The organism is Exiguobacterium sp. K1, from assembly GCF_033721435.1.
In the GTDB taxonomy this organism is placed as follows: Bacteria; Bacillota; Bacilli; order Exiguobacteriales; family Exiguobacteriaceae; genus Exiguobacterium_A; species Exiguobacterium_A artemiae.
Genome location: NZ_JAOTIT010000003.1, coordinates 114,651 through 229,993, shown reverse-complemented (window position 1 = coordinate 229,993; position 115,343 = coordinate 114,651). Strand labels below are relative to the sequence as shown.

At 46.5% G+C, this 115,343-nt stretch carries 109 protein-coding genes and 2 tRNA genes (2 of these 111 cut by a window edge); 16 read left to right on the top strand and 95 right to left on the bottom strand.

Features of this window, described 5'->3' with window-relative positions:
- The 3 genes in view from N7U64_RS08780 to N7U64_RS08770 are tightly spaced (at most 59 nt apart) and all read right to left on the bottom strand, a layout consistent with a single transcriptional unit that may run on beyond the window.
- A protein-coding gene (locus N7U64_RS08780) for a type II secretion system F family protein (RefSeq protein ID WP_251135832.1) crosses the window boundary here: on the bottom strand, positions 1 to 592 show its 5' portion. Its footprint begins 317 nt before the window's first position; 592 of the gene's 909 nt are visible here — the first part of the coding sequence; it begins with the start codon at positions 590 to 592; the stop codon falls past the left edge of the window.
- A 47-nt stretch (positions 593 to 639) separates the two neighbouring features.
- On the bottom strand, positions 640 to 1,482 hold the full coding sequence (locus tag N7U64_RS08775; RefSeq protein ID WP_318929419.1) for an ATPase, T2SS/T4P/T4SS family: 843 nt from the start codon (positions 1,480 to 1,482) through the stop codon (positions 640 to 642).
- A 59-nt stretch (positions 1,483 to 1,541) separates the two neighbouring features.
- Positions 1,542 to 1,928, bottom strand: coding sequence for a Spx/MgsR family RNA polymerase-binding regulatory protein (locus tag N7U64_RS08770; protein ID WP_012369783.1), 387 nt, complete (start codon positions 1,926 to 1,928; stop codon positions 1,542 to 1,544).
- A 225-nt stretch (positions 1,929 to 2,153) separates the two neighbouring features.
- Here N7U64_RS08770 and N7U64_RS08765 point away from each other — a divergent pair, with 225 nt between their 5' ends.
- A complete protein-coding gene (locus tag N7U64_RS08765) occupies positions 2,154 to 2,417 on the top strand; it encodes a DUF2626 family protein (RefSeq protein WP_012369782.1) in 264 nt (87 codons plus the stop codon).
- Between the two features lie 48 nt (positions 2,418 to 2,465).
- Here the strand turns inward: N7U64_RS08765 and N7U64_RS08760 are convergent, their stop codons facing one another.
- A complete protein-coding gene (locus N7U64_RS08760) occupies positions 2,466 to 3,083 on the bottom strand; it encodes an MBL fold metallo-hydrolase (RefSeq protein WP_318929416.1) in 618 nt (205 codons plus the stop codon).
- 165 nt (positions 3,084 to 3,248) lie between these two features.
- Here N7U64_RS08760 and N7U64_RS08755 point away from each other — a divergent pair, with 165 nt between their 5' ends.
- Positions 3,249 to 3,428, top strand: a complete 180-nt coding sequence (locus N7U64_RS08755; protein WP_012369780.1) for a DUF2759 domain-containing protein — start codon at positions 3,249 to 3,251, stop codon at positions 3,426 to 3,428.
- Positions 3,429 to 3,555: 127 nt separating this feature from the next.
- On the opposite strand, the gene N7U64_RS08750 is transcribed toward N7U64_RS08755, so the two are convergent.
- From N7U64_RS08750 to N7U64_RS08645, 22 genes are all read right to left on the bottom strand, one after another.
- Positions 3,556 to 5,481 (bottom strand): LTA synthase family protein, encoded by a 1,926-nt coding sequence (locus N7U64_RS08750; protein ID WP_318929414.1) that lies wholly within the window; start codon positions 5,479 to 5,481, stop codon positions 3,556 to 3,558.
- A gap of 220 nt (positions 5,482 to 5,701) precedes the next feature.
- Positions 5,702 to 6,658, bottom strand: coding sequence for an ROK family glucokinase (locus N7U64_RS08745; RefSeq protein WP_413230433.1), 957 nt, complete (start codon positions 6,656 to 6,658; stop codon positions 5,702 to 5,704).
- 77 nt (positions 6,659 to 6,735) lie between these two features.
- The gene (locus N7U64_RS08740; RefSeq protein WP_012369777.1) at positions 6,736 to 6,933 is read right to left on the bottom strand and encodes a YqgQ family protein; all 198 of its coding nucleotides are present in this window, start codon (positions 6,931 to 6,933) and stop codon (positions 6,736 to 6,738) included.
- Positions 6,917 to 7,954, bottom strand: coding sequence for a M42 family metallopeptidase (locus tag N7U64_RS08735; protein WP_318929411.1), 1,038 nt, complete (start codon positions 7,952 to 7,954; stop codon positions 6,917 to 6,919). Before N7U64_RS08735 ends, N7U64_RS08740 begins: the two co-directional genes overlap by 17 nt.
- A 180-nt stretch (positions 7,955 to 8,134) precedes the next feature.
- Entirely contained in the window at positions 8,135 to 8,644 is a 510-nt protein-coding gene (locus N7U64_RS08730) for a GNAT family N-acetyltransferase (protein ID WP_012369775.1), read from the bottom strand.
- Positions 8,645 to 9,269: 625 nt separating this feature from the next.
- Positions 9,270 to 10,223 (bottom strand): L-lactate dehydrogenase, encoded by a 954-nt coding sequence (locus tag N7U64_RS08725; protein ID WP_318929409.1) that lies wholly within the window; start codon positions 10,221 to 10,223, stop codon positions 9,270 to 9,272.
- Between the two features lie 168 nt (positions 10,224 to 10,391).
- On the bottom strand, positions 10,392 to 11,171 hold the full coding sequence (locus N7U64_RS08720; RefSeq protein WP_318929408.1) for a DUF92 domain-containing protein: 780 nt from the start codon (positions 11,169 to 11,171) through the stop codon (positions 10,392 to 10,394).
- Entirely contained in the window at positions 11,162 to 11,710 is a 549-nt protein-coding gene (locus N7U64_RS08715) for a 5-formyltetrahydrofolate cyclo-ligase (protein ID WP_318929406.1), read from the bottom strand. Before N7U64_RS08715 ends, N7U64_RS08720 begins: the two co-directional genes overlap by 10 nt.
- Positions 11,711 to 11,771: 61 nt before the next feature.
- Entirely contained in the window at positions 11,772 to 11,921 is a 150-nt protein-coding gene (gene rpmG, locus N7U64_RS08710; protein WP_012369771.1) for a 50S ribosomal protein L33, read from the bottom strand.
- Between the two features lie 104 nt (positions 11,922 to 12,025).
- Positions 12,026 to 14,209: a glycoside hydrolase family 57 protein gene (locus N7U64_RS08705; RefSeq protein ID WP_318929403.1), complete on the bottom strand. Its 2,184-nt coding sequence runs from the start codon at positions 14,207 to 14,209 to the stop codon at positions 12,026 to 12,028.
- Positions 14,210 to 14,248: 39 nt separating this feature from the next.
- Positions 14,249 to 14,986 carry a DUF4912 domain-containing protein gene (locus N7U64_RS08700; protein ID WP_214765921.1) on the bottom strand — a complete coding sequence of 246 codons (738 nt, stop codon included), beginning with the start codon at positions 14,984 to 14,986 and terminating at the stop codon, positions 14,249 to 14,251.
- Positions 14,987 to 15,093: 107 nt separating this feature from the next.
- Entirely contained in the window at positions 15,094 to 15,756 is a 663-nt protein-coding gene (phoU, locus tag N7U64_RS08695) for a phosphate signaling complex protein PhoU (RefSeq protein WP_012369768.1), read from the bottom strand.
- A gap of 17 nt (positions 15,757 to 15,773) precedes the next feature.
- On the bottom strand, positions 15,774 to 16,550 hold the full coding sequence (pstB, locus tag N7U64_RS08690; protein ID WP_051524104.1) for a phosphate ABC transporter ATP-binding protein PstB: 777 nt from the start codon (positions 16,548 to 16,550) through the stop codon (positions 15,774 to 15,776).
- A 100-nt stretch (positions 16,551 to 16,650) separates the two neighbouring features.
- Complete coding sequence (gene pstA, locus N7U64_RS08685; RefSeq protein WP_012369766.1) at positions 16,651 to 17,559, bottom strand: phosphate ABC transporter permease PstA; 909 nt, start codon at positions 17,557 to 17,559, stop codon at positions 16,651 to 16,653.
- 1 nt (position 17,560) lies between these two features.
- A complete protein-coding gene (pstC, locus tag N7U64_RS08680; protein ID WP_012369765.1) occupies positions 17,561 to 18,502 on the bottom strand; it encodes a phosphate ABC transporter permease subunit PstC in 942 nt (313 codons plus the stop codon).
- A 95-nt stretch (positions 18,503 to 18,597) separates the two neighbouring features.
- Entirely contained in the window at positions 18,598 to 19,542 is a 945-nt protein-coding gene (locus N7U64_RS08675; protein WP_214765923.1) for a PstS family phosphate ABC transporter substrate-binding protein, read from the bottom strand.
- A gap of 225 nt (positions 19,543 to 19,767) precedes the next feature.
- Positions 19,768 to 21,840, bottom strand: coding sequence for a penicillin-binding protein 2 (locus N7U64_RS08670; RefSeq protein WP_318929400.1), 2,073 nt, complete (start codon positions 21,838 to 21,840; stop codon positions 19,768 to 19,770).
- A 138-nt stretch (positions 21,841 to 21,978) separates the two neighbouring features.
- Positions 21,979 to 22,587: a superoxide dismutase gene (locus N7U64_RS08665; RefSeq protein ID WP_318929398.1), complete on the bottom strand. Its 609-nt coding sequence runs from the start codon at positions 22,585 to 22,587 to the stop codon at positions 21,979 to 21,981.
- A gap of 93 nt (positions 22,588 to 22,680) precedes the next feature.
- Entirely contained in the window at positions 22,681 to 24,141 is a 1,461-nt protein-coding gene (locus N7U64_RS08660; RefSeq protein ID WP_318929396.1) for an alpha-amylase, read from the bottom strand.
- A 130-nt stretch (positions 24,142 to 24,271) separates the two neighbouring features.
- Positions 24,272 to 24,345, bottom strand: a tRNA-Ile gene (locus tag N7U64_RS08655).
- 11 nt (positions 24,346 to 24,356) lie between these two features.
- A tRNA-Met gene (locus tag N7U64_RS08650) sits at positions 24,357 to 24,430 on the bottom strand.
- A 119-nt stretch (positions 24,431 to 24,549) separates the two neighbouring features.
- A complete protein-coding gene (locus tag N7U64_RS08645; protein WP_318929395.1) occupies positions 24,550 to 26,190 on the bottom strand; it encodes a Na/Pi cotransporter family protein in 1,641 nt (546 codons plus the stop codon).
- A 340-nt stretch (positions 26,191 to 26,530) separates the two neighbouring features.
- On the opposite strand from N7U64_RS08645, the gene N7U64_RS08640 reads away from it, so the two are divergent.
- From N7U64_RS08640 to N7U64_RS08630, 3 genes are all read left to right on the top strand, one after another.
- The gene (locus tag N7U64_RS08640; RefSeq protein ID WP_290830127.1) at positions 26,531 to 26,884 is read left to right on the top strand and encodes a hypothetical protein; all 354 of its coding nucleotides are present in this window, start codon (positions 26,531 to 26,533) and stop codon (positions 26,882 to 26,884) included.
- Between the two features lie 190 nt (positions 26,885 to 27,074).
- On the top strand, positions 27,075 to 28,184 hold the full coding sequence (ispG, locus tag N7U64_RS08635) for a flavodoxin-dependent (E)-4-hydroxy-3-methylbut-2-enyl-diphosphate synthase (protein WP_012369758.1): 1,110 nt from the start codon (positions 27,075 to 27,077) through the stop codon (positions 28,182 to 28,184).
- Positions 28,185 to 28,284: 100 nt separating this feature from the next.
- On the top strand, positions 28,285 to 28,854 hold the full coding sequence (locus tag N7U64_RS08630; protein WP_081432737.1) for a 5' nucleotidase, NT5C type: 570 nt from the start codon (positions 28,285 to 28,287) through the stop codon (positions 28,852 to 28,854).
- A gap of 22 nt (positions 28,855 to 28,876) precedes the next feature.
- On the opposite strand, the gene N7U64_RS08625 is transcribed toward N7U64_RS08630, so the two are convergent.
- From N7U64_RS08625 to N7U64_RS08605, 5 genes are all read right to left on the bottom strand, one after another.
- Positions 28,877 to 30,721: an EAL domain-containing protein gene (locus N7U64_RS08625; protein ID WP_318929391.1), complete on the bottom strand. Its 1,845-nt coding sequence runs from the start codon at positions 30,719 to 30,721 to the stop codon at positions 28,877 to 28,879.
- Between the two features lie 139 nt (positions 30,722 to 30,860).
- Complete coding sequence (locus N7U64_RS08620; RefSeq protein WP_290830121.1) at positions 30,861 to 32,306, bottom strand: NAD(P)H-hydrate dehydratase; 1,446 nt, start codon at positions 32,304 to 32,306, stop codon at positions 30,861 to 30,863.
- A 145-nt stretch (positions 32,307 to 32,451) separates the two neighbouring features.
- Positions 32,452 to 32,874: a Fur family transcriptional regulator gene (locus N7U64_RS08615; protein WP_012369754.1), complete on the bottom strand. Its 423-nt coding sequence runs from the start codon at positions 32,872 to 32,874 to the stop codon at positions 32,452 to 32,454.
- On the bottom strand, positions 32,846 to 33,715 hold the full coding sequence (locus tag N7U64_RS08610; RefSeq protein WP_318929388.1) for a metal ABC transporter permease: 870 nt from the start codon (positions 33,713 to 33,715) through the stop codon (positions 32,846 to 32,848). Before N7U64_RS08610 ends, N7U64_RS08615 begins: the two co-directional genes overlap by 29 nt.
- Positions 33,712 to 34,491: a metal ABC transporter ATP-binding protein gene (locus N7U64_RS08605; protein ID WP_290830118.1), complete on the bottom strand. Its 780-nt coding sequence runs from the start codon at positions 34,489 to 34,491 to the stop codon at positions 33,712 to 33,714. Before N7U64_RS08605 ends, N7U64_RS08610 begins: the two co-directional genes overlap by 4 nt.
- Before the next feature lie 223 nt (positions 34,492 to 34,714).
- On the opposite strand from N7U64_RS08605, the gene N7U64_RS08600 reads away from it, so the two are divergent.
- From N7U64_RS08600 to N7U64_RS08590, 3 genes are all read left to right on the top strand, one after another.
- On the top strand, positions 34,715 to 36,259 hold the full coding sequence (locus N7U64_RS08600; protein WP_318929385.1) for a Ppx/GppA family phosphatase: 1,545 nt from the start codon (positions 34,715 to 34,717) through the stop codon (positions 36,257 to 36,259).
- On the top strand, positions 36,256 to 38,415 hold the full coding sequence (locus tag N7U64_RS08595) for an RNA degradosome polyphosphate kinase (protein WP_214765932.1): 2,160 nt from the start codon (positions 36,256 to 36,258) through the stop codon (positions 38,413 to 38,415). Before N7U64_RS08600 ends, N7U64_RS08595 begins: the two co-directional genes overlap by 4 nt.
- Positions 38,416 to 38,490: 75 nt before the next feature.
- Positions 38,491 to 38,664 (top strand): XapX domain-containing protein, encoded by a 174-nt coding sequence (locus tag N7U64_RS08590; protein ID WP_012369749.1) that lies wholly within the window; start codon positions 38,491 to 38,493, stop codon positions 38,662 to 38,664.
- A 69-nt stretch (positions 38,665 to 38,733) separates the two neighbouring features.
- On the opposite strand, the gene N7U64_RS08585 is transcribed toward N7U64_RS08590, so the two are convergent.
- From N7U64_RS08585 to N7U64_RS08550, 8 genes are all read right to left on the bottom strand, one after another.
- On the bottom strand, positions 38,734 to 38,916 hold the full coding sequence (locus N7U64_RS08585; RefSeq protein WP_012369748.1) for a FeoB-associated Cys-rich membrane protein: 183 nt from the start codon (positions 38,914 to 38,916) through the stop codon (positions 38,734 to 38,736).
- Between the two features lie 15 nt (positions 38,917 to 38,931).
- On the bottom strand, positions 38,932 to 40,914 hold the full coding sequence (feoB, locus tag N7U64_RS08580; RefSeq protein ID WP_318929383.1) for a ferrous iron transport protein B: 1,983 nt from the start codon (positions 40,912 to 40,914) through the stop codon (positions 38,932 to 38,934).
- Positions 40,911 to 41,147: a FeoA family protein gene (locus N7U64_RS08575; RefSeq protein WP_026828966.1), complete on the bottom strand. Its 237-nt coding sequence runs from the start codon at positions 41,145 to 41,147 to the stop codon at positions 40,911 to 40,913. Before N7U64_RS08575 ends, feoB begins: the two co-directional genes overlap by 4 nt.
- 112 nt (positions 41,148 to 41,259) lie before the next feature.
- Positions 41,260 to 41,886, bottom strand: coding sequence for a hypothetical protein (locus N7U64_RS08570; protein ID WP_318929381.1), 627 nt, complete (start codon positions 41,884 to 41,886; stop codon positions 41,260 to 41,262).
- Positions 41,887 to 41,906: 20 nt separating this feature from the next.
- The gene (locus tag N7U64_RS08565) at positions 41,907 to 42,806 is read right to left on the bottom strand and encodes a deoxyribonuclease IV (RefSeq protein WP_318929379.1); all 900 of its coding nucleotides are present in this window, start codon (positions 42,804 to 42,806) and stop codon (positions 41,907 to 41,909) included.
- Between the two features lie 146 nt (positions 42,807 to 42,952).
- The gene (locus N7U64_RS08560) at positions 42,953 to 44,305 is read right to left on the bottom strand and encodes a DEAD/DEAH box helicase (protein ID WP_012369743.1); all 1,353 of its coding nucleotides are present in this window, start codon (positions 44,303 to 44,305) and stop codon (positions 42,953 to 42,955) included.
- A gap of 69 nt (positions 44,306 to 44,374) precedes the next feature.
- Complete coding sequence (locus N7U64_RS08555) at positions 44,375 to 45,328, bottom strand: sugar ABC transporter substrate-binding protein (protein ID WP_012369742.1); 954 nt, start codon at positions 45,326 to 45,328, stop codon at positions 44,375 to 44,377.
- A complete protein-coding gene (locus tag N7U64_RS08550; RefSeq protein WP_131503964.1) occupies positions 45,325 to 47,088 on the bottom strand; it encodes an ATP-binding protein in 1,764 nt (587 codons plus the stop codon). The genes N7U64_RS08555 and N7U64_RS08550 overlap by 4 nt, the downstream gene beginning before the upstream one ends.
- A 144-nt stretch (positions 47,089 to 47,232) precedes the next feature.
- Between N7U64_RS08550 and N7U64_RS08545 the strand changes: the two genes are divergently transcribed.
- Positions 47,233 to 48,180, top strand: a complete 948-nt coding sequence (locus tag N7U64_RS08545; protein WP_131503963.1) for a 4-hydroxy-3-methylbut-2-enyl diphosphate reductase — start codon at positions 47,233 to 47,235, stop codon at positions 48,178 to 48,180.
- A gap of 41 nt (positions 48,181 to 48,221) precedes the next feature.
- Here the strand turns inward: N7U64_RS08545 and N7U64_RS08540 are convergent, their stop codons facing one another.
- The 21 genes from N7U64_RS08540 to rpsU form a co-directional block, all read right to left on the bottom strand.
- Positions 48,222 to 49,337: a Nif3-like dinuclear metal center hexameric protein gene (locus tag N7U64_RS08540; RefSeq protein WP_214765940.1), complete on the bottom strand. Its 1,116-nt coding sequence runs from the start codon at positions 49,335 to 49,337 to the stop codon at positions 48,222 to 48,224.
- On the bottom strand, positions 49,337 to 50,053 hold the full coding sequence (locus N7U64_RS08535) for a tRNA (adenine(22)-N(1))-methyltransferase (protein WP_012369738.1): 717 nt from the start codon (positions 50,051 to 50,053) through the stop codon (positions 49,337 to 49,339). The genes N7U64_RS08540 and N7U64_RS08535 overlap by 1 nt, the downstream gene beginning before the upstream one ends.
- 130 nt (positions 50,054 to 50,183) lie before the next feature.
- A complete protein-coding gene (gene cccA / locus N7U64_RS08530) occupies positions 50,184 to 50,525 on the bottom strand; it encodes a cytochrome c550 (RefSeq protein ID WP_012369737.1) in 342 nt (113 codons plus the stop codon).
- Positions 50,526 to 50,678: 153 nt separating this feature from the next.
- Positions 50,679 to 51,764 (bottom strand): RNA polymerase sigma factor RpoD, encoded by a 1,086-nt coding sequence (gene rpoD / locus N7U64_RS08525; RefSeq protein WP_012369736.1) that lies wholly within the window; start codon positions 51,762 to 51,764, stop codon positions 50,679 to 50,681.
- A gap of 34 nt (positions 51,765 to 51,798) precedes the next feature.
- Entirely contained in the window at positions 51,799 to 53,592 is a 1,794-nt protein-coding gene (gene dnaG, locus N7U64_RS08520; protein WP_318929374.1) for a DNA primase, read from the bottom strand.
- 137 nt (positions 53,593 to 53,729) lie between these two features.
- On the bottom strand, positions 53,730 to 54,539 hold the full coding sequence (locus N7U64_RS08515) for a pyruvate, water dikinase regulatory protein (protein WP_012369734.1): 810 nt from the start codon (positions 54,537 to 54,539) through the stop codon (positions 53,730 to 53,732).
- Between the two features lie 14 nt (positions 54,540 to 54,553).
- Positions 54,554 to 55,183 carry a helix-turn-helix transcriptional regulator gene (locus N7U64_RS08510; RefSeq protein ID WP_026828978.1) on the bottom strand — a complete coding sequence of 210 codons (630 nt, stop codon included), beginning with the start codon at positions 55,181 to 55,183 and terminating at the stop codon, positions 54,554 to 54,556.
- Positions 55,184 to 55,202: 19 nt separating this feature from the next.
- Entirely contained in the window at positions 55,203 to 57,263 is a 2,061-nt protein-coding gene (gene glyS / locus N7U64_RS08505; protein ID WP_318929372.1) for a glycine--tRNA ligase subunit beta, read from the bottom strand.
- Positions 57,256 to 58,146, bottom strand: a complete 891-nt coding sequence (gene glyQ / locus N7U64_RS08500; RefSeq protein WP_012369731.1) for a glycine--tRNA ligase subunit alpha — start codon at positions 58,144 to 58,146, stop codon at positions 57,256 to 57,258. Before glyQ ends, glyS begins: the two co-directional genes overlap by 8 nt.
- 286 nt (positions 58,147 to 58,432) lie before the next feature.
- The gene (gene recO, locus N7U64_RS08495; protein WP_290830100.1) at positions 58,433 to 59,182 is read right to left on the bottom strand and encodes a DNA repair protein RecO; all 750 of its coding nucleotides are present in this window, start codon (positions 59,180 to 59,182) and stop codon (positions 58,433 to 58,435) included.
- Positions 59,183 to 59,185: 3 nt separating this feature from the next.
- Positions 59,186 to 60,094 carry a GTPase Era gene (era, locus tag N7U64_RS08490; RefSeq protein ID WP_012369729.1) on the bottom strand — a complete coding sequence of 303 codons (909 nt, stop codon included), beginning with the start codon at positions 60,092 to 60,094 and terminating at the stop codon, positions 59,186 to 59,188.
- A complete protein-coding gene (locus N7U64_RS08485; RefSeq protein ID WP_012369728.1) occupies positions 60,087 to 60,485 on the bottom strand; it encodes a cytidine deaminase in 399 nt (132 codons plus the stop codon). The genes era and N7U64_RS08485 overlap by 8 nt, the downstream gene beginning before the upstream one ends.
- Before the next feature lie 50 nt (positions 60,486 to 60,535).
- Entirely contained in the window at positions 60,536 to 60,886 is a 351-nt protein-coding gene (locus N7U64_RS08480; RefSeq protein WP_012369727.1) for a diacylglycerol kinase family protein, read from the bottom strand.
- Entirely contained in the window at positions 60,883 to 61,359 is a 477-nt protein-coding gene (gene ybeY / locus N7U64_RS08475; protein ID WP_290830099.1) for an rRNA maturation RNase YbeY, read from the bottom strand. The genes N7U64_RS08480 and ybeY overlap by 4 nt, the downstream gene beginning before the upstream one ends.
- On the bottom strand, positions 61,356 to 63,413 hold the full coding sequence (locus tag N7U64_RS08470) for an HDIG domain-containing metalloprotein (protein WP_318929365.1): 2,058 nt from the start codon (positions 63,411 to 63,413) through the stop codon (positions 61,356 to 61,358). Before N7U64_RS08470 ends, ybeY begins: the two co-directional genes overlap by 4 nt.
- Positions 63,414 to 63,454: 41 nt before the next feature.
- Positions 63,455 to 64,417: a PhoH family protein gene (locus N7U64_RS08465; protein WP_012369724.1), complete on the bottom strand. Its 963-nt coding sequence runs from the start codon at positions 64,415 to 64,417 to the stop codon at positions 63,455 to 63,457.
- 227 nt (positions 64,418 to 64,644) lie between these two features.
- The gene (locus N7U64_RS08460; RefSeq protein WP_318929362.1) at positions 64,645 to 65,112 is read right to left on the bottom strand and encodes a hypothetical protein; all 468 of its coding nucleotides are present in this window, start codon (positions 65,110 to 65,112) and stop codon (positions 64,645 to 64,647) included.
- Between the two features lie 13 nt (positions 65,113 to 65,125).
- The gene (floA, locus tag N7U64_RS08455; RefSeq protein WP_012369722.1) at positions 65,126 to 66,109 is read right to left on the bottom strand and encodes a flotillin-like protein FloA; all 984 of its coding nucleotides are present in this window, start codon (positions 66,107 to 66,109) and stop codon (positions 65,126 to 65,128) included.
- The gene (locus tag N7U64_RS08450; protein ID WP_012369721.1) at positions 66,106 to 66,615 is read right to left on the bottom strand and encodes an NfeD family protein; all 510 of its coding nucleotides are present in this window, start codon (positions 66,613 to 66,615) and stop codon (positions 66,106 to 66,108) included. The genes floA and N7U64_RS08450 overlap by 4 nt, the downstream gene beginning before the upstream one ends.
- Positions 66,616 to 66,805: 190 nt before the next feature.
- Positions 66,806 to 67,252, bottom strand: a complete 447-nt coding sequence (locus N7U64_RS08445) for a GatB/YqeY domain-containing protein (protein WP_012369720.1) — start codon at positions 67,250 to 67,252, stop codon at positions 66,806 to 66,808.
- A gap of 21 nt (positions 67,253 to 67,273) precedes the next feature.
- Positions 67,274 to 67,447 (bottom strand): 30S ribosomal protein S21, encoded by a 174-nt coding sequence (gene rpsU / locus N7U64_RS08440; protein ID WP_012369719.1) that lies wholly within the window; start codon positions 67,445 to 67,447, stop codon positions 67,274 to 67,276.
- Positions 67,448 to 67,755: 308 nt separating this feature from the next.
- Here rpsU and N7U64_RS08435 point away from each other — a divergent pair, with 308 nt between their 5' ends.
- Entirely contained in the window at positions 67,756 to 69,009 is a 1,254-nt protein-coding gene (locus N7U64_RS08435) for a dicarboxylate/amino acid:cation symporter (protein WP_214765959.1), read from the top strand.
- Between the two features lie 68 nt (positions 69,010 to 69,077).
- Here N7U64_RS08435 and pulA read toward each other — a convergent pair whose 3' ends face one another.
- From pulA to N7U64_RS08370, 13 genes are all read right to left on the bottom strand, one after another.
- Positions 69,078 to 71,990 carry a type I pullulanase gene (pulA, locus tag N7U64_RS08430; protein WP_318929344.1) on the bottom strand — a complete coding sequence of 971 codons (2,913 nt, stop codon included), beginning with the start codon at positions 71,988 to 71,990 and terminating at the stop codon, positions 69,078 to 69,080.
- Positions 71,991 to 72,169: 179 nt separating this feature from the next.
- Complete coding sequence (locus tag N7U64_RS08425; RefSeq protein ID WP_318929342.1) at positions 72,170 to 73,093, bottom strand: LCP family protein; 924 nt, start codon at positions 73,091 to 73,093, stop codon at positions 72,170 to 72,172.
- Positions 73,094 to 73,105: 12 nt separating this feature from the next.
- A complete protein-coding gene (locus N7U64_RS08420; protein ID WP_318929340.1) occupies positions 73,106 to 74,287 on the bottom strand; it encodes a DHHW family protein in 1,182 nt (393 codons plus the stop codon).
- Between the two features lie 15 nt (positions 74,288 to 74,302).
- A complete protein-coding gene (locus N7U64_RS08415; protein WP_318929338.1) occupies positions 74,303 to 75,691 on the bottom strand; it encodes an MBOAT family protein in 1,389 nt (462 codons plus the stop codon).
- Positions 75,681 to 76,175 (bottom strand): hypothetical protein, encoded by a 495-nt coding sequence (locus tag N7U64_RS08410; protein WP_318929337.1) that lies wholly within the window; start codon positions 76,173 to 76,175, stop codon positions 75,681 to 75,683. Before N7U64_RS08410 ends, N7U64_RS08415 begins: the two co-directional genes overlap by 11 nt.
- Positions 76,172 to 77,281 (bottom strand): non-hydrolyzing UDP-N-acetylglucosamine 2-epimerase, encoded by a 1,110-nt coding sequence (gene wecB, locus N7U64_RS08405; protein WP_413230432.1) that lies wholly within the window; start codon positions 77,279 to 77,281, stop codon positions 76,172 to 76,174. Before wecB ends, N7U64_RS08410 begins: the two co-directional genes overlap by 4 nt.
- Positions 77,282 to 77,295: 14 nt before the next feature.
- Complete coding sequence (locus N7U64_RS08400; RefSeq protein WP_318929335.1) at positions 77,296 to 78,126, bottom strand: ABC transporter ATP-binding protein; 831 nt, start codon at positions 78,124 to 78,126, stop codon at positions 77,296 to 77,298.
- An 11-nt stretch (positions 78,127 to 78,137) separates the two neighbouring features.
- Complete coding sequence (locus tag N7U64_RS08395) at positions 78,138 to 78,938, bottom strand: ABC transporter permease (RefSeq protein ID WP_318929334.1); 801 nt, start codon at positions 78,936 to 78,938, stop codon at positions 78,138 to 78,140.
- The gene (locus tag N7U64_RS08390; RefSeq protein WP_318929332.1) at positions 78,935 to 80,227 is read right to left on the bottom strand and encodes a nucleotide sugar dehydrogenase; all 1,293 of its coding nucleotides are present in this window, start codon (positions 80,225 to 80,227) and stop codon (positions 78,935 to 78,937) included. Before N7U64_RS08390 ends, N7U64_RS08395 begins: the two co-directional genes overlap by 4 nt.
- 302 nt (positions 80,228 to 80,529) lie before the next feature.
- Entirely contained in the window at positions 80,530 to 81,768 is a 1,239-nt protein-coding gene (locus N7U64_RS08385) for a glycosyltransferase (protein WP_318929331.1), read from the bottom strand.
- Entirely contained in the window at positions 81,765 to 83,087 is a 1,323-nt protein-coding gene (locus N7U64_RS08380) for a glycosyltransferase family 4 protein (RefSeq protein WP_318929329.1), read from the bottom strand. The genes N7U64_RS08385 and N7U64_RS08380 overlap by 4 nt, the downstream gene beginning before the upstream one ends.
- Positions 82,979 to 83,983: a class I SAM-dependent methyltransferase gene (locus N7U64_RS08375; RefSeq protein WP_318929328.1), complete on the bottom strand. Its 1,005-nt coding sequence runs from the start codon at positions 83,981 to 83,983 to the stop codon at positions 82,979 to 82,981. The genes N7U64_RS08380 and N7U64_RS08375 overlap by 109 nt, the downstream gene beginning before the upstream one ends.
- Positions 83,983 to 86,625: a glycosyltransferase gene (locus tag N7U64_RS08370; protein WP_318929327.1), complete on the bottom strand. Its 2,643-nt coding sequence runs from the start codon at positions 86,623 to 86,625 to the stop codon at positions 83,983 to 83,985. Before N7U64_RS08370 ends, N7U64_RS08375 begins: the two co-directional genes overlap by 1 nt.
- 276 nt (positions 86,626 to 86,901) lie before the next feature.
- On the opposite strand from N7U64_RS08370, the gene N7U64_RS08365 reads away from it, so the two are divergent.
- Entirely contained in the window at positions 86,902 to 87,063 is a 162-nt protein-coding gene (locus N7U64_RS08365) for a hypothetical protein (protein WP_165871660.1), read from the top strand.
- 67 nt (positions 87,064 to 87,130) lie between these two features.
- On the opposite strand, the gene N7U64_RS08360 is transcribed toward N7U64_RS08365, so the two are convergent.
- Positions 87,131 to 88,123: an NADP-dependent oxidoreductase gene (locus tag N7U64_RS08360; RefSeq protein WP_026829003.1), complete on the bottom strand. Its 993-nt coding sequence runs from the start codon at positions 88,121 to 88,123 to the stop codon at positions 87,131 to 87,133.
- A 190-nt stretch (positions 88,124 to 88,313) separates the two neighbouring features.
- Here N7U64_RS08360 and N7U64_RS08355 point away from each other — a divergent pair, with 190 nt between their 5' ends.
- Complete coding sequence (locus N7U64_RS08355; protein WP_318929326.1) at positions 88,314 to 89,375, top strand: PTS sugar transporter subunit IIC; 1,062 nt, start codon at positions 88,314 to 88,316, stop codon at positions 89,373 to 89,375.
- Positions 89,376 to 89,424: 49 nt separating this feature from the next.
- Here N7U64_RS08355 and N7U64_RS08350 read toward each other — a convergent pair whose 3' ends face one another.
- From N7U64_RS08350 to N7U64_RS08340, 3 genes are all read right to left on the bottom strand, one after another.
- Entirely contained in the window at positions 89,425 to 90,051 is a 627-nt protein-coding gene (locus N7U64_RS08350) for an HAD family hydrolase (RefSeq protein ID WP_318929324.1), read from the bottom strand.
- A 12-nt stretch (positions 90,052 to 90,063) separates the two neighbouring features.
- Positions 90,064 to 90,648 (bottom strand): DedA family protein, encoded by a 585-nt coding sequence (locus N7U64_RS08345; protein ID WP_318929322.1) that lies wholly within the window; start codon positions 90,646 to 90,648, stop codon positions 90,064 to 90,066.
- 144 nt (positions 90,649 to 90,792) lie between these two features.
- Complete coding sequence (locus N7U64_RS08340) at positions 90,793 to 91,227, bottom strand: YkvA family protein (RefSeq protein WP_026829007.1); 435 nt, start codon at positions 91,225 to 91,227, stop codon at positions 90,793 to 90,795.
- Positions 91,228 to 91,395: 168 nt separating this feature from the next.
- Here N7U64_RS08340 and N7U64_RS08335 point away from each other — a divergent pair, with 168 nt between their 5' ends.
- Positions 91,396 to 92,145 (top strand): glucose 1-dehydrogenase, encoded by a 750-nt coding sequence (locus tag N7U64_RS08335; RefSeq protein WP_318929319.1) that lies wholly within the window; start codon positions 91,396 to 91,398, stop codon positions 92,143 to 92,145.
- A 320-nt stretch (positions 92,146 to 92,465) separates the two neighbouring features.
- A complete protein-coding gene (locus N7U64_RS08330) occupies positions 92,466 to 93,722 on the top strand; it encodes a murein hydrolase activator EnvC family protein (RefSeq protein ID WP_318929318.1) in 1,257 nt (418 codons plus the stop codon).
- Positions 93,723 to 93,791: 69 nt separating this feature from the next.
- Here N7U64_RS08330 and N7U64_RS08325 read toward each other — a convergent pair whose 3' ends face one another.
- From N7U64_RS08325 to lepA, 15 genes are all read right to left on the bottom strand, one after another.
- On the bottom strand, positions 93,792 to 95,441 hold the full coding sequence (locus N7U64_RS08325) for a methyl-accepting chemotaxis protein (protein WP_318929316.1): 1,650 nt from the start codon (positions 95,439 to 95,441) through the stop codon (positions 93,792 to 93,794).
- On the bottom strand, positions 95,438 to 96,415 hold the full coding sequence (locus N7U64_RS08320; protein WP_318929314.1) for a BMP family ABC transporter substrate-binding protein: 978 nt from the start codon (positions 96,413 to 96,415) through the stop codon (positions 95,438 to 95,440). Before N7U64_RS08320 ends, N7U64_RS08325 begins: the two co-directional genes overlap by 4 nt.
- A gap of 155 nt (positions 96,416 to 96,570) precedes the next feature.
- Positions 96,571 to 97,236, bottom strand: coding sequence for a deoxyribose-phosphate aldolase (gene deoC / locus N7U64_RS08315; protein WP_012369694.1), 666 nt, complete (start codon positions 97,234 to 97,236; stop codon positions 96,571 to 96,573).
- Positions 97,237 to 97,312: 76 nt separating this feature from the next.
- Complete coding sequence (rarD, locus tag N7U64_RS08310) at positions 97,313 to 98,197, bottom strand: EamA family transporter RarD (RefSeq protein WP_318929312.1); 885 nt, start codon at positions 98,195 to 98,197, stop codon at positions 97,313 to 97,315.
- Positions 98,198 to 98,219: 22 nt separating this feature from the next.
- Positions 98,220 to 99,095, bottom strand: a complete 876-nt coding sequence (gene rarD, locus N7U64_RS08305) for an EamA family transporter RarD (protein ID WP_214765993.1) — start codon at positions 99,093 to 99,095, stop codon at positions 98,220 to 98,222.
- A 60-nt stretch (positions 99,096 to 99,155) separates the two neighbouring features.
- Positions 99,156 to 99,851 carry a 23S rRNA pseudouridine(2604) synthase RluF gene (rluF, locus tag N7U64_RS08300; protein WP_318929310.1) on the bottom strand — a complete coding sequence of 232 codons (696 nt, stop codon included), beginning with the start codon at positions 99,849 to 99,851 and terminating at the stop codon, positions 99,156 to 99,158.
- Between the two features lie 124 nt (positions 99,852 to 99,975).
- Entirely contained in the window at positions 99,976 to 101,310 is a 1,335-nt protein-coding gene (gene mtaB / locus N7U64_RS08295; protein WP_318929308.1) for a tRNA (N(6)-L-threonylcarbamoyladenosine(37)-C(2))-methylthiotransferase MtaB, read from the bottom strand.
- Between the two features lie 5 nt (positions 101,311 to 101,315).
- On the bottom strand, positions 101,316 to 102,062 hold the full coding sequence (locus N7U64_RS08290) for a 16S rRNA (uracil(1498)-N(3))-methyltransferase (RefSeq protein ID WP_318929307.1): 747 nt from the start codon (positions 102,060 to 102,062) through the stop codon (positions 101,316 to 101,318).
- Positions 102,063 to 102,065: 3 nt separating this feature from the next.
- On the bottom strand, positions 102,066 to 103,013 hold the full coding sequence (prmA, locus tag N7U64_RS08285) for a 50S ribosomal protein L11 methyltransferase (protein WP_026829018.1): 948 nt from the start codon (positions 103,011 to 103,013) through the stop codon (positions 102,066 to 102,068).
- 23 nt (positions 103,014 to 103,036) lie between these two features.
- Positions 103,037 to 104,143, bottom strand: coding sequence for a molecular chaperone DnaJ (gene dnaJ / locus N7U64_RS08280; RefSeq protein WP_318929304.1), 1,107 nt, complete (start codon positions 104,141 to 104,143; stop codon positions 103,037 to 103,039).
- 133 nt (positions 104,144 to 104,276) lie between these two features.
- The gene (dnaK, locus tag N7U64_RS08275) at positions 104,277 to 106,103 is read right to left on the bottom strand and encodes a molecular chaperone DnaK (RefSeq protein ID WP_012369686.1); all 1,827 of its coding nucleotides are present in this window, start codon (positions 106,101 to 106,103) and stop codon (positions 104,277 to 104,279) included.
- Positions 106,104 to 106,158: 55 nt separating this feature from the next.
- Positions 106,159 to 106,725 carry a nucleotide exchange factor GrpE gene (gene grpE, locus N7U64_RS08270; RefSeq protein WP_214765995.1) on the bottom strand — a complete coding sequence of 189 codons (567 nt, stop codon included), beginning with the start codon at positions 106,723 to 106,725 and terminating at the stop codon, positions 106,159 to 106,161.
- Positions 106,726 to 106,749: 24 nt separating this feature from the next.
- On the bottom strand, positions 106,750 to 107,787 hold the full coding sequence (hrcA, locus tag N7U64_RS08265; protein ID WP_214765997.1) for a heat-inducible transcriptional repressor HrcA: 1,038 nt from the start codon (positions 107,785 to 107,787) through the stop codon (positions 106,750 to 106,752).
- A gap of 308 nt (positions 107,788 to 108,095) precedes the next feature.
- Entirely contained in the window at positions 108,096 to 109,241 is a 1,146-nt protein-coding gene (gene hemW / locus N7U64_RS08260; RefSeq protein ID WP_318929301.1) for a radical SAM family heme chaperone HemW, read from the bottom strand.
- A 67-nt stretch (positions 109,242 to 109,308) separates the two neighbouring features.
- Entirely contained in the window at positions 109,309 to 111,132 is a 1,824-nt protein-coding gene (gene lepA, locus N7U64_RS08255) for a translation elongation factor 4 (RefSeq protein ID WP_318929299.1), read from the bottom strand.
- A gap of 233 nt (positions 111,133 to 111,365) precedes the next feature.
- Between lepA and rpsT the strand changes: the two genes are divergently transcribed.
- Positions 111,366 to 111,626, top strand: coding sequence for a 30S ribosomal protein S20 (gene rpsT / locus N7U64_RS08250; protein WP_012369681.1), 261 nt, complete (start codon positions 111,366 to 111,368; stop codon positions 111,624 to 111,626).
- A gap of 112 nt (positions 111,627 to 111,738) precedes the next feature.
- On the opposite strand, the gene N7U64_RS08245 is transcribed toward rpsT, so the two are convergent.
- Both N7U64_RS08245 and holA read right to left on the bottom strand, forming a co-directional pair.
- Positions 111,739 to 112,170, bottom strand: coding sequence for a GNAT family N-acetyltransferase (locus N7U64_RS08245; protein WP_012369680.1), 432 nt, complete (start codon positions 112,168 to 112,170; stop codon positions 111,739 to 111,741).
- Between the two features lie 12 nt (positions 112,171 to 112,182).
- Positions 112,183 to 113,184 carry a DNA polymerase III subunit delta gene (gene holA, locus N7U64_RS08240; RefSeq protein ID WP_012369679.1) on the bottom strand — a complete coding sequence of 334 codons (1,002 nt, stop codon included), beginning with the start codon at positions 113,182 to 113,184 and terminating at the stop codon, positions 112,183 to 112,185.
- Positions 113,185 to 113,286: 102 nt separating this feature from the next.
- Between holA and N7U64_RS08235 the strand changes: the two genes are divergently transcribed.
- Positions 113,287 to 113,448, top strand: a complete 162-nt coding sequence (locus N7U64_RS08235) for a YqzM family protein (protein ID WP_012369678.1) — start codon at positions 113,287 to 113,289, stop codon at positions 113,446 to 113,448.
- A 35-nt stretch (positions 113,449 to 113,483) separates the two neighbouring features.
- Here N7U64_RS08235 and N7U64_RS08230 read toward each other — a convergent pair whose 3' ends face one another.
- Positions 113,484 to 115,343, bottom strand: partial view of a DNA internalization-related competence protein ComEC/Rec2 gene (locus N7U64_RS08230; protein WP_413230431.1) — the 3' portion only. The gene runs 276 nt beyond the window's last position; 1,860 of the gene's 2,136 nt are visible here — the last part of the coding sequence; its start codon lies beyond the right edge, outside the window; it ends in the stop codon at positions 113,484 to 113,486.

Below are 115,343 nucleotides of genomic sequence, written 5' to 3'. Positions count from 1 at the left end.
CGGTTTGCCCTTGTTCCAAGGCATGAAAAGCTTCTTCCAATGAAAATCCGGCATCGATGAAGGAGCCGACCTCGATTGTAAACAGATAGCTGTAATACAAACGAAGCATTTTTTGAATCATCTTCATCCGCAACAGTCGTTTTATCGGGATACGGCGGATCAGAAGAATCAGTCCGACCATCGTTGTCAGCGGAGCAAATGCCATGACGTATTTGGCGGAAGGATGAATGAGGGGACGGACGAACGGAGGTAAGGTAGCCGGATTCGACATCTCGAGCAGGGAAGGAAATACGTAGAGGGCATAAAACATGAATAGCAACAGCAGACTGACAGCCAAGACAATCGGATAACGGGCCATCTTCCAAAACTTCTTTTTCATCTGACTTTCAAGCTCAAGTAATCGGATGACTTGTCGTAAAATCATCAGCGGACGTTCCGTTTGATCTCCTACTCTAAGTAATTGTTGTAACGCGGTCGGCAGGTTTAACGGTTCGAGGGCAAACGAAAGCCGGTTGCCCTGTTGTAATCGTTCTTGAATCTCACGAATGACCGGAATAAGCAAAGGGTCTTCAAAACGAATCAGTATATCCAATGCCTCTTTTGTTGAGATTCCTTTTGACAAGAGGCGATGGAATCGATTTAAGAACCGACCTTTGCTAGCGCTTGTAAGTTTTCGACGGTACAGCGCACGTTCCCCTCCTCCCGATATAGATGAATGATTTTTTTGCATACTGATAATTCTTCTTTCGTTATACCTAATGTCCTTAATCGCAGCATCGCCTCCGCAATCGATCCTGCATGTAATGTAAACAACACGACATGACCGCTCAGTGCCGCATTGATGGTCAATCGTGCCGCTTCCGCCGTTCTCACCTCACCAAAAGCAATCCAGTCCGGATCAGCCCGGAGAATTTCTTCAAAGCACCGGGTTGCATCAAAACCAGCCTTCGCGTTTAACTCCAGCTGTAAAATTCCCGGTACGCTGCATTCGATCGGATCTTCGACCGAAATAATCCGTTTCCCTTCCATCGAGGCCATCAACGAGTAAAGCATCGTCGTTTTACCCGCTCCTGTCGTGCCCGAAATGATAATGCATCCATGTGTTTGTTGTTTCATCCAGATTAAATCGTCTTCAGGATCAAGCAAACCGGCCGCAACTTTGTCAGACACGACCGCCCGGTAAAATCGCCAGGACATGGCATCCCCATATCGACTCGGTAAGATGGAAACACGCATCCCGTTCTCTTCCAGAGGATAGAGACCGCTTTGAGGAATTCGTTCATTCTGTTCCTTCAGGTTGGCTTCATAGCGAATGTGACTGACGATCGACCGGTACTGTTCAATCGGTATCGAGGATTGTTCGTTTAACCCGCCATTCGCCCGACAGATGACTTGGGCCGTCTGGTCACCCGGAATAAAATGCACATCGGTCGCTCCAACCGCTTCAAATTGATGAATCAATTGACTGATCTGTTCTCTCAACCCAACACCTCCTTAGTCAAAAAATACAAAAAAAAAGAAGCCGAAACAAATCGGCTTCTTTAAGATACTTGGGCGATAATTCGGTTTTTACGTTTCGCAAGTGTCTCGAGTCCTGGTTTATCATATCCGATTACAAGCTGTTTGCCGTCAGTAATGATTGGACGGCGTAACAATTTTGGATTGTCACTCATTAAACGAAGCAATTCGCTTAATTTCATGTCATCGACATCAATTCCCAAATCTTTAAACGCTTGGCTGCGTGTTGCCAGTAAACTTTCGATTCCATCTGTTGAAAGTTTAAGCAATTCCATTAATTCATCTACTGTTGGAGCATTTCTGAACAGATGACGTTCCTCTACATCAACATGTTCCTCTTTTAACCATGATTTCGTTTTACGACAAGATGTACAGCTTGGATACGTGAAAAATATCAACTCATTCGCCATTATTGCTCCTCCTCTCAAAATCTACGCTTCTCATTACAGAAACTATACCATGCCTTTTTCCTTTTGTACACCTTTTGTACAACTATTGTACAAGTTTTTTTCAAACTTCATCTTTTGTTCACAGTTATTCCTTAACAAACACTAGAACATGATGGACGGATGATTGTTTGCTTGGTAAAATAAGTACGTATATTGACTATCTGTCGGATTTAGGGGGTTATATGAATGGGGAGAATGTACCGCGTACTCGGATTTTGGACTGGCATCATTGCAGTCATGGCATTTATCGGCGCTCTAGGTGGAGATGCTAGCTCAAGTGAACATACGGATTCATTTTTAGTTATGGGCTTCGTCTTCTTGGCACAAACAGTATTTTTTGCAGCATTAGGCTATCTTCGCCTGACTGAAAAAACGTATGTCTACATTTTTGCAGCGTACTTAACAGTATTCTTTATCGTCTTCACGTATTGGTCCAACTTCCAAATGTGAACAAAAATCCCTCGCCTTCGAATGAAGACGAGGGATTTTTTTATTTCTTCAGAAAAAAGGATTGTGCTTGATTTCCTGACGTAACGTCGTTTCCGGTCCATGTCCCGGATAGAATGTCGTATCGTGCGGTATTTCTGCAATGACACGATCGATGGACCGCATCAGTACATCTTGTTCGCCGCCCTCCAGGTCCGTTCGACCGACACTTCGTTTAAAAATCAGATCCCCTGCAAAGGCAACCTGCTCTTTTTTAAAATAAAACGTCACACTCCCCGGTGAGTGTCCCGGTGTTTCCAAAACATGAAACTGGAACGGACCAATTTCCAAAGAACCGCTTGCCAACAATTGTTCCGCCGGCTTCACCTTTAATGGCGGCATGTTGAACTTAATCGATCCGTTCAGATTCGGATTCGACAACCATTTCATTTCATTTGGATGAATGTATGCAGGAGCCGACGTAAAACGCCGCAACATATCGACACCGCCAATATGATCGAAGTGGGCATGTGTTAAAAGAATGGCTTCGACCTTAGCACCGCGTTTTTCAATTTCATCAAAAAAACGCATATCTTCCGTTCCCGGATCAATCACTAAACATTTTCCTTCTTTAAAAAGAAGATAGCCGTTTTCCGAAGCCATACCTGAAGTAATACTTACGATTTCCATCTCATCAAACTCCTTTGTTGATATTCTTCTCTACTATACACGAAATTGTCGAAAGTTCGTCGTCCCCCCTCTCGACTTTATTCGCTCAGTCGGCTAAACTAAAAAGTGAGATTTAAGTGAAATCTTCGTGAACTTCATAACGTGATTTTTAAGGGGGAGTACGTCATGCATTTGGATCAACCAATCGGTTGGCTTTTCTTTATCGTTGCACTCGTCGGCGTGTGGGCCGTCTTGCGTTCACTTAAGAAACGTCAAATGTTTCCACTCGTATTTGCTGGACTGACTGTTATCTTATTCGGTTGGTTTGGTATTGCGACATTGATTTTCGGCGGAATTCCGTCATAATCATGTTTTACACAAAAAAGGTCAGCATTCCAAATCGGAGTGCTGACCTTTTTCGTAGTCCTGACAGTATGGAAGTAATACCTCAAAAAAAGACGGAAACGATTACACATCGTTCCCGTCTTTTGAATTATTTAGAAGTTTGAAGGAAGCGCAACAGATCACCATAGATGACTTTGTCCGATAAACCTAGTTCTTTCTCAGACTGTTTGACGGACTCTTTACAGATAGCGCCGTCTTTCTCGTCTGTGACTTCTTCACCGGTCTTACGGTCATAACATGTCTCTTGTGTGTAAACTGTCTTATCTGTTACGACAGAACCGTCCCGGAACAACGCATAATCTTTATGTTCTTTCGAGAACAGATCCGTTCCGAACAATACTTCATCTTTGAAATCGTAACCGAGCAGATTTAACAACGTCGGCTTGATGTCAATTTGACTTGCGACATCATCGTGTTTAACACCTTTGTCTTGTCCAGGTAAGTGGATCAAGAACGGTACACGTTGCAATTGAGCAACATCATACGGTGTTAACTCGTCTTTTTTCAACAATTCTGCCATCGCAGCATTGTGATTCGTCGAGATTCCGTAATGATCGCCGTATACCATGAAAATCGTATCATCCCAAGTGCCGTCTTTCTTTAATCCTTCGATGAACTTACCGAGTGCCATGTCTTGGTAAGCGAGTGCTTGAACATAATGATTCAATGTCGTCGAACTCGTTTCAAGCGGCGGTACGAGCTCATCTTCCGGTTTCGGCATTTCAAACGGATAATGGTTCGTCAAAGTGATGAACTTCGAGTAGAACGGGCGCGGAAGATCTTTCAGCATCGGTAACGATTGCTCAAAGAACTTATCGTCCAATAATCCCCACTCTGTTAAATCTTCCGGATTACCTAAATCGTAATCGGTTTCCGAGAAGAAACGGTCCACTCCGAAACTGTTGTAAACGATATCCCGGTTCCAGAATGATTTGTTGTTGGCATGGAAAACAGCTGAATAATAGCCGTCTTCTTTTAACATCTCAGGTGTAGCGCGGAATTCATTTTCTCCATTTGTGAAGAATGCGGATCCACGACCGAGTGGATAAATCGAGTTTTCCAAGATAAACTCGGCATCCGATGTTTTCCCTTGTCCGGTATTGTGATAGAAATTATCCCAATAGTGTGAGTCTTTGATCAGTTTATTGAGGTTTGGTGTGATTTCCTGCCCATTCGGTGCTTTTAAGCCGACAGCAAACGATTGAGCTGACTCAAATGAAACCACGATGACATTTTTCCCTTTGTACTTCCCAAACATCGCCGGATTCGGTTCAGCGTACTTCGAATCTACGAATCCTTGAACTTCAGAGAGTTCCGAGCTGTCCGCCAATGCTTTTTGTGCTGACGTTTTCGATTGAATCAGCGCATCGTACATATGGAAGTTAAACGTCCCGATATTTTTAACGAGAAGCTCGCGGTCAAACGCACGTGTCAATAGTTCCGGGCGTTCTGTTTCTGCAAGTGCCAAGTTCCCAAGGAAAACGGCTGTTGCTGCGACGAAAGCGAGAATCGCACGTCCGCGTGATGCAATATTTTTCGACATGTCCATTTTTCGAAGGAAGAATGGAAGAATCAACAAGTCACCGACAATCAGCAAATCTGCCCATGACAATAATGAAGTGAGTGAAGCGGATACTGTCTCCGCGTTCGATGTCTGGAACAGAACCGGCAACGTCAGGTAATCATTGAAGAAACGGAAGAAAATGATATCCGCATACAGAACAAGTGTCGCAACGACAAGCGTTCCGTAAATGAACCATTTTTGAACATTCCCACGGAAGAAGAAACTGAATCCAAACATAAACAGTGCCGAACTGATTGGATTGATCAGTAAGATGAATGCCTGAGCCGAATTGGTGACCGGCACATTAAAAAAGAGCGTATACGCCAAATATGTTTTTAACCAAATCAGAAGTGTCGCAATCCAAAAGAGCTTGTGCTCCTTATACGTGCTGCGCACACCTTGACCCACCTTTAGCCGCATACGCGACCAGATGCTTGAGTCTTGCTGCATAAAAACCTGCCTCCTAATATACGTGTGTCCTTTTTGATTGAACTTTTGCACGTCTTACATGTCTTATCTATTTATACCCGTATCACGTGAAAATTTTACGCTTACTTTTACAAAAATGCAACCGGAATCCGGTCGATACTTTACAATCACATACTTTTATTACGTTTGTAAATAAAAAAAAGATTCGAAATATCGAATCTTTTTCTAAAACATTTACTTATTATTTTTTCAAAAACATTTGTTTCGCCAACCAAGCACAGCCGATGACACCGGCGTCATTACCTAGTTCAGCGATTTTGAAGGTCGTTGATCCGAAGACCCGCGGCAAAGCAAATCGCTTAAACGTCTCTTGTAATGGAGTCATCAGCGCCTCGCCTGCTTTTGAAACGCCGCCGCCGATGACGATAATTTCAGGATTAAAGCTGTTGGCTAAATTCGAAATGGCCAGTCCCAGATGGAACGTCACTTCTTCCACGACCTCGGTCGCTACCTTGTCCCCTTGCGAGTACGCTTCAAACACATCTTTTGCCGTAACCGCTTTGATGTCGTTCAAAGTAGTGACCTGTCCTTTTCGTTTTTCAAGACCAAGCCGGGCAACACCTGTTGCGGAAGCAATCGTTTCCAAACACCCTTTACGACCGCAACCACACATGACACCACCTTCCGGCAGCATCGTGATATGACCGATTTCACCGGCCATACCGACTGTGCCGTGAACGATTTGACCGTTCGTGATCAGTCCGCCTCCGACACCGGTTCCGAGTGTAACGGCAAGCAGTTCTGTCGCTCCGCTTCCGGCTCCTTTCCACATCTCACCGATTGCTGCTGCGTTCGCGTCATTCTCGATCACTGCCGGTAATCCGGTTAAACGCTCGAATTCTCCGACGAGTTCGAAATTGTTCCAACCGATATTGACCGCTTTTTCGACAACACCCGTGTTAAAGTCGATGAATCCCGGTGCCCCGATTCCGGCTCCAACAAAATCTTCAACGCGTTTATTGCTTTGCTGGCATTTTTCAAAGAAAGAATGGGCGATGTCTCCCGGAATTTGTTCCCCATCATTTAAGATAACCGTTTCGATTTCCCATTTTTCCACGATAATTCCTTGTAAGTCTAAAATCGCCATCTTGACCGTCGTTCCGCCGATATCTACACCCAGTAACCACTTCATCGTCATAACTCCCTTATGATAAAAGATTCTTCCCTTTTATTTTAGCTGATTCATTCACCTGTGCAAAGGGTTGCACAATATTTTCATGATTTTCTCGATTGTTGCAACTCGTATGCCAAAATCACTTTTGCAGAATCATATTGTTTTTTCTCCAGTACACCCGCCTGCTCCAGCTCATCGAGTTCCAGCATCATCATCGCAATGTCCGATTCCCGGTCACCGAGATAAACGATTGTCCCGTATGATTTGAGCAATTGCTGGACGTCATAAAGTGTTTTCATCGTTCATCGGCTCCTTTACAAATGCGTCCAGTAAATCGTAGGTCGCTTGAAGTGACGTTTCATGTGTCCGCTCATAAGAATGACTCGATTCAATCCCAGGACCGAGTAAACCGTGTCGGACATCATGTCCGGCATGAACCGCTGCTGAAGCATCCGAGCTGTAATACGGATAGATATCTACTTTGTACGGAATCGAATGCTGTTGCGCTAAACGTGTGAATTGGTGACGTAAGGCAAGATCGTACGGACCTGAACCATCTTTTGCACAAATCGAAACCGTGTACTCATCCGAATGTTGTCCTTCTCCGAGTGCTCCCATATCGACTGCGATATATTCGGCGACATCTTCAGAAAAACCGGCATTACCTCCAAATCCAACTTCTTCATAGTTCGAAATCAGAATATGGACAGGATGTGGCAGCGTCAGGGTTTTCCATTTTTTGACGAGCTCCAGTAATAAAGCGACGGACGCTTTGTCATCAAGATGACGTGATTTGACGAATCCTGTCTCCGTATGGACGAATCGCGGATCGAACGTCACGATATCCCCTACTTCAACTCCGGAAACCCGCGTTTCTTCTGCCGTCGTCGAACGGATGTCAAGACGGACCTCGATATTCGTCGCGCTCCGCTCTTCCGTATTTGTCACACGTGATGTATGGACGCTTGAATGATGGAACACGATCGTTCCGGAAACCGTCTGTCCGTCCATCTTGTGAACTAAACAGTTTTCCCCCTCGATTGCCGTCCACGCATAGCCGCCAAGCTGCGAAAGACTGAGACGGCCGGTCGGCAAGACTTCTTTGACCATCGCTCCCAGCGTATCGACATGCGCTGTCAACAGACGGATTCGCGGTGACTCGCCCGGCAACATCGCAAGTAATGCCCCTTTTTCTAATTTTTTATATGAAATCCCTTCTTCTTTGAACCGGTTTTCTACATATGTAAGTGCGTGAGCGGTGAATCCGGTCGGACTAGGAATCTCCACTAAATCACGAATCGTCTGAACAACTGCCTGCATCTGTTCCACTCCTTTTTTTAATGTTTTTTTCCTCTATAATGATACCAAAAGATGGAACAGGCGGATACTGATTCACCGCTTCTGCCGTCTGCCCTTTCAATAAAAAAAGTCGTAGATTCAATGTAAATTGACTCTACGACTTTTCATACGTCTATGCATAGACTCTAATCCGTCCGGCCATCAGACGTATTTCTTCATCCAAATATCATCCCGGTACGTCCCATCTTCCAATTTAACGGAGTCCGGATCTTCCGCGTATACTTCGAATCCAAGTGACTCATACAGACTTTGCGCTGCCTCGTTACCGGAAAGTACTGCCAGAATGACTTGTTCGACATCAGGAAGTTGTTTTGCTTCTTCAATCAAAGCTTCCATCAAAGCACGACCCGTTCCGCCACGATAATCCGGTGAAACATATACGCCGGAAATCATCGCTTTATGCGACTCCCGTGATAATTCGAACGATTTGACCTGTCCGAACCCGAATAATTTTTCACCGTCAAATATTCCGAGCCATATTTCATCAGAATCCGGACCGCCTTCGAGTCCTTCTTGAACATCCTGAATCGGTGTTTGTTGTTCATCATCAAACGAATGACCAAACGCATCTGGATGATTTTTTAATCCTTCCAGTCGAAGACTCCAATACTGTTCTGCATCTTCTTTCGTTAACTTCCGAAATGTATACATGACTGTCTTTCTCCCCTTTATCAGAATTAGTCGAGAATACTCTCACCTCTAAGTGTCTCGGGCGAAGCCCAGCGTAGGTGGGAGATGAATCGCCTTCGGGCAAGGCGTGTCTTACGACACGTCAATTGCCCGACACGTTCTCGGTTTGAAAACACTTAAAACCAGGAATAAATAATATGTCGTGTTCTTTGAAAACTGAAGGTATAAGGTTGTGACAGGAAGTTCGCCTGTCACGTAAAATCTTCAACGTTCACCTTGCGGATGACTGAAGTAGCGAAAACCAAGCAGAGTAGGCGTCCGCACAAAAGAAACTGGCAAGATTAAGATCCAACCGTCGGGATGACGGGGTTAGCCTGATAAATTTCCGACCTATAGGTTGGATAACTCAGGAATCCTTCACCTCTTAGCATAGCGTAGTTGGAGATAGTTCAAGCGTTTTTACTATTGAATGCGATGCCATCAAAAACTCTTCTATCCTTTACATAACCTTTTTCTAGTAAAATAAAACCTAGTTTAATCGAGATTCTTCCATACAAAAAGATCAGTCCTTTTTGTATGGCTAAAATGGACTGATCTTTTCATTTCAGGCAGATCGAAAGCAACGGATGGAGCATTTGCCTTCCACTCAGCGAAGGACAGGTTCCATCGTTTGCCGTAACACTTCTGCTGAGTGATGGAATTTTTTCAATTCTTCTTCCGTTAAAGAAACTTCAATGATTTCCCGGACCCCTTGCCGGTTGATGATTGCCGGGACGCCGATATGAATCCCGGAAATTTCATACTGACCGTCGACGTGCGCACCGACCGTCAAAAGACAGTTCTCATTTCCAAGAATCGCCCGGACGATTCGAACGAGTCCAAGTCCGATTGCATAATACGTCGCACCTTTTCGTTCGATGATATGATAGGCTGCATCGCGGACATTGATATAAATCTGATCAAGATCCGCTTGCGAGTATCGGTCATCTTCCGCTAACAATTCATCAATCGTTTTACCATAGATCCGGGAATTGCTCCAGGCTGCAAATTCGGTGTCCCCGTGCTCACCGAGAATATACGCATGGGCATTACGGGAATCGATGTGGAAGTATTCACCGAGCATTTGGCGTAAACGTGCCGTATCCAGAACCGTTCCTGAGCCAAAGACACGGGATTTCGGAAGACCGGAATATTTCCAAGCTAAGTGGGCCATGATGTCAACCGGATTAGAGGCAACGACGATGATGCCATCAAAACCGGACTCCATGATTTGACGCACCATTTCTTTCATGATTAACGCATTTTTAGCAACAAGATCGAGTCGGGTTTCACCCGGTTTTTGTGGCGCGCCTGCTGTGATGACGATCACTTCCGCTTCTTTGCAGTCTGAATAATCCCCTGCCCAGATCCGCATCGGAGAAGAGCTGAATGGTGTTCCGTGATTTAAATCCATCGCTTCGCCTTCTGCTTTGGCTTTATTTACGTCGATGATAACCAATTCTTCACACAATCCTGCCGTTGACATCTGATAAGCAAAGCTTGAACCGACAGCCCCCGCCCCAATTAACGCTACACGTGTCACTTTCGCATGTAATTCCATCCTTTATATCCACCTTTCTGATAGGTAATTTAAAAGTTTGTTAACTATCTCACAATTAGATTGTAACATCTTTCACAAAGTTTAGGAATTAATGAAATCGTTCACATCTTGTCTAAATTGTGTCAATAATATCCTAACATAAGGAAAAGTGACATCTTCCATTTCAACTTACCACATTCGATGCCCTATAAAACCAATCATTCCGGCTAACGTACTCGATAAAAAGTTGACGGCGTCATTCCCGAGCCATTTCCACCCTTTTAAATAAAGGGTCGGTTGGTCGTGGTGCCGGCGTTTCTCCGTTTCTTTCGAACAGACGACACACCGGAATTTCCGCTGGACCGTCCCCCCGAATACGGTATCAAGCAGACTACCTATGATGCCGCCTGCTGCGATCAATAGCCACGTCCCCGTTGGTAAATCAAACAACAGGTCTCCCGCTGTCGCAATAAATAGGGCGCCGACGATCGTTGCCGATGTCCCAAGAAACGAAACGGCACCGCTCGTCCCGGCCGGTACACGCCGTCCCGTAAACAGGAAAGGATCTTTTTTTGATAACGGACCGATTTCAGAAGCCCATGTGTCCGCATTGGATGCTGCAAGGACAACCAAAAATAAGACGAGAAACGACGTGTGTTCTGTCCAACTGAATCCTATGGAAGCTAACGCTGCGATGCCTCCGTTTGCAAGAACCTGCCAGCCGTCACGCGGTCCATCTTTTTCGACGATTTGATCCACTGATTGTTTTCTCCGTTTCCCGAGTTTCGATAACAAACTGGAACTGCCAAAAAAGAGCATTAACATGACAAGTCCGGGGTATCCGAAACCAGCAAGGACAAGCGAACCGACGACCACCGTAAAGAGACTGCCGCTGACGGTCAGTAGACGGAACCGGTAACCGATATATCCGAGCAGCAAACAAAATACGACACCGTATATTACCGACATACGATGACCTTAGACTCGGTTACGATTTTTTGGACCGGTTGATCAAACGGTTCCACCTCAAAATCAGAAACGAGCTGACAGTCAAACGTAACCGCTACCGTATGCCCCGGGTAGTCAGTTAATGCCCGGTCATAAAAACCGCCGCCCCATCCGATGCGGTATCCTGCACGTGTGAAAGCCCGTCCCGGAACAAGACAAAGATCGACTGAACGCAAAGATTGCTCGTTCGCCTGGTCATCCGGTTCACGAATACCCATCTTCGTTTCAATTAACGGACTGTTCGATACGTATTCAAAAAATTTCATTTCCTGTTGTATGACTTTCGGAATGACCACCTGTTTTCCGAGTTGCCAGGCTTTTAAAACAATCGGATCCGTCGCACATTCATTACGAAACGACAGTGTGACAGCAATCGATTGAGCATTTTTCCACTCCGGTAATTCAAATAACTGATCATAAATCTGCTTTTGCTTTTGTTCCCGGTTTTCCAACCGGTTTAACTGATCGGTGATCCATCGCCGGATTTCCTGCTTTTCCATTCTGCCAATCCCCCTTATTCAACAAAAAAGCCATCACACAAGGTGACGGCTTCCATCTCAATTATTTTACTTCACGGTGAAGTGTGTGCTTACGGAGACGTGGGTTGTATTTCTTCAACTCAAGACGCTCTGGGTTGTTACGCTTGTTCTTCTTAGTGATATAAGTACGGTCACCAGTTTCAGTGCAAGCCAAAGTAATTTTAACGCGCATGGGATTCCCTCCTATCTAGCTCTCGATGTATCAAGTATTTTTGCTTTACATAAGGTTAAGCATACTCAAGTATCGTACCAAGAAAGGAAGTGAATTGCAACTGTTCATCCGTTCTTTTTTGGATTCATCATATGCTGGTATGGATTTTCAAGGTCCACCTGGAATGTACGCAGTTCTTTTGCGACATGATAATCCTGTTCGATCCCGTTTCTCGCTTCTTCTCGTTCGAGATAAATGACGTCCGAATGACGTAATGCTTCGCCTTCCAGTCGTTTGATTGCTACGACCAGTCCGCCTGTTCCTGACGGAGAACGTTCGCTTTCCAAGTCATACACGTTGCTTACAAGTGGCAATCCGTTCATTTCCGCAAACGATTGGGCTGCTGAAGCCGTCTCCATATTAAAGTTATGGACAAGACGGAACTCGACGATTTTATTCAACGCCTGCGCTTGACGCAAGACTGCCAAATTTAAGCCGGCCAATTGATTATACGTCTGAACGAGCGGTAGACCATTAACTTCGACAGAATAGACATGGATACCATCCTCATGTCGATAGCCCGTCGCGCCTGATGTGATGACGTACACATTTTCACCGGATGCAGCTAATCGTTTTGCGTATTCTGCAACCGGACGATTCGGATCATCATATTGAGTGGTCACAAGTAAAACGGCCTCACTGTTCCATGATGCTTCCCGTTGAACCGCCACGTAGTAATCGTGCGGCGTCAAGAAGACATCCGGTTCAATGTCTGTATCGGCGAGGAACGGGTATTCTGCATACCGTTCTTCCAACCAATCCAGTGTCAGCTCTTGTGCATCAAGGCGGCGTTCCGTCTCTTCAAAACGTTTGATGTGTTCACGGAAGCGGTTCGCTGCATACTGTGCTGTCGTCTGTCCGTCAAGAATAAACGGCCAGTCACTCGAAACGGCAAGCAGATACTCCCGAATCAATTGACGTTTGGCTTTCACCGTCAGCTCATCCTGATGACGGTTACGGGCAACGACGCCTGCCAACCGTTTTTCAAGTTGATGCAGATGACGGATCATCCAATCATTCCGCTCATTGATCCAGACATCGGCATAACCTTTACGTCCCCATGTTCCCATCGCAACATGAACCGTCTCGATATCCTGGAAGTGACGTTCTAAGAACATCGCCGGAGAAATCGACTCGATACCGTAATCTTCGAATCGTTCCATCGTTTTTCCGAGGAAGTCCGGACCCTCAAACCACCAATGTCCGAATAACTCGGCATCGAATGGTGCCGTGACGAGGAATGGCGGGAAATCTTGTCCGCTCTGCTCATCTAAATGGTTCGCAAGTGCTTCCGCAAAATCGTTCGCATGGACATCCGTCCGTTTCCAGGCCCAATCACGGACATAATATTCTTTTTGGTCCGACTCGCCCGTTACCCGGTGAAGTTTTAAGCCCGTGTCGTAACGAAGTCCTTCCGGATGCATGAATTCAGCAATTTGATCCCATTCCCGGTCATATGCGAGATCACGATAAAACTCACGGTAATCCGGGTGTCCCGGATAACCGATGACTGAACTCCAAATCCGGCCCGAGATGATTTGATCACGCGGGAATAAAGCGACACCATGCGGTGAATAAACCGGTGCTCCGATACCGTGTTTCGGCGCAGGATCAGCATTCAGGATCGAATGTTCGTCAACGAAGGTGTAACGGATACCTTCTTCGTACATGATTTTATCAAGACCCGGCGTATACGCACATTCCGGCATCCAAAGACCGGTCGGACGATAACCGTAATGGCGTTCAAAACAGTTTAAACCTGTCTGAATTTCAGAACGTGCCGCTTGTTCCGACAGCATGTGCGGACTGAATCCGTGTGTCGCGGTACAAGTCATCAATTCGAGATAACCTTGTTCCTTGTAATGACGGAAAGCATGGTTTAAGTTACGTCCCCAGTGTTCGAACGTCACTTTTAAATCATGATAACGTTCTTTGTAAAAGAGTAAGGCATCGCGCTCTTCTTTCACCAAATCACGTTGTAACTCCTGTTCGATCAATCGTAACGTATCTTCCAGATGCTCGACATAACGATCTTGAATGAGCGAGTCTGCCAACATCTCGATGACCGGTGGGGAGATACTGATCGTCCAGCCAAGCGGACGCTCCAAGCGGTCAATTTCCCATAGTAATGGAATATACGTTTCTGAGATGGCTTCGTACATCCATCTCTCTTCTAGACGATGGGCTTCCTGATGTCGGATGTATGGTAAATGGGCATGTAAAACAAGTGAAAAATAACCTTTGCGCATGTCTGTTCTTCCTCTCCTTCTGCTGTCTATCTATTTTCTTCAGCGAATCCGATCAAAATAGGAGTATGGACGTAATACTTCCACCCATTCCGGCTGCTCGACTTCTCCATACTGCCAGCGCGCGACGACTTCTGAAAAACGTCCGTCTACGACAGGCTCGTCACGTGGTGTCTCGACCGGTTTTGACCGGAGGACAGGAAGAAAATCACCGTCGATTGTTTGAATGCCCCATTCGATGATGTATGTAGTATTTGGCATCAACGGACGGACAAACCATGTATTCGTCATTTCCGGCAGTTCAAATTGATAAGAACGGTTGACTTCACCTTTTTCATAATCCCGCAACGTCACATCAATGATGCGCATTTCTTTCCGGAACGAGTCGAATGATGCATGGTAATGTGTCTCAAGCATCTTTCGGGACAATTCAGACAATTCCCAGTAGACATAGACCGCTGTCGGAGATTGGACGATTGCATGGATGATGTCATCTTCATAATGAGTCGCCATTCCAAACGCATCCCGCTCTAATGAAGGGACAGCTGTTAATGCAGGTACGATTTCATTTTGTTTCGGAGCACTCACGGTTACGCCTGCCTTCTTCTTTTTAGGTTTAGCGACCGGAGTCGACTCTGTTGAAACTGCTTTATTTTCCGTTAATGACTTCCGGTATTTACTCCAGGCATATTTGACCTTACCTTCTGTCGATTCGATCTTTTCCGCAATTTGTTTGATTGTTAGTCCTTGTTCTTTTAATTTTATGATTTTTTCAAGCATTACCTATCACCTCTTTCTCTTTATTCACTTCTTTCTTATTCTACAAACTTGTTTCAAAATCCTTTACAAAAAAAGTAGGCCGAGGATTTCCCTCCAGCCTACTGTACTTAGCTATTTAAATCATAGTGCTTTCCTTTTGCCATGTAAATCAAATGCTCGCCGACGTTCGTTAAATGGTCACCCATCCGTTCGATGTACCGGCAAATATTCGTAAATTGCATGATTTCATCAACGACAACCGGTTGCAGGGACATATGCCGCATATATTGCCGCAATGCTTTGTACGTCGTGTCATCAATGATGTTATCGAGATCGGACAGTGCTTTTGCTTTTTCGATGTCACCGTCACGGTAGGCGACAATCGCGGTTTCCGTCATGTCGAGTAACGTTTCAAACGCTTCTTTTAATAACGAGATGTCAATGACGTAAGGGAACGTCTCGACCCGCAAGACGGCTTTTGAGATGTTACCCGCGTAATCCGCAATCCGCTCCAAGTCGCTCGCGATTTTCATTGCTGTGACCAACCGTCGTAAATCGGTGGCGACCGGCTGTTGTTTCGCAATCAGTAAAATTGCATCATCGTTGATCTCCAGTTCGAGTGCATCGAGTTCATTATCATTTTCGATGACTTTAAGCGCAATCTCACGATCATATTTTTCGAGGGCTTCTGCCGTCGTTGCGATCTGTTGCATTGTCTTTCGGGCCAATAAAAATACTTTTTGATCAAGTACTGCCAGGTTTTCTCCAAAAATTGTCCGGTTCGCTGCCATTGAAAAGTTCCTCCTTGTTATCCGAATCGTCCTGAAATATAGTCTTCTGTCCGTTTGTCACTCGGATTTGAGAAAATACGATCCGTTTGGTCAAATTCAACGACTTCACCGTTCAAGAAGAATGCAGTTTTATCCGAGACACGTGCTGCTTGTTGCATGTTATGCGTCACAATGATGATCGAATAATCTTTTTTCAATTCCTGTACCAATTCTTCGACTTTCAACGTTGAGATCGGATCAAGTGCAGATGTCGGCTCATCCATCAAGATGACATCGGGTTCGATTGCCAGGCAACGGGCGATACAGAGACGTTGTTGTTGTCCGCCTGACAGTCCATAGGCGTTTTCGTTCAAGCGGTCTTTGACCTCATCCCAAATCGCTGCCCCGCGTAAACTGCGTTCAACAATCTCATCCAGGATTTTTTTATTTTTGACACCGTGGACACGCGGTCCGTATGCGATGTTGTCATAAATCGATTTTGGGAACGGGTTTGGTTGCTGGAAGACCATTCCGACCGATGTCCGCAATTCTTCGACTTCGTAATCCTTATCAAAGATATTACGGCCGTGGTATTCGATGACACCGTTCGTCCGTACGATCGGAACGAGTTCGACCATTCGGTTCAACGTTTTGATGAACGTCGATTTCCCGCATCCTGACGGTCCGATGATGGCCGTCACTTCATTTTGTTTAATGTCCAGATTAACATCTTTCAAAGCATGATCATCACCGTACCATAGGTTCAAATCATTGACACGGTATACACTTTGTCGCGCAGCTACTGGTTGATTCATTGTTTTTGCCCCTTCTTTGGCTGGTTTTGTCGTCAGCTTCGTATCCATCATCTGTGTTCCTCCTTCATGATTCAGAACGTAATTCGTTATATAGGTGTGATTAGTATCGTTTTGAAAAACGGTTGCGGATCCAAATCGCCAGTGAATTCATCGTCAAGAGGATGACCATCAGGATGATGATTCCGGCAGCAGCCAGACCTTGGAAGTCAGCTTGCGGACGGCTTGTCCAGTTGTAGATTTGAATCGGTAACGCTGTAAACTCTGAGAAAATCCCTTCCGGTGCACGGGCGATGAAGATGGCAGCTCCGACCATGATGAGTGGTGCCGTTTCTCCGATGGCACGCGAGACGGCAAGGATGATTCCCGTGATGACGCCCGGAAGCGACGCTGGTAAAACGACTTTAAACGTCGTTTGCCATTTCGAGGCTCCGAGGGCGAGTGACGCATGACGCATCGCTTGCGGCACCGCACGAATTGCTTCTTGCGATGAAACGATGACGACCGGCAAGCTCATCAGCGCAAGCGTTAATGCTCCGGCGATCAACGTCGAGCCGAAGCCCATGTTCCGGACAAAAAAGGTTAAGCCGAGTAATCCGAAAACAATCGACGGAACACCCGCCAAGTTTGAGATATTGACTTCGATGAACGATGTCATGCGGCCTTTTTTCGCATATTCTTCCAAATAAATCGCTGCTCCGACACCCAAGATGAAAATCATCGGAATGATCAGGAGCATTAGGAAAATCGATCCCATCAGCGCAGGATAGATTCCGGCACGATCCGGCCGGCGGGATGGTGCATTTTGTAGGAAGTCGAGTGATAACCAGGCTGCTCCGTCACGAATGACACCAAAGAGCAGAATACCAAGTACGACTAAACCGAATAACAGTCCAATTAAGAATACGACTTTCGTGACATTGTTTACGACAAGACGCTGGCTGATTGATTTTTTCACAGCAGCAGGATCAATAAACTTTTTCTGTACAGGTTGTTTTTCTGGTAAGGCCATCTTAGTACTCCTCTCTGAAACGACGCGTGATCCAGTTCGCGAGTAAGTTCATCAATAGAGTAAAGACGAACAACAACGTACCGACAGCGTAGATACTGTAATATTCAATCGTGCCGTAACCGGCGTCACCGAGTGCAACTTGAACGATATAAGCCGTCATTGTCTGTACCGGCTCCAACGGATTTACTGCAGCCGTCGGGTTTGATCCACCTGCAATCGTCACGATCATCGTTTCACCGATTGCACGGGACATACCGAGAACGATTGAGGCAATGATTCCGGAAAGTGCTGCCGGAACTACGACTTTTAAAGCAACTTCGAGACGTGTGGAACCGAGTGCAAGCGCACCGTCACGAATCTTTTTCGGAACAGAACTCATTGCATCCTCTGAAATCGATGCAATCATCGGGATGATCATGATTCCGACAACGATTCCCGGACTTAATGCGTTATAAATCGCAAGACCCGGAATAAGTTTTACGAGTAACGGTGTAACGAATGTCAAGGCGAAGAATCCGAAAACGATTGTCGGAACACCTGCTAAGACTTCAAGAATCGGTTTGAGAACACGACGGGCGCGTTCTGATGCATACTCACTCAAATAAATCGCAGAAGTGAGTCCGATCGGCACGGCAACTAGCATCGCAATCACGGTAATTTCAAGTGTTCCGACGACAAGTGGCCAAATTCCGTACTCCGGTTGAGAGTTCAGCGGGTACCAGCTTGTGCTGCCGAAGAATTCTTTGAACGAAACAACTTCAAAGAAGTGTTCTGTTTCAATAACTAACGTGAGAATGATGCCGATGGTCGTAACGACGGATACGAACGCACAGAGAAACAATACGATCGGCATAATACGTTCCATGATGTTTTTCATACTAAATTTTTGTTGTCGGTTCTTTTGGATCAGCTCGCGAACCGATTTGTTTGATGATGGATTCACCCTTCTTCGCTCCCTACTTCATCATACCTACATAAGAACGGGGCCCCAAAAAAGGGAGATTCCCCTTTTTTCGGGCCGTCCTCGTGTAATGATGGTTATTTCATTGCATCTTCGATGGCTTTTGTGTTTTCATCGTAACGATCTTGCGGCATTTTGATATAGCCGACTTCTTCCGATAAGTCTCCAGCATTTTCATTTGTGAATTTAACGAAGTCCGCGACTTGTTTTTTGTCTTTCAACGACTTGTTGTTGACGTACGTATAAATTTCACGTGACAGCGGGTAAGAAAGATCTTTGATCGTTTCCGGTGTTGGATCGACTGCGTCTTTTCCTTCAGCCGAAAGCGGTACTTCTTTTAACTTATCTTTGTTTTCCGCGTAATAAGCGTATCCGAAGTAACCAATCGCACCTTTTGTTCCTTCGACTCCTTTGACAAGGACGTTATCATCTTCTGAAAGCTGAACATCTTTACGCATATCTTTTTTCTCAAGAACTTTTTCTGAGAAGAAATCAAATGTTCCGGAATCTTTACCCGGACTGAAGAATTTGATTGGTTCTGCTGGATAAGAAGAATCGACATCTTTCCATGTCTTCACATTCGGATCCAACCAGATTTTCTCTAACTGGTCGAGTGTCATTTCTTTGACCCATGTGTTCTCTTTACTGATTGCGACTGTTAATCCGTCGTAAGCAAGAGCTAATTTTGTGTATTCAATGCTATTTTTTTCAGCTTCTGCTGCTTCTTCTTCTTTAATTTCACGCGAGGCGTTTGAAAGGTCTGTTTCACCAACGACAAAACGTTTGAATCCGCCGCCAGTACCGGATACTCCGACCGTGACATCAACGTCTGGTTGTTCGATCGAATATTCTTCACCAACAGCTTCCATGATTGGGAAGACTGTTGAAGATCCATCAATAGCGATCTTTCCTGAAAGATCTGAAGAACTTGAAGAGCCGCCTTTGTCATTACCGCATGCCGCACCGACTACTGCGATTGAAGCTACCGTTGTGATAAGTGCTGTTTTTTTCATCCAAGACATGATTAATTTTCCTCCTCGAAGTATGTCGCTGGTCACGCTACGACTTTATATCCGTTTTCCTTACAAGACTTATACTACCGATGAACTATTAAACCAAAATGAATCCAACGTAAAAGAATTGTAAAGGCGTGTATTTCCGCGTTTACAAACTCAACTCCATTAGAAAAACAGGTCAATCCATACAAAAAAAAGCGAAGATGAGTTTCCTCACCTTCGCTTCACTAGTTAATTTGGCTTAGTCTGCCATGGAACGTCTTTCACATTAAAGTACGCTTTCACTAAATCATGACCAATTTTCGAGTTGACGGTTTCCTGCTCCATATATGGAAGGAACACGGCCCATGCCATCTCCGGATTGTCGTACGGTGCCCAGCCGACCAAGTTCGAGTTTAATGAACGAACCGGTTGTCCGCTGCCGTCCCGAAGCGCAATGCCGTCTTCGCCGTATACACTGACCTGAGCCGTTCCCGTTTTCGCTGCCGCATCAATGCCGGTTTGGGCGATGATTTTGGCTGTCCCGCGTTCCCCTTTGACAACGCGGTGGAATCCTTCGCGGACATGATCAATGTTCGCTTGACTGACTTCAATCCGGTTTAAATAGTTCGTTTTAAAGCTGTAATCGACTTTTTTCGTTTCGTCTTCAATCGAGTTCGAAGCCAAGACTTCTTTTAAGAAGTGCGGTTGCACCCGGTATCCGCCGTTTGCGAGTGTCGAAACATACTGCGCCACTTGAAGCGGTGTAAAAGCATCATACTGACCAATCACTCGGTCCATCAAGAGTGTGACACGGTCCGGCGTCCCTTGTACCCCTTTGGCTTCGTATGGCAAATCGATGCCTGTCGTCACACCGAGACCAAACTGACTGTAATAATTCTGCATAATCGCTGCCGCCGCATCGACGCTTGCACCGGCGACACCGTTACTCGGATATTTTGCCATCCGCATCGCAATGTTAAACATGTAGACGTTTGACGAACGCTCTAGTGCCGTTAAGTCCGTAATCGGTCCCATATTCACATACGATCCTTTTTTCGTACCACCAATCGTGATCGGTGCATCATTGATGACTTCGTTTTGACGGATAACGCCTTCTTCAAGTCCCATCGCGACCGTTGCCCCTTTAATCGTCGAACCGATTTGCAGGGAAGTCAACACGTTATTGATCGCAACATCACTGAATTTATTGGTTGCCGTATCGAGCTTCTGTCCGGACATGGCCAAAATCTCACCGGTTTTCGGATTCATGACAACGGCATATCCTTCTTTCAGATAACCGCTTCCCATGCCGCGGCCCATCTTGATCGCCTGCTGCAGGATCTGGTCAACTTGTTTGTTGTATTCTGCATCAACCGTTAAGACGAGGTCTTTTCCGGACTCGCCTTCTTCCCGGTTCGGCTCACCGACCGGTTCACCGTTAAACGTTTCATAGACATCGTATGCCGGTTTCCCGCGGAGCAGGTCTTCATACTGCTGTTCAAGGAATGACGTTCCGACCCGGTCATTTAAACTGTATCCTTTTGCTTTAAACTCCGCCTGCTGTTCAGCCGGAATTTTCGAGTACTTCCCGAAGATGTTCCGCAGCGTTCCTTCATACGGATAAGAGCGTTCATAAAACGGCTCCACCGATACACCTTTTAAATCTTCAAGGTTCTCATCGATAATCGCCATTTCCTTTGCGCTCGCTCCTAATTTAACGAGCTGCGGGTCAAGCGCATAACCGACTTCCATGTTGTGTTTGATAGCGATGATTTCCATCGTCTTATCATCAAAGTCGATATCTTTTTTCGTAATCGTATCGAGACGGATTTGATCCTGTTCCGAAATCGACAGCTTGTTCTGCTTTTCCGCATCTGGATAACGTTTTTCTACCGCCTGCTTATAGCGTCGATCTGATTCTTCACCGTTGACGGCTACCCAGTAATCTTTCATGTCGCGTTCCGTTACTTTCCAATCGCCTTTCGGAAGATTGATAATCGCCGCAAGACGAGAGGCGATTTCAATCCGTTCGTCGACTTTCGTATTTTGGGAACGACGGTAGACAATTGAATATTTCGAAATCGTATCGACCAACAACCTTCCGTCCCGGTCATAAATCTTTCCGCGCGGAACTTCATATTTCGATGCGATCATTTCCGTCTTTTGGACTTCCCGTGAAATCTTTTCACCATTCACAATCTGGACGACACCTAAGCGAAAGATTAAAATCGCAAACAATAAAAATACTACAAAAAACATTAAGTTAAGGCGAAGCGGCAGATGATTCCGCCGTTTTCCCTTCACCGTGATTCGTTTCGCCATGGCGTACTCCCCTATCGTTCAAAAAGTCATCTTGTTTCATTATATAGAAGGAAACTTTCCATAACAACCTATCCCATCATTTTCCGCATTAAAAAAAACATCGATTCCCAGAACAGGAACCGATGTTTAATCTCACGATTATTTTGCGTCAGCGTAAAGTTTTGCCACGTGATCCCAGTCAACGACGTTGAAGAATGCGTTGATGTAATCCGGACGACGGTTTTGATAGTTGAGGTAATACGCATGTTCCCAAACATCAAGTCCAAGAATCGGCGTTTTCCCTTCCATGACTGGTGTGTCTTGGTTTGGTGTTGAAACGACTGCTAATTTGCCGCCGTCAACGATAAGCCACGCCCAGCCTGAACCGAAACGTGTTGTTGCTGCTTTTGTAAACTCATCTTTGAATGCATCAAATGAACCGAATGCTTCATCGATTGCTGAAGCAAGTTCTCCAGTTGGAGCTGCTCCGTCGTTCTTTTTCAAGAGTTTCCAGAAGAACGAGTGGTTCCAGTGACCGCCACCATTGTTACGGACAGCTGTTTGAATGTTTGCAGGAAGTGAATCAAGGTTTTGAAGTAATTCTTCAAGTGATTTCCCTTCGTGCTCTGACCCTTCAAGTGCTGCATTCACGTTAGTGACATACGTATTGTGGTGTTTAGAGTGGTGAATCTCCATCGTACGAGCATCGATATGTGGCTCCAGCGCATCATAAGCGTAGCCGAGTTCTGGTAATTCAAATTTTGACATTTTCATGTCCCCCTTTATCCTATTTTCGGAATTTCAGTACTCTTTAAGACTAGCAAAAATAGTTGGTCAGGCGCAAGCAATGACCCTTAGAAATTACTGTTCGTCACGCGGGGCAAATACAGAGACACCGCCGCCCGGAACCGGGAAAACACCGAATCCTTCTTCATCGATTACAACAGGCTCTTCCTGGTGGTTTGTATAATCGAACCACTCTTCTCCGGCACGTGTTTCGCCGACGAACATCCGTTTTTCGCACATATCCGCATTTGAGAGCAGGACGGCACATCCCGAATTCGGGAATTCTTCGACACCACGGCGGACCCAGCCGACACAATGTGCATCATCCATATAATCTTCCTGTTCTCCGTATGCTTTATGGTAACGCGTATACAACAATGCATCGATCATCTCTTTTTTACCTTCGACCGGGTGCGGTCCTTGGACACCATAGTAGTCGCCATAGAAGACACATGGATAACCGTCTTTACGTAATAAAACAGAGGCATATGCATGTTGTTTAAACCAGTCATCAATCCATGACTCAAGCGATTCGCCCGGTTGGGAATCATGGTTATCAACAAATGTCACGGCATTCGTCGGGTGGGATTCGACGAGTGTATCCGCAAACAACGTCGTCAAATCAAAATCCTGTCCTTGTTGCGACGCTTCATGGAATTTATAGTGAAGCGGCACATCAAACAAATCAATCGTATAATCGACACTGTCTAAGAACTGGCGGCAGTCATCTAAGTCCGACTTCCAAAATTCGCCGACCATATAAAAACCGTCCGGATCGTCTCCGATCATTGACTTCGCGAACTCGTTGACGAATTCATAGTTGATGTGTTTGATGGCATCCAAACGGAAACCTTGGCAATTGATTGTTTCTTTAAACCAGTTTCCCCAGTTGATCATTTCTTGTCGGACTTCCGGATGATTGTAATCGATGTTAGCGAACATCAGATAATCATAGTTCCCGAATTCGTTGTCGACTTGATCGTTCCAATCTTTATTTTTACCGGAAATCTTAAAGACACCCGTTTTTTCTTCCCGTGCATCAAAATCTGTTCCATTAAAGAATTCATGTGTCCAGATGAAATCCGAGTATTTACCGTTTCGTCCCGGGAACGTAAACTTCGTCCAGGCCTCGATTTCAAACTCTTCTGAAATTTCTTTCGAACGGTCTTCCGGATGTACTTCCACGACGTTAATCGTTTCGAGCTCATCGGCTGCCGCTTTATGGTTCATGACGACATCGGCGTAAACGGCGATATCATTTTCATGTGCGACTTGAATAGCTTCGATCAACTCGTCTTTTGTTCCGTACTTCGTGCGGACTGTTCCTTTTTGGTCGAACTCTCCTAAATCATAGACATCGTAAATGCCATACCCTGTATCTTCATCTGATTGTCCCTTTGACGCTGGTGGAATCCAAACAGATGTGATGCCTGCAGCACGCAGTTCCGGCGCTCTCTCTTTCAAGCGTTGCCAATGCTTCCCATCATTCTCTACATGCCACTCAAAAAACTGCATCATCGTATGGTTACGTTCCATCTCTCTTCGCTCTCCCTTAAATTGCCATAGTATGAATATTATTGTATGAACATTATTACAATATCTTTAATATTCCCCAAGCAACCAAAAATAAACGCACACCCTAAAAAAAGAGTGTACGTTTATACAATGGACCCTGCAGGACTCGAACCTGCGACCGGACGGTTATGAGCCGTCAGCTCTAACCAGCTGAGCTAAGGGTCCTTAAGTAATAGTAGCGGCGGAGGGAGTCGAACCCACGACCTCACGGGTATGAACCGTACGCTCTAGCCAGCTGAGCTACACCGCCATGATGGTTAAAAACAACTAATATTAGATTACTAAAACCGTTCTGAAATGTCAATAAATTATCTTGAAAAAATAAAGAGGAATTTCTATTCAGAAATTCCTCTTTATTCATATTTTCATTTATGCCGTTCCAGAACGTTGCTCAAGCACCAAATCCGTAATGTTAACAGCATGGTCCCCAATCCGTTCGAGGTTCGACAACAAATCAACAAAAATCATACCGGCTTGACCTGTACATTCGCCTGCGTTGACCCGTAAGACATGATGTTTCCGGAATGATCGTTCGAGTGAATCGAGTTTTCCTTCCAGTTCAAGCACTTGCCGCGCCAGCGAAACATCGTCTAGTTCAACGGCTTTAACGGCTGTCTCGACGATTTTTTGCGTCAAGATGTACATTTCATCCAATTCTTTTTTCGCCTTTTCGGTAAACGTGATCCGGTTAACGATTTGGAAGTCAACCAGTTCGATGACGTTTTCGACATGATCACCGATCCGTTCAAAATCGTTGACCGCGTGCATGAGAAGCGAGTGATCATTTGATTCCCGTTCAGATAAGTCATGTGCTGCGACCTTAACAAGATAGCTTGTCACTTCCGTATTCAGATGATTGATTGCATATTCAATCTGACCGGCATCCGAAACATCCTTTTTATCGTGTGATTGCGTATAACGATGTGCTTTTTCAAGTGCGTCTTTCGAGAATTCTCCCATCCGCAACACTTCCAGTTTCGCCTGGCTTAACGCAAGTGACGACGACTGGTTCAAGATATTTTGATCGAGGTGGCGCGGTTTTGAATCGACGGTCGTATCCGTTCCAGGGACGACTTTTTGGACGAGCCATGCGATTTGTGCGATGAACCAGCATTGAATCAGCGTATTGACGACGTTAAACGTTCCGTGGGCAAAGGCAATCTGCATTTTCGGTTCCAAATCAAGTGCACCTGTGATCCACGTGATGAAACTTGAGAACAGCGGTAAAGCCAGCAGGAAAATGACTGTCCCGACGATGTTAAAGATGACGTGTGCCGCGGCTGTCCGTTTTGCCGCAATCGAAGCTCCGAGTGCAGCAAGGACTGCTGTGATTGTCGTCCCGATATTATCACCGAACAAGACCGGCAATGCCGCTTTGATATCGATCATTCCGCCGTCATACAATTCTTGTAATATCCCGATCGTCGCAGAGGATGATTGGACCAACATAGTAAAGACCGTTCCGACAAAAACACCGAGCAAAGGGCTATCCGACATCGATACCGTCAAATCACGGAACCATTCGCTTGATTCAAGCGGTGCCATTCCGTCTCCCATGAGCGTCAATCCATAAAAGAGCGCCCCGAAACCAAAGAAGATTTGACCGATGTATTGAATCCGTTCTTTATTGAAGAAGAAAATCAGGAACGCTCCGAGCGCAATCGCCGGGAGTGCCGCTTCCTTCACGTTAAAGCCGATGATAAAGGCAGTGATGGTCGTTCCGATGTTCGCCCCCATGACGACACCGATGGCTTGACGCAGGTTCATTAATCCGGCGCTGACCAGACCGACGACGATGACAGTTGTTCCGGATGATGACTGGATCAAGACCGTAACGACGATACCCGCTAAAATCCCGAGAAACGGGTTGGAGGTATATTTATCTAAAATGTACCGTAACCGGTCTCCCGCTGTTTTTTGAAGACCATCTCCCATATACTTAATACCGAATAGGAAAATACCGAGTCCACCGATAAAGGTGAAAATCATTTCCTGTAAATCATAGTTCATCTTGTCATCTCCTCATATAAAAAGTGGAATTGATTTGTTGTTAAGAATTCATTGATTCAACCTCCCCTATTATGTAAAGGTCTGATGAACTTGTAAATAGTTTTTCACACATTCGATTGTTAAGGTTTTATTAATCTGTACCAAAACAGATAAACCCTTTAAACAAAGGGTTTATCACTAATTTATTTGTTGTTATAAAACAGAAGAAAGAGTGATTGAATTGCATTTTTTAAGTCAACTACTTAATTACTTACAAACTACCTTAGTTCCAAATCGCGGTTTTTTAAAGACTCGTCTCGCTGATGTCTCCCTTTATTTTTGTGGATTAGCATGGATTTCCTTGTGGTCAACAATCATTGACAGCATCTTTCTCCAGCAGTCGATTCCGTTCATCATTTGGTTTATCCTGCACTTCATTTTTATCGCAATCGCGATTTTGTTGTACCTGTTATCCGTTTCCTATCTGAATCGCTGGTTCATTCAGTGGATTTTGCCAAGACCATGGGCGTTTCGCCAAGTATTTCCTTATACGGTCGCCGCAAACATCTGGACCTTTCCAATCGGTGTTTTCCTGTATCAGTTCGACTATCCGACTTTAGGAGTTGTCTTCATCATCGCCGGGCACTTGATTTATTCGTTAACCCCGCTCCTGCTTGCCCGGCTGAAGAAAAAATCATCCCGTCCGTCTTCTTAATAACAGGAAGGACCGGATTTTTGGAAAAAAACGTCCGTCCGGCGACGGATTGACTTTCCACTATTCGTGTTAAACAATTGTAAATGTTCAATTTTCGTTCTTGTTTCTCGATTTTTAGGGAATAGTTCGATATGATAGTACAAGTAGTCACAAACAATCTGGCGTTATGCCACAAAAGGAGATTTTCGATATGCCGAAAATGGTCCATCGCTCTAAGACTCGTCCCGTTCGTGTTGGGGACCTTGTCATTGGTGGAAATAATGAAGTCATCATCCAAAGTATGACGACAACAAAAACACACGACGTCGAAGCGACTGTCGCTGAAATTTTACGCCTTGAAGAAGCAGGATGCCAAATCGTCCGCGTTGCTTGTCCAGAAGAACGTGATGCGCTAGCACTTGCAGAAATCAAGAGCCGGATCAACATCCCGCTTGTCGTAGATATTCATTTCAACTATAAACTTGCGCTCATGGCAATTGAGGCGGGTGTCGATAAAATCCGAATCAACCCGGGTAACATCGGACGCCGCGAGAAAGTCGAAGCGGTCGTTACCGCAGCAAAGGCGAAAAACATTCCAATCCGAATTGGTGTTAACGCCGGTTCACTTGAAAAACACATTCTTGAGAAATATGGTTATCCGACAGCTCGTGGGATGGTCGAAAGTGCTTTGCACCACATTAAGATTCTTGAAGATCTCGATTTCCACGATATCATCGTTTCCTTGAAAGCATCTGACGTTCAATTGGCGCTTGAAGCATATCAACTCGCTTCCGAGTCGTTTGATTATCCGTTGCACGTCGGAATCACGGAATCTGGTCCTTTACGGACAGGTTCTTTAAAATCAGCTGCCGGTCTCGGAGCGATTCTATCACGCGGTATCGGGAATACAGTCCGTGTCTCTCTTTCTGCCGATCCGGTCGAAGAAGTCAAAGTTGCAAAAGAAGTCTTGAAATCATTTGGTCTTGCTGCCAACGCAGCAACATTGATTTCGTGCCCGACATGCGGACGGATTGAAATCGATTTAATGGCGATTGCAGCAGAAATCGAAGATTATATCGATAAAATTCAAGTTAACATTAAAGTTGCAGTTCTCGGTTGTGCCGTCAACGGTCCCGGGGAAGCCCGTGAAGCCGATATCGGAATTGCCGGTGCCCGTAACGAAGGATTGTTATTCCGTCACGGGGAAATCATTCGTAAAGTTCCGGAAGCAACGATGGTCGAAGAATTGAAAAAAGAAATCGATGCGATCGTTCTTGAAAAAGAAGCGGAAAAAGAAGCCGCAAAAGCAAGCCAAGCTTAAGTCAAAAGAGCCCTCTTCCCGGAGCGGCTCTTTTTTTCGTCTCCGCATTTCGATTATGTTATACTAGTGGCAGAAAATTTATAGAATGTTGGTGATGTAAGTGAAAATCGGAATTGATATTGATGGAACAATCACTCATCCTTCTTCGTGCTTTAACTATATGAACAAATATCTCGGAACATCGATTGATTTTGAGATGGCCTCTGAATACGAACTTCATACCTATACGGATATGCAGCAAATCGAGTTTTGGGAATTCATGGTCAAATCGGGTCATGAACTCGGCATCTACCGTGAATCCATCCCGCAAGAACTTGTCAAACAGCACCTGTGGGATTTAAGAAAACAATATGATCTCCATTACGTGACGGCCCGGTCAGAAATCGTTCGTCCCGTAACGGAAGAATGGATTAAACAGCATGAGTTACCGCTCGATTCGCTGATCATGACCGGCTCACACGACAAAGTCCAAGTCGTCCGTGATTTGTCACTTGATCTCTTCATGGAGGACCGTCTCGAAAATGCGATTCAAATTGCAGAAGACACATCGATTCCCGTCATTTTGTTTGATGCGCCTTATAATCGTCGTCCCGTCCCTGAAAATATCGTCCGTGTCTCTTCCTGGAATGAGGCCGTTCAACAAATTCATAAGTTTGCCCCAATTCGCTGAAACAATAAAAGCGGAAACGACATTATTCTGTCGTTTCCGCTTTTTTAGTTTCCAGTAAACAGATGATTTCTTCGAGCAGAACCGGTTTTGCAAAAAAATAACCTTGGAATAAATGAATTCCGATGTCTTTTGCAATTTGTACCTCTTCTCCCGTCTCAACCCCTTCGACGATACATTCCACATGCATCGATTGACTCAACTGAAAAATCGACTCTAAAATCGACTGTCTTTTTTCAGACTCTTCGACTTGTTCAATGAATTGTTTTGGTACTTTAAGCTGACGAAGCGGCAATAACCGTTCCAGAACATGATACGAAGCATGTCCTGTCCCGAAATCATCCAATGAGACCGGGAAATCCAATGTCTTAATCCGGCGTAATGCCCGGAGAATCGGTTGGCTTTCAAAATCCAAAGACTGGCTTTCAGTAATTTCAATTTTAATCTGCTTCGGCTTCAAACTGTATTTCAGCAGCATCCGCTCAATAAACGGCATAAACGACTCATCCGTCAATTGCCGCGGAGATACGTTGACCGACAGACTAAACTCTTCCGGAACGAGACCAATCAGCCGTTTTCTTGTTTTACATCCTTCTTCGAAAACCCACTCGCCCAACTGGATGATCAAGTCACTCTTTTCTGCGATTGGAATGAAAACCGTCGGACGTTCTGCTCCCGGAATGGTCGTATTCCAGCGAATCAAGGCCTCTAATCCAATGAAACGGTCCTGATTGGAATCATACTGCAATTGGTAGACCAGGTAAAAGTCATGATTTACATCCGCTCGCGACAATGCTTTGGCGGCTTCAACGCGAAGCGATTGTTCTTTGCGCCATTCTTGATTCAGGCACATCACTTTTGCCGAATCCCGGATACTTTCCGGAAAGGCAGAGGTGATCTGGTGAATCCGTTTTGTCATACTGAGTTGACCGACTTCCCCGTCATCGATGACAATATAGAGATTAACATAAATTTGATGGTTTTCGACCTGGTACGGAGCAGACATACGTTGACTGAGACGTGTCATTTCCTCCTCACACGATACGCCGGGCGGTTTCTCCATGACGACCATCAGCGTTCCGCCTTCAACTCGCACGATCGTCAAATAAGGAGGTAATAATGTTTTCAGACGTTCGATACAATCAATTAAGACCTGTTGCTGAATTTCCTCTCCAAAATATCGTGCGAGTTCATGGTAGTTTTCCAGATGAACACCGACCAGTAACAGATTCTTCTGATCCACATGCAGAAATCGTTCTTCCAGTCCGCGGACATTAAGCAGTTGCGTCTGTAAATCGTGGCGGGCCGACTCATGCAATTGATCTGCCAGTTGTTGCAGGCGACTGAGATTACGAAGATGCAGATGATTGATGATCAAAGCGATACAGATGGCAATCCCGATCATCCCGAGCCTCGCGTAATGATCTGTCGGATCAATCTCCACAAGAATCGTATCTGAGCGCACCATGATGAATACGTTCGTCGCGACGATGAGGACAATGGCATACCAAATCATGATCCGGTCATAGGCAATCAAGGCGATCATTAAAAATAAAAAACAACTGGCCCAGACGGTGACTGAGGCATAAGGTAACATACTGATGGAAGCGAACGGAATACTCAGTAACATGACGGACAGAAAGTGTGATTTATGATGAGCTGTCAACCGACTGCGGCTGATCAAAAAGGTTATGATTCCAATAGAAAGCAAAACAGCCACAGTCGTCAACTGATTTAAATAGGCATTTCGAATGGTTTGATCCGTCGTCCCTAAAAAAATCAGGGCGCCGACGCTCATTAAGAACAACGCAAAATTTCCGATCCAACGCTGTTGATTACGGACAATCTCATCTACTGTTTTAACAGGCATCTGTCTCCTCCTTTCTTAAGATTAGACTGTTTAGCCATTCGGCATCACTTCATCATACTCCTGCTCTTCCTCTGCCAGCAATTATTCTTTTAACAAAAGAGATCTACTTCTTTATAATTGAAGAAATAGACCTCTTTGCTCAGTTCTTTACTCGTCCAAGTTGATCAATCACATCTGTCGCCACGATACTGCTTGGATGAAGCTGTTGTTCGACCTGCTTGGATGCTTGGGCGTACCAGGATGCACCAAGTGCAATCAACTGTTCAACCGGGATGTGTTTAAAGTATTCTTTTTGACCAAGCAGACTTGTGAGGATACCAAACAGCGTATCGCCACTGCCTCCTTTCGCCAACCCGCTGGATGCTCCGTTTATCACGTAACCACCGCCTTCTGGTGTTGCAACGAGAATCACATGGGCTTTTAAGACGACGACCACTTGATGCAAGACTGCATATTCGCTTGCCTTTCCGAATAAGTCATCCTGGATTTCCCGGACAGTCCGTTTCGTCATCCGTGCAAATTCTCCGATATGTGGCGTGACGACAATCGCCGCCTTCCGTTCCGGATAGCTGTCGCGAATCAATGCCCCGGCATCAAGAACTACCGGAATGTCTTGTGCAAATAAGAGCTCGATCCAATCGGAAATCGAATCTGAAGTCAATCCGGGGCCGATTCCCGCGACATCCACCTGATCGAGCATCTCTTGAATGGCTGTCGTTGTCTGATTGAGAACCATCGCTTCCGGTGCGTTCATGATGAGTCCGACTTGTGCTGTCGGAACCGTTGCAACTTGTAATTTCCCGACTCCGGATCGTAATGCTGCGCGGGCAGCCAGTTGAATCGAACCGGGCATCGTCTCGCTTCCGCCAATCAACAGTGCCGTTCCGTATGTACCTTTATGACCGTACGGATCACGGGTCAATAACGGCGCAATCGATTCGGACATCAGTTGCCATCCCCCAAAAGCCGGCAATCCCAAATCGATCTTCTCCAACTTCCCAAAGAACGGAGCCGTCTTCAACAAGAAGGCGGATCGCTTAAAGGCATGAAGTGAAAAAGTCACATCAGCCCGGATCGCTTGTCCGGAAAACCCGTTCGTTTGATCGGACGGAATGCCGCTCGGTATATCGATCGCGTATAATTTTGCTCCTTGTTGTTTTTGTTCACGGACCCAGTCAAATATATCATGGATCGATTTCGTCAGTCGGGCTCCGTCAAATCCGGTTCCAAAGATACCATCGACGATTACGTCGTATTGTCCGCAGACTGCCTCCGTTGCGAGTCCGAAGTTTTCTGCATAGTGCTGATGCAGATGAGCCGTCGCGGTTTTCACTTCGCCGAACGGCGCATGCATCGTCACGTCGTACCCGTCCCGGACGAGTTCACGGCCAATCACGTAACCGTCTCCTCCATTATTGCCTGTCCCGCATATCACCAGAATCCGCTCTTCCCTCGTATGCCTGTTCTTGATTCGCTTTGCGATTTCACTACCCGCTCGTTCCATTAATACTTCCAGCGGTAAACCGGATGTCTTTGCCCATTCATCAATTTGGCGTGCTTCTTGTGCATCATAAATCATTTTCATCACCTCTGTTCGTCCTATTCCCGTTTTGTTTCATTTCAAGCCGGGACGAATCAAGAGATTTTCAGCAAAAAGAGAGGGCCGGATGCGATCCGCCCCTCTCCTTTATCAGTTGTCGCTTTCGTTACACTCTTCAAACGCATCCCGCTTATTTCTGACAAGCGGCACAGCGTCCGTAAATTTCAAACTTATGATCCTCGACCTCAAAACCAGAGTCCTTAATCGGCGAAACCCATTCCATCGGACAGACATCCAGTGTCTCCGTCTTGCCGCATGTCCGGCAGATCAGGTGATGGTGATGATGACCCGACTGACAGGCGGCTCGAAATTTCATTTCCCCGTCGAGTTCCGTCGTCTCCAAAATATCGATTGCCGCAAAATCATTTAAATTCCGGTAAATCGTATCGTAGCTGAGTGAAGGATGCGATACACGCAACTCCTCCGCCACTTCCCGCGCACTGACATAACGATTGGCTTCAAACAGGTAGGCCAATAAATCGAGACGTTTGGGCGTCATTTTGAAACCGGATGCCTTCATCCGTTCACGCGCTTGTTCGATGTTTTTTTTCATGCACTTTCCCTCCGATCCAAAACCGTTCAATCACCATGACGAGAATAAGTTCTGCGACTGCCAGCATGACAATCATACCGCCCGGCGCTAAATCAAATTGATACGCCAGAATCAAGCCGGCAACTGTTGCCACTTCTCCGAACACGATGGCATAAAAAATCGTCGCTTTAAAACTTTTGGCAAGTCGAAGTGCTGCCGCAACCGGTAAGGTGATCAAACTGGATACCAGCAAAATCCCGACGACCCGCATACTAATCGCAATTACCAAAGCAACAACGATCATAAACAGAATATGCACCAACCGAAGACGAATTCCGGAAACGCGTGCCTGTTCCTCGTCAAATGATAAGAATAATAACTCTTTATAAAAGGCAATTACAAATAAAATGACGACACCTGTGACAATCAAAATCGTATAGACATCCGTCAAGGTGACAGCGGAGACCGTTCCGAATAAAAAGGACACAAGGTCCATCGAAAAGCCGTTTGCCAGGCTGATAAAAATCGCACCGAGTCCCATCCCCGTCGCCATGATGATCGGAATGGCAAGCTCTTGAAAATGTTTATACTTCGCGCGAAGCCAATCAATCGTCAACGCCGCGATGACCGATGTCACGATCCCGAGGTAAAGCGGATTCAAATCAGCAAGACTCGCCACCATCCCGGATATTAGCAGGCTGAGGGCAATTCCGGCCAGGGTGACGTGTGATAACGCATCCGCAATTAAACTCATCCGCCGGACGACGACAAATGAACCGATCAACGGAGCCGTAAAACCGATCAGGACAGCCGCGACAAGTGCATATTGCAGAAACTTCAATGTCATGAATGCTTCAATCACTGGACGACCTCCCCTTCGTGTATCAGTACACGCCCCGGAACCGGATACAAGGACCGAATCGTCTGTTCATCCAGTTCCCAGTATTCTTTAATACCACAATTACAACCGAGCCGTCCGTCGACGAGATGAATCACATCCGTCACCAGCTTGCTGACAAAGTGGATATCATGTGTCACAAGAACAAACGTCCGTTTTTTATCACGCCGCAGTTCTTCCAGGATTTCATAAAACTCTTTGACGTACCGCTGATCGACTCCGACCGTCGGTTCATCCAGTATCATCAGATCTGGATCATTAACGAGCGCACGGGCGATAAAGACCCGCTGTTGCTGACCGCCGGATAAGTCACCGACTTTCGAATCACGCCGATCCCACATACCGACGGTTTCAAGCGCCGTCCTTACTTTTTGGCGATCCTGTTTTGTCACGCGCCGAAATAATCCTTTTTTCGCATACAGCCCCATCTCGACGACTTCAGCGACCGTGACCGGAAACCCTGAATTAAACGATGCCGCTTTTTGTGAAACATAACTGATGCGCCACCAGTCACTGAAGGCCGCTTGATCTTGCCCAAACAACCGGATCGTTCCCTTCGGTTTTAATAAGCCGAGCATACACTTGATCAACGTCGATTTCCCGGAGCCATTTTCACCGACGATGGCGAGGAATTGTCCTTGTTGCACATTAAACGTCACTTCGTTTAAAACGCGCCGGTCCGGATAATCATATGTCAGTTGTTTGATTTCAATAATTGGTTCTGTAATTGGTTCGGTCATGTCTATTCTCTCCTTCCGTCTCGTGTTAAAACGGAATAATTACGTCTTATCAACTGTCTTATTATAGCGCCAGCCCCCCCTGCGTTGCAACCGATGTAACTTTTTTGTGAATAGACGGTTTTCCGGAGATGCACAAGGTACAATAAAAGGATACAAGCTGTCGTTTTCAGAATCCCCGATTCGGGAAAAGATGGATTGAGTACTCAAAGGGGGCGGTTTTGTTTTGAAAAATGAGTTAGCAGTCATCGATATCGGTTCCAACTCGATCCGGTATGTCATTTTCCATCCAATCGATTCCGGTCGATATATTGAAAAAATCAACGTCAAGGTCGTCGCTCGACTCTCCGCTCATATTGATGCGGAAGGTGCTCTCGATTCTGTCGGAATCCGCTTGCTCTGTGAAACACTGCAGCGTTTTCACGAAATCGGTATTACGCATCATGTCGAAGAAACGATTTGTGTGGCGACAGCCGCGATCCGGAATGCAAGTAACCGGCAGGACATCGTTCATGCTGTCGAACAGGAGACGCCCTTTACGATGCGGGTGCTGTCCGATGAGCAGGAAGCTTATTACGGCTATTTCGCCATCATCAACTCTACTTTCCTAACCGACGGGTATTCTGTCGACATCGGTGGCGGCTCCATGGAAGTCACGTTAATTGAGAACCGGGAAATGATTGCCTATCACAGTTTTCCTTTTGGTGCGGTCACACTGACGCGGCAATTCCTTTCCGGAGAGACCATGACATCTGGTGAACAAAAGAAGCTGATTAAATTCTTGCGGGAACAATTCGACGAAATTCCATGGTTGAAAAACAAAAAACTTCCTTTAATCGGTGTCGGCGGATCGGCTCGAAACTTTGTCCGCATTCATCAATCTACACTCGACTATCCTCTGCATGGTATCCACCAATACCAAGTCAGATCGAAAGAGTTGGGGAAATTGATTGATGAGCTCGAAGACAAAGCCCCTAAACAGTTAATGAGAGTCGAAGGATTATCTAAGGACCGGGTTGACATCTTCTTACCTGCATTAATCGCAATTCATGAACTGGCACTACATATCGAGGCAGAACAGTTCGTGATGAGTAATTACGGGTTACGGGAAGGTCTTGTCTACGAATATGATTTACACGAACAGGAACAACGGCGGATCGAGAATGTACGCGAAGAAAGTCTGTACCAGCTGGAAAGTGATTACAAAGTCAACCGTGACCGGATGAACTATCTCGGAACGATCGCTAAATCAATTTACCGGCAACTGGTCACACTCGATATCATTCCGAACCGGGCGGCTGACTTACGATTACTCGATTCCGCCAGCCGCTTACTTTACTGCGGACAGTACATCAATCCGGATACCCGTTCCAACCAAACATTTTACCTTTTGACCAATACCGATTTAAAAGGAATGACGCATAAAGACCGGTTAGCTCTGGCACTCGTCAGTTCCTATTCTTCTTCGAAACGGATGCAGCAACTCTTAAAACCGTTTAAGGACTGGTTTACGGATAAATCAATCGAACGGTTTGACTTACTCGGATCAATTCTCAAACTGACAGAAGCACTTGATGTGACAGAACGCCGCGCCGTCGACAGTCTTGAAATCGCACTTGAAAAAGACAAAAAAGATCTTCGGATCATTCTCGATACCGGTGATCATGATTATGGTTTCGAAGTCGAAAAAGCAGAAAAACAAAAAAAACATCTGGAGCGTATCATTGACCGGTCCATTCAGTTTGACAATAAAGGAGGCGGACTTACGTGAAGATAGACTCCCCTGAGTTTTTTAACAACCGGGAAATCAGCTGGTTACAATTTAATGAACGTGTCTTAGGCGAAGTGACCGATACACGAAATCCCTTGATGGAACGATTTAAGTTTTTAGGTATCTTCAGTTCCAATTTGGATGAATTTTATATGGTTCGTGTCGGTGGATTAAAGGATGAGGTACTGGCAGGATTCAATAAACCGGAAAATAAACAACAGCTGACACCGAAACAACAGTTACGTGCCATCGCGACGAAAACAAAAGAGCTTGTCGATCAACAATACGAAGCCTTTAAAGATGTCACTCAAGCATTAAAGGCCGAAGGTATCTCTTTTCTGAAGCATGACGAGTTAAATGAAATGCAGTCAGAATATGTCAAAGCCTTTTTCAGAGAACAGGTTTTTCCGGTTCTGACGCCGGTCGCCGTCGATGCGTATCGACCATTCCCGATGCTGTCTTCCAAATCATTGAATATCGCAACGGCTCTCGAAGCGGAAGACGGTTCCAAACGGAATCTGGCGCTTGTTCAGGTTCCGGCCGTCCTCCCGCGTTTCGTCGATTTACCCGTCGATGATGAAGAAACGACCGCTGTGATCTTACTCGAAGATGTCATCATTTCCTTTATCGATTCTTTGTTCAAAGGATATCACGTCCTGTCTGCGATGCCGTTTCGAATTACACGGAACGCGGATTTACCATTCCATGAAGAAGGAACGCATGATTTATTGAAGTTGATTGAAAAAGAATTGAAGAAACGGCGCTGGGGAGTCGGAATCCGGCTTGAGATCCAGAAGAATGCCATCAATACGAACTTGCTCAATATGTTACGTGATGTCCTCGACCTACAGGACCGGGACATCTATGCTGTCGATGGTCCGATCGATTTGACATTCGCTTTCGCTTTTTACAGCCAGATCGGTGTCGAGTATGACCATTTGATTTATCAGACAATCATGCCTGTCGAACCGCCGGCACTGGAGAAGTCCAAAAACCTATTTGATCAAATTCTGCAACAGGATTATTTGTTGCACCACCCTTACCATACGTTTGATCCAATCGTCCGCCTGATTGTTCAAGCCGCCAATGATCCCAATGTCTTGGCAATCAAACAAACGCTGTACCGCGTATCAGGAGATTCTCCGATTATTAAAGCATTGAAGACTGCTGCAGAAAACGGGAAACAGGTCACTGTCCTCGTCGAATTGAAAGCACGGTTTGACGAAGCCAAAAATATCGAGTGGGCGAAACAGTTGGAAAAAGCAGGTGCTCACGTCATTTACGGTTACAGCGATTTAAAGACCCATTCCAAAATCACATTAATCGTCCGATTACAGGAAGGCCGGATTCAGCGGTTCGTCCATCTCGGAACAGGTAATTACAATGACTCTACGGCTAAACTGTACACTGATATCGGTCTTTTGACGGCAAAGGAACAAATTGCAGAAGATGCGACAAATTTCTTTAACTGGTTATCCGGTTATGGGGAGCAACCTGAATGGAATGCCCTTCATACGTCACCGAACTCGATGCTCGAGAAATTTTTATCCTTGATTGATGAAGAAATCAAATATCATAAAAAACACGGTAACGGTCGAATCGTTGCTAAAATGAACAGTTTGACGGAAAAAGACATTATCGTGAAACTGTATCAAGCATCTCGGGCCGGGGTCAGAATTGAATTGATTGTACGTGGCGTCTGCTGCCTTCGTCCTCAAATCAAAGGCGTCTCGGAAAATATCCGGGTCACGTCCGTTGTCGATCGTTATTTGGAACATTCCCGTATCTTTTACTTCCATCATAACGGCGATGATTTGATTTATTGTTCCAGTGCCGACTGGATGACACGCAATATGCGGAAACGGATTGAAATCCTTTTCCCAATCGCGGATGAAGAACAGAAAAACTATATTAAGGATTGTTTGGCATTAACGATGGCGGACAACGTCAAAGCACGGGAACAAGACGACTCCGGTAACTATCATTACGTAACAAAAGGTAAACAGGAATGTGAATCACAAATTCTCATTCAGCTTTATACGAATGGGAAGCTAAAAGCAAAACCGTCCTTTGAACATCCGCTTGAGCAAAAATGGACACCGGTCGAACGTGCGGAAGAAAAGATCACCTTTGACCCGACTACCAGTAAAAAATAATCGTTGTTTAACGTCAGACATCTTCATATAATAATCTTGTAAGCGTTTTTTCATATGAAGAAAGGACTGGACCTCATGCTTCAACAAATTTTATTATCCTTGCTAGCTGGTATCATCTGTGGTGTTGTCTTTACCGCTCTTAAATTACCAATCCCCGCTCCACCTGTTTTTCCGGCGATCGTCGGGATTTTTGGGGTCTTTCTCGGAATGAAGGTATTTTTATTCCTTGCGGATCGTTGGCCGTTTTAATGAATGGATTTATCTGATATCTATAAAAAGAGCGTTTTCCTTCTCGGCAAGAGAAGAAAAACGCTTTTTTTATTTCTTTAATGCTTCGGCAATGACTTTGTCCCAATTGACGTCATCGCATGCGGTTTGACACGTCGGTTCCACTTCACACGTCGCACATTTGCCTTTTTTCGCTTTTTTCGTGAAACGGATTAATGAGAAACCGGCATATCCAAAGACAAGCAGACCAATTAAAATATCAATTCCATGCATCCTGCTTTCCTCCCTTTATGAAAACCCGAGTGCGTGCCCCGTTTGATAAATCAAAAATGAAATACCGTAAGCAACAAATAAACCATACAGACTGGCAATCCACGTCCATTTTGCGCTGCCGACTTCCCGACGGATGACGGCTACCGTCGCAAGACACGGTACATAAAGCAAAACGAATGCCATAAAACTATAGGCACTGAGCGGTGTGAACTGACCGGCCAACTGCCGGCCGAGTTCCGATTCGTTGACGGCATAAATAATCGCCATCGTCGAAACCACTACTTCTTTTGCCAGGAACCCTGTAATCAAAGCAGCTCCCGCCTGCCATGTTCCGAATCCAAGCGGAATCAGTAACATAGCAATCAGACCACCGATCATCGCAAGAAAGCTGTCATTCATATTAACGTTAAAACCACCCGGACCGGTATAAGCGAGCAACCAAATGACGACTGATCCTCCAAAAATGAATGTTCCTGCTTTACGGACAAATCCTTTTCCTTTTTGCCACGTGCTGCGCCATAGTGTCAATCCTTGCGGCACACGGTACGGCGGTTGTTCCACTAAAAACAAGCTGGTCGCTTCTTCAGCTGCCAGAACCTTCGAAAATACTTTTGCTGCAAGCAAGGCTAAAACGATTCCCAGAATATAAAGTGACAAAACAATCATCGCTTGATTACTTGCAAAAAAACTTCCGGCGAACACGGCATAAATCGGCAAACGAGCCGAACATGACATGAACGGTGAAATGAATATCGTCACGAGTCGTTCACGTTCTTCTTCTACAGACCGTGCTGCCATGATACCGGGAACATTACACCCGAATCCAATGATCATCGGGATAAAACTTTTCCCGTTCAATCCGACCATCTGCATGAAACGGTCCATGACGATGGCGACACGCGCCATGTAGCCCGAGTCTTCCAAAAACGAGATAAAGAAAAACAGAACAAAGATTTGCGGAACGAAGACCAGGACACCCCCGACACCTGCGATGACACCATCAATCAACAAGTCCTGAATGAATCCGGATGCACCAAGTTGTGTCAGAACAAAGACGACTCCCGTCGAAATCGGTCCTTCGATAAACGCTCCCAATAAATCAGAGAGCGGGGCCCCGATCCAGTTAAATGTCACATGAAACAGCACGTATAGGACAGCAAAGAAAATCGGCAATCCGAGAATCGGATGGGTGACGACGGCGTCAATCCGGTCTGTCCACGTCTTACGGTCTGATTTCTCTTCCACGACCGAACCGGCACGAATCGCAACGGCCCAGTTTCGCCGACACTCTGTAATATGAGCATGGATGAATCGCCCAAGCTGACGTTCCAGTTCTTTTCGCACTTCGATGATTCGAGGGGATTTCTTCTCCAAATATTCTACGAAGACACGATTCCCCGCTAAATACTGAACAGCCATCCAGCGTTCCTGTTCTTGTAAATCGGCGATTTCGATGATTGCCGTAATCGCCTGTTCCGTTTTCTTTCCATAATCGATTCGTAACGGCGTATGTTTTTTTGCCGCTTCAGGAATCGATGACAGCAAAACTTCACAGCCGTCTCCCGTCCGCGCGACAATCGGAAACACATCGACACCGAGTTCCTTCGCTAGTGCTTCAGCATCAATCGTCGTACCGCGAGTACGAGCGACATCCATCATATTCAGCCCGATTTGAATCGGCTTTCCAATTTCCAAAAGTTGAGCCGTCAATTGCAAATTCCGTTCCAACTGTGACGCATCAATGATGTTGATCATGCCGTCAAACGACTCTTCCATCAAGAAACGTGCCACGACGGCTTCATCTGCAGATAACGGATCTAAGTCATAGACACCGGGCAAATCAATCAATTGTCCACGGTTTCCATGTAATTTCCCGACTTTTTTATCGACCGTCACACCGGACCAGTTTCCGACATGGGCATATGACCCGGTCAAACGGTTAAACAAGGAGGTTTTACCGGTATTCGGATTTCCGAGTAATGCGATTTTTTGTGTCATGGTAAGAACACCCCGATGTTTTTCGCATCACTTTTGCGAATCGCAATCATTTGGTGATGGTCCCGTTGTTCTATTGTCAAAGGACCCTGAAAGCTAGCTCGTCTTCTGACGACGACAGGACATCCTTCATAAAATCCGAGCGCAAGCAGCCGTCTCCGGAGTCGGTCTTCTATTTTATTTAAATCTGTCATCACTACAGGTTTACCAATCGGAATCATTGCTAAATCAGTCATGCCTTTTCCCCCAGTTACTCCATTTTCACTGATAATAATTATCAGTCTTGATTATATCATGGAGACGCTCTCTAAAAAACAGTAAGCACCTCAGGAAAACCCACTGAGGCACTTACTGTTCAGGTAAGACATGATCTGACGTTGCGGCAACGTCTTCCCTTTTCTCAATTCCTTGATGCGCGAGCCGATGACACGTCGGGCAAAGTGTTTTGAAGTGTCCGTGATACTCATGCCATTCGAGAATCGATCGTTGTGTGTTTCCACACATCTCACAACACGCCTTTAGCGGCTCAAGATGATTTCGCTCGCGAAAACGTTCCATCCGGCGATTTTTTGCTTGATCAATCGTTGTCACATCTGATTCAAAATGACCGGCTTGCCAGGCTTCCACCAACCGTTGTCTGACTTTAAGGTCCGTTTGTCCGGGATTTACCTGTAATCCCGCTAAAGGCGATCCTAACAGTGGATGTCGTAAATCCACGCTGATTAAATCCAGGCAGGCATACGTGCGTTCTTGTTCATCCGCTTCTGTTAACCAATGAGGATCTGCCGGTCGTGTTGTGAATTCACTGAACAAAACTTCGGCATACGCAACGATTCCATCTTTCGTCGCCAAAAAGACTTCTTCCCCTTCTGCTAGCTCCGCCGGTAAATAAAACGGTTCTTTCGTTTCGTAATATAAGACGACCGCTTGACGTAAGGCAAATTCAGATTCTTCAATGACTAATAGATGGCACACGCGGCAGACACCTCTCTCGTTTAAATGGATGTACCGATCAGCGGCAAACGCCACTCGGCATCAAAGTTTCCGGAACGTAACATGGCAATCTCTTCACGATACGGTGCGACTTTCTTTTTCGGATCCAGTCCGATATAAGGTGTTTCGAGAATTTTTGGTAAATGTGCTAAATCCCGGTGATGGATAATCCGATGCAACGGATCAAAACCGATTTCACCAAACCCGATATTTTCGTGGCGGTCTTTTTTAGCGCCGCGGATATTTTTCGAGTCGTTGACATGAATCACACCGAGACGATCGATGCCGACAATCCGGTCAAATGATTCCAAGACTCCGTCGAGGTCATGGATCAGGTCATAACCGGCATCATGGACGTGACACGTATCGAGACAGACGGACAGACGGTCGTTGTGCGTGACACCCGCAATGATTGCTGCAATTTCTTCGAACGTCTTCCCGATTTCTGAACCTTTTCCGGCCATCGTCTCAAGAGCGATTTTGACTTTTTCGTCTCCCGTTAATACTTCATTGAGGCCTTCAATGATTCGTTTGATTCCGACTTCTTCTCCGGCACCTACGTGTGCGCCGGGGTGCAACACGATATGTTTTGCTTTTTCGAGTGCTTCCGCCCGTCGGATTTCTTCTCCTAAAAACGAAACGGCCAATTCAAACGTTTCCGGCTTCGTCGTATTACCTAAATTGATGATATATGGTGCATGGACGATGATTTCTTCAATCCCGTTTTCTTCCATGTGCAGTAACGCTTCCGGAATCCGCAAATCCGAGATGGGTTTCCGTCGTGTATTTTGAGGTGCTCCTGTATAGACCATCATAGTCGTTGCGCCGTAAGAGGCTGCTTCTTCACTCGCACCGAGTAACATTTTTTTGCCTGAAAGCGATACATGTGAACCGATTTTCATTAAAAATTCCACCCTTCTTCTGCTTCTAGTGTACCAAATGTCGAAAAAAACAAGAACCTTTAGCGATACTAAAAAAACAAAGTCCACGAATGACATCGCAGACTTTGTTCAAACCGTTCAGCTTCGACTTGAACGCCGAAAACGGATTATTTGTTTTTACTTGCGTTTGCTTTACGTTCAGCGCGTCCGATTCCACGTTGTTCCTTGATCCGTTCGCGTTTTGCTGTTTCTTTCAGTTTATATTGGTGTTTCTTTTTGTAGCCTGGTTTGACACGTTTTTTCGCTTTTGCCGCTTCACCGGATAAACGGCTGTGGGCTGTTTTCGAAACGGCTGTCTTCATGTGTGGTTTAGCACGACGGCGTTCTTTCACTTCGCTGACTTGACCACTCTTGACATCAACGTTGATGAACTCGATGCCGCGGTCTTCGAGACGGTTGATCGAACCATTTTCGTGATCTTCAAATAAAGTGTAAGCCAACCCGTCCTGATCGACACGACCCGTCCGACCGACACGGTGAACGTAGAAGTCGAGATCTTTCGGAATCCCGTGGTTGATAACGTGGGAAACGCCTGAGATATCGATACCGCGGGCAGCGAGATCCGTTACGATGACGTACTGATATTTCGCTTCGTTGATTTCTTTGATGGCTTGTTTCCGACGGCGGGCCGGTAAGTCACCATGAAGCGAACCGACGTTGAGTCCCGCTTCAAGGAAGAGAGCTTCGAGTTCGATTGCTTCCGTTTTTGTGTTCGTAAAGACGAGACAGATATACGGATTAAGAGCTTTCGCCAGTTTCAACGTCAAATCAGAACGATCGCGGTGTTTGACCGGAACCGTATGATGAACGATTTTTTTCGCCGTCTGTTGTTTTGGATCGACGTGTGCATAACGCGGATTGTTCATGTACTTTTTCAAGAAGGGTTGCAGTTTTTCCGGAATCGTCGCAGAGAAGACCATCATCTGTAACTTCTCAGGAAGTGCTTGAGCAATCCGGTCGACTTCCGGCAAGAATCCCATATCAAGCATCTGATCCGCTTCATCGATGATGTAGTGTTTGACGAAGTGTGGTTTCAAAGCTTGCTCTTTAAAGAGATCCAAAATTCGTCCCGGTGTTCCGATGACGATTTGCGGTGAGACTTTGACACGGCCGATTTGACGTTCACGGTCCATGCCGCCTGTGATCAGGCTTGTCTTGATGTAATCCGGTTGTTTGACGAGGATCGATTTCAATTCCTCGTGAATTTGCCAAGCCAGTTCGCGCGTTGGCGCAACGATGATGGCTTGCATTTCCTGAAGCTCCGGATTGACATTTTGGACGATCGGCAAGAGGAACGATAATGTTTTCCCTGTCCCTGTCTGTGATTGTCCAATGATATCCCGCCCTTTGAGCGCTGCCGGAATGATCCGGGATTGAATATCGGTTGGTTTTTTAATACGTGCGTCTTCGAGTGCTTCGACGACGAACGGGTGCAAATCGAAATGGCTGAATCCATTCATATTTGTCACCATCCTTTCTCTACTCTTTAACAATTAAAGGCGAATCGTCCGCCTTCACCATCTATTTCTTTAGTTCAACATGGGTATTGGTCTACTACCGTCATACAAATATGAATACGTATAGAAACGATCGGGAATTTTTTTGTTTTTCGTATGAAGCTTCAACGCGCTGAAGGCGACTTTCATCATCTCTTCAGCGGACTGGACGACTGTTGCGTCCATCGATTTCATGTCAACAGCTTCTAATATAGCACGATTCCCATCGATTCCGACAACTATTTTTCCGGAAATCTTTGCTTTTTTCAATGCTTCGAGGACACCCATCGCAATATCGTCATTGTGACAGTAGACTGCATCAAACGGAATTCCGGAGTCAATTACTTGCCGCATGACACGTTCGGATGTGACCGGATCGTAGTTTCCGCTGACCGAATCGACGATGGAAAGTGTCGGCTCATTTTCGATTCCTTTCAAGAATCCCCGGTGTCGTTCGTTTGTCGTATAGACATTTGCCGTACCTGTAATTTCAACGATACGCCCCGTTGATCGACCGGTCTGCTTAATCAACTCATTCTTAATATAGGAAGCCAGTTGTTCTCCGATCATTTGATTATTGGAGGTAATCGAACTGACGACCGCATCCGAGCGAATCATGCGATCGATCGCAAATACAGGAATCCCTGCTTTCTTGGCTTCTTCAATCGCACTTCCGATATAAACATCATCGAGTGTCGTGATGAAGATGGCATCGACCTTCAAATGAACGAACTCTAAAATCTGTTCCCGTTCACTGATTCGGGAATTTTGTGACGTCGCTACTAGTGCTTCATATTTATTTGCTTTCGCTTCCGCTTTAAAGGCATTGATCAACCGCTGTGCAAATTCATGTTTGTCGTTAACAATCGTAAATCCGACGATATTCCGTTTAGGACTAGTTTCCTTTTGGACAAATAGATTGGAAATGACGAGGACGGATGCAATCCAAATGATTAAGACCAACAACCAGGACTTATTGAACCTCATGCCTGCTCCTCCCGTCTCGGGAAAAAGAGTTGTACGGTCGTACCGACGCCCATCTTGCTGTCGACTTCGATTCGCCCGTTATGCTGACGGACGATTTGATTGGACATGAACAACCCTAACCCGTTGCCATTAATCTTCGACGTATTGAACGCCTGACCGAGCATCTGAATCTGATATTCGTCCATTCCGACACCATTATCCTGGACGATAAACACAAACTGATCCGGATAGACATGAAGGTGAACGTGACAAATTCCGTCCGTTCCTTTTGATTCGACGGCATCCAGTGCGTTTCCGATACAATTCGATAACACTTGCAACAATCCGTTTTCCGAAGCATACAACGGCGGCATATGTGCCGGTGTATAAATCTTACAGTCCGCTTCGTAAGGGTGCGATTTCGATTCGAGGATAAACGTTAACTTTTCCATCATTTTTTTCATATCAATCTGTGCCATCGCCAGCGTCGTTTTATCATTTTTGGATAAATCGAGCATCGTCTGGATCAACTGATTGGCCCGGTCCAGTTCGGACAAGGCGATATCCATCATATCCGGATTATTTTGTTTTTCTTCCGACAGCAGTTGCAACGCCATCTTGACCGGTGTCAACGGGTTGCGGATTTCATGCGCAATTCCTGCGGCCAGTTGTCCGAGTGAGGCCAGTTTCTCCTGATGTAAGATAACCTGTTGCTGACTCAACTGTTCAACCCGCGCATGTTCCATCCGTTGCGCATACTCGTTGTAGGCGGAAACCAACGTCTTGATTTCATTGGAACCGGATCGCTCCAAAGTGATCGGTTGAGGCGTAGTACTTTTTTCGATTTTTTGAACAAGTTCCAATAGAGGTGCGGTCAGTTGACGGGACATCAAATACCCGACAATCAGACTCAGGACCAGCGTGAGTGCCGCAATGACCAAATATTGTTGCCGCGTCGTATACACCGGTTCATAAAAGACACTCCGAGGTGTCCGTACTAATATCTTCCAATCCGTCACTTTCAAATCACGTGCGAAATAGTACATATCTTTATTCGTACTAAAGATTTCGTATGGCTTTGTACTTTTAAAAGCCCGGTCAACCACACTTTGACTCAACAGACGCTCTTGATCGGTCACAAGATTTTTCGAGGTTGCGAGCGGCTCTCCCTGACTGTTGAATAAATAAGCCATCGTATCATCATCAAATGATTCCAGTGAGTTGCGGAAAACGATGGAATTCATGAGACTGAGTCCGCCGCCGAAGACCCCGACCCGCTCATTGCCGTTTCGAACAGAAACATACATATACGTCAGAGAATCGTTCGCTATGTCATACCGCGGACTCATATGAAAATCCGTGCTCGTCAAAGCTTGTAAAAAAGAATCATCCCGGCGAATATCCGCATCCGGGATACGCCGGTCTTCACTCGAAAACCAGGTGATTTTATCCGTTTTACGGTCATAATAAAAGAAACTCTTAAATCCGGTATCGATATCCAGCAAATTCGTATCACGGATGGCTCGATCAAGATTGTCCATATTCGTGACATTTAATTGAAGGCTCATAATTTTTTCATGTAAGTTCCCGACGCTGTCTCGTAATGCATTACTTGAGACTTCGACACTTTTTTCACTCTGTTTTTCCGTCTGCTGTTCGACTCGTGAAATCGTGACACGGTCTGCTGTAAAGGCAAGTGCCGAGATGACAAGACAAATAAGAATAAATAAAACAGCCGTGATTTGGAAAAAATAGGACCGCATCATCTTTTTCGTCTCCATCTTTTCACCCCCTCCTTATTTCTAGACAACTCAATTAGTATATCATGATATTCTCTTTCGGCAGACTCCTCTATTTTCATTCAACTTGAATCAATGGTACACTCTAAATAATCATTCTTTCCATACAAAAGGAGAATTTAGACTATGCTTGTTAAAAAAATCAGTCCCCGTGGTTATTGTTACGGTGTTGTTGATGCAATGAAGCTTGCTCAACAAGCTGCACTAAACGATAACTTGCCACGACCAATTCATATCCTGGGCATGATTGTCCATAATGCACACGTCACGCGTGAATTCGAACGGATGGGTGTGTTGACCGTAGACGGTCCCGACCGCTTGGAAGCACTCGAAACCATCAAAGAAGGAACCGTCATCTTTACAGCACACGGGATTTCGCCGGCTGTCTATGCCCGCGCTGCCGAGAAAAAACTGACTGTCGTCGATGCGACGTGTCCGGACGTCACCCGGACACATGACTTGATCCGCACTGTCGTCGCGGATGATTATGAAGTCATTTATGTCGGCAAACACGGTCACCCGGAACCGGAAGGCGCCGTTGGTGTCGCACCGGAACATGTTCACTTGATTGAAAAAGTCGAAGACATCGAAGCGTTGCCGGCTCACCTGGCCGACAAAAAAATCATCGTGACAAACCAAACGACGATGAGCCAATGGGACGTTCAGGCATTAATGGAACACGTCCGTAAAAAGTATCCGCACGTCGAAGTACACAATGAAATTTGTAATGCGACGCAAGTCCGGCAGGAAGCTGTTGCCGAACAAGCCGGTGATTGCGATCTCGTCATCGTCGTCGGCGATCCGCGTTCCAACAACTCGAATCGCTTGGCACAAGTTTCATTCGATATTGCCGCAACGCCGGCTCACCGGATCGGTGATTTAACGGAACTCGATCTATCGTGGCTCGACGGAGTCAACCAGGTCGGTGTAACGTCTGGTGCTTCAACGCCGACGCCGATCACTAAAAAAGTCATCGACTTCTTACAACAGTATGATCCTGCCGATATCAGCACACATGATAAGACGCCATTCCTCGAACTGCGCCGTATCTTACCAAAAGTTAAAATTCTTTAAAAAAAGATTCCCGACCGTATTTGACGGTCGGGAATCTTTTTTCATAGGAATTGAAACGGATTTGTATTCGTCTCTGACACAAACAATTCGACACCTTTGATATTCTGTTTTTCAAACCGTTCTGTCAGCAGGTCAACGACACCCTGTTTCATGACCGACTCGACATGGTGGCCGGGATCAACTACGGCAAGCCCGAGTGCCATGGCATCGTGTGCGACATGGAAATATAAATCACCCGTCACCAATACATCTGCTCCGGCAAAGGCTGCCGTCGAAACATATTTATTGCCGTCTCCTCCTAATACTGCCACTTTTTGAACCAATCGATTCTCATCCCCGACAAACCGTAAGTTCTCGACGCCAAAAGCTGATCGTACCTGCTCGGCAAACGTCTTCAACGGAACAGCTTCTTCTAACCGGCCAATCCGTCCGAGTCCGAGAGACGGAGCTGTAAGCTCTTGACGTATCACGTCATACGCAACTTCCTCGTACGGATGAGCTTGTTTCATTGCCCGAATGACCTGCTTTTGGTTTAATTCCGTGACAATCGTTTCAATCCGCACTTCTTTGACATGTTCCAGTTGGCCCGGTTGTCCTACATACGGATTCGCTTCCGCCGTTGCTTTAAATTGTCCGGTTCCCGTCGTATGGAACTGACAATCGCTGTATGCTCCGATATGGCCTGCTCCTGCTCGCCCTAACGCTTTCGAGACCTCTTCCACGGCAGATTCAGGAACGAAGACAACGAGTTTATAGAGGGTGTTTTCGAATGACGGAACGAGAACCGTTGTATCCGTGAGTCCTAGTGCCGTTGCCATCAGATCATTCACGCCGCCTTGTGTGACATCCAGGTTTGTATGGGCGGCGTAGACAGCGATGTCGTGTTTGATACATTTCATGACGATACGACCCGCTGCTGATTGATCTGTCACTTTTGGTAATTTGCTAAAAATCGGCGGATGATGGGCAATGATCAAATCGATTTGTTTTTCAATTGCTTCGTCCACGACAGATTCAAGCACATCTAACGTAACAAGGACCCGCTTGACCTTTTTGTTAAGTGTTCCAATTTGTAAGCCAATCGGATCGCCTTCAAAGGCAAATTTTTTCGGCGCAAATGTCTCAAATTGTTCGATGACTTGTTGACCGTTTGCCATCAGTTCGTCACCTCTTTCATTTTTTCAATCAGCCGTTCGATGTTCGCCATTTTCTCCTGTAAGACGTCCGAATCATTTCCGCGTTGCATCTGTTCCAAGATGTATTGCCGCTTTTGCTGTTCCGTCTGCCACTTTTCAATAAATGCCGGTGCTTTTTCCCGTGTCAATTGCGGACCAAAATACAATTCCCAGTCCCGCTGTTCGCTATCGTCCGAATATAAAGATTCTTCTCCTTTTTCTGCGACAAGAATTTCATAAATTTTCTCATTTTCTTTAACAATTGCTTCCGAAAGCAGAGCATAGCCGTTCGCGAGCAACCATTTCCGTACATCGACCGCATCAACATTCGGTTGGAGAATCAGCCGTTCTTCTCCGGATAAGTGATTTTTACCTTCTTCCAAAATCGAAGCAATCAACGTACCGCCCATTCCGGCAATCGTTACCGCCGTCACTTCTCCCGGTGTCAAGACCGTCAGACCACTCCCAAGGCGGACATCGATTTTATCTTCCAATTGGACAAGCGCAACCTGTCCTTGCGCCGCTTCCATCGGTCCGACGTTGACTTCACCGGCAATCGCGCGTTCAATCAAGTTTTGTTGGAGACAGTAGCAAGGCACAAAAGCATGATCGGATCCGATGTCCGCGAGTACCGCCCCTTGTGGAATATAAGATACAACCTTTTGTAAACGTTGATCGAGTATGACGTTCGTTTGCATGTCTTTCATCCTTCCTGATTCATGTTCTCATTTAAAAATAGCGGACTTGGCGAAAAAAAGAAACCGTCGACTTGATTAAAATCACCACAAAAAAACATCCATCTCGGAGAAGAGACGGATGTTGATTCGCTTATTTCTTTGCAGCAAGCCATTTTGCTAAAGCAGCGGCTTCTTCGTCGTTCGCAAGACCGCCAGGCATTTGCCCTTTACCGTTCATAGCGATTTCTTTAATTTCTTCTTCTTTCAGCTTCGAACCGATCTTTGTTAAGTTCGGACCGACTCCACCTTCAAGATTTCCACCGTGGCATCCGGTACATCCTTTAGATGCAAACAGATCTTCCGGCTTCATTTCAGCTGTTGATGGACCTTTTTCAGCTTGTTTTACCTGATCGACCCCAAAGTATGACAATGAAATCATGGCGATGATGGCGATGATCGCAATCGATGCGAACGGTACTAACGGATTACGCATTTGGATTCCCCCCCATATTCTCTACCCAACCAAGTTGGTGACTGAATGGTATTCCCCGTTACTATTCTACTGTAAAAAAAACAGAGAAGGAAGAAAAAAACAAAACTTTTTCTCCCTTCTCACTAAAATTTCATATTTTCTTCACACTTTGAATTAATCGAGGAAATCTTTTAGACGTTTTGAACGACTTGGATGACGTAATTTCCGTAACGCTTTCGCCTCAATCTGACGAATCCGTTCACGTGTAACGCCAAATACTTTCCCGACTTCTTCAAGTGTCCGCGTCCGGCCATCGTCTAGACCAAAACGAAGGCGCAAGACATTTTCTTCACGGTCCGTCAACGTATCGAGGACATCTTCAAGCTGTTCTTTTAACAACTCATACGCAGCCGCATCTTGAGGAGCTGTCGCATCTTGGTCTTCGATGAAGTCTCCGAGATGTGAATCGTCCTCTTCCCCGATTGGTGTCTCGAGCGATACCGGTTCTTGTGCAATCTTCAAAATCTCGCGTACTTTTTCCGGTGTGATTTCCATTTCTTTCGAAATCTCTTCCGGAGTCGGTTCACGTCCTAAATCCTGAAGTAACTGACGTTGGACACGGATCAGTTTGTTGATCGTTTCAACCATATGAACCGGAATCCGGATCGTCCGTGCTTGGTCGGCAATCGCACGTGTGATTGCCTGACGAATCCACCAGGTCGCATACGTCGAGAATTTATAGCCTTTTGTATAGTCAAACTTTTCAACTGCTTTGATCAGTCCCATGTTTCCTTCTTGGATCAAATCAAGGAACAGCATGCCGCGACCGACATAACGCTTCGCAATCGAAACGACAAGGCGTAAGTTCGCTTCCGCTAAACGCTTCTTGGCTTCTTCATCATTCTGTTCGATTCGTTTTGCGAGTTCGACTTCATCTTCTGCATTCAACAGATCGACGCGGCCGATTTCTTTCAAGTACATCCGGACCGGGTCATTAATTTTGACGCCCGGTGGGACCGAAAGATCGTTTAAATCCGCTTCTTCCTTGTCATCACCCGTTCCGTCATTGTTGACCTTGATGCCTTCAGTTTCGAGCAGTTGAAGGAATTCTTCGAATTGTTGTGCATCCATCGATTCAAACGAACTGAGTTTATCCTCGATTTTTTGATGCGATAGTTCACCATTCTTGTGTCCGAGCGCGATTAGTTCATCCTTCGCGAGACGGAGTATTTCTGCTTCTGATCTTGCTTTTTCTGCCATCGAACCATACACTCCTTCCACATCATGCAACAGGTCATCGATCTTTCAAACGCCGTTTCCGTTCGATGATCGCCTGCATTAGCTCCGCTTGAGCACGGATATCTGTTTGTTGACTTAACTGTGACTTTTCTTCGTCCAGCGTCCGTCGTTGTCGTTCATTTTGAACGGCACGAATATAATGACTCAATAAATCCGGATCGTATTCCGGCATTAACATAAACTCTAGATCCGCCACGATCCGCTGAAGCGATGCCTCGTGGAGCATCGTCAGGAAACGATCGGGATCCGCTGGGGTGTTTGTTCCGTAAAATTCATATAGTTTCCCTGCAATCAACTGATGAGCCGGATCATTAAACGCCACACCAAGCTGATCACGTACCTCAAGACCCACTTCCTCGGAACGAATCATATAAGCAAGCAGAAAACGTTCAGCTCGTTTCCAGTTCGAGAAGGTCCGGTCTTGAGGAGAAGAGGTCACGACTTGCGTCTCTTGCCGCCGCTCTTGTTTCGGTTTAGCTTGTTGCAGTTGCAACGGCTTAACTTGCGACAACAGGGATTCTTTCGACAAGTGAAACTCTTCCGCCAGTTTCCCTAAATAGATATCGCGTAACAATGGATTGGCCGTTCGACCAATCTCCTCAAGCATAGTTTCAATATAACGGACCCGTTCTCCTTCTAATCGAAGGTTTTTTCCTTGGCGAAAATAAAAAGATTTGAATTCAAGGCTTGAAATCCGTTCCTGCTCGATGACACGAAGAAAGGTCTCTTCCGATTGTGCGCCGATAAAAGAATCGGGGTCTTCTCCATCCGGAAGACGAATCACAGAACAATCGACCGCAACATCCTCTAATAAGCGTAATGCTTTTAGTGTCGCGGCACGTCCCGCTTTGTCTCCGTCATAACAAACTATGACTTCATCGACGATTCTCCCTAAATTTTGAGCATGTACAGGAGTCAGTGCCGTCCCGAGAGAAGCTACCGTATAGGGTATACCCGCTTGAGCGACACGTACAACATCTAAATTCCCTTCCACCAACACAACTTGCTTATTTTTTCGCATGGCACCACGCGCCTGTGCGAAACCAAACAGCAATTCACTTTTATTAAAGAGAGGGGTTTCCGCTGTATTGACATATTTCGGGTCTCTTCCGTCAATGGAGCGACCACTGAATCCAACAATCGTGCCATCACGATCTGAAATTGGAAATACGACCCGTCCGTTGAATCGATCGCGGTAATCGCCATCTCTGCCTATAGAAATCAGCCCTGCTTCCACCATCTCATCCAAGTCGAAGTTACGCCGTGCCAATGAATCCACCGTAAAGCGGTCTTGATCCGGTGCGTAACCGAGCTTAAACTCCCGCATCGCGGATTCTTGGATGCCCCGCTGTTCAAGGTATTCTCTTCCGGCGTCACCAGCGGCTGTCTGCAACATGACTTCATGGTACAGATCCGCCACAATCCGGTGCGCTTCCCGCATCCGGTATTTCTTTTCCTGATCGGGTGTCGATTCTGTTTGATCAGACCGTTCAAATTCCGGTAACTTGATGTCTGTCCGATCCGCCAGCTTGACGACCGCTTCCGGAAAACTCATCCCTTCCGTCTCCATGACAAAAGTAATGGCGTTTCCACCCGCTCCACATCCGAAACAATAATACATGCCTTTATCCGGAGAAACAGAAAAAGAAGGGGATTTTTCAGAGTGAAAAGGACATAACCCTGAATAACGATTCCCTTGTTTTTTTAATTCTACACGTTCTGATATCAATTCAACGATATCCGTTGCTTGTCGGACTTGGTCAACCAATTCGTCAGGAAGCCGTTTCAATTGGTCACCTCTCCTTTCGAACGTTTATATACATATACCCGCAATGAAACGGAACGAATACTCGTTCCGTTTCATTAGAAAATTTGCATCATCTCATTAAGCAGCTAGATTAGTATACTACGTGAAACCGTACTTTACTAGTCATGTGATTTTCCGGAAATTCCTGTCAAAATGAGATTCGCCGTTTCCTCAACCGCTTTGTTCGTCACATCGATGACTTGACAGCCGATCCGGTCATACAGTTTTTTCGCATAATCGAGTTCACGGTTGATTCGATCCATCTGTGCGTACGCCGCTTCCGGTTTCAGTCCAAGCGACCGCAGCCGTTCCATCCGGATATCAATCAACTTCTCTGGAGAAATCAATAATCCAAAACATTTTTCTTTTGGAATATCAAACAGTTCTTCCGGTGGAATCGATTCCGGAACGAGCGGTACATTCGCCACTTTATACCGTTTCAGCGCCAAGTACTGAGAGAGCGGAGTCTTCGAGGTGCGTGATACACCAATCAGAACGATATCCGCCCGTTTGATGCCGCGCGGATCGCGACCGTCATCATATTTCACGGCAAATTCAACGGCTTCAATTTTCCGGAAATACTCTTCATCCAACCGATAAATCAGTCCCGGTTCTTCTTTCGGCTGCATCCCGAGACGCCCCTCCATCGTATCCAGTAACGGTCCGAGTAAATCGATTGCCTTAACTTGATGCGCTTGTGCTGTTTCCGCAAGAAGCCGGCGATGGGTGGCATGAACGATCGTGTAGACGATTGTCGCCTGCTCTTCTTTTGCATGTAACACTAAATCGTAAATGACCTGATCGTCGTCCACGAATGGAATCCGGACCGTTTCAATCGCTTGCTCCGGAAACTGGATCGCTGCTGCCCGCACGACCAGTTCACACGTCTCACCGACCGAGTCACTCACTACATAAATACGTTGTCTCATCTGCGAACCTCCTCTTAAAGTTCTTCATCTCGTGCCAACGCGACCAATACTTTCGTCATGTTCGTCTTTGTCATCCGTCCGACGACTTTTAAGATCCCGTCGACCTGTTCGACGACCGGCATGGAATCGATCTGTTTTTCGATGAGTTTCATCCCTGCTCCAATCAACGTCTCTGATTTCTCACAAACCGTCAGATTCGGCATCCGTGTCATGATGATGTTAACCGGTAACGAGTCCAACTCCTGATTCCCGATTGCCGCCCGTAAAAAATCTTTACGTGACAGGACACCGACTAACGCATGATCTTTTCCGACGACGAACAACGAACCGACGTCTTCGAGGAACAAATGGACGATCGCATCATAAACCGTCATCCCTTCATGAATGACTTTCGCAGAAGACATGAATTCGCCAACGGTCAACGTATCCAATTTTTCATGTAACATGGAGGTATTTTTTTTACCGACATACATATAACCGACACGTGGACGTGCTTCCAGCATTCCAGTCATCGTCAAAATGGATAAGTCCGGACGCAGGGTCGCCCGTGTCAAGGAGAGTTCAGATGCAATCTGCTCTCCTGTAATCGGACCGTTTTCTTTAACGATTTGGAGTATTTTTTTCTGCCGTTCATTTAACTTCATCGGCTCATCCGTCCTTTATTCACACTAAAGTGAGTGCATTGAATCGTGCGACTTGTTCGATTGCCGTCGCAAATCGTTTCATTTCGCTGAGACGATTCGTGCGAACTGCTTCGTCATCCGCCATGATCATCGTTCCGTCAAAATAAACCGTAATGGCCGGAACACTTGATTCAAGGACTTGAATCGCCTGGTCATAGTCAGAAGCTTGTACAGCGGCTTCGACTTTCGGAATCAGTTGCTCGATTTGTTCATGCAAGTCACGTTCGGCATCATTTTCAAAGAGCGCCGGGTTTACTGCAACAACCGTTCCGGCTTTTTTCGAGATGTTTAAGACACGGCTGAGTTGCTCCACGGTCTTCTTAAAGGTTGGTTGTTGTGTGGCCTGTTCAAGCATCGATGCCCGTTTTTCATTGGCTTCGACCGTCAGCTTCGGATCAAGAGCCGCTTCGATGACATCATGACGATATCCTTTTTCCGACAGGCGGAACTTCAAACGCTGATTAAAGAAGTCTTCCATTGCTGCTTTAACTGTTTCTGCATCTGCTTGATAAAGACCTGCTTTTAATTGAGCAGATACGACGAAATCAATCAGTTCCGACAACGTCATCTCAATCTGACGGTCCGAAAGAATCTGAACGATTCCTTGTGCCTGACGGCGTAAGGCATACGGATCAGCAGAACCGCTTGGAATCATACCGACACCGAAGAAGCCGGCCACACTGTCCATTTTGTCAAGAACCGCTAATACCGTACCGGTTGGTGTGCTTGGACTTTCATCTCCGGCAAAGCGCGGTAAGTAGTGTTCCCGGATTGCTGCCGCGACTTCAACGTCTTCGCCTTTCATGTTGGCGTAACGTTCGCCCATCATCCCTTGCAGTTCTGTAAATTCATATACCATCTGGCTGACGAGATCGAATTTATAAATCGTTCCCGCCCGCTCGACTTTCGTCGAATCGGCATTAAATCGTTCCGCCAACTGTAAAGCCATCTCACGCACACGACGGACTTTTTCACCTGTCGTTCCAAGTTTTTCATGGAAGACGATTTTATCAAGTCGCGCTGCCTGGGCATCGATGTCGGCTTTTTTATCTTCTTCATAGAAGAACTGGGCATCGGCAAGACGTGCCCGGATGACTTTCTCATTTCCGCGGGCTACATTCTCGATATGTGTCGCATTCCCGTTACGGACCGTAACGAAATAATGGAGTAACGTCCCGTCTTTTTTAACCGGGAAGTAACGCTGGTGTTCCTTCATCGTCGTAATGAGGACTTCTTCCGGAAGTTCGAGATAAGCTTCGTCAAATGCTCCGAATAATGCTGTCGGGTATTCGACGAGATTCGTGACTTCTTCAAGCAACGCCGGATCAATCGGGACTTCAAAGCCTTCTTGTTCACTGAGCTGTTGAATTTGCTCTTCAATCAGCTGACGACGCTGTTCATAACTGGCGATGACATGTTCTCCCGCCAGCGCTTCGACGTAGGCGTTCGGTCGTAAAATCGTAATATCCTGTCCGAGGAAACGGTGTCCGCGTGACGTCCGCCCGGTTGCCACATCTGCCACTTCAAACGGAATTACTTGATCGTCCAGTAAGGCGATCATCCAACGAATCGGACGCATGTAGCGTAACGATTGTGTGCTCCAACGCATGTTTTTCGGGAACGACATCGCTTCGACGATTTGTTTCAATCCCGGCAGAAGTGTTGCCGTTTCTTGTCCCGACTCTTTGCGGGTCGCGAAGATATACTCCACACCCTTCTCTTCTTGAAGGAACAGATCATCCGTTGTCAAACCTTTACCGCGCGCAAATCCTTGTGCGGCTTTTGTCCAGTTGCCGTCTTCATCCTGAGCAATCCGCTTCGCCGGTCCTTTGAGCGTCTCTTCTAAGTCCGTCTGACGTTCAGACATTCCGGTTACGAGAACGGCTAAACGACGTGGAGTTGAAAACGACTCAATCGTATCGAACGTAATGCGTGCTTCATTTAAAAATGTCGTCACACGTTCTTTTAATTGTGTCTCGGATTGTAAGACAAAACGGGCCGGCATTTCTTCAAGACCGATTTCAAGTAATAACTCATGCATGCGATTCACCAGCTTTCGATTTAATCAATGGGAAGCCTAGACGTTCCCGTTCTTCGATGAAGCTTTGCGCACAACGGCGCGACATGTTCCGGACGCGGTGAATGAACCCAGTCCGTTCCGTAACGGAAATCGCTCCTTTGGCATCCAGTAGATTAAACGTATGAGAACATTTTAAGATGTAGTCATACGCTGGGAAGACCAGGTTCTCATCGAGTGCCCGGTTCGCTTCTTTTTCATACTGATCGAACAATGTGAACAAGAGATCGACATCCGATGTCTCAAACGTGTACTTCGAATGTTCGAATTCCGGTTGATAGAAAATATCGCCGTATTTAAAGCCGTCTGTCCAAACCAAATCAAAGACACTTTCGACATCCTGGATATACGACGCGAGGCGTTCGATTCCGTATGTGATTTCAACGGCAATCGGATTACATTCAATCCCACCGACTTGTTGGAAGTATGTGAACTGTGTAATTTCCATTCCGTTTAACCAGACTTCCCATCCGAGTCCGGCTGCACCGAACGTCGGGTTTTCCCAGTTGTCTTCAACGAAACGAATATCATGTTCAAGCGGATTAATCCCGAGCAGTTCAAGACTTTGTAAGTACAGCTCCTGAATGTTGTCCGGCGACGGCTTCATGATGACTTGGAACTGGTGATGTTGATACAAACGGTTCGGGTTTTCCCCGTAACGTCCGTCCGCCGGACGGCGTGATGGTTCTGTATAACAGACGTTCCATGGTTCTGGTCCAAGACTCCGTAAAAATGTCATCGGATTCATTGTTCCGGCACCTTTCTCGACGTCATATGCCTGCATCGTCAAGCACCCTTGCTCAGCCCAAAATTTTTGCAGTGTTAAGATCATTTCCTGTACTGTCATCTTCAAGACTTCCACCTCCAAATTTATGCGGGAACGCAAAAACGTCCCTATGTACAACAAGGTTGTACATAGGGACGAGACGAGCCCGCGGTTCCACCCTACTTGCATGCGTCCGCATGCCACTCTTTGACCAGGAACACTCAAAAATGCCGTTCACACCTGCTTCATTTCCGGCTCGCACTATCCCGAAATCGCTTGACTGAACATCAGGTGTTACTCCTTTTTCTCATCGTGTTCGTTTAGTTAGTTCTTCCGCACTTATTCTACCGAACGTACGGCGTATCTGTCAATCGTCTCCAAGATTCAGCAATTGATCGAGAACCCGTTTTGAACGGAGGCGGAGTCCGCTGTACCGTTCCATGTAGGCATCCATGATTTGACGCAACAAACGTTTCGTCTCCGGCTTCACATCGACTGTCCCGATCCGGGAAAAATCATACACAGAAAAAACATACAGCATCTTGGCCACGGATTCCGTCAAAGGAACAGCATGTTCATCTTCCTGACGGTGTCGTCTGCAAAGCAAACCACCGTGGTTCAATGAGAAGGCGAACGGTGCTTCCACACTGCCGCAAACCGTACAGCCGTTTAAGTGCGGTGCGATTCCCAGATGACGCAGTAAGCGGAGTTCCACTATAAAGGACACGACATCCGGATCGAGCCCTTCATCCATTGCCTCAAGACCATCGACGAACAAATCATACAGTGCCGGTTGCGGCACCCGTTCATCAAGTGCTTTGTCCGCCAGTTCAAGGAGGTACATCGCATAAGCCATCAAAAAGACGTCCTGACGAATCTTTGAATACCCTGTGATGACATCTGCTGATTTCAATTGACCGAGACCCCGCGAACGCGGGTAGACATAAATCGCTCGGACGAACGGCTGGCTCGCTGCGTTAAAACGGCTGCCGGGTTTTTTAGCACCACGGGCCATGACGGCGAGCTTGCCATATTCACGCGTTAACAGTGTAATGATTTTATTCGATTCACCATACACGACCGTCCGTAAAACAAGCCCTTCCGCCTTATCAATCATCGCTTAATACTCGTCGTCGCGGAATCCAAGTTCACGCAATTGACCGGCTTTATTGCGCCAGTCTTTTTGAACTTTCACCCACAGGTTCAAGTAAACTTTCGTTCCGAGTAACATCTCGATATCCGTCCGGGCTTCTGAACCGATTTCTTTTAACAGGGCACCGCGTTTTCCGATGATGATTCCTTTTTGTGAATCCCGTTCGATCAAAATGGTTGCGTGAATATCGACCATATTGCCATCTTCACGTGTCTTGATTTGATCAATCGCGACAGCAATCGAGTGCGGTACTTCGTCACGTGTCTTTTGAAGGACTTTTTCCCGAATCATTTCTGAAATGATGAAACGTTCTGGGTGATCAGTGATCTGATCCGCCGGATAATACATCGGACCTTCCGGTAAAATCTTCGAGATTTCTTGTAGCAATGGTTCGACGTTATTACCTTGAAGAGCAGAAATCGGAACGACTGCTGCGAAGTTCAATTCATTTTGATACGATTCGATGATTGGTGGAATATCATTCGGATGAATCAAGTCGACCTTGTTCATGACAAGGATGATCGGTGTATCCAGATCCTTTAACTTCTCAATAATGAATTCGTCGCCTTTTCCTTTCGGCTCCGTCACATTGATCATAAAGAGAATCGCGTCGACTTCGCGTAACGCGTTCGTCGCGACTTTCATCATGAAGTCTCCGAGTTTATGTTTCGGTTTATGAATGCCCGGTGTATCGATGAAAATCGTTTGCACGTCATCCGTCGTATAGACACCTTGAATCTTATTCCGTGTCGTTTGTGGCTTATCCGACATAATGGCGATTTTCTGTCCGATGACTCGGTTTAAGAACGTTGATTTCCCAACGTTTGGACGACCGATAATCGAAACGAATCCTGATTTAAATCCTTCTTTAAACATGAAGATCTCCCTTCGTGAATGCACCCGGTAAGAGCGCACCAACTGTCGTTTCCGTGACGTCACCCGTCAGGTTCGTCAAGTAAACCGGCATATCCGCGTCACACATTTCAAACAATACTTGACGGCATTGGCCGCACGGTGCGACAGGGCCTTCTGTATCGGCTACAACAGCCATCGCTGCGTACTCCCGTGCATCTTGTGCCCATGCCGAGAAGATTGCCGTCCGCTCAGCACAGTTGCAAAGACCATATGCTGCATTTTCGATATTACAGCCATGGAAAACCTGTCCGTCTTTCGTGAGCAGAGCGGCTCCGACTTGGAACTTTGAATATGGAACATACGCTTTTTCGCGTGCGATTTTAGCTTGTTCGAGTAATTGTTCTGTTTTCATGTCATTTTTCCCCTTTAGGAACGGTATTGGCCTAAAAAAAGGCCGGATTCTTATTGTACCAAATATGGAACGAAGATGCATAGTGCAATCGCAACCGATGTAAGCGCCAACACAAGAACCGCTCCACTTGCGATATCCTTTGCCGCTTTTGCAAGCGGGTGCCATTCTTCCGTAACGAGATCGACGGTCCGCTCAAAGGCGGTATTGAACATTTCCGCACTGAGAACCGCACCGATCGTTAAACATAAAATCGCCCGTTCCATCCACGTCAGCGGTAAATACAGGGCAACTGCTAAGACAATCAGTCCAATCGTAAAATGGACTTTCATATGCCGTTCTTCCTTCACCGCCTGACGAATCCCGTTCATCGCATGGGTGAAAGGTAACCACCACGTCTTCACAATTTCCCTCGGTACAGTTCAAAGTGATGCAGGATTTCCTCCTGACGCTTCGTCATGATGTCTTCATCTGCTTTTTCGATATGGTCGTAACCGAGGAGATGCAGGAAGCCGTGAACAGCGAGGAATCCAAGTTCCCGTTCAAAATGATTCCCGTATTCCGCAGCCTGCTCTCGGCAGCGCTCCACTGAAATGATCAGATCACCGAGAACAACAGGCTCGTCTTCGAGCAATTCAAAATCAATCTCGTCTTCTCCGAGTTCATCCATTGCAAAGGAAATGACATCCGTCGCTTGATCTTTCCCGCGCCATTCCCGGTTGATTTGCTGAATCTCATCATTCGTCACGAACGTGACGGACAGTTCACTGTTTGCTTCAATTTTTTCTTCTGTTGCCGTATAAACTAAAATCGCTTCCACTAATTTCAGTTGTTCTTCCGTCAACAATGTACCTTCATCAGTCATGTAAATATTCATTTGAGTTCCTCTTTCTTTAATTCAGGATATTCAATCCGTTCATGGAATAACCCGGATAACGTATGGCAGGCACTCTCACCGACCCGGTAAATATCACGTGTCGTCATTTCACAGTCCGAAAATTGATCGTCGAGCAGTTTTTCACGGATGATTTTTTTGACCAGTTCCTGAATCCCTGATTCCGTTGGAGACTTCATGGACCGGACCGCCGCCTCGATGGAATCGACAATCATGATCACGGCCGCTTCACGTGTTTGCGGTTTCGGGCCTGAGTACCGGAAGTCCGCTTCATTGACTTCCCCTTGTTCCGTTGCCTTGACGTAAAAATAACGGAGTAATGACGTGCCGTGGTGTTCTCGACAGATATCGACGATGACACCCGGTAACTTGGCTTCTTCCAATAATTCCACTCCGTCATCCGTATGGGCAAGAATGACTCGAGCAGATTCTTCCGGTGTCAGACGGTCATGAGGATTCAGTCCATGTTGATTCTCAATAAAATAGAGCGGGCGCCGGGTTTTTCCTAAATCATGATAATATGCGCCGACCCGCGCGAGCAACCCGTCAGCGCCGATCGCTTCACAGGCCGTCTCGGCAAGATTGGCGACCATCATACTGTGATGATAGGTTCCCGGAGCCTCGACCAATAATTTTTTCAGCAGAGGATGGGTCGGATTTAATAATTCCAACAAGCGTGTCGGGGCTAAAATACCGAATGTCATCTCAAGGAACGGTAATAATCCAATTGCCAAGATGGCGCTGAAAACACCGCTGGCAACGGCAAACCCCAGTAAAATCGAGGTCTCTTTTACTTCCAACTGTCCACTGCGCATGAGTACAAAAGCGAGGAAAACCGCTACGTTTGCTGCAGCAATCGTCAAGCTGCTGACGAAAATCCGCCGACGTGACAAGCTAGATCGCAGGAAGTAGGTCGCCACCAGTCCACCGACCAATAAGTAAATCGCAATATTAAAGCTGAAATTCTGATTCGTGCTGTAGAAAAAAGTACCTGCCAGTGCCATGAACAGCGTACTCGATAACGCAATCCGTTCATTTAACAAGTTGCGCAGGACTAATGCCGAGAATGCTGTCGGTGTCAGTAAATAAAGCGCCGGATTGATATCGTCTGCCAAAAAGGCCATCCCGTATGTCACGACGAGTTGCAAAATAACAACCAGATAAACCAAACTGAATAATTTCACTTTCCCCATCTTGGCATAACGTAAGTTGGAGCGACTGATGAATCCAAACAACAGCAACGTCATCAGTGCACTGACAATCAACGTTCCGAATAACGGCTTAAGCGATTGGCGATCGGAAATCAGACCAACGAGCTGCAATTGACGATAGGCATCCTGGGAAATGACTTCCCCCCGTTTGACGATGACTTCCCCTTCGGAAATCAACACCGGTTCCACCTTGTCACTCGTTTGCTTACGCAACTGTTCTGTTTTCGCAGGATCATATACATAGTTTGTGACGATTAATTGATCCGTCAACGTTTTTCCGACAGCCTTCATCGAAAACGACAAGGCAGACCGTTCAATATCGAGTCGTGCATTTTCCCGAGCTTCCGCCACTTCACCGCCATCGGAAGAAATCCGTTGACGCATCGCTTCCTCAATCGCTGTGATTACGACATCGCGTGTTGTCGTCCGCACAGAGGAAGAGGATGTCGCAAGCAACCGTAATTCATCGTCTTGCAGTAAATCGGCAGCTTCCGTCCCTCGAAGACGTTGTTTGATTTGACCAATATCTTCCGCTTTTTTGATTCCTTTGAGACTTGCAAAAAGCTGTTCGACTTTGGCTATTTGTTGTCCAGCGTATTCCTGCTTAATCGTGTATTGGCTGTCAATCGCGGCTACCGTGTTTTCCTTCAGTAACCGGGTCGCTTCTCGATCTTCCATCGTCAACGGCGATCGAATATCTTCTTCCGCAATCGAAAATGGAGCTGCCGACAAGGCTTCAGGCCGGACACTGACATACATCATCGTCGACACGATGATGTAAAATGCCAGTGTCAGCAGACTGATCCACATACCTACTCTGCGCATCCGCTCGTCTCCTTTCCACTTCAAGACTCACCTGTTGCGCTTTACTCGAGTTCTTGACTGTACGCATCAATGATTTTCCGAACAAGTGGATGCCGGACGACATCAGCCGAGCTAAAGTGTTCAAAATGAATTCCCCGGACATGTCCAAGAAGATTCAGCGCTTCTTGTAAACCGGACGCTTTTCCGCGCGGTAAATCAACCTGCGTCAGATCACCCGTGACAATCATCTTCGAGTGAAAACCGAGTCGCGTCAAAAACATTTTCATTTGTTCTCTTGTCGTATTTTGAGCTTCATCCAAAATAACAAATGCATGTTCAAGTGTCCGTCCCCGCATATAGGCGAGCGGTGCAATTTCAATGACGCCCCGCTCCAATAAACGGGCTGTGTGTTCCACGCCGAGAACGTCATGCAACGCATCATATAGCGGACGTAAATACGGATCGACTTTTTCTTTTAAGTCTCCGGGCAGGAATCCAAGATTCTCCCCTGCTTCAACCGCAGGTCGTGTTAAAACCAACCGTTTGACGTAACCTTCTTTTAAGGCCTTGGCTGCCATGACGACGGCCAAATAGGTCTTGCCGGTTCCGGCCGGTCCAATCCCGAACGTCAAATCGCACTTTTCGATTCCCCTGACGTAACGGGCTTGCCCCAGTGTCTTGGCACGGAGCGGTTTCCCTTTATGGTTCGTATGAATGACCGTATCGTATAATTCGAGCAATTCATCGACCCGGTCTTGTCTTGCCAATTGAATGGCGCTCGTCGCGTCACGTTCTGTCAAGACGGCTCCCCGATCAACCAGTTGTTTTAAGACACCGACAACCTGTTTTGCTAATACAACAGAACGCTCTTCTTCTGCCTGCGCCAACAATTCATCACCGCGGTGGGTGAGTTGGACTTCCAGCTCCGCTTCCATCGTTTTTAGTACGGCATCGTTCGGTCCTACGAATGCTTGAATCTGTTCTGAATTCGAAAATACGAATGGGATTCTTTCATTGAATATCACGTTATGATTGGCCTCCTAATGATGGATAACAGTACGTCATCTCTACAAATCTGTTCTAGTCCACTTTATCATTTAAGCAGAATAGATGGAAAGAAAAACCCATCCTTTAAGCGTGTTTTCCTCATTTTAACTGCTTCTTTTACCTGACCGAACATGCTTCGGATTTTTTCCTGCTGCGTATCTAAAAAAAGGTCAGCTCTCATTGTAAACGAGAGCCAACCTTTACTTTAACGATGCGGAGATTTTGAAGACCGTTTCGAAACCGGCGGACCAAGGACTTCACTCCAGATCATCGCCTGGCGAATTTCTTCTTGTGACGTCTGCATTCCTTTTTTCCGGTTACGTCGTTTGCCAATTTCACCACTCGCAATACTGCCTGTTATCTGACCAATGTTCGATTTAGACTGTTTTTGTGCTTTCACACGATCCCGTTCATCCAAACGCTGTTGCAATTCGGTTCGTTGATGCTTGACCGGTTGCGCTGGCTTCGGTTGCTTCCGTTTGATCGGAGGTGGAACATCTCGATCTTCCGGAAGTCGTGTTTCCACTTGATCGACCATTTTCTTGACATAGTCCCCAAATTCTTTTGAAGGGACACGTGTCGTCGAGCTGGATTTTTTCTGATCAGATGCCTTTGAGATGACCGAAATCACACCAAAGGCAACCATCAGTCCGACCCAAATTAAGCTCCCCATCTAAATCACCCTTTTATTGTGTGTCGTTCGGCGATGATTGACCTCCGATGGCTTGACGCATCTTCGTATCAGCCGTCACGTTCAAATAGTTGGCATAATCCATTACGCTGAAGTTGCCGTCACGCAGTGCTTCGGCAATCGCAAGCGGAACTTCCGCTTCTGCCGCAACGACTTTCGCACGCATTTCTTCGACACGTGATTTCATCTCTTGTTCGCTTGCAATCGCCATCGCCCGACGTTCTTCCGCTTTCGCTTGGGCGATGTTTTTGTCAGCTTCCGCCTGATCCGTCTGAAGCACGGCACCGATATTTTTGCCGATATCGACGTCCGCGATATCGATCGAGAGGATTTCGAATGCTGTTCCTGAATCAAGTCCTTTTGCGAGGACCGTCCGGGAAATCATTTCCGGATTTTCAAGGACTTCTTTTTGATCTTGACATGAACCGATCGTCGAGATGACACCCTCACCAACACGGGCGATGACGGTTTCTTCCCCTGCACCACCGACAAGACGGTCGATGTTGGCACGTACGGTAATCCGTGCTTTTGCTTTCACTTCAATCCCGTTCATGGCAACACCGGCAATGAATGGGGTTTCGATGACTTTCGGGTTAACGGACATCTGGACGGCTTCAAGCACGTTCCGACCTGCTAAATCAATGGCTGCCGCACGTTCGAAACTGAGTTCGATGTTGGCACGGTGTGCCGCAATCAAGGCGTTAACGACACGGTCGACGTTACCACCGGCAAGATAGTGACTTTCCAATTGGTTTGTATTGAGGTTGATGCCGGCTTTGACTGCTTTAATCAACGGATTAACAATTTTTGACGGTGTAACACGACGAAGCCGCATTCCGACCAATGTAAAGATAGAGACACGGACTCCGGCTGCAAGTGAACTTATCCAGAGCGGGATCGGGACAAGTGTAAAGAAGATAGCGAGGAAAATAAGTATTCCTCCCGTTATGAGTAGAACGGTCAATAGTTCGGGTGTCATGTGAGTGACTCCTCCTTCGTTTTTTGGACTCGGACGATGACTCGTCCGTGTGTGACGTCTTGCACGACGACTTGCTCGCCGGAATTAATGAAATTGCCTTCCGTGACCGCATCGACGCGATTCCCATCAATTTCAATCGTTCCTGCCGGGCGAAGCTGCGTTAAACTGATTCCGACCTTGCCACGCAGTTGTTCTTTATCTTGATGAGAAAGATATCCTTTTTCCGACGATGTGGAATCTGTCAAAATCAAACCTCGCCATAATAATGATTGATTTGATTTGATCCGGCGATATGCCCAAAATCCGGCAGCGAGTGATAAAAAGACTGCCAAACCGACCGCTAGACCGACTTGACCGACCGTCGCACCTGCCATGATCAAACTGGCAAGGACTGCACCGATGCCAAGGACACCGAATATGCCGAACCCTGTCACGAATATTTCGACCAGCAACATGAGGACACCGATCATGAAGACCGCTAAAATCATCCCTAAGCTAAAAGACATTACTTCGTTCACCCCTTTTTCATCAGAATCAGACGACAACATGTTTCATCTTTCTGAACATGGCTCATTGTTACTTTTATTATATACGCTTTCATCTGAGAAAAGGTTTCATAACTTTTACCAATTTTCGAATTTTCCCAATTTTATCTCATGAAAAAAAGGCATCCCGGAGGACGCCTTTCAAAACGGGTTAATGTAGTTGTTGTTTAACAAGGCGATTAATTAGAGCACCGTCCGCTTTACCCTTAAGTTGCGGCATGACGACACCCATTACTTTCCCCATATCAGAAGGAGCTGAGGCACCCGTCTTCGCAATGGCTGCGTTGACGATTTCCTGAACTTCTTCTTCCGAAAGTTGTTTTGGCATATAAGCTTCGAGCACGATTATCTCTGCTTGAATCTTCTCGACGAGGTCGTGACGATCAGCGCGTTCGAATTCTCGGAGGGAGTCGTTGCGCTGTTTCATCTCACGTGAGAGTATAGTTAGCTCTTCCTCATCAGTTAATTCTTGCTTACCGAGTTTAATCGCTTCATTTTGCAGGGACGACTTCACCATCCGAATCGTCGTAAGACGATCTTTCTCACGCGAACGCATGGCTTCCTTCATATCCACTGTCAAACGCTCTTGAAGACTCATGAGGATACACCCTCTCTTACGTTAGAACTTCTTACGCTTACGCGCAGCCTCCGATTTAAGCTTACGTTTTACACTTGGCTTTTCGTAGTGTTTACGTTTACGAACTTCAGCAAGCGTACCATCTTTTGAAACACCACGTTTGAAGCGACGAAGTGCGTCTTCAAGTGATTCATTTTTACGTACACGAGTTTCCACTAGTTTTCCCTCCCTCCGATATTACCGACTAAAGGAAACGTGTCAGACACGTCATACAACATTATAGTAGGAATATACAAAATGGTCAATAGTTGATTAACCGGTTTTGCTTCACTCCTGATATGTTCCTTTTTGTTCTTTTCTATAGTCTCATGTTGCTTCCGTATTTACAACAAATTCATGATTATTCAACTAAAAAATTCGAAATATTTTGTAAGCGTTTTCTAATTTTTCATGAAATGTTTTGTCAAAATGGTGAATGATGTGTCAAAATAGACACAGTTATCTGAAAAAGGAGTTGTTCTGATATGAAAGAAGCCAAACGAATTATTTTCGGATTGATTCTCGGAGTCATCCTCGGAATCATTCTCGCTTTGTTACCAGACAAATCGATCTATGAAGGATTGAATAAGTATGCACTTCAACCAATCGGAACGATTTTCCTCAACCTGATTAAGATGCTCGTCGTCCCGATCGTCTTCTTCTCGATCTCCCTTGGTGTCATGGGACTCGGAAATCCAAAAGAACTGGGTCGCGTCGGCGGAAAAGCCATTACGTATTTCATGACGACGACCGCTGTCGCCATCGTCATCGCTCTTGGTTTGTCATTACTGATCAAACCGGGTACGTTCGGGAACTTTGCGACAGACAACTTGAAGTATGATCAAGGCAACTTACCGGATACGAGTTTAATCAATACGATCGTCGGGATGTTCCCGACCAATCCGATCACGTCGATGGCAGAAGGCAATATGCTGCAAATTATCGTCTTCAGTGTCTTCATCGGTTTCGGGATCACATTCCTCGGCAACAAGGTCTCGACATTACGTTCATTCATCGAACAGGGAAATGATTTGATGACATATTTGATCGGACTTGTCATGAAGATGGCCCCGCTCGGCGCATTTGCATTGATTGCTTCCGCCGTCGGTGCACAAGGGTTTGATTCCTTAAAGGCAATGGGGCTCTACATGGCAGTCGTTATCCTGGCTTTGATTGTCCACTCCCTGTTGACGTACGGTTCGACCGTCTCACTGCTCGGAAAAATGAATCCGTTTTTCTTCTTCAAAAAGTTTGCGCCGGTCATGCTGTTCGCCTTCTCGACTTCGTCGTCGAATGCAACGCTACCGGTCGCGATGCAGACTGCACAGCGTGAACTGAAAGTACCGCGTTCCGTCTCAAGTTTCGTCCAACCGCTCGGCGCGACGATCAACATGGATGGTACAGCGATCATGCAGGGAGTCGCAACGGTCTTTATCGCTCAAGTTTATGATATCAGCTTGTCTCCGGCACAACTGGCAACCGTCGTCCTGACTGCCGTTCTCGCGTCCGTCGGAACAGCCGGCGTACCGGGTGTCGGTCTCGTCATGCTGACGATGGTACTCCAGTCCGTCAATTTGCCTGTCGAAGGGATTGCACTTATCATCGGGGTTGACCGTCTGCTCGATATGATGCGGACTGCCGTCAATATCACAGGTGACGCCGCTTGTGCCGTCATTGTCGCCAAATCAGAAGAAGGTAACCTGAGTGAAGAAGAGGAAGAAGACGAACGTTACGCTTAATTTTTCCTTGATTAACAAATGCGCCGCCACCGTGAGTCATTCACGGTGGCGGCGCATTTTTATATTGATTATTTTTTTAAGACATACGAGCTGAGCGGATCAACCGTCACGTTGCCCGAAACTTTTTTCAGTGTTTTCGTTCCGGCGGTTTTCCCGTCGACGATGACACTCCACGTTCCTTTCGGTAACGTCATCTTGACAGCTTGACGTTTCGCATTGTGAACGACGTAAAGATCCGTTTTTTGTTGGGGTGCATCATCTGACAATTGATACGCCACCACTTGCTCCGGTACATCTTTGAACGTCAGGTAACGTCGGATGTCTTTTGCTGTTGCTAAATGAAGAACAGGGTTTGCTTTACGGACTTGAATCAGTCCTTTCATATAATCGACGTCGGCTTGACGGTCCATTTTGCGTTTCCAGTCGAGCTGGTTGACAGAATCCGGTGATTTGTATGAATTATGATCGCCGCCTTTTGTCCGCATAAAATCTTGACCGGCATGGATAAATGTTGTGCCCTGTGACGTCAGAAGAATGCTTGACGCTAAACGGTGCATTTTTGTTTTCGTCGCATCCGTATCATTCGGATTCGTTAAGTTCAACTTGTCCCACAGCGTATGGTTATCGTGGGCTTCAACGTACGTGATGGCTTGATTCGGCTCTGTTGCGAATCCGGTGATGTCTTTGTTGTACGCAATCTCACCGACGATTCCGCGTTTAATCCGTGTTTCAAGACCTGTTTTCCCGTTGATGAAACCGGCATCCGTGTCTTCAAAGACACTTCCTTTCAGTGCATCACGCAAGTTATCGTTGAAGTGAGCGATACCCGGCATCTGTTTGGCATTCGTCTGGTTGGCTTTGTCGGCTTCCGGAAGCGGTGTTCCGAGACTCCAGCCTTCTCCGAAGACAAGGATTGACGGATCAATTTTTGTTGTCGTTTTTTTGACGGCATTCATCGTCTTCACGTCATGAATTCCCATTAAATCAAATCGGAATCCGTCCCAACGGTATTCTTTTGCCCAGTAGTCGACAGAATCGACAATCAGTTTATGCATCATTTTCCGTTCGGAAGCGGTATCGTTTCCGACACCTGTGCCGTTGGCGAGATCGCCGCCTTCCGTATAACGGTAGTAGTAACCCGGTACGATTTTATCAAGATTTGATGCTTTGGCATCAAACATATGATTGTAGACCACATCCATGACGGCACGGAGTCCGTTGTCGTGTAATCCTTGAATCATTTGTTTCATTTCTTTAATCCGGACTTTCGGATTGTACGGATTCGTTGAATAAGAGCCTTCCGGTGCATTGTAGTTTTTCGGATCATATCCCCAGTTGTATGTTTTTAATGGATTCGTCTCGTCGACAGAAGCCGTATTGAAATCATAGACCGGAATGAACTGGACATGTGTGATGCCGAGCTCTTTCAAATGATCGAGTCCTGTTTTCGTCTTTGTTTTTTTACCGTCTTTCATCAGACGTGTTCCCGGCTCGACAACACCAAGATACTTCCCTTTTTGTTTGATACCTGAATCATACGTATCTCCTGTGACGTCAAACATCGACAGGTCACGGACATGTGTTTCGTAAATGATGGCGTCTGTCGCTTGTTTCAGCGGCATTTTTGCTTTGGTCCAGCGTTTCGGATTCGTCTCTTTCAAGTCGACGACGACCCCTTGATCTCCGTTGACCGCCACAGCTGTCGCGTACGGATCGACGGCCCGTGTCGTTTCTTTGGCGTGCTTGACTTCATAGGTGTAGCCTGTTCCGTCAAGGTCCCCTTTGATTGTGACGCTGAAGACACCGCGGTCACCGCGAACCATCTTCACTTCACGGACGATATCCTTCGTTGTGGCTGCTTGTTTTTTCGGCAATTTGTAAAGTTCCAGTTCAACGGCCTGCGCAGTCGGTGCCCAGACGCGGAACGTCGTTTTGCTTTTTTGATATACCGTACCGAGTTGACCGTCGTACGCATATTTTTTGTCAAAAGCATCAGAGCGCAATACTTTTCCTGCTTCTAAAATCCCTTCCCCGAATACCGGGTGCGAAACCGTGACGACATTTGCCAAATCAATATCCGATGCGACAGTCACGTGTAACGTCTTGGCGTCCACTTGTGTGACAACCGGATTGACCAGTCCTTTGAATGTCAGCGTTTTTACATCTTCTGCTGTGATTGGTGAATTCGTTTTTAATGTCATCGTCTTAAAATCGTCTGCCAGGAAACTTGTAAATTTCGGCGTCCGATCAATATCCGGTTGGCTGTAATAAACGGTTTGATCGCCTTCAATCAACCAGATATCCTTGGCTCCCGCGTAGTAAAAACGATCGGCCCCGTCTTTTTCCGACCATCCCTCGACGTGAGGAATGATTCCGACGAGACGTTCCTTCGTCGTATTCGTCAAGGTGACGTTTGCCACAGCGCCAAACGCATCTTGTCCGTCAAATTCAAATCGTTTTCCGTCCTGAGCATTTGGCCATGCCCATACCCCGTACTTGTCGTAATCATTGTCGTACCGGTAATAATGAATGTTCGTGTTGACCGACTCAACGTCACTGCCGCCTGTTGGATTGACCGGTGAAACGTCTTTGCTGCCTGATTCAATCCAGACTTCCGCCACACCGTCTTTGATCATGTCTTTTGTAATGAAGCGGTCGTTTTCTGAGCCCGCATCTTTGTTCCAGGAATCATCGCGGACGATGAAACCGATTTTTTCCGGTTGATCCACTGGAAATTCATAAGCCGCGATTTTTCCGTACGCATCTTGTCCGTTAAAGGCATGTGCTTTATTCGGGAAATAATCCGGTCCATTCGCCCATAACCAGAGATTCCAATCTTTTTCTGACGTTTTATCTTCCTTGTAGTGAATGATGACGAGTGTCGATTTTCCTTTTTCCAGTGCCAAACCGTTTACTGGAAACAAACTAAACATCAGTGCAAACGTTAGCACAACTGCACAGACTGATTTCAATCGATTCATGCCGTATCCTCCTTGGATTTATGTAATCGTTTTCATTTCCATTCTCCATTCGTTCTACCTGTCTGTCAAAGCTTATTTTAGTCTGCTAAAGAAAATAAGACTTTTGGACCAACAAGCGAATCAAAAAAAAGACTGCGTAAAAGAGATTCCCTTTTACACAGTCCTTGCTCACGATTTAATTAACTTTTCGTCAGTTTGTCGATTGCCTGTTTGGCTTCTTGCATCGATTGATCCGAGGCAAAAAAGTACCAGACGCCATCACTCGCGATATATCCTTCACCATCCAATTTTAACGGTTTCAGACGTTCAAATCCGGTTTGATTTTCTTGTGCCAGTTGAGCCGCTTCTGAAAACGTAACATTTGTACTGAAGTTGTTTTTCAGGACCCGACTGACTTCTTCCAAGTTTGTCAAAATATCGGGTCCGGCAAGCTTCATGCCAACAGCTTCAAGTACCTGCCGCTGTCGGATTTGCCGTCCCATATCACCGAGCGGGTCTTGTTTTCGCATCCGGGCATATCCGCTCGCTTCGAGTCCGGTCAGTTTGATTTTCCCTTTCTCGTAGTCTTTTTGCAGGCGGCGGTCATTCCAACTGAAAGCAGATGGATTATCAACCGTCACGCCACCGACCGCGTCAACGAGTTCAATCAATCCATCCATATTGATTTTGGCATAGTACGGGACTTTGGTCTCAAACGTCTGCTCGACCGTCTCAATCGTCTCTTCCACCCCACCGTAAGCATACGTATGATTGATTTTTGTCTTTTTGCCATCTGGAAGCGTGACTTGCATATCACGCGGAATCGAAAGAGAGGTCGCTTGTTTTGTTTTCGGATTAAACGACAACAACATGATCGCATCGGCTCGCCCCGGATCATTTTTTCGTTCATCAACTCCGATCAATAAGACGTTGACCGGTTGCATCACCTCAAGCGGGAGCTTTTTCGCTCCTTTTAATGGTGTGATGAATGAATCTGCTGTTTGTTGGAACTTTAAGAACGCAAATCCGGTTGTGGCACTGATGGTTAAGACAAACAACAACAAGACGGCACTGGCAATCCGCCAACCGATGCGCGGTTGTTTTTTCCGTAAACGTGATCTCATGCGGCACCTCCTTTACAATTTCTGCTGATACGTCTTCATCAATCCGTTGATGTTCGCATTGTGTAAGAAGACGACGGCATCCACGTTTTTTTGCTTCGCAAATTCAGATGCATCAAAATCTTTATTGACATAGCGGATATCGACGACCTCAAGATTAGCACTCTTAGCAAGAAACGGTAGGACCGGATTGGCAAACGAGTCTTTGAGGACAAGCAGCTTTGGTCCTTTCGTCTGCGACGTCATTGATAAAATACCGTGATTGCCGCGCATGAACACTTCATAGCGATCGGCATAGTCGCCCTCTTCCTTGATGAATTGCTCATCAATCAGCGGTTGACCACATTTCTTGTCGTAGCAGACGTCAATGCCCTTAAATTGATTGGCATCGTAGTATTCAATTTTGTCTCCCGTGCTCGCATACGCAAGCGTCGTCTTGCGGGCGAGTGAACCAAAGTAAGGATGTTCCGATGCCCGCTTTGATTCCGGATCGACTTCCACTTTTTTTAAGGTCGGTTCTGTTTTCGCGACTGTACGGATAATCTCACCATAGGCTTGATAGGCGCCGTCTACATTCCAGTGATGATCCGTCTTAAAGTAATCGGACAACTGTAAGGCATCAAGGGGAATCGAGGTAATACCCGCTTGCTTAAAGCCGGCTTGCATCGTCTGATACCGTTGCTCCGCATTCGAAGCCACGTAACCCGGAATGATCCCATCCCGTTCCGCGACGACGGTTTTCGACGGTGCGAGGGCAAAGTAGACCGGACGGTTCACCTCTTTCGTGAACTGTCGGAAAGCGTCCGGGACGATTGGTTGTGCCGCTTGACTCGGTTCAATCATATAGCCGTTTTTAGCAGTGTAGATCCCATTTCGAAACGGCTGTTGAAAGAGATTTTTCGATAGACGTGCCTGCATTTCAACGAGAGTACCACGTAACAACAACTGATCTGCAAAATAGCTTTCCATCTTCAGCATATCCTCACCGGAAGCCACTCCTTGCATAGTCGGTTGAACGGATTGTGCAAGTGTTCGATTTTCAAGTTGGGAACTGACACGGTCGTCGCGAAGAATCGTTCCAATTCCGATCGTCAGCAAAATGACAAAAAAACTGATGATCGTCAGCCACATCATCTTTTTCTCAAACGTAGTTCCCGGTTGTGGCTGTTTCTGATTCTTTTCAATAGGTTGCGCCACTGGTGTTCCTCCTCTCTAAAAACGGAAATAAATGAAGGGATTGAATGTACTTGCAACCAGCGCAGATGTCGCGAGGAACAACAAAACCATCGCATACCCATATTGCAACGTCTGTCCGATTTTGCCCGATGACTGGACAAATCGTTCTCCCATCCATTTTGGAATTGGTGTTGCGGCAAGACATGCAAGTGCTAAGATGACACCGTTTTGGACAAGTTGATAACTCGCACGGTCATCCCAAAGTACGTCCGGCATAAACATTGCTTGAATATACGTGATGGCTTCCGGGAACGTTTCTGATCTGAAAAAGACCCAACCGACCAGAACCAATACGAGTGTCCAGACCGTTGCCAGTACCGGGACTCGCGCCAATAGTTTCCCGAGAAATGCTTTTTCAAGCATGATCCAAATCCCGTAATAGACGCCCCAGGCAACGAACGTCCAGCTCGCTCCATGCCAAAGTCCAGTCAACATCCAGACGATTCCAAGGTTCCGGTATTGTCTCCAGGGTGAAACCCGGTTCCCTCCAAGCGGAATGTACACATAATCCCGAAACCATGAACCAAGTGAAATGTGCCAGCGACGCCAAAATTCAGACACGGATTTCGAAATATACGGATAGTTGAAGTTTTCAAGAAAATGAAAGCCGAACATTAATGCAAGTCCGATTGCCATGTCACTGTATCCGGAAAAATCAAAATAGATCTGCAGGGCGTAAGCAATGATCCCAATCCATGCGAGCCCCATTGATAAATCCTTCATGTTAAAAATGGCATCTGCTACTTGACCGCAGCCATTTGCTAAAATCAACTTTTTTGATAATCCGATGATGAATCGGCGGACCCCTTTCGAGAAGTCCGACACGGTTTCTTGACGGGATTCAATCTGACTCGCAATCGTGTTGTAGCGGACGATCGGTCCTGCGACCAGTTGCGGGAAAAAGGCGATATACAATGCTAAATCAAGCGGATTTTTTTGCACGGCTTCCTTTTCCTTGTAAATATCGATGACATAACTCATCGCGTGAAATGTATAGAAGGAAATTCCGAGCGGTAAAACGATTTCCGGAACAAAAAAATCGGCATGAAACGTCTTATTGACAGACTGAACAAAAAAACCGCTGTACTTGAACCAGCCAAGTAATCCTAAATTGACAGCAATCATGCTGAACATGATCCACTTCACACCGATGCGGTGACGGTAAACGTCTACGAATAATGCAAAGAAATAGTTGATGGCGACACTGACGAGCATCAATACAGCAAAACGCGGCTCTCCGAACGCATAAAAGAAAAGGCTCGCTACGAGGAGCCAGCCGTTTCGAAAGCTTCTCGGTAACAGGTAATACACAATCAGTACCGTCGGCAAAAATAAAAATAAAAAAATCGTCGAACTAAATAACATGATAGGACTCCTCCTGTTTGATCGGAACAAGCCGGTTGACGTGTAACGCCGTCAACCGAACCCGCATGTCCCCTTCGAGTAAAAACTTGAATGCAATTTTAAAATAGTCGGCGCCTTTGACTCGTTTTAATTGTAAGGAACACATTGTTTTTCCGTTTACCGTCAGCCATTCCGTCTCTGAATGCATCCGTTTTTTTTGTCCGTATTGCATCTTGAACACCTGAACGTCGCATGACGATTCCGCTTCCAGCTCGCATGTCAATGTGACGGACTCGGCCTGTCCAAAAGAGGCGTCGGCCCGATACAACTTTGAGGGAGGATATTGAAATCCCTGATCAAACAATTGGATGTACAGCTTATCGGTCGGGTCCGCCTGTTGAAAATCGAACCAAACACCGTCCGCATCTTCTTCGAGCAAAATCTTATCCCGGTTCCCTTGCGGAAAAAACTGATAACTTGCCAGTTCCAATGGACGTGAACTCATACCGGTACCTCGCTTAAAATCGCATCCACAATACGTTCTGCCGCATGACCGTCTCCGTATGGATTCGCCGCTTGTGCCATCGCATCATAGGCAGCTTGATCCGTCAGCAACAGGTGACCTGTTTCATAAATACGCTCCGGATCCGTTCCTACAAGCTTCAACGTACCGGCTGCGACTCCTTCCGGCCGTTCCGTCGTTTCACGTAACACCAGAACCGGTACTCCGAACGAAGGTGCTTCTTCTTGAATCCCGCCGGAATCCGTCAAAATCAGAGTCGCCCGGGCTGCCAAGTTATGAAAATCAAAGACATCGAGCGGTTCAACCAATCGGATGCGCGGATGATAGTTCAACTGTTCCGCTGCCTCGAGGACAATCGGATTCGGATGGACCGGATAGACGATTTCGATATCCGGATGACTGTCCGCCAATCGTTCAACGGCATCAAAAATTTGCGGTAATTGCAAGTGATTTTCGCGTCGGTGAACGGTCAACAAAACCAGTTTCCGTCCGCTTGCTGTAAGATCCGTCAACACCGGGTGCGTGTAGTCTTTCGAAACCGTTGTTTTTAACGCGTCGATGACTGTATTTCCCGTCACGATAATCGGACTCTGTTTGTTCTCGAGCCGTAGATTTTCTGCTGCCTGATCGGTCGGTGCAAAATGGTAATCAGCGAGTACACCCGTCAATTGACGATTCATCTCTTCCGGGAATGGGGCATACTTCTGATACGTCCGTAAGCCGGCTTCGACATGACCAACCGGAATCTGTTGGTAAAAAGCCGCAAGTGAAGCCGCGAATGTCGTTGTCGTATCCCCATGGACCAACACCAAATCCGGTTGCTCTTTTTCCAAGACACGACGCATCGCATTTAAAATCCGTGCCGTCATCTCTTCGAGTGTCTGACGTGGACGCATCAAGTCTAAATCATGGTCGGGAACGATCTGGAACAGTTCAAGGACTTGATCGAGCATTTCCCGGTGTTGTGCCGTCACGACGACGATCGGTTTGATCCCTTCTCGTTTTTCCAATGCTTTGACGACAGGCGCCATCTTGATGGCTTCCGGTCTCGTTCCGAACACTAGCATGATTCGTTTCATTCGTTCCATCCCCTATCCGTTATTCATGACGACAATTCAATCGTTTCACCGCGTGCCGAACGCTCGATTTCATCACTTCGTCCTGTTCGTTTTTTCATGACATAATGTGCTGCTTGTTTTTTCGTCAGTTGCTTGTACCAATATAAATATTTGTTATACTCTGCCATCGTTTCCGCTGTCGGTCCAAACATCCGGACTTCTCCATACTCGAGCCAAAGGATTTTTGTACAAAAACTTTTGACTTGATTCAAGGAATGGCTGACAAAAAAGATCGTTTTTCCCTGATCGCAAAACTCCCGCATCTTATCGAGGCATTTTTCCGTAAAGGTTTGGTCACCGACCGACAGTGCTTCATCGATGATCAGGATATCCGGATTGATGTTGATGGAAATGGCAAAACCAAGCCGTGCCCGCATCCCACTTGAATACGTTTTGACGGGTTGATCGATAAAATCCCCGATGTCCGCGAACTCCAGAATTTCCGGTGTAATCGTCTGGATCTGTTTTTTGGTCAGCCCCATCATCAAGCCTTTTAATTCGATGTTGTCCCGCCCGGTCAGCTGATTATTGAGACCACTGGAAATCGCGATTAATGCCGATTTACCGCCAAGTGTCACACGGCCGTATGTCGGCGGCGTGACGTTGGCAAGCAAATGCGACAAGGTCGACTTCCCACTCCCGTTGATTCCGACCACACCGACGATTTCGCCTTGTTCGACGGAGAACGAGATATTTTTTAAAGCATAAAACGGTTTACCGCTGACCTTGCCGAACAACACTTCTTTTAATTTATCGATCGGGCGTGAATACAGGACGTAACGTTTTGAAACATTCTCGAATACGACGTGACTCATGTTTTTTCCTCCTAGACATAATCAATGAAGTACCGCCGGAACCGCAGATGAACTGCTGCTCCTACCACTAACAAAACGGACGTCACAGTCCAGAAGTAGAGACCGTACCAGACGTGATCGAGCAGATAACCGGTCCCAATCAATGCCGAACGGTATCCTTCGATCAAATAGACGAGAGGATTGATCATCAACAATGTCTTAAACAGACTGTGGTCCGGCGGTATCCACATGATGGGCGTCAAGTACATCAACATCCGGATGGCAGACGTCACCATGTTTTGGACATCGCGGATCATGGTCGCAAGGGCCGATAACAACAGAGAGACGGCATACAGGAAAATGACACCAGCAGGTACAATATAGAGCAATTCAAGCGTATGCCAGCCCGGAAAATAGCCGAATGCCATCCCGAGAACAATCGTCAAGGCAATCATGGCAAGATGGCGATAGAACTGCGCCAAGATGACATAGGCCGGGATTGTACTAAGCGGAAAGTGCATTTTCGAGACTAAAGCGACCCGACCGTAAATCGAACGTGAACCACTCGGAATCGTACTGCCGATGAAAAACCAGGCAATCAATCCACTGACCAACCAAAAGACAAATGGAATTCCGTCAACGGGTTGTCCGCCGCGAATCCCGAAACCAAAGACAACCCAGTAAACGCCAATTTGTAGGAGCGGCGTCATGATTTCCCAAAACCAACCGAGATATTGCATGCTGTATAGACTTTTTGTCTCATAAAGTGAAAGACGAAAGATCAGATAAAAATGATCTTTCAACTCTTTCCCGATTGTACTAATCCCGTTCATATTGCTTTTGCGTCCACTTCCGTCGTTTGATGCGTATGCAGGTTACCGAAGTTCAGGACTGTGACATCTTCAAGCGGCTGGACGATTCCTTTCGTATCGAATAAGAGCGGTGTCCGCATCTGGTTGGCGAGACGGCGTGAGTCAAAACGTTTGAACTCATCATGATCGACTAAGACAAGGGCAAGATCCGCTCCTTGAATGGCTTCAATCTCATCGACCAGGTCAAAGCGTGAAGAAATCGAACGTTCGACATGCGGATCGCAAACTGAGACATCCAGTCCACGGTCAATCAATTGTTCAATCACATCAACAGCTGGGCTCTCCCGCATATCATCAACATTTCCTTTATACGTGACACCAAAGACAGCAATTTTCGGCCGAACACGCGAAGAAACAAGACGCTCCGCCTGCTCTGCGACGAAGTGTGGCATGTTGACATTCGTTTCCCGCGCCATATGGATGATCCGTGCAAGGGATGGGGCCTTGGCGACGATGAAGTACGGATCAACCGCAAGACAATGTCCGCCGACACCCGGTCCCGGATGATGCAGATTGACACGTGGATGCATGTTTGCCATCTCGATCACATCAAGGACGTTGATTTCGAGCTTATGGCACACTTGTGTCAGTTCATTTGCTAGGGCGATGTTGACATCGCGGAACGTATTTTCCATCAGTTTCGACATCTCTGCCGTCTTCGCATCCGTCTTGACGATTTCACCTTGGACAAACGTCTCGTAGACCGCTGCTCCGGCATCGGCGCATGCCGGCGTCAAGCCGCCGACAATCCGGTTGTTATGAATGAGTTCATGGAGAATTTGTCCCGGAAGGACACGTTCCGGACAATGGACGACGAAGACGTCTTGACCAATAACGAATCCAGCCGCCTCGATTAACGGACGGACATGATCATCCATCGTCCGCGGGGCAATCGTCGATTCGACGATGATGACATTTCCTTTTTGAACGTGCGGCAACATATTCTGTACGGCTGACAGGACATACTTCAAGTCACACGATTTATACGTGTCATTTAAATTCGGTGTCGGTACGGCAATCAAAAAGACATCTGCCGGTTCCGGTGTCAACGTCGCCCGAAACTTTCCGTTTGCGACGACACGCTTGATGACATCTTCAAGTCCCGGCTCTTCGATGTGAATATCTCCCGCATTCAACATCTTGACGATGCGCGGGTCAATATCGACCCCGACGACGTCCGTTCCGTGATCTGCAAACATGGCTGAAGAAGGTAATCCAATATATCCGAGTCCGATTGTACAAAGTTTCATTTTGTCATTCCTCCATCTAGTTACGAGTTAGTCCTTCACGTCAGCAAATTACCGACTGTGTCGTGGCTGTAACTAGACCATAACGACAATTGCTTGTGTTTCCAATGGTTCTAACCATCTCTTAAACCATTCTTCACAGACCTTACATTCCGTCCTTTTCCTATGCTTTTTGTAAAGCTTGTAAATAAATAGCGAACATTCTCCGTCTTCGTAAGAGAAACAATACAATCCGGCCGATTCCATTGTTTTTCTGTGTGGAATTACCTGCATGTTTATTGTTTTCCGCTACATTTCCTGTTCATTTACTCCATCAATTGATCGTAGACCGTCAATAATCGGTCTTTTTCTTTATCCCAGTTGTATTTCTGCCGTGCCTGCTTTGTCCGTTCTTTCATCGCCTGGCGTAACCCGTCCTCCTCGACGATTTGATTGACGGCAGCGGCAATCGCTTCTGGCGATTCAACGTCAACGAGCAGTCCGACGGCCTCTGCCTCGACGACACGACGGATTTCCGGTAAATCGGCTGCCACGACCGGAACAAGCGCTGACATATATTCAAACAACTTATTCGAAGACGCTGAATAATGGTTAAAACAGACGTTCTGCAATACTTGAAAACCGACCGTTGCGGCTGCAGTATAGCCCGGTAACTGATCAAGCGGCACCTTATCCATAAAATAAATGCGTTCTCGTTCCGAGGACTCAGCCGCCAGTTGTTTCAGCCCCGGCTTAATTTTTCCGTCACCGATGAACAGCAGTGTGCCGTTCCGGACCAAAGGCATCGCGGCAATCAGCCGCTCGAGTCCTCGCCCTTCCTGAATACCGCCTTGATACAATAAAATCGGTTCATTTTCACCGATTCCGAGTTCTTGATGGAGCGGACGGGCTTTGGGTACCGTTTCTTGATAAAATGGATAGTTGTGCAACACAGATGGGCGCTCCCCGTAAAGTGCTTCATGGTAATCGGCCCGCGTTTCATTTTCGACCATCGTCCGATCGACAAATCGTAATAAGTGACGTTCCAATCCGCCTTGTCCTCTTCCATATCCCGTTCGATCCGTTTGGACTTCGTGCGAATCATAGACGATTTTTGCTCCTTTCGCGGCCAAAATCGCCTGCGGTAAGGTATTTAAATCGTTGGCATGCATGATATCGTAGTTCCGCTTACGCGCTGCCCGCGTCATCCGGACGATCCCAAAACTGTTATAAAGGGCATAACGGATAAAGCGGCTTTTCTGTAATACGTACAGCACGATTCCAACCGGGATCAACCACGGAACGAATAAGAGCAATCCTGCGCCAGCCAGAAGCGTAACCGGGTTACGCTTCTTCAGACGACGAAAGATTGCTTCAAAAGGAGGAGTCCGTTCAATTCGAATGATTTGAAAGCCGCTCGGGTGATGCTCCACCGTTGGCAAGGTGCCGTCATTTAAACAATATAAGTCAACATCATACCCCGCTTCCGTAAGTGCCGTACACTCCCGTAAAACACGTGCATCATTCGTAAATGTATTCCACACAAACATACCGACCCGTTTCATTTACTCACCCCTACTGCTTCGATATTGGTTTTCTGAATCGCTTCAAATAAACGTTCCTGATTTTGTTCCCAGTCAAAATGGGTCTGGACATATGCTACACCCGATTGCCCCATTTCTTCACGCGCTTCCGGATGTTCTGCGAGATAGCGGATTTGTCCGACGATTGTCTCACGACAACGCTCCCGTGAGACGAATCCTGCTCCGGCCTCTTCAATCACTTTCGCAGCATGTCCTGAAACGGCTCCGACAATCGCACAGCCCATTGCCATATAGTCGATGATTTTTCCTGGCGTCACTGTATCAAATGCTGTGCTCTCGACTAATGTCGCAAAGGCGATATCACTTTTGGCAAGTTGTTTCAGCGCGTCCCATCTCGGCATCGCATTCATGAAATGAATATTCGTCAGGCCGCGTTTTAAGACATGTTCTTCAAATTTTTCTTTATGATAGCCGTATCCGACGACATGAAATTCAATTTTTGAATCCTCTTTTAATCGCTCCGCTACATCAAGTAATAAGAATACGTCCTGCGCCAACCCGATATTTCCGGTATAGACGACGCGAACTTGCTCCGATACTTTCCGCCGTTTAATCAACCATTCGTTTTCTTCGATTGAATTCGGAATGTAATGAATTTTCTCCGGGGAAATTCCTTTGCTTTCGATATACGAACGAAATCCTTCACTGTTGATGACAATTTGATCGGCTCGATGATACATCCATTTTTCAAGCCAGTAGAGCGGCGCGAGCAGCAATCGTGACTTCGTGATTCCGACACCGACCAATGATTCCGGCCACAAATCGCGGACGTCTAACACGAGTGGTGCTTTTTTGATGAATTTGGCAACAACTCCAACCAGTCCCATGAAGATGGAAGGCGTCGTCGCATAGATGTAGCTGTACTGTTTTTTATCCTGCCGTACTTCCCGGACCGCCAAGACAAACTGTTCTAAAAACAGCCGGAGCCGTCGCCATAAGTTTGTCGTCGCCCGTAGATCCCGTGGTTGAATCCGGGTAATGTTGGCCGCATCCAGGCTCGGTTCGTCCCAAAACATCGCATCCGTATACAATTCCGCTGTCGGGTACAGTGGTTCTGATGTCAGGACATGCACGTCACTGCCTTGTTGTTCCATCCGCTTAAAAATATTTTTCATCCGGTTGGCGGCACTTCCGATTTCCGGATAAAAATTCTGACAGATCATCAATACGTTCATCGTCTCCGGGCCTGTCTTTGTTTGAGCTTTCTTCTGAACTTCCAGTAACGGACGGCGATTTTTCCAAGCTTTGAATTTGCCAGTGACCGGTATTTTAATTTCCATTGTGTATTCGCCTCCAAGACATCCAGGTTCGATACAAGTGCTCCTTCATACCTTTCAAGGACCAACTGATACTGTTGCGCCAACAGTTTAATCGTTTCCTCTTGTTCAGTCACTTGCCGTAAAAGCTGTTCATGCTTTGACGATAACTCTATATATTCCTGCTCAGTCAGCTGTTGCTTCTGCTGTTTCTGCTCCGATTTTTTCTGCTGATTTTTTAACCGGACGATTTCAGTCAAATGCAACCGTTCAATCGCTTCGAAAGATGTTTCCAACCAGTCGATTTCTTGCTTCGTCATACTGCGGGCCGGTTGTTGTTCCTCATGAAGCGTCACAATAACGCCTACCCACTTGTCCATCCGCTCCAATCGATCAATCGTTCCATAGGGTGTCAATTGCTCTAACAAATGACGTAAATAATAAGTCCGCTTATGGTCGGCATAGTCATTAACACCAAACGGAACCGTTACGACAAGCCGTCCACCCGGTTTCAGGAATGAACATGCTTTTTGGACAAATCGTTCTGGTTCGCCGATATGCTCGAGAACTTCCGTCATCAAGACCGTGTCAAAACGTTGGCCGGTCGAAAACGTCATCAGATTTTCTTCTTCAAACTGAATCAATTCTTTGACCGAACGTGCTTCTTTCTCCAGTGCATTCCTCGACTCTGTAATGGCTTCCGGTGAGACATCGATTCCCACAACCTGTTTCCCTTCACGACCGAGTAAAATCGGAACGAGCCCCCCTGAACAACCGATATCGAGAATCTGACTGCCCTTTGTCTCACGAATAATCCAGTGAATCCGTGAGCGGACTTTTTTTCCGAACTGGACTCCGAGTTGATCATAATAAGCAGCACGGATTTCATCTTTTGGTCGCGTCATCTGTTTTGTCGGCATCACCGTACCTCCTCTAATAACAATGCTTGGATTGCATCGGTCTGTTTTTTATCCGCCAGTTCAACGAATCGGCGGATCAACGGATTCGTTAATGTCATCGGTTCATAAAAAGCGATAATCATTCGGAGAAGCGCGACGCTCGGACCAAAATCTTTATCACTGCAGTAACGAAGTTTCACCAGATACCAATGTTCAAAAAAGTGTTCGAAACGGGTTTCTTTATACGCATCGAGGACACCATAACGTGCAAACTTTTCAGCCCTGGCCTTTTCCCGGACGACACTGCGTTCAAAGAAACGAACTGTCAAGGAGTTGACGGTCGAACCTGCTACTGCGGCGTAATAATAATGAATGACCCGGTTGACGAGCAAGACACGGTCCGCATGCAACATCATTTCTTGGAAAAACAAGGAGTCTTGTCCGACGGCTCCGACGACTTGTTCCAGCTGATGTTCCTGCAAAAAGCTTTTCTTAACGACTAACGCCTGAATACTTTGAACGGAAAAACGGTTCTCGAGTAAATACGTTTTAGGTTGATCGCAAACCTTCCGTCCTTCTTTCCGAACTTTCGGTAAGGCGATGATACTTGTTTTTTCTGCCAACTTTTTCATATGTCCGACCGCAAAATCGAGTGTCGGGTCATGATCGAGTTCACTCAATAACTCGGCATACCGGTCACTCAACACTTCGTTATCAGGATCCAGGAACGCAATTCGTTCGGCACGTGCCAGTTCGACGCCCTTATTACGCGGGCGTGACGCACTGCCGCTTCCGCCTGTCGGGAACAGATAGGTGACGACGTTGCCGTGTCGTCGCGCAAGACGATTAATCGCTTGTAACGTCATCCGGTCTGTTGACCCATCATCCACTAAGATAATTTCCGTCTCGGCAAATCGATCCATTCGTTTTAAACTGGCAAAGCATTTATACGTGAGATGATATCCATTATTAAAAATCGGCACGACGATGGACAGGACCGGTGTTTCAACAGCAGATGACTTCCCTTTCTCGTCCCACTCGAGTGCATCAAGAAGCAGTGTTTTGCCTGCCATCTTTCCTTCACTGAACTGTTCATAGGAAAAGTCGGCACGCCAAATCATACTGCCGCCCGGCCGACCTTGTTCGTCCTGAATGACGAACGGCACCTCATCTTGAGCTGTTTTACGGACAATGCTTGCGTCACTGTATTTAAACCCGTTCATTAAATCTTCGAGGTAGTACTCTCCGTATGACTCCGTCCCATCAAGTACAGCGACTAAATCTGTCTGCTCATATAATTCTTTCGTCAGGTCTTCTTCGCGGTAAATCCAATCCGGTGTTACGGTTTGCTGTTCTAGCATCCGGTTTAGCTCCGGTGTCACGTGGCGTAAGACAACCAGGAGTTTCCGTCGCAACGGCTGGACCGGTAACTTCAGCAAACGGGCCAGCTGATCAATCCGGTCATAGACGGTATGGGATGACATGACGGAACGAATACCTTCTGCCCGGAGCCGCTTCACGTCGTCCTCGGTCGTCCGTTCTAAAATCGCTTGCGCCTCTTGGTGATCATGTACGGTAAACACGTTCGGAAAATCATTGTTGACGGCGATGCTGTAATTCGACAAAATCAGATTTCCGAGTGCTTGGGATTCATAGATTCGTCGTGCACACATCGTTTTACTATATTTAATGCTGTTTAAATTCAATACCCAGTCATAACACTTACTGACTTGTTGTAATGTCTCATAAGGAATCGATGGTGCGACGCGCGAGACGTAACGTTGCGGAAAATGATAATCCGGTAAATTCAACTGATAGTTGCGGTCAACGATATCGAGTGTATGATCGGAACGTAAGACACCATCAAATAACATTTCGGTGTCTTTGACACGCTCCGGATACTTTGCCATCCAGCTGCCGGCAAACAAAACGTGTTTTTTCCGGCTCCGGGTCGCCCCAATCGGATTATGGATGATGGGATTCACCCCAAACGTCGTCGCTTCAATCCGGTCATGCCCGCATAACACCTGATATTCCGGAATCATCGCTTCGTCTGATGTCAAAATATAATCCGCTTCCTTTGCCACACCACTAAAACGGTCAAAGTTGCTTGGATCCTCTGTCGATTGAAAAACGACGGGTATTTCTTTTGCCTTCACCTGTCGAATCATTTCCATCAGACGGGTCCGTTTTTTGGAAGTCGGCGTTGCGACACCTTTCCAGTCGTCTCCCTGTAGTCCTTTCCATGAGGATACGACCAGGAAAAGATCAATCGGTTTTTCAAATACCTCTTCAAATGTTGCCGGATTGACATAGTGTAAGTGGAGCGCATCTTGATAATAGGCATACATGAATTCGGAACAGACGATGGCGACTTCCAGAGGTCGCTGCTCAAAATAACGCGTTCCGCTTTGCAAGGGAATATCTGCATACGCAATCTCCTGTAACAATCCGCTGTTACTTTGCTCATGATATGCCACTGTTGTCGAAGGACGTCCGGAAGTCTTTGGTCGGATTCCTGTTTTCATCGTCAATACCGGGAGCTTCTGTAAACGTTCAATGGAAGCAACACTTGCCTTTGATTCCGATTGAAGCCGTTGCTTCTCCTCGCGTACCCACTGAAGTTGTTTCATGACTGCTTTTTTAAATTGTTGTCCACTCACGCGTATACACCCTTCCTTCTCTTTCATCTCCCTATCAGTCTACGAGTCCAGTTCAAAGGAGACTTAAAGGATCTGCAAGGTTTTTGTAAAGACTTGGTGAAGCCCTTAACGGATTCCCGGACATTCGTCATGAAATCAGGACGTAAACGTGTGGAGTCGTTTTGGTTCACAACGTGTTTCGCACAAAACAATGAACTCAAACCTGTCGCTTTTCGTTTTAGAACAATCAATTGGGGTAAATGTAAAAGTATTGATGATAAGGGAGATGACAGAACCATGACGGATAAAAAACAAGACTTGCCAAACAAAACAGCAGATGTCGGCTTACACCCGGATCCGGAACCCGCGGAAACATCTGATCCCGGTATCAAACCGGCTGAAACACAGCATCCGGATCCCGATTTGGAAGAATTAAAAAAAGATCCCGCTGATCAATAAATAGGATTTTCCATAAAAAAAGGTTTTGCTCTCCCATAAAGGAAAGCAAAACCTTTTTGACGTCTTCTTATAACTTGACCAACAATTTCCCGGTATTCGAACCATCAAACAATCCAAGAAACGCATCCGGTACTTGATCAAACCCTTCAAAAATCGTTTCTTCATACTTTAATTCACCGTTACTGACCCATTGTCCTAGTTGCTCCGCCGCCTCTTTAAAACGTTTAGCGTAATCTCCGACCAAAAAGCCTTGCATCCGTGCGCGTGACATGATCAATTTGGATTGAACACGCGGACCAACATCTGTTTTTTCATTGTATCCGGAAATTGCTCCACAGACTGGAATACGGGCAAACGGATTTAAACGGTTGAGTACTGCATCACCGATTTCCCCGCCGACATTTTCGAAATAGACGTCGATTCCGTCCGGACACGTCCGGTCCAGGGCTTCTCCGATTTGTTCCGTTTTATAATTGATGACTTCATCAAATCCAAGTTCTTCTTTGAGATACTGAATTTTTTCATCACTTCCCGCAATACCGACGACCCGTGCACCTTTGATTTTAGCAATTTGTCCGACAATCGAGCCGACTGCTCCGGCTGCTGCCGAGACGACGACCGTTTCACCGGGCTGTGGATTCCCGATATCCAGTAATCCGAAATAAGCCGTCATGCCGGTCATCCCAAGTACACCAAGTGCCGTTGAGACAGGTGCCAGTGATGCATCAATTTTACGGACTTGTTTGGCATCCACGACTAATTTTGTTGCCCAATCGAGCATTCCGACGACGATGTCGCCGACTTCGAGTGTATCCGTTTTTGATTCGATGACACGTGCGACTACGCCTCCTTGAATCGGTGCATCGAGTTCAAATGGCTGAGAATAAGAACGGGAATCGTTCATTCGTCCCCGCATGTATGGATCAACTGAGATATAAAGCGTCTCTAACAAGACTTGATCCGTTTGCAATTCATTCAGTTCAATCTTTTCGTACCGGAACGTCTCCCGTGTCGGACGTCCGTCCGGTCTGTTGGCTAATACGATTTGTTGTTCTGACATAACTGTTCCCTCCCCGATTTTTACTCTTTCACTCTATCAGTCCTATCCTGTGAGTGCGAATACTTTGCCTTTGTTTTTTCAGAAAATTCCATTTTTAACTTGACGTGCTACAGAGACTTTCGTATGATTAAACACAATTCATCGCTTTTATACTGTTATGCACAAAAGTGATACATAAGGAGTGATTTTTATGCAGACAACTTCGAAACGGTTCGACCGCCAATTCGGAATCCATGTGTTAAACGGTCTTAGTATCGGGATTTTAGTTGCACTTATCCCCGGCGCCTTACTTGGCGAACTCGCCAAAGCCTTGCTTCCGTACTTTTCTCCCGCCCAACATATCATCGACTCTACCGCGCTTGCGATGCGTTTGTTACCGATGGTGATTGGTGTCGCCGTAGCGATGCAGTTTAAGACGTCTCCCATCGAAACTACCTCGATTGGTCTCGCGACTGTCGTTGGATCAGGCGTCGCAAGCCGGACCGATACAGCAGGTTACTTATTCGTCGGCACGGGGGATGTCATCAATTCCGGACTAACGGCTGCCATTGCAACAGCCCTCGTACTGTGGATTGGCAATCGGTTTAAAACGTATACCGTCCTCGTCATTCCGACCTTAATTATCGTCGGAGCAGGCGGAATCGGTGTCCTGACCTATCCTTATGTCACAAAAATCACTGCCAGTATCGGTCAGTTGATTACTCATTTTACGGTCCTTCAACCTGTGTTAATGGGCATCACGTTAGCCGTCACCTTCTCTGTCCTGATTGTCTCACCGTTGTCGACTGTCGGAATCGCAACTGCCATCAGCTTATCCGGTGTTGCCGCCGGTGCTGCCAACTTAGGTGTTTGCGCAGCCGGTTTCGGACTTGCGATTGCCGGTTGGCAAGCGAATTCACGGGGCACTTCCATTGCTCACTTTTTAGGATCTCCTAAAATCCAAATGGCAAATTTCATCCGAAATCCCATCATGATTCTGCCAGTCATGTGCAGTGCAGCAGTTCTCGGCGGACTGGCTGGTGTTCTTGGTGTTCAAGGAACACCGTTCAGTGCCGGTTTCGGCATGTCAGGCCTGATTGGACCCATCAATGCGTTACATTTAATGACCGGCGGTTGGACATGGGGCAATATCTCGGTTGTCTTCGGTCTTTTCATCATTTTACCGATTCTTCTTTGCCTCTTATTCCACCACTTATTCCGTCGTTTCCGTCCATGGACGAATCATGAACAATACCGGCTCGATTTTGATTGATACAAAAAAGAAGCGACGCTGACAGCGTCGCTTCTTTTTTGTACCTCTATTACACGTATTTCAATACGTCCATCGGTGTCTCTAACTGATAATCAGCCGAATTCCACTCCTGTTCCGTTCCGAAGCCGAACCGGCAAATCGCAACCGGCATCTGTTGGATTCGTGCGGCTTCGACGTCCGATGAACGGTCTCCCACCATCAAATATTCGACCGCTCCGAATTCTTCTCGATGGGCTGCTAGAATATCGGCTTTTTGTTTACCTTGAACCGACTCCAGACATTTTGGACTTGTAAAATACGAACGAATATTTTGACTGTCGAGCACTAGATTCAAATAGTGAACGCCGCAATTGCTTGCTGTCGAAACGATGTGTCCTTGTTTGGTCAACGTTTCTAACGTCTCACGAATCCCGTCAAACAAAACATCCTGTCCCGCCATCGTCTGTTCTAGATGATGGTGACGTTTTTTTCGAATCGCACGAATGTCTTCTTCTGAAGCATCCGGAATTGCTTTTCTCCAAAAAGCATTTCCTGCCAAACCATAACTGGACTGGACACTCTCTTTTGATGGTTTGACAAGATGCGGCATATCTTCCATCGCCAGATGAATTGCCTCTGTCATTTGATTGGTTGAATCAATCAATGTTCCATCGATATCAAATAAAATCACTGCCATGTGAACACTCCTCTATTTTTTTAAAGCGTTTTGTTTTTTCATAAGCGTTTTCTTCCGGAAGTAGATATATCCGGCTCCAAATACGAGTAACCCGATGAGCCAAGGGGTATAGTGATGGAGTTCATGATGTCGCCCCATCATACCATGCCCCAGTTTTTTCCCGCCCCAAATGAAAAAGGCCGACCAGGCGAAAAAGGAGATTGTCGTAGCAATCGTGAACGTCAACCGTGAAACACCTGTTAATCCGGCCCCGATGGCAAATCCCATCCGCCACATCGGTGACAACAAAAGGATAAAACGTCCGCGTGTGTCCATTTGACGTTGAAACTGATTCATCTTCGTTTCAGAAATCCGAAACCATTTAAATACACGGGCCAGTAAGCGGTCACTTCCGAGCCGACCAATCGTAAAGAAGATGTTTTGACTGATCACAAAACTGAGTACTGAGACAATCAACATGATAATGAGATTAAATTGCGTCGTATGTACCAGGTAGCCCGCATAAGCTAACGGTACTTCACTCGGTAAAAACGGAAACATCAACGTCAACATCATTCCGAAATAACCATACGATTCAATCCACGAATGCCAAGCCATGATTCCCCCCCTTTCACTGGATTTTTCTTCTAACTCCAGTGTAACGAACTTTTGAGGTAGCGTACAGAAATCGTGTTCGGCTTCACGACTAAAAACCCTGTCGCTGACTCAATGTCAGTGGCAGGGCAGAATCAATTCATGCGATTAATACGCATCTTCACTTTGGAGCGGTTGTGTGCTTGCTTTTTGTTGCTCATCTTGCCAGTCACTAAAACGTGTCAATTCTTCAAACACTGTTTTTGTCACGAACAGAACGATGGCGATATCATCCGCAAAACCAAATCCAAGTACAAAATCAGGCACCAGATCAATTGGAGAAACGAGATAAATTAACGCACCGATCACTTTCAAAATCGTCGTCCGACGAATATTTCGATATTCACCGGACTGGTAAGAACGAACCATGTCGACAAACAAGCGAACCGGTGAGAAAACAACTGATAAACTTGAATTTTTATTTATTTTATCAATTGCTCGTTTTAGCATCGAATTGGTTTTTTTAGGTTGATTAATATACGCTTTAGCTTCATCTGCATATTTTTCTTGTTCTGTTTCGAGCTTTTGATTTGATAAATCCATCAAAAATCCCCCATTCAACATAATAATAGCGTTACCTATTTTCTATCTTCCCTAATGCCTATCTGGATAATCCTTTCTTCAAGTATCCAGTATGTTTTAATCGATTCATTTTCGGCTATCTGATTATAGCAGTCTACTCAACTACACATTCCCCAGGAGGAATTTACAATGAATCATATCAATCATACTGTCATCATCACAGGTGCTGCTAATGGCATCGGAGCTACACTTGCAAAGAGTTATGCCAAGGAAGGCGCATCGGTCATTTTGGCCGACATTGATCAAATGACGGGTGACGACCTTGCATCGGAAATCGAAGCTGACGGCGGAACCGCTTATTTTTATCATCTGGATGTTCAAGATGAACAAGACGTCAATCTATTGATTGATAAAGCCATCGAACATACCGGCCGGATTGATATCCTGATTAACAATGCCGGCATCATGGTTCGTAAACCGTTACTTGAATTATCGCTCGATGAATGGGACCGTGTTCAACACACCAACCTGCGGAGCATCTTTTTAGCAACAAAAGCCGCCGCCCCTTACCTGAAGAAAAACCCGGCCGGTGGACGGATTGTCAATTTGGCCTCCACCCGTGCCTTTATGTCTGAGCCGGATACGGAATCTTACGCGGCTACTAAAGGCGGGATTGTCGCATTAACGCATGCTTTGGCCGTTTCTTTAGGACCAGACCGAATTTTAGTCAATGCGATTGCCCCCGGCTGGATTGAAACCGGAAATTATCATGAGCTTTCACCAGAAGATCACAGCCAGCATCCGGCTGGACGAGTCGGAAAACCTGAAGATGTCGCCCGGGCTGCTTTGTTCTTAACGAATCCTGATAACGACTTCTTGACGGGAGAAACATTGGTTCTCGATGGTGGAATGACTCGGAAAATGATCTACGAAGAGTAAGTCAAAACTATTTCATATAACCTTTTTCCCGATGCATCAAACGTTTCATTTTTCAGTTCTTCTTAATATTACAAAAACATATCATCCCTTTTTTAAAAGTGAATCCTCGTATTCACTTTTTTTATTTTTTCTTCTTTCCTGTTTTCCCAACAGTTTTCTCTCTCTTTTGAGAGAATTCAAAGAATGATTTACAAAAAGGAATGTTACCCCCTGATAATTTCCATATAATATTTTTAATGAAACTGTAACGGGGACTTGATCTATTTCTTGTTAGAGTAGAACAGGTAACATTTTAAAACATGTATCTGATTTAGGAAGGAATGATTGATTCAACTATGAAATCATCTTTAAAGCAAACACTCGGTCTGTCCCTCATGACGATGACATTACTCTTCAGTCCACTTGTCCATCCGGTCGGAGCGGCAAGTTCTTATAAAGAAAAACAACAGCAAAACCATAAGCAACAGTCAAAACAAAAACAAGCTCTCTCGAAAACGACAGCTCAATTGTCCAAAGCCCAGCAGAAGGTCTATGCGCTTGATCAACAAATCAATGGATTGACGTTACAGGTCGTTGAAAACCAACAAAAAATTGATCGAAACCGTAAGCAGATTAAACGATTGGAACAAAAAATCGATGCCTTGCGCGAAAAGATCAATAAGCAGGAAAAAATGTTGGGTGATCGGTTAGCAGTCCGCCAGTCGAAAGCAGATGAGGATCCGCTTCTCGAAGCTGTTTTCGGTGCCAAGGATGTCGGAGATATGATCAGCCGGTTTAATGCTTTTAATACGATTGCTGAAAGCGATGCTTCTTTATTAAAAGATTACGAACAAAATAAACATCAATTGGCACTTGCTCAAAAAGAATTGAAGCAAACCCGTGTCGATTTGATCGATGATCGCACTCTTCTAAAAAAGAAACAGCGTGAACTAACGGCAGAAAAAATCAAGCGGACAACGTTGCTGAAGCGCTTGAAGACAGAAAAACGTTCAATCGAAACAAATATCTTGAGCTTAAAAGATGCAGCCACTCAATTGAAAGCACAGGAAGCTGCTGCCCGTTCAGCTGCTCGAGCTGCACGACTAGCAGAAAAACAAGCAGCCGCGCAATCGGCGCAACCTGCTTCTGTTACAAAATCAAGTACAAAAGTCCTGTCAAAAGCAACAGGAAAGTTTATTAAACCTGCTGCCGGTTCCATTTCACAAGGAATGGGTGCTGCCAGCGGAAGTAACGGGTATGCGTACCATAACGGGATTGATTTTGCGGGTCCACTGAATTCGCCAGTCGTTGCTTCCGCCAGCGGAACTGTCATTCAGGCAAGTTCCGGCGGTCCTTACGGTAATCACGTCTATCTCTCGCACAGCATCGGCGGAAAAACGTATACGACCGTTTATGCGCACATGAATTCTCTGACGGTTAAACAAGGTCAACAGGTGAAACAGGGACAACAAATCGGTAACCTTGGAAGTACCGGAAATTCAACCGGTCCCCACCTTCATTTTGAGATTCATGACGGCGGGTATCAATACAATGCCAACGGCCGGACAAACGAACTGAATCCAAGTGACTTCTTTTAACTAACTGTTGATGCAAAATCCCTCACCGGAATAACTCCGATGAGGGATTTTTTGATGTTTCTTTTTGAATTACAGTTTGAACTGGCTGGTTTGTTGATCGAGTGAAGTCGTCGTTTGTTCCAGTTCCAGCATCAGTTGATGAATTTGTTCGAATGATGCTTGCTGATCACGCATCGACGCCGCCACTTCTTCATTCCCCGCGGCCAGTTCTTCCATCACGCCACTGACTGAGCTGACCTGATTGACCACTTGATTGGCTTGGTCTTTCGATTGAAGTAACTGTGTCGTCATGAACTGGACGGCTTCTGTTACATCCGTCACGTGACCACGGGTTTCTTCGAATGCCGCTGTCACCTCAGCAAAGTTTTGGACCTGATGTGCTTGTTCTTTTTCAGATTGAAGTAACGCTTCCTGCAAAATTGCTCCGTCTGCCCGAATTGAACGAACGAGTGAGAAAATAGAGCGGGTTGCTTGATGGGTTTCATCCGCCAGCTTTTTCACTTCACTCGCCACGACAGCAAAACCGCGTCCTGCTTCTCCTGCCCGTGCCGCTTCGATCGCAGCATTTAATGATAGTAAATTCGTTTGTGCCGAGACACTTGAGACGAGTTGCGCCATCTGTTCGATTTGCTGTGTTTGTTGTAAGAATCCAGCCAACTTATGACCAAGCTCCTGATTTTGGAGAGTAGCCGTCGCCAGTGATGCCGCTTGTTCCTGCATGATGGTGGCACTTTTCCCCATCGTCGTATCGGCGAGTTGCCCTTGACTCAACGCCTGTTGTGCCCGTTGTTCACTTTGTTCAAACAATGTACTCATATCCGTGATCGTGCTGACTGTCGTTTGTAAGTCATCTGAGACAGTTTGTGTACCACTGGCCATTTCATTGATGGCATGTGTCATGTTTCCGGATACTTCGACGATATTGGCATTTTCAGCTGTCGCTTGTTCGCTCATCTGATTGATGGTCGTCGATGTTTGACTGATTGTTCCGATGACACCATGCAATGTCCCTTGCATTTGGGCGATTGCTGATTCGAGACGGCCAATTTCATCCGTCCGCCCTGACACCTGCAGTTGTTGTGAAACATCCCCTTGCGAAATCTGTTCCGCCGTTTTAACGACCCGGCTGATCGGACGGGTGATGCTCCGGGCGAAATACCAATTGTAGAGTGCTAACGCGATCAGAAGGATGAATGTCGCGATTAAAACCGAGCGTGTCAGATTCAACGTTTTATCTTTCGCTTCTTGTTGCAGGACATCGTAAAATTCACCGTTTTTCGTATGTAACGTATACAAGTCACTTAATACGCCTTCTACCTGGGCTGCGTGGGAGCGGATCTCGATTGGATCGAGCTTATTTAATAATGTCGTCCGTTTCTCTGCCAAGACCGTATACTTCATTTTGGCACGATTCAAATCGGGTTTAAACCGGTCAATCAAATACGTTTTTTGTAATGAATCGAGCGCTTTTTCATTTTTTTCACTTAAGGCAAGTGCCTGTTCTTTTTGGTTTTCTGAAGGCTGACTCGCTAACCGGTTCCAGGCTGCCTGCTCATACAGTAACTTAGTCTCCAGTTCTGAAATCTCGACCAGTTGCTTTCCGTAATCCTCGTTGTAGGACTGGATTTGACGCAGTTCAAATAACGTCCAGCCCATTAAAGCGACAACACTGACAATCGTCACGAGTGTCGAAACCAAAAATCGTTGTCGTAACGTCATTGGACCTTCACCTTGCCTTCCAGTATGTCTTGTTTCAATTGTTCGAGCTGTTGCAGTTCTTTTGGTGTGAAGTTGGCATTTCGAATCGGTGCCAATTGAATCGCTCCATCTTTGACCCCTAACACGATTTGACCGGATTGAAGACCTGATGCTTTGACACTGTCACCAATTTTCGTAATCGCAAGATCGACCTGTTTTAACATCGACGTCATGACTGCATCCGGTGCAATTGCCGTTTGATCACTGTCGACACCAATCGCCTTATTTCCTTTTTCTTGTGCCGCTTCCAGAACACCACTGCCTGTCAGTCCTGCTGCCGCATATAAGACATCCGCCTCTTTTTTCATTTGGGCATTGGCGAGCTCACGTCCTTTATCCGGTGCCGCAAAGTCTTCCGCATAATCGACAAGGACACGGATATCCGGATTGACGGCTGTGGCACCGGCTCTGTATCCTTTTTCAAACTTCTCAATGAGCGGTGATTTCATGCCGCCGATAAAACCAATTGTTTCACTGTCAGACTGAATCGCTGCCGCTGCCCCTGCCAGATAACTGCCTTCATCCTCTTTAAATGTGACAGATAATACATTCGGTAGTTCTGACACGGCATCAATCAATGCAAACTGCTGTTTGGGATACTGTTTAGCGACTTTCTCCAAGTCTGCCTGTCCCATAAAACCAAGACCGACGACAACGGTCGGCTGTTGTTTCGCTAATGTGGCAAATGCCGCTTCATATGATTTTGTTTCGCTCAATTCTCTATAATCAATGAACCAGTCTTCTTTTTCACGCAGTAAGGACATACCGCTCATGGCTGCATCACTGAATGATTGATCCCCTAATCCGACATCGGATAAGACGACTGCCATTTTCCGACGCTCCTTCACTGCTTGTTGCGGATCATCGATGATACTTCCACAACCTGCCAGACCGATTGTCAATGCTAGTATGGACAAACTGAATCGTTTTGACATATTTCCACTTCCCTTCACTGTTCTACAATGGATTATCGGAAAGGTTGTCTGACTTCTTAACCCAAAAATCAAATTCAGAATTGTTTTAAAACAAAAAGCGTGTCCTTTTTACAACAACTGTTGCAAAAAGGACACGCTGGTTTTATCAAATTAAATTAATAGTCGCTGTCTGAAGTTCCACCTGTAACGATAGCAATTCCGGCAGAAGCACCAATGCGTGTTGCGCCAGCATCGATCATTGCTTTTGCTCCTTCAAAATCACGAACGCCGCCTGAAGCTTTGACACCGATGTCAGGTCCGACTGTTTCGCGCATGAGACGGATATCTTCCACCGTTGCGCCACCTGTCGAGAAACCAGTAGATGTCTTAACGAAATCTGCTCCTGCTTTGACTGATAACTCAGCAGCTGTTTTGATTTCTTCTTTTGTTAAGAGGCAATTCTCAAAGATGACTTTGACGAGTGTGCCGTTTGCCGCTTCGACAACTGCGCGAATGTCGCGTTCAACGAGTGAAAGGTCGCCGTCTTTTAATGCACCGATATTTAGGACCATATCGATTTCTGTTGCGCCGTTTTTGATGGCATCTTGTGTTTCAAATGCTTTTACTTCCGGTGTGTTTGCACCGAGTGGGAAGCCGATGACTGTACATACTTTGACTGCATCGTCTGATTTCAAGAGTTCTGCTGCAAGTGCTACGTTTGTCGGGTTGACACAAACACTGGCAAATTTGTATTCGAGCGCTTCTTTACAAAGTGTTTCGATTTGAGCACGTGATGTTTCTGCTTTTAAAGCGGTATGGTCGATCATTCCTGCTAAATTCATGATTCAGTTCCTCCTTAAGGGTATCCCTTAGACTCTGTTTCCATTCTATCACGCGAGAGGTCAGACTTCTATCTTTTTACGCGACTTTTCGCAGCTGTTTTTTTCGAATCAGCAAACCGTTTAATGTAAAGACGAGTGCCGCCGACCAAATGAATGTAAACGCAATCAAGTGTGTTTTCGTAAAGGGTTCGTTATACAGAAGAACACCGATCGCAAGCGACAAGGTCGGAGCAACAAATTGCAGAAAACCAACAACCGTAAACGGAATCCGTTGCGCTCCAAATCCGAACAATAACAGCGGAACAGCGGTAATGATACCAGTCAAAAAGAGTCCGATCATCACAAACGGAGAAGATGTAAAGGTCTCTTGTCCACTGACCCCCATGTATCCTAAAAATAATAAAGCAATCGGTAACGGAGCCAGGGTTTCGATCGTCAGACTGACGGTTGACTCAAGCGGCCGTTGCTTTTTGACGACACCGTAAAAACCAAAGCTGAAGGCCAGAGCGAGAGAAATCCAAGGGAACTTTCCGTAACCGATTGTCAGGATCAAGACGCCGATTGTTGCGAGAAAAATCGCGAGCCATTCAATCCTCGATAACTTTTCACGGAAAAAGAAAACCCCAAAGATGATGCTGACGATGGGATTGATGTAATACCCGAGCGATGCTTCGACGATAAAATTATGATTGACCGCCCAAATGTAAATGAACCAGTTCATGCTGATGATCAGCCCGTTCAGGAAAAACAGACGCCGGGTAAAGGGATTCTTCAGCGCACCGGTAAACTTCGGCAATGCTTTTTGAAGTGATAATAATAACAATAAGAAAATAAACGACCAGACGATCCGGTGTGCTAAAATCTCCTCACTCGAGACGGTCGCAAGCAGTTTCCAGTAAATCGGCAACAATCCCCAAATGACATAGGCGGCTAATGTCGCGAAAAAACCTGATTTATTCATGATTCATTTCCTCATTTCTCGATCACGATACTTTTTTCATTTTCATCCGTCCATTCGATATCCCACTGATTGTAAATAACGCGACAGCCAGCCATATGAACAGGAAGGCGATGAAGTGAACCGGTGTAAAGACGTCATTGAATAAAAAGACACCAAGAATCAGGGTCAAGGTCGGGGCGATATATTGTAAAATCCCGACGTAAACGAACGGAATTTTCGGCATTCCGTATCCGAACAACATCAATTGGACCGCCGTCGCTACGCCAAGCATGACGATGGCAAACAGTGCTTCCGTCGGCAAGGCAATCGGATTTGCTCCGGTCAGACCAAGCGTCAGCACGGCAAACGGTAACGTCACGAGTGTCTCAAGAAACAGACCGGATAACGGTTCTGCCGCCGCCTTCTTTTTCAGAACTCCATAAAAAGCAAACGAAATGGCGAGTGAAAATGCGATGATCGGAAACTTTCCGTATCCGAATGTCAGAATCAAAACACCTGTAACGGCACTCGCCATTGCAAAGAGTTGAGCCCGGTTCAGACGTTCTCCGAAAAATAATAAACCGAACAGGACACTGACGAGCGGATTAATGTAATAGCCGAGGGACGACTCGACAAGATACCCTTCGCCGATTGCGTACAAATACAAGGTCCAGTTCCCGCCAAGGACAAGTCCTGCTGCAAGGACGGTATTGCGTTGACGTTTACTTTGCCAAAGTTGTTTGACGTGCTTAAATTTCCCGGTCAATCGCAGTAATAACGTAACAAAAATAAAAGCACTGATGATGCGAATCGAGACGACCGTCCATGCCGGTACGTGATCCGCAAACAGTTTGTAGATCGGCAATAAGCCCCCAATCACATAGGCGACGAACGTCGCACTCATTCCCCGTTTATCCACGATGAACCCCCTTCCATGTATACAAGTAAAGCCGCCATCATCATGGCGACTTTTTTCAGCTTATTGTTGATCGAGTGTCTCGAACAATGTTTTCATTTCCAACTCCGTCAAATCGCGCCATTCTCCAATCGGTAAATCACCGAGTTCGATGTTCATGATCCGGACGCGTTGCAGACGTTTGACACGGTAACCAAACTCTTTACACATCCGGCGAATTTGCCGGTTCAAGCCTTGCGTCAAAACGATTCGGAACGTCCGCGACTCGAGCTGTTCGACGACACATTCCTTCGTCGTCGTCCCGAGAATATCGACGCCGCCCGCCATGCCTTCGATAAACGTTTCCGTAATCGGTGCATCGACCGTCACGATGTACTCTTTATCGTGATTGTTTTCCGCCCGTAAAATCCGGTTGACGATATCCCCGTCGTTCGTCAGGATAATCAAGCCGTCCGAGTCTTTATCAAGTCGTCCGATCGGGAAAATCCGGCTCGGATGATTGACGAAATCAATGATGTTGCCTTCGATGTCACGTTCCGTCGTACACGTGATACCGACCGGTTTGTTTAAAATCAAGTACTCGAGATCCGGTTTTGCCTGAAGCGGCTGTCCGTCAATTTCGACAGCATCCGTTTTTTCGACTTGCGAGCCGAGCTCGGCGACGTTGCCGTTAATGGTGACACGTCCTGCATCGACCAGCTTATCGGCTGCCCGGCGGGAACAATATCCTGTTTCACTGATGAATTTATTAATTCGCATATCCTTATCCTCTTTCTCTTGTGTAATCTTTACTCAGTGTAGCGTATCCGTTCCTTGAAAACAAAAGAATTTATCAGACTGTAAAATAAAATCCGCCTTCCTGTAACCGGAAGGCGAATCCCTTTTAAATCGCTTGCTCTTTTAACGTTTCCATGACGCGGACGAATTGTCCGTCATTCATCGGATAACCCGCTTTTATGATTTTGACGCGAACGAGTTGACCAATCAGTGACTCGTCTCCTTCAATCGCGACACGTAAGTAATTGTCTGTATAACCGACCAGACGACCGCCTGCCTCTTCCGAAAATTCTTCGGGAATGATTTCCAGCAGTTCTCCTTCGTACTTCGACGCATATTCCTTTGCCAGCTGATCTGACAACGCAATCAGACGCGCGACGCGTTGCTCCTTCACCTGCTCATCGACCTGATCGTCCATCATCGCAGCCGGTGTTCCGGTCCGCTTCGAGTACGGGAAGACATGCAGTTCGCTGAACTTATGATCATTGATGAAGTTAAACGTCTCCATGAACTCTTCTTCCGTCTCGCCTGGGAAACCGACGATGACGTCAGACGTAATCGCACAATCCGGCAGAACTTCCTTCAGACGCGTAATCCGTTCTCCGAACTCTGCCATCGTATATTTCCGGCGCATCCGGCGTAAGACCGTATCCGATCCCGATTGAATCGGAACGTGGAGATGACGGACGACGATTGGTGAATCTTTAAGAACATCCAGCACTTCATCCGTGATTTGACTCGCTTCAATGGACGAAATCCGAAGCCGTTCGAGACCTGTCACGGATTCCAGCGCTTTTAATAATTTCGCCAAGTTATAGTCTTTTAGGTCTTCCCCGTAACCGCCTGTATGAATGCCGGTCAGGACAATCTCTTTGTATCCTGCATCGACAAGCTGTTGCGCCTGCTTCAGGACATCTTCCGGTTGGCGCGAACGCATCAGACCGCGTGCCCAAGGAATGATACAGAATGTGCAGAAATTGTTGCATCCTTCCTGAATCTTCAAGGAAGCCCGTGTCCGGTCGGTAAAGGCCGGCACGTCGAGTTCTTCATAGACTTTCGCTTTCATGATGTTACCGACAGCGTTGATTGGCATCCGTTCTTCACGGAACTGTTCGATATAACCAATCATCTTATGCCGGTCCTGGGTGCCGACGACGACATCGACGCCTGGAATCGCCATGATTTCAGCCGGTGACGTCTGCGCATAACAACCTGTGACACAGATGACACTGTCCGGATTTTGACGGATGGCCCGTCGAATGACTTGCCGGCTCTTCTTGTCGCCCGTATTCGTTACTGTACATGTATTGACGACGTAAACGTCGGCATGATCTGCAAAGTCGACACGTCCATATCCCGCATCCTTGAACAGTTGCCAGACGGCTTCTGTCTCGTAATGATTGACTTTACAACCAAGCGTTTGAAAGGCTACCGTTGCCATTTCACTCACCCTTTCAATTCAAAATGATACGATACGGCGGATAGGACGTAGAGTGGTGCCGTTTCCGTCCGCAAAATCCGTCGTCCGAGTGATGCCGGCACGAAACCGCCAGCGGTTAACCGCGTTACTTCTGTTTCCGTCAGTCCACCTTCCGGACCGATTACAACCAATAAAGAGTCGCCGGACTGAAGCCGGGACAACGTCGAAGCAAAGGCTGCCGCCTCTCCCTCTTTCGCCGATTCTTCGTAAGCAATCAGACACGCTGTATAGTCAGCTGCACGGTGTAGGACTTCATCATACGTCACATACTCAACCGTCGGCAAGTGTGCCCGGTAGGATTGTTCAGCTGCTTCTTTGCTGATTTTTTGAAGACGTTCGAGCTTCTTCGGAATCTTTTTCGCATCCCATTTTGAGACCGAACGGGCCGACTCAAACACAAGCAGCCGACTGACGCCAAGCTCTGTCGCTTTTTGGGCAACGAGCTCCACTTTATCCCCTTTCGGCAGGGCATAAGCAATTGTGACATGAATCGGCAGTTCCGTATCAATCGGCAGTTCTTCGACGATCTCCGCGACGGCTGTTTGCTTGTCCAACTGCTCGATCCGGCAACGAAACAGTCCTGTGCCGTCTAACACTAAAATCTCATCTCCGACATCCATCCGCATGACATTTTTCATGTGATGCGCGTCGTCTTTTGACAGTGTAAAGGTATTTCCCGCACGGGCGGTCTGTTCGACGAAATATCGTTGCATCGCTTACGCCTCGCGTTTCGCGATAATCGCGACCCAGTCTTCGAGTTTCGTCGTCTCAACGATCGTGAATCCGGCAGCGACCATTGCGTCACGCACCATATCTTTTTTCTGACCGATGATACCGGAAGCGATGAAGTGGCCGCCCGGCAATGTCAGTTCATAGGCATCGTTGACGAACAGTAGGATGACTTCGGCTAAAATGTTCGCGACGATCAACTCAACCGGTTCTTTGAGTTCTTTCATTAAATCACCTTGACGGACCGTGACTTGCTGGCTGACTTTGTTTAACGCCACATTATCTGTTGCCGAACGAACCGCCACTTCATCCAAATCAAGCGCAAAAACATCTTTGGCGCCGAGTTTGGCTGCTGCAATCGCCAGAACACCTGAACCTGTTCCGACATCGACGACACGGTCGTTGTCTTTCAGATAATTTTCAATCGCCTGGATACAGAGGACTGTCGTCGGATGCGTTCCCGTCCCGAAGGCCATCCCGGGATCGAGTTCGATGATCTTTTCATCCGGTTGCGGTGTGTAGTCTTCCCACATCGGAACGACCGTCAGATGACGGCTGATTTTAACCGGTTTATAAAACTGTTTCCACGAATGGGCCCAGTCTTCTTCATCGACTTGTGTCAGCGTGACAGTTCCTGCACCAATCGTCAGTCCGAATTTCGTCAGCATCTGAATGTCGCGTTCGATTCCTTTAATCGTATCCGTCAAATCACTGCTTTCCGCAAGATACGCTTTGACGAGTACACCGCTGTCCGGGTATTCGTCGCGCTTCTTCTCATCCCAAATCTCACCAAAGTTATCTTCACGATGTGACATCATTTCGAAATCTTCGACGTCCTCGATGACGACACCACTTGCTCCTGCTTCATGTAAGATGTTCGAGACTGCTTCGATTGCTTCTTGTGTCGTATGGACACAGACTTCTGACCATTTCATTTCCTGTCACGCTCCTTTAGTGATCACCCTGTAAAGAATGTTTTGATGCGGCTGAATACGCCTTCGTGTTGTTCTTCGACACCTTTTTCATCACTGATTTCGTTGAACTCACGAAGCAGTTCTTTTTGACGATCCGTCAGATGTTTTGGTGTGATGATGACGACATTGACATACTGATCCCCGTGATGGCCTGAACGGACGTTTGGCATTCCTTTGCCACGCAGACGGAACCGTGAACCGGTTTGTGTACCGGCCGGAATTTTCAAGCTGACTTTCCCGTGAACAGTCGGTACTTCGATTTCATCGCCAAGTGTCGCTTGTGCGAAAGTGAGCGGCATATCCATGACGATATGGTCATCAACGCGTTCAAATAATTCATGTTCCCGAACACGGACGACGACATACAAATCACCGAATGGTCCGCCGTTGACGCCGGCTTCGCCTTTACCTGCTAGACGGATCTGTTGCCCATTATCGATCCCGGCTGGAATCTTGACGCGGACATCTTTATTTTTACGGACACGACCGGCTCCGCGGCATGTTTCACATGGTTCTTTGACGATTTGTCCACGACCGTGGCATGTCGAACACGTCGTTTGATTGACAACACGTCCAAACATCGTATTTTGCTCGACGTTGATGTGTCCTGATCCACCACAACGTTTACATGTTTCCGGATGTGTTCCCGGTTTAGCACCTGAACCGTGACACGTTCCGCAATCTTCTTCGACCGGAATCGTAATGACTTTCTCGACACCGGAGAAAGCTTCCATGAAGTCGATTTCTTCGACATATTGTAAATCCTGCCCTTTACGCGGGGCATTCGGATCTTGACGGCGTCCGCCACCGAAGAACATATCAAAGATGTCGCCGAACCCTTCTGCTCCACCAAAGCCACCGCCGCCTTGCGATGGGTCCTGGTGACCAAACTGGTCGTAACGGGCACGTTGATTGTCGTCTGACAAGACTTCATAGGCTTCCGACAGCTCTTTGAATTTTTGATCGGCATCCGCCTCTTTATTGACATCCGGATGATACGTCCGGGCTAGTTTTCGGTAAGCTCGTTTAATCTCTGCTGCTGAGGCATCGCGCGCGACGCCTAACACTTCATAATAATCGCGTTTTTCCACGTGCATTCTTCCTCTCTTTAGGTCCGATTCATTTCATACTGTTTGATTTTACCGAACTTCAGGCGACATGGAAAGAGCCAAAGCGCGGATTACGCTTTGGCTCTCTCTAGCGCCCGAAAAATCGGTCGGTTACTTATTTGTTGTCTTTGTCGTCGACTTCTTCAAATTCAGCGTCCATGACATTGTCATCTTGTCCGCCGGCTTGCGCACCTTCAGCGCCCGCTTGTTGTTGAGCCATGTTTTCGTAGACTTTTTGTGTCAATTCTTGAACAACCGTTGATAATTCGTCTTTTGCAGAACGAATGGCTTCGACGTCTGTTCCTGCGAGTGCAGTTGTGACTTTTTCTTTTGCCGCTTCCGCTTTTTCTTTATCTGCTGCGTCAATTTGCTCGCCAAGATCTTTGACTGCTTTATCTGTTGCGAAGACGAGTTGATCCGCTTCGTTACGAAGTTCTACTTCTTCTTTACGTTTGTTATCAGCATCTGCGTTTGCTTCTGCATCTTTGACCATTTGGTCGATGTCCGCTTCAGTCAAGCCGCTTGATGATTGGATTGTAATCGATTGTTCTTTGTTCGTACCAAGATCTTTCGCTGATACGTTAACGATTCCGTTTGCATCGATATCGAATTTAACTTCGATTTGCGGCACACCGCGTTGTGCTGGCGGAATGTCCGTCAATTGGAAACGACCGAGCGTTTTGTTGTCTGACGCCATTGGACGTTCGCCTTGAAGAACATGAATGTCAACGGCTGGCTGGTTGTCAGCAGCAGTTGAGAAGACTTGTGATTTCGAAGTCGGGATCGTCGTGTTACGGTCGATCAGTTTCGTCATCACGCTACCCATTGTTTCGATTCCGAGTGAGAGTGGTGTTACGTCGAGAAGGACAACGTCTTTGACGTCCCCTGTCAATACGCCACCTTGGACCGCTGCTCCGAGGGCAACGACTTCATCCGGGTTAACCCCTTTGAACGATTCTTTGCCTGTGAAGTCTTGAACAGCTTTTTGAACCGCAGGAATACGTGTTGATCCACCGACGAGGATGATTTTGTCGATTTTGTCCGGTGTCATGCCAGCATCGCTGAGGGCACGACGTGTTGGAGCCATCGTCCGTTCTACGAGATCAGCTGTTAAATCGTCGAATTTCGCACGTGACAATGTCATTTCAAGGTGAAGTGGACCTGCTGCGCCAGCCGTGATGAACGGAAGGCTGATTTGTGTCGAAGAGACACCTGAAAGATCTTTCTTCGCTTTTTCAGCAGCATCTTTTAGACGTTGAAGCGCCATTTTATCTTGGGCAAGATCGATGCCGTTGTCTTTTTTGAATTCTGCAACCAAGTGGTCGATGATTTTTTGGTCAAAGTCATCTCCACCAAGACGGCTGTCACCGGCAGTTGAAACTACTTCGAAAACACCGTCTCCGAGTTCGAGGATCGAAACGTCGAATGTACCGCCACCTAGGTCATAGATGAGGATCGTATGGTCTTCGCCTTTTTCAAGACCGTAAGCAAGTGCTGCTGCCGTCGGCTCGTTGATGATCCGTTTGACGTCAAGACCAGCAATTGTTCCTGCGTCTTTTGTTGCTTGGCGTTCTGCATCGTTGAAATAAGCAGGAACCGTGATGACCGCTTCCGTTACTTTTTCACCGAGGTAGTCTTCCGCTTGTGCTTTGAGTTTTTGAAGAATGATGGCAGATACTTCTTGTGGTGTGTAGTCCTTGCCTTCGACTTCAACTTTATAGTCTGTACCCATATGACGTTTGATCGACATGATTGTGTTCGGGTTTGTGATGGCTTGACGTTTTGCGACTTCCCCGACTTGACGCTCGCCGTTTTTGAAAGCAACGACAGATGGTGTCGTCCGGTTTCCTTCAGCGTTTGCGATGACGACTGGCTCTCCGCCTTCCATTACTGCGACACATGAGTTTGTTGTTCCTAAGTCAATACCAATGATTTTTGCCATGATAAATTCCTCACCTTCGAATAGTTAGTAGTGTTACATCAGATCGAAACGTAGATTATTCTGCGACTTTGACCATACTTGGACGAATGACACGATCGTGTAATTTGTATCCTTTTTGGAATTCCGCTGTGACGACACCTGATTCGTGTTCTTCACTCGGCTCTTGAACGACTGCCTGGTGCAGGTTCGGATCAAAGGTTTCCCCGACTGCTGGAATCTCGATGACGCCTTCGTTTTGAAGTGTTTCCACCAATTGGCGTTTGACCATCTCGACACCGGCAAGGACAGATTTTGTCTCTTCGTTGTCCGATTCGATTTGAAGCGCACGGTCAAGATTATCGACCAATGGAAGCAATTTCTCGACGATTGTCTGTGAAGAATACTTCGCACGGTTTTCGGCTTCAATCCGGTTACGGCGTTTAAAGTTGTCAAAATCCGCACGAAGGCGTAATTCCGATGCTTTTGCTTCCGCAAGTTGTGCTTCGAAGTCGGGTGCAGCCGGTTCTTCAACGAGATCCGCCTGGACGACCTCTTCTTCTGTTACTTCAACTGTTTCTGCTTCTGTTTGTTGCTCGGTTGTTTCTTCAGTATTGAGGTTTTGATTCTGCTTATTTTCTTCCACTCTGAATCGAGCCCCTTTCTATATTCAATCCAAGCTGTTTTTACGCAACTCGGTTTGGAATGCTTGCAGAAGATGAATGATCGAATTGATGCCTCGATTATAATCCATCCGTTTTGGCCCAATCAGGGCGAGTGTACCAAGTGAGACGCCGTCAACGGAATAATGGGCGCGAATCACGCTGCAGTCTTTTAAGGCATCGACGTTATTTTCACTGCCGATCGTAATCAAAATCTGATTATCGAGACTCGGACTCAAGAAATCAAACAAGGCTTCCTGTTGTTCGATCAACTCTAGGACCGGACGCAGTTTTGCGACATCCTGAAATTCCGGTTGATCAAACATGTTGGCTTTTCCTCCGAGATAAATCAAAGGACGTTCCTCATGCTGATCCGTCAAGACGATATCGAGTGCTTTTGACAGCAGGGTCGTCTGCTCCGAGTGTTCGGAACGGAACCGTCTGATTTCTTCGAGCAGACGAAGACGCAACTGACTGAGCGGCGTTCCGCGTAGGGTTTGGTTCAACCGTTCCATCAAGCGGCTGGCTGCCTCACGTGAGAGGGCTTCCGCGAGCTGCAGTGTTTTATGTTCAACATGACCGGTTTCTGTCACAAGAACGATGACGACACGTCCTTCCGCCAAGGGAATCAACTCTAAATGATGGAGACGTTGTCCTTCTTCTTTTGGACCTAATACAAGCGTCGTATAATGGGTCAATTCGCTCAACAAGTCCGCTGTATGTCGGATTAACCGATCATTTTCATTCACGGAATGGGCAAATAACGATTTTAACGCTTTTGCCTCTTGCGGTGAGATGCTTTCCGGACGAATCAGATGATCGACATAAAATCGATATCCAAGCTCGGATGGAATTCGGCCGGCAGAAGTATGCGGCTTTTCAATCAATCCCATTTCTTCGAGGTCCGCCATCTCATTTCGAATGGTCGCGGAACTGAACGTCACGTCACTCCGTTTCGAGAGCGTCCGTGAGCCGACGGGTTGAGCGGTTTTGATATAATCATCGACGATTGCACGTAAAATCAACAATTGGCGATCCGTCAGCACCTTCTTCACCACCTTATTTTGTTAGCACTCACTTTTAACGAGTGCTAATTACATCTTTACTATAAGGAATCGGCGAAATGATGTCAACCAATTTGCTGAACCCTTTGAAGACTTTCCCATTCTGCGATACAGTGAAACAAACAAGAAAAGGATGAGATCTATGCTCGAACTGTTTGCAATGGCCGGTGTGTTCGTTTGGGTGTTCATTGCGATCATCGGTACGACCGCCTACTTTTTACGAAAACCAAAAAAATAAAACGGCGTCCGGATACTTTCGTATCGGCGCCGTTTTATTTCCTGCTGTTCCATTATTCCACTTCTGCTTCTCCGATGAACTCGGCAAACACTTCGTTTGCGAGCGGGACACCGGCGTCCGTCAGACGGAGATGAGTCGCTGTCCGTTCGACGAGTCCGCGCGGCAATAATTTCGCAATCGTCTGTCCGAAGACCCAATCAAGCGAATAACCGTATTTCTCTTCGAAGTGCTGTTCCGACACTCCTTCTTTCATCCGTAGTCCAAGAAACATCTCCTCTTCCATCCGTTCCACTTCCGTCAACGACGTCTCATTCCGGACCGGTAAACCCTCTGCTTTGATATAGTGCGGAATCGGTGCGATGTTTGCCCGGCGTGTTTTGTTGATGTAACTGTGTGAACCGGCGCCAAATCCATAATATTCGTCGTTTTCCCAGTAGACCCGGTTATGCCGGCTTTCCCGACCCGGTAAGGAAAAGTTTGAAATCTCATATTGTTGCAATCCGCCGGCTTCAATCGTTTCAATCATCAGGCGGTACATATCCGCCTCCAGGTCCTGCGTCGGTAACGGCAACTTGCCTTTTCGTTCTTGAATCGCAAAAACGGTATGCGGCTCAAGAATCAATGAGTACGACGAGATATGCGTGATCGGCAAACGTAATGCCCGTTCGACATCATACCGGACTTGCTCGAGCGTTTGGTTCGGTAAGCCGAACATCAAATCAACCGAGATGTTGTCAAAGCGCTTTGCCGCATGATCGAGCGTCTCTGCGACTTTCGCTTCCCGGTGCGTCCGGCCGATCCGTTCGAGTAATCCGTCGTCAAATGACTGGACACCGAAGCTGACCCGGTTGACGCCGCCCGCTTTCATGATATCGAGTTTTTCCGGCGAAACGCCGTCCGGATTCGATTCGACGGTATACTCAAGTGTCGCATCCGTCAGCGGCAGAAGGTGCTTCGAAATGATATCCATCAATCGTTGCATCTGAGCTTCATTTAAGGCAGTCGGTGTTCCTCCACCGATGAAGATCGTTTCGAGCCGATCCGTCGGATAGTGTTGTAACGTCAGTTCGATCTCCCGTTCCAATGCATCCAGATATTCTGCAACCGGCTGATTTTTTAAAAAGACTTTATTAAAGTCACAGTAATAACAAATATGCTCACAAAATGGAATGTGGACATATGCGGCGCGTGGTGTCATTTCGCCTCATCCTTTCTTTCCTTAAACAGAAAAAGGGTGCGCCAGAAACGCCCCCTTTGTGTCTTCTTTAATCTTCATCCATCGACAGAACCGACATGAAGGCTTCTTGCGGTACCTCTACCGAGCCTACCATCTTCATGCGTTTCTTACCTTCTTTTTGCTTCTCGAGCAATTTACGTTTACGCGAGATATCTCCGCCGTAACACTTGGCGAGAACGTTCTTACGCAACGCTTTGATTGTCGAACGGGCGACAATCTTCGTTCCGACGGCTGCTTGAATCGGTACTTCGAATTGCATCCGCGGAATGAGTTCTTTTAATTTATCAACGATGACTTTCCCGCGTTCATACGCAAAATCACGGTGAACGATGAAACTCAGTGCATCGACGTTTTCATTGTTTAATAAGATGTCCATCTTGACGAGACGCGACTGCTGATAGCCGATCAATTCATAATCAAGCGACGCATAACCTTTTGTGCTCGATTTCAACTGGTCGAAGAAATCATAGACGATTTCCGATAACGGCAGTTCATACGTGATTTTAACGCGTGTCGTATCAATATATTCCATATCGATGAACGTTCCGCGTTTCTTTTGACAAAGTTCCATGATGGCACCCACATAATCGTTTGGTGTCATGACGGCTGCCTTAACGTACGGCTCTTCGATGAACTCAACTTTTTGCTGTTCCGGCATCTTCGATGGGTTATCAACATGCAGCACTTCTCCCGCAGTTGTTGTGACATGATAGATAACCGACGGCGCCGTCGTAATCATATCAATGTTGAATTCGCGTTCAATCCGTTCCTGAATGATTTCCATATGAAGCATTCCAAGGAATCCACAACGGAAACCGAATCCGAGTGCCTGTGATGTTTCCGGCTCGAATTCAAGGGCTGCGTCACTTAATTGAAGACGCTCGAGTGCTTCGCGTAAATCGTTGTAACGTGCCGCATCAATCGGATAGAGACCACAGTACACCATCGGGTTCATCTTCCGGTATCCCGGTAAAGCTTCTGTCGCGGGTTGTTTCGCCAAAGTAATTGTATCCCCGACGCGGACATCGCCGACTGTCTTTATAGAAGCCGATAACGTTCCAACGTCTCCGACCGTTAATTCTTTTTGACGAAGTGGTTTTGGTGTCGAGACAGCAAGTTCCAAGACTTCAAAGTCTTTTCCGGTCGACATCATCCGAATCTTGTCACCGATTTTCACCGTCCCGTTGACAACACGAATCGACGCGACGACACCACGATATGCATCGTAATAGGAATCAAAAATCAATGCTTCGAGCGGCGCTTCCGGATCACCCGTAGGTGCCGGCACTTTCGCCACGATTTGTTCAAGGATTTCTTCAATCCCGATACCGGCTTTCGCGGATGTCGGAACAGCTTCAGAAGCATCCAGACCAATTACGTCTTCAATCTCTTGACGAACACGTTCAACGTCTGCTGAAGGCAAATCAATCTTATTGATGATCGGCAGGATTTCCAAGTCGTTATCGAGTGCCAAATATACGTTGGCAAGCGTTTGAGCTTCAATCCCTTGCGCCGCATCGACGACGAGAACCGCCCCTTCACAGGCTGCAAGAGAACGGGAAACTTCATATGTGAAGTCGACGTGTCCCGGTGTATCGATCAGATGGAGGATATATTCCTCACCATCTTTTGCCGTATACTTCAACTGAACGGCGTTCAATTTAATGGTAATTCCGCGTTCGCGCTCGAGATCCATGGCATCCAGTGTCTGATCTTTCATCTCACGTGATGTCAAAGCACCTGTTTTTTCTAAAATGCGGTCTGCAAGTGTCGATTTCCCGTGGTCGATATGGGCGATGATCGAGAAGTTTCGAATACTTTTTTGCCGCTTTAAACGATCTGCATTATTCATGTTTATAGTCACCTTACCTTATAGTCAAACGTACATACGCTTCATTATACCAAAAATTACACGGGGTGCACCATCTCGTTTTGTTTTACCGAAAAACAAAAATCGAAAGAAACACTGGAGCTGTTATTGCTTTTAAGAAAAACGTTTGCTACAATTGTGTTTGTTCTGTTGAACGATAAATGCAGATATGCGAATATAAATCTCGAATGAGTTTTCTTGGAGGTGAATCATCCATGGCTAACATTAAATCAGCAATCAAGCGTGTTAAAACAGCTGAAAAACGCCGCGTCGCTAACGTACAACGTAAATCGTCTATGCGTTCAGCTATCAAAGCAGTCGAAACTTTCGCTACTGAAGGCAACAAAGAGCAAGCGCTCGTAGCTTTCAACACAGCATCTAAGAAAATCGACAAAGCTGCTGCTAAAGGTCTTATCCACAGCAACAAAGCTGGTCGTGACAAATCACGTCTCGCTCGTCTCGTAAACGCACTTTAATTCTTCCTTGAAGGAATACAGTGATTGAATCACCACCTGGAGCCTGCTCCGGTGGTGATTTTTTTATGTTTAAAAACCATCCGACGGTCTTGTCAGATGGTTTTACTTTTTCTCAGAAACGATCCACCATGATATGATGCGGACCAATTCCTTCAATCTCAAATGATTCGCTTGCCACCGTCAAACCTAGTCGCTCATAAAAAGGAACGGCAACGAGTCGGGCGTTACACCACCAACCGTCTGCACCTTGTGCTTTCAGTCGATTCCGTGCCTCTTCCAACAATGCTTTTCCATACCCTTCACCACGGACAGCAGGACTTGTCGCCATCCCCCGTAATTGATAGGTCAATTCCGGATAAGTCTCATGGGAACGCTGTATGAAAGTACCGACTGCGACGATGTGTCCGTCCTTGATCCCTCCGAGGTGAAAGGTGCCTTCCCGTTGATCGTCCGGATACGTACACATCTCAATTGGTTGGTTCGGGCGCAATACTTCATGTCGAAGTGAAATGACTTCAGGTGCTTGAATGATTCGAATCTCCATCTGTTTTGCCTCCTATAATGTAGCGAGCCGCACAATCAAGGCATCAAACAAAATTCGTTTGTCTCCTCTGCCCGTCTTCATCCCTTCATCCGTCGTCGTAATGGCGACCAACGCCTGCTCCAGCTGCGCAAACGTAAACCGTTTCCCCGCCTGTAAGGCCAGTTTGATGGCATAAGGATGCGCTCCGACTTTTGACGCGATTTGCCGCTCCCCGTATCCTTGTTCCGCCAGACGTTTTGACAACAGCATCATCCGATACTGGCGTGCCATCAGCCCGAGTAATGCCAAGACTTCCTGTCCCTGTTTTTCAAGATCCCGAATCAAACGGATCGCCGGTTCCAGTTGTCGTTTCATCAAATAATCCGTCAATTGGAATACGTTATCCTCTAACGTCCGCGGCACCAGTAAATTAACATCTTCCAGTTCAATCGTCGGATGATCCCCGGCATACAGCATGAGTTTATCCAGTTCACGTGTCAGTGTCGCCCACATCTCACCCGTCAAAAAAATCAATCGTTCGATAGCCGGCCGCTCCATCCGGTATCCTTTGTCGTTAACAGCATCCATCACGAAACGAAACAGTTCTTCCGTCGTCGGTTTCTTCGCCTCGAGTATGACAGCCCGGTCCTTTAACCGTTTGACGATTGTTTTCCGCTCATCCAGTTTCTCCGCCTCGACGATCAACACGACCACTGCATAATCGGCAGGTTGAACGATGTATTCGGCTAACCGTTCCACATTATGTGTTTTTTTATCCTTTGCACCCGTTAAAAAAGTAGCCGGTTTGGCAATGACGACACGGTAATCACTTAAAAAAGGGACGGTTTCCGCTTCGTCCAGGACGGCGTCGAGCGGTTGGTCGTTTAAATCAATTTTCATGTAGTCAAAACGTTCACCGTCCGGTAAAGCGGCTTTGACGATTTCACGTTCCCACTCTTCCAAAAGATGTCGTTCCGTTCCATATAATAAATAAAGGTTCGCCAGTTTTCCGTTGACAAGCCAAGGTGTTTTCATCTTCCCCACCACATTTCACAGTTTGTTCTTAACTTCATCATAGATAATCCTCTTTTATTCCGCTATACTAGAAGCGGAATCTATTTTTAGGGGGAATGCAGCATGGCACATTCAGTACGTCCACCAAGTGAGAATGCGTTTGAAAACGACATTCAGTCAAAACGTAATGACGCGCTTGACTCAGCGGTCGGTTTTGGCGCATCGTTCGGCTTTTTCGCAGTCTTGTTCATCATTGGCGTTGTCATTAAATTCTTAAGCCTATAATCAATAAAACAGCAACCTTGGGGGGTTGCTGTTTTTTATTTTAGCATAGGTTCACAGCCCGTTGCAGAACAAGTTATCATTCCCGATTGATCGGTCCGCATGACGGTCCGGTCTCTTGTTCGTTCCAGTACTTCCGGATGAGGATGACCATACCGGTTGTTCCGCCCTGCCGAAATGATAACCAGATCCGGATCCGTTTTCTGCAGAAGCTGTTCTCCGGTCGATGTTTTCGAACCATGATGACCGGCTTTTAAAATATCGACCTTCTGGACGGACCACGTCTCCTCTTGATCAATACTGGCATCCCCCGTCAGCAAGACGCGCTTCCCCGCAACATCGGCAAGCAATACGACCGACCGGTCATTTTCTTCTTCTGCGTTTGTTGCCGGAGCCACCACTTCGAGCCAGGGACGAATCCGTTGTCCCGAATGAATGAATTGAATCCGTGTTCCTGTCGCTTCAATCTGATCAATCAATGCGCGCCGTTTCGGATCTTGATTATCAAACTGTCCCATATAAACCGTGTCTACTTGAATCTTCCGCAAGAGACCGACCAATCCGCCGATATGATCATGATCCGCATGTGTGACGACCAATCCTTCAATGTGTGTTTCTCCCCGTGTATGTAAAAACGGGGCAACGATTTGTCCTCCCGGATCAAACGGTCGTAACGGCGGACGGATGGATAAAGAAAACGCTCCTCCTGTATCAATGACAAACGTTTCCCCCGCTTTTTCAATGACCGTACTGTCTCCCTGTCCGACATCAAGAAAGGTAATTCGCTCCGGCGTCTGATGGTCCATATAGAGGCTTGCTGCAAGCAGGCCGACCAGCGGGACCAGATGCCCGAACCATCTTCGTTCGGCTAACCACCAGCCGCTAAGGACGGTTCCTGTCCCGATCAGAAGTACGGGCAACGAAAAAAGATGAACAGCAACCGTCGGGACAGGCAGCTTTTCCGCCCAAGCCAATGCTTGATCGAGAAAAGACGTCGCCTGACCATGCAGACGAATCAGATTATCGGACGATGGAATCAGTACCGCGGTACCGACCAGGAAAGACAGCGGTAAAATCACCCATTCTATCCACCCGCCAAGAAGAATGTTCAATAATGGCGACCACAACGAAACTTCCGTCTGTTGCGCCAGCTGCAACACAAGACTTGTCATGATTTGAGCCCAGAGGCTGATCAGCAGCCAGTTCCAAGGACGTTTGATTTTTTCCCACATCTTACGGGACAGGAGCAGAAAAATCGTTAGTCCGACAGTCAGTTGAAATCCGACATCATACAAAGATGTATACGAAATCGCCAATTGAAGCGCACCAATCAAACTGACGACCCACAAAGGATCCGGCCGCCGGTTGATCCGGTGACAAAACAGCAACACCATCGCGACACAGACCGCCCGTGTGACCGGGGCACTCCATTCTGTCAACCATCCATATAACGGCAAAGTCAACAATAGAAATTCAAATCTCCGCTCCCGCGTCAACCGCAGTTTTTTTAAGAACCACAAGACCGTCAAAATTAAAAAGGCAATATGTGAACCGGAGATGACGATTGCATGCAGGAGTCCGAACTTTTTAAAGCGTTCCATCGTCATCTGATCCATTAAGCGGTCTTCGCCTAACACTAAAGCTTCCACATACAACGCTTGTTTGACCGGAAGTTGTTCAATCCGTGTCATCCACTGCTGGCGAATCCGCCGCCCGTTTGCTCCCAATCCGGGAGTTTCGGTGCATTTGCCCCATTTCACGACCTCATATTTCCCCCGTAACTGTTCGGTGCGCATCCAACGGGCTTCATCAAATCCGCCCAGATTCACTCTCGGCAACACCGGCCGTTCTTCCAACTCGACTTCACAGCGTTGTCCGATCCGTTCATAGTCGCTCTC

Coding starts and splice junctions, on each gene's coding strand:
- N7U64_RS08535 (WP_012369738.1), bottom strand. CDS start 50,053: ATGCAAACGAACGTCATACTCGATCAACGTTTACAAAAGGTTGTATCT.
- N7U64_RS08515 (WP_012369734.1), bottom strand. CDS start 54,539: ATGAGACAACGTATTTATGTAGTGAGTGACTCGGTCGGTGAGACGTGT.
- N7U64_RS08320 (WP_318929314.1), bottom strand. CDS start 96,415: ATGTCAAAACGATTCAGTTTGTCCATACTAGCATTGACAATCGGTCTG.
- N7U64_RS08675 (WP_214765923.1), bottom strand. CDS start 19,542: ATGTCTTGGATGAAAAAAACAGCACTTATCACAACGGTAGCTTCAATC.
- floA (WP_012369722.1), bottom strand. CDS start 66,109: ATGACACCCGAACTATTGACCGTTCTACTCATAACGGGAGGAATACTT.
- N7U64_RS08670 (WP_318929400.1), bottom strand. CDS start 21,840: ATGGCGAAACGAATCACGGTGAAGGGAAAACGGCGGAATCATCTGCCG.
- glyQ (WP_012369731.1), bottom strand. CDS start 58,146: ATGACAGTACAGGAAATGATCTTAACACTGCAAAAATTTTGGGCTGAG.
- rpoD (WP_012369736.1), bottom strand. CDS start 51,764: ATGGCAGAAAAAGCAAGATCAGAAGCAGAAATACTCCGTCTCGCGAAG.
- N7U64_RS08325 (WP_318929316.1), bottom strand. CDS start 95,441: ATGACGTTACGACAACGATTTTTGGTTTCGACACTCGTGACGATTGTC.
- N7U64_RS08330 (WP_318929318.1), top strand. CDS start 92,466: ATGATTGATTCAACTATGAAATCATCTTTAAAGCAAACACTCGGTCTG.
- hemW (WP_318929301.1), bottom strand. CDS start 109,241: ATGACACCACGCGCCGCATATGTCCACATTCCATTTTGTGAGCATATT.
- N7U64_RS08385 (WP_318929331.1), bottom strand. CDS start 81,768: ATGAAACGGGTCGGTATGTTTGTGTGGAATACATTTACGAATGATGCA.
- wecB (WP_413230432.1), bottom strand. CDS start 77,281: ATGGAACGAATGAAACGAATCATGCTAGTGTTCGGAACGAGACCGGAA.
- N7U64_RS08365 (WP_165871660.1), top strand. CDS start 86,902: ATGACGGATAAAAAACAAGACTTGCCAAACAAAACAGCAGATGTCGGC.
- N7U64_RS08765 (WP_012369782.1), top strand. CDS start 2,154: ATGGGGAGAATGTACCGCGTACTCGGATTTTGGACTGGCATCATTGCA.
- N7U64_RS08340 (WP_026829007.1), bottom strand. CDS start 91,227: ATGGATTTATCAAATCAAAAGCTCGAAACAGAACAAGAAAAATATGCA.
- N7U64_RS08585 (WP_012369748.1), bottom strand. CDS start 38,916: ATGCATGGAATTGATATTTTAATTGGTCTGCTTGTCTTTGGATATGCC.
- N7U64_RS08620 (WP_290830121.1), bottom strand. CDS start 32,306: ATGAAAATGATTTATGATGCACAAGAAGCACGCCAAATTGATGAATGG.
- N7U64_RS08735 (WP_318929411.1), bottom strand. CDS start 7,954: ATGCAGGCAGTTGTTCAGACGATTCGTGATTTAGTGGAGATTCCTAGT.
- deoC (WP_012369694.1), bottom strand. CDS start 97,236: ATGAATTTAGCAGGAATGATCGACCATACCGCTTTAAAAGCAGAAACA.
- recO (WP_290830100.1), bottom strand. CDS start 59,182: ATGATTGATAAGGCGGAAGGGCTTGTTTTACGGACGGTCGTGTATGGT.
- N7U64_RS08575 (WP_026828966.1), bottom strand. CDS start 41,147: ATGACTGATTTAGCAATGATTCCGATTGGTAAACCTGTAGTGATGACA.
- N7U64_RS08380 (WP_318929329.1), bottom strand. CDS start 83,087: ATGGAAATTAAAATACCGGTCACTGGCAAATTCAAAGCTTGGAAAAAT.
- rluF (WP_318929310.1), bottom strand. CDS start 99,851: ATGCGAATTAATAAATTCATCAGTGAAACAGGATATTGTTCCCGCCGG.
- N7U64_RS08390 (WP_318929332.1), bottom strand. CDS start 80,227: ATGAAACTTTGTACAATCGGACTCGGATATATTGGATTACCTTCTTCA.
- N7U64_RS08375 (WP_318929328.1), bottom strand. CDS start 83,983: ATGCCGACAAAACAGATGACGCGACCAAAAGATGAAATCCGTGCTGCT.
- N7U64_RS08235 (WP_012369678.1), top strand. CDS start 113,287: ATGGCACATTCAGTACGTCCACCAAGTGAGAATGCGTTTGAAAACGAC.
- phoU (WP_012369768.1), bottom strand. CDS start 15,756: ATGGCAGCGAACCGGACAATTTTTGGAGAAAACCTGGCAGTACTTGAT.
- pulA (WP_318929344.1), bottom strand. CDS start 71,990: ATGAATCGATTGAAATCAGTCTGTGCAGTTGTGCTAACGTTTGCACTG.
- N7U64_RS08360 (WP_026829003.1), bottom strand. CDS start 88,123: ATGTCAGAACAACAAATCGTATTAGCCAACAGACCGGACGGACGTCCG.
- N7U64_RS08245 (WP_012369680.1), bottom strand. CDS start 112,170: ATGGAGATTCGAATCATTCAAGCACCTGAAGTCATTTCACTTCGACAT.
- dnaK (WP_012369686.1), bottom strand. CDS start 106,103: ATGGCAAAAATCATTGGTATTGACTTAGGAACAACAAACTCATGTGTC.
- N7U64_RS08540 (WP_214765940.1), bottom strand. CDS start 49,337: ATGGCAAACGGTCAACAAGTCATCGAACAATTTGAGACATTTGCGCCG.
- N7U64_RS08615 (WP_012369754.1), bottom strand. CDS start 32,874: ATGAAAAAAAACATCGAACAAGCGCGTGAACGGATGAAGGCATCCGGT.
- N7U64_RS08700 (WP_214765921.1), bottom strand. CDS start 14,986: ATGCTTGAAAAAATCATAAAATTAAAAGAACAAGGACTAACAATCAAA.
- N7U64_RS08590 (WP_012369749.1), top strand. CDS start 38,491: ATGCTTCAACAAATTTTATTATCCTTGCTAGCTGGTATCATCTGTGGT.
- N7U64_RS08415 (WP_318929338.1), bottom strand. CDS start 75,691: ATGTTATTTAGTTCGACGATTTTTTTATTTTTATTTTTGCCGACGGTA.
- N7U64_RS08760 (WP_318929416.1), bottom strand. CDS start 3,083: ATGGAAATCGTAAGTATTACTTCAGGTATGGCTTCGGAAAACGGCTAT.
- N7U64_RS08355 (WP_318929326.1), top strand. CDS start 88,314: ATGCAGACAACTTCGAAACGGTTCGACCGCCAATTCGGAATCCATGTG.
- lepA (WP_318929299.1), bottom strand. CDS start 111,132: ATGAATAATGCAGATCGTTTAAAGCGGCAAAAAAGTATTCGAAACTTC.
- ybeY (WP_290830099.1), bottom strand. CDS start 61,359: ATGAATATTTACATGACTGATGAAGGTACATTGTTGACGGAAGAACAA.
- N7U64_RS08740 (WP_012369777.1), bottom strand. CDS start 6,933: ATGAAAACACTTTATGACGTCCAGCAATTGCTCAAATCATACGGGACA.
- N7U64_RS08755 (WP_012369780.1), top strand. CDS start 3,249: ATGCATTTGGATCAACCAATCGGTTGGCTTTTCTTTATCGTTGCACTC.
- N7U64_RS08350 (WP_318929324.1), bottom strand. CDS start 90,051: ATGGCAGTGATTTTATTTGATATCGATGGAACATTGATTGATTCAACC.
- feoB (WP_318929383.1), bottom strand. CDS start 40,914: ATGACACAAAAAATCGCATTACTCGGAAATCCGAATACCGGTAAAACC.
- N7U64_RS08510 (WP_026828978.1), bottom strand. CDS start 55,183: ATGAAGTTAAATGAACGGCAGAAAAAAATACTCCAAATCGTTAAAGAA.
- pstA (WP_012369766.1), bottom strand. CDS start 17,559: ATGGCCTTACCAGAAAAACAACCTGTACAGAAAAAGTTTATTGATCCT.
- N7U64_RS08560 (WP_012369743.1), bottom strand. CDS start 44,305: ATGAATGGATTCAGCCATTTCGATTTGCACCCGTTCGTCGTCGAAGCA.
- N7U64_RS08725 (WP_318929409.1), bottom strand. CDS start 10,223: ATGGAATTACATGCGAAAGTGACACGTGTAGCGTTAATTGGGGCGGGG.
- N7U64_RS08605 (WP_290830118.1), bottom strand. CDS start 34,491: ATGACCGAACCAATTACAGAACCAATTATTGAAATCAAACAACTGACA.
- N7U64_RS08550 (WP_131503964.1), bottom strand. CDS start 47,088: ATGGAGACGAAAAAGATGATGCGGTCCTATTTTTTCCAAATCACGGCT.
- N7U64_RS08435 (WP_214765959.1), top strand. CDS start 67,756: ATGAAAGAAGCCAAACGAATTATTTTCGGATTGATTCTCGGAGTCATC.
- N7U64_RS08545 (WP_131503963.1), top strand. CDS start 47,233: ATGCTTGTTAAAAAAATCAGTCCCCGTGGTTATTGTTACGGTGTTGTT.
- N7U64_RS08470 (WP_318929365.1), bottom strand. CDS start 63,413: ATGCGCAGAGTAGGTATGTGGATCAGTCTGCTGACACTGGCATTTTAC.
- holA (WP_012369679.1), bottom strand. CDS start 113,184: ATGAAAACACCTTGGCTTGTCAACGGAAAACTGGCGAACCTTTATTTA.
- era (WP_012369729.1), bottom strand. CDS start 60,094: ATGTTTAAAGAAGGATTTAAATCAGGATTCGTTTCGATTATCGGTCGT.
- N7U64_RS08290 (WP_318929307.1), bottom strand. CDS start 102,062: ATGCAACGATATTTCGTCGAACAGACCGCCCGTGCGGGAAATACCTTT.
- N7U64_RS08730 (WP_012369775.1), bottom strand. CDS start 8,644: ATGTATACATTTCGGAAGTTAACGAAAGAAGATGCAGAACAGTATTGG.
- N7U64_RS08660 (WP_318929396.1), bottom strand. CDS start 24,141: ATGGAACGTAACCATACGATGATGCAGTTTTTTGAGTGGCATGTAGAG.
- rpmG (WP_012369771.1), bottom strand. CDS start 11,921: ATGCGCGTTAAAATTACTTTGGCTTGCACTGAAACTGGTGACCGTACT.
- mtaB (WP_318929308.1), bottom strand. CDS start 101,310: ATGGCAACGGTAGCCTTTCAAACGCTTGGTTGTAAAGTCAATCATTAC.
- N7U64_RS08410 (WP_318929337.1), bottom strand. CDS start 76,175: ATGAGTTCACGTCCATTGGAACTGGCAAGTTATCAGTTTTTTCCGCAA.
- ispG (WP_012369758.1), top strand. CDS start 27,075: ATGCCGAAAATGGTCCATCGCTCTAAGACTCGTCCCGTTCGTGTTGGG.
- N7U64_RS08460 (WP_318929362.1), bottom strand. CDS start 65,112: ATGGGGAGCTTAATTTGGGTCGGACTGATGGTTGCCTTTGGTGTGATT.
- prmA (WP_026829018.1), bottom strand. CDS start 103,013: ATGAAATGGTCAGAAGTCTGTGTCCATACGACACAAGAAGCAATCGAA.
- N7U64_RS08345 (WP_318929322.1), bottom strand. CDS start 90,648: ATGGCTTGGCATTCGTGGATTGAATCGTATGGTTATTTCGGAATGATG.
- N7U64_RS08485 (WP_012369728.1), bottom strand. CDS start 60,485: ATGAAAACAGAACAATTACTCGAACAAGCTAAAATCGCACGCGAAAAA.
- N7U64_RS08720 (WP_318929408.1), bottom strand. CDS start 11,171: ATGTCGGTAATATACGGTGTCGTATTTTGTTTGCTGCTCGGATATATC.
- rpsT (WP_012369681.1), top strand. CDS start 111,366: ATGGCTAACATTAAATCAGCAATCAAGCGTGTTAAAACAGCTGAAAAA.
- N7U64_RS08665 (WP_318929398.1), bottom strand. CDS start 22,587: ATGTCAAAATTTGAATTACCAGAACTCGGCTACGCTTATGATGCGCTG.
- N7U64_RS08645 (WP_318929395.1), bottom strand. CDS start 26,190: ATGAACTATGATTTACAGGAAATGATTTTCACCTTTATCGGTGGACTC.
- N7U64_RS08750 (WP_318929414.1), bottom strand. CDS start 5,481: ATGCAGCAAGACTCAAGCATCTGGTCGCGTATGCGGCTAAAGGTGGGT.
- N7U64_RS08625 (WP_318929391.1), bottom strand. CDS start 30,721: ATGCCTGTTAAAACAGTAGATGAGATTGTCCGTAATCAACAGCGTTGG.
- N7U64_RS08745 (WP_413230433.1), bottom strand. CDS start 6,658: ATGACGATGAAGTGGTTACTGGGTGTAGATATCGGCGGAACGACGGTC.
- N7U64_RS08705 (WP_318929403.1), bottom strand. CDS start 14,209: ATGCGCAAAGGTTATTTTTCACTTGTTTTACATGCCCATTTACCATAC.
- N7U64_RS08770 (WP_012369783.1), bottom strand. CDS start 1,928: ATGGCGAATGAGTTGATATTTTTCACGTATCCAAGCTGTACATCTTGT.
- N7U64_RS08565 (WP_318929379.1), bottom strand. CDS start 42,806: ATGAAAATCGGTTCACATGTATCGCTTTCAGGCAAAAAAATGTTACTC.
- glyS (WP_318929372.1), bottom strand. CDS start 57,263: ATGCATGAGTTATTACTTGAAATCGGTCTTGAAGAAATGCCGGCCCGT.
- N7U64_RS08715 (WP_318929406.1), bottom strand. CDS start 11,710: ATGGAAAAGCAGGAAATCCGGCGATGGATCACCGATCAGTTAAACCGG.
- N7U64_RS08445 (WP_012369720.1), bottom strand. CDS start 67,252: ATGAGTCTTCAAGAGCGTTTGACAGTGGATATGAAGGAAGCCATGCGT.
- N7U64_RS08450 (WP_012369721.1), bottom strand. CDS start 66,615: ATGTCTTTTAGCTTAGGGATGATTTTAGCGGTCTTCATGATCGGTGTC.
- N7U64_RS08555 (WP_012369742.1), bottom strand. CDS start 45,328: ATGAGGTTCAATAAGTCCTGGTTGTTGGTCTTAATCATTTGGATTGCA.
- pstB (WP_051524104.1), bottom strand. CDS start 16,550: ATGAATCAACCAGTAGCTGCGCGACAAAGTGTATACCGTGTCAATGAT.
- cccA (WP_012369737.1), bottom strand. CDS start 50,525: ATGCGTAATCCGTTAGTACCGTTCGCATCGATTGCGATCATCGCCATC.
- N7U64_RS08425 (WP_318929342.1), bottom strand. CDS start 73,093: ATGAGATCACGTTTACGGAAAAAACAACCGCGCATCGGTTGGCGGATT.
- N7U64_RS08395 (WP_318929334.1), bottom strand. CDS start 78,938: ATGAACGGGATTAGTACAATCGGGAAAGAGTTGAAAGATCATTTTTAT.
- N7U64_RS08335 (WP_318929319.1), top strand. CDS start 91,396: ATGAATCATATCAATCATACTGTCATCATCACAGGTGCTGCTAATGGC.
- N7U64_RS08400 (WP_318929335.1), bottom strand. CDS start 78,126: ATGAGTCACGTCGTATTCGAGAATGTTTCAAAACGTTACGTCCTGTAT.
- rarD (WP_318929312.1), bottom strand. CDS start 98,197: ATGAATAAATCAGGTTTTTTCGCGACATTAGCCGCCTATGTCATTTGG.